Below are 111976 nucleotides of genomic sequence, written 5' to 3' on the forward strand. Positions count from 1 at the left end.
AGCGCCCCGGCCTCGTCAAAGACCTCGGCCACCACGGCCACGGCATTGGGCGCGGTGAAACAGCCCGCGCAGCCGCAGCCGGTTTCCTTGGCCGCATCGACATGGGGCGCGCTGTCGGTGCCCAGGAAGAACCGCGCGTCGCCCGAAACGGCAGCGGCGACCAGCGCCTGGCGGTGCTGCTCGCGCTTGGCCACGGGCAGGCAGTAATAATGCGGGCGGATGCCGCCGACCAGGATGTGGTTGCGGTTGATCACCAGGTGATGGGCCGTGATCGTTGCACCAAGCCCGCTGTCGACCCCGCGCACGTAATCGACGGCATCGCTGGTCGTGACATGTTCCATGATCACCTTCAGTCCCGGCGTCGCCCGGCGCACCGGGTCGAGCACGCGGTCGATGAACACGGCCTCGCGGTCGAAGATGTCGATGTCGCTGTCGGTCACCTCGCCATGCACGCAGAGCGGCAGGCCGATCTCGGCCATCTTGTCCAGCACGCCGCGCACCTTGTCGAAATCACGCACGCCGCTGGCCGAATTGGTCGTCGCCCCGGCCGGGTAGAGCTTGACCGCCGTGACCAGCCCGCTGGCGGCCGCCGCGGCGACATCGGCCGGGTCGGTCTCTTCGGTCAGGTAGAGCGTCATCAGCGGGGTGAACCGCGCGCCCTCGGGCAGGGCCGCCAGGATCCGGTCGCGATAGGCCGCGGCCTGGGCGCCGGTCACGACGGGCGGCACCAGGTTGGGCATGATGATCGCCCGGGCGAAATGGCGGGTGGTTTCGGGCAGGACGGCCGTCAGCATCGCGCCGTCGCGCAGGTGCAGGTGCCAGTCGTCGGGACGCGGGAGGGTCAGGATGTCGCTCATGCCCCGCCCGCTAGCACGAAGCGGGGCGCGCTTCCAGATCCCTGCGTGGTCTGCCGGTCCGGGCGGGTGTTCTTTGAGTGGTCTGACGGGCAATGTGAGGGACGGTGCGCGGGGCACGGTCCCGCTGGCGAAACGCCGGCCCTATTCGGGGGGAAAGCGGAAGGCCCCGGTATTGGCCGCCGCGCGCAGGGCGTTGAGCCTGCGGTGCAGCCGGGGAGCGTTCATCCGCTCAGTCACCGACCGGCAGAGCAGGGCGTTCAGATACGGCCGGTCGGCGGCATCGAGATGGGCCATCAGGTTGCGCAGATAGGCCGCGTGATCGCGCCGGGCCCGGTAGAGCCGGGCAAAGGCCAGCTCGGTCAGCCGGCCGGTGCCGGCCAGCAGCAGCAGCTGGTAGAGAATGCCCATCTCGATCAGCCGGGTCTGCAGCGTGTCGCCCATGTGGGCCATGCGCATCCGGCTGACATTGGGCCGGCGGAACAGGGCCGCATGCATGGCATCGCAGGGCTCGCAGGGATCATAGAAGACAAAGGCCCGTTCGGCCGCGTCGATCATGTCGGGGGCAAAGCCGAAGCGGTCGGTAAAGGACACCCGGCGCATCTCGGTAAAGCGCGGGTCCCATTCGGTCATCCGCGGATCCAGCGTGGCCTGGGGCTGGACGGCCAGCACGATGGCCCCCGGCGCGGCCACCGAAAAGGCCGCCGCCGCATAGCCGCAGGGCCCGGCGCCGTAGAAGACGATGCGGTGGTAGGTCTCGAAGAACCCGTCGTCGATCAGCCGGTCGAAGAATTCATAAAGCACCGGGTCGCGGAACCAGGTGTCGCCATCGCTGATCAGGCAGAGATGCGACCAATCCTGCGCCCGGACCATGTCGAAGCCCAGCGGCTGGTCGCGGTCGGACAGGGTGCGGATGCCCTGCACCGTCTCGAAGGTCACGAGCAGCGTGTTGTCGCGCTCGATGAACGTGGCGAAATGGCGGTCGCCCAGGTCCTCGAACATGCCTTCGGCATTGGCCATGTCGGCCAGCCCGGCCTTCCAGCCGGCCATGTCGAGCCCGGTCAGCGACCGGTCGAGGCTGTCCTTCTCGTCCTGCATCTGGCTCTCCTCGTCATCGGTCGTCACGGTCATAGGTTGTCCCGCGGAACCTGAGTCTTGCCATATCTACCGCTCATTTGCGGCAAAATTGGGCAAAATTCGGGCCGCTTTCATGCGCGCCCATGGTCTCCGGGGAGGGCGGGAGCCGTCCCCCGGCGTCCGGCGCGGCGTTTTCCGGCGGGCCGGGGCGCGACCGACGGGCCCCGGACCATCGTCCTGTCAGGACATACGGGCGGCGGTGGCGTGTCTCAAGAGCACATGGGCGTCTTTCAGGCCCAGCGGCGTCGACGGAGGGGTCATCAGCAGCCGGCCGAACAGCGCGCGGAAGGGTTCTTCCTTCATCAGCTCGTCGAAGCGGGTCAGCCGCCAGGCCACGGCCTCGTCATGCAGGCGGGCCAGCTCGGCATCCTGGCCCAGCTCGGCCCGGATCGGCGCGACGCGCTCGGCCATGGCCAGGATCGACCGGTCTTCCTCGGTGCAGAAATTGCGTTCGACCCAGTAATCCAGGCCCAGCATGTCGTCGGAATGCACGGCGCGGCCGCGATCGGCCTTGAGCACGTAGCTTTGCATCGCGCCCAGGGGGTAATGGTTGAGCTGGGCCAGGGCATAGTTCGACCGGCCGTAATTGGAAAAGATCCGCCGGGTGCGGAACTGGCCGTCCAGCTCGCGGCCCTCGCCATCGAACCAGCGCGCGCTGTCCACCCGTTCGGGCCGCGGGTTGCGCGGCCGGTGCACGCCGACCTTCCGGTAGGTGCCATCGTTGCGGTAGAGCGTCTTGAACATGGCCGAGCGCCAGGGCCAGTACATCACCACCGGCGCGGCGGCGGTAAAGATCTCGGACACCGGCCGGTCCTGGTACTCGACCTGGCCGGCATTGCCGAACAGCCGCCATGTCAGGGTGATGGCCGTGGCCTCGGGCAGGGCGGCGATCAGGGCCGACACGCTGCGATCCCCGACATGGACATTGACGAATTCATCCACGTCCAGCGGCAGGATCCAGTCGGCCTGCTTGACGATGTTCAGCTGCTCGGCCTTCTTCAACGCGGTGAACTGGATGCCCCGCTTGTCATAGGGCCCGTCGTTGCGGATGTGCTCGACCTGGCCCATGTCGTGCAGCCGGTCGAGCATCTCGTCGGTGCCATCCTGGCAATCGTTGGAAAAGACCAGGAAATCGGTGAAGCCCACCGCCCGGTGATGGGCCAGCCAGTCCAGCAGGAAGGCCGCCTCGTTGCGCACGGTCAGGATGGCCAGCAGGCGCATCAGGTCTCCATGTCCAGGGTCAGCGCATAGGCCACCCGTTCGGTTTCCGTCAGCTTCAGCGTCAGGGCCTGCTGGTAGAGATCCTCGAATTCGGGCATGCCGTGCAGCTCGTCGGCCTTGGCCCTGTGCCAGGCAAAGCCCCGGTCGTGCCAGTCGCGCAGCACCGGGTCGGCCAGCAGGCGGTCATATTCGGCGCGCAGCCGGGGGATGTTGCGCTTGATGGTGATGTCGCGGTGATCCGACCAGTCCATGCGGATCCAGTAGTTGATGCCGATCGACCGGTCGACATGCAGCGCCCGGCCGCGCTGGCGCTTGATCAGGTAGCTTTCGGCCGAGCGCAGGGCGTAATGGTTGAGCTGCAGCAGGTCGTAGCCGATCGAGCGCTTGGAGCTGCGCCAGCCGTTCTCGGCCACTTCGCGGGTCATGTCGCGGCCCGATCCATTGACCCATTTGACCCGGTCGCGGAAGTCGTCCTGCAGCTTGTTCGGCCGGTGGCACGAGATCTTCTGGTAGGCGCCGATGTTGCGGAACATGGTCTTGAAGCCCCAGACGGTGTGGGGCTTGGGGCAGAATTTCGGGGCGCAGGTGTCGAACTGGTCGATGACGAACCGGTCGTCCAGCCGGGTCACGCCGTTATGGCCGAAAAGCCGCCAGGTCATGGCAACATTGGTGGCATCGGGCACGGCGGCAAAGAAATCGTCCAGCGTGCCGTTGCCGCAACGGATGTTCATGAACTCGTCGACGTCGATATGGATGATCCAGTCGGCGTTGCGGATCACCGGTTCCTTCAGCGACTGGTTCAGCGCATGCTGCTGGGGCGACTTGCCCTTCCAATCCTCGTTGTCGCGGTGCTGGACGATGCCAAGCGCGTCGAGCCGGCCGAGGATCTCGTCGGTGCCGTCCTCGCAGCCATTGGTGTAGATCAGGAAATTGTCGACGCCGATGGCCCGGTGATAGGCCACCCATTCCAAGATATAGGGCGCTTCGTTCTTCATGCAGCCGACGATGACATTGCCCGACGACCCGGGCGCCAGCTGGCGCGGCGGGGCGGGGTCAAAGGCCGCGGCCAGCGCGTTTTCATCCACCGCGCCAAGGCGGTTGTGCGGCGCATAGGGCGAGCCGCGCAGCCGTTCGAAATTGGCGATGGCCCCGTCGGGCAGGATGCGGCGGCCGGCTTCGGTCAGCTCGGCCTCGGGCGGGGTTGCAGCGGCGGCGGCAGGGACCGGGGCGCCATTGGCGGCGGCCAGCGCGGCGGCCCGGGCCTTGTGTTCCTCGCGGGTGGCCTTGTCGATGCGGTGCATGAAGGCCACCAGGTATTGCGTGGCGCGGAACCCCAGGGTCGGATCGGTTTCGGTCCAGGAAGCGGCCGGCGCGGGGCGGTCCCCCAGCACCGGGCCGAGGTCGGGGAAGCGCGCGACCAGCCCGGCCAGGCCCGGGGCAAACCGGTCGGACAGGGCCGACAGGCTGCCGGGATCGACGGGCGGGCCGTCGACGGCGATTTCGCCCAGCAATTGCCGCCACAGCTTGCGCGGCAGGATGCGGGTCTTTTGGTCGAGCAGGCGCAGGAACAGCGCGTTCATCTCGCGCGCCCGGGCCAGCCATGCCGCCGAGGGTTCGGCCATGGGGCGGGCGGCGGGCAGGGGCAGGGCGGCCAGCGGCGCAGCGTCGATGTCAAAGGCCGTGGCGATTTCATCGGTGATGCCCGGCCCGTCGAACCGCGCCCGGTCATAGGGCCGCAGGATCACCCGGCCGACGCCAAAGACCTCTTCCCAATGCTGCAGGAACCGGGGGTAGTCGAGCCAGAAGGGCAGCCCCTGGGTTTCCTCGAACTGGCCGGCCTGCGGGTCGATGGCGGGCATGGCGGCCTGGGTCGCGCCCCACCATTCGCCGGTCACACCCAGCTCGGCCTCAAGCCCGCCGGCCCGGCCTTCCAGGACCTGGGCGGCGTAATGGCGGGCCAGCAGGCGGGCGGGCTCGTCCAGGTGGGCCACGATTGTGATGTCGTCGGACAAGGGGCTGAGCAGGGACTTCAGCCGCTCCAGCTCGCTGACCCGGCGCAACGAGGTGCCCAGCTGGGCGCAGCTGAGGATCAGCACGTCCGGCGCGGCGGCGGCCACTTCCTGGGCCAGGTCGGCGGCCACCGAGCGATAGAGCGCATCCTGCTTGGCCGGATCGATGTAACCCCGGTTGAACCGCAGCGGGTCGATGTGGTCGGGGTCGGTCACGGCCATGAACAGCCGGGTGTGGTTGCGCGTGCCCGGACTGCGGGCATAGAGCACCCGCCGCTCGGCCAGCGCTTCGCGCCCGGCCGAGAGCACCGTTTGCAGACGGCCGGCGCCCACCTGTTCGAGCCCGATGTGAAGCCTGATGCGCATCATGCCTTTTCCTTCTGGCGCCGCAGCGGGTTGGCGTTGGCCTTGCCCCACCAGGGCAAGTCGCGCCCGATATGCGCCGCGATGGCCGTCGGCGCGCCGGGATCGGCCACGTCGTATTCAAGATAGTCCGGATCGTCGCGGAACCAGCGGGCCAGCGTGGCGTAATGGCCGTCGATCCACTGGATGCGCTCGCGGCTGGTCTCGCCATAGCCCCGGGGCAGGCCGGGCACCATGGCCCGGGGCAGCCGGGCGGTGCCCATGTCGGACCAGGCCAGCATGGATTGCGACATCTCGAAAGCGTCACGCCGCGAGGCCAGGAATTTCACGCCCGGATGGTGCCGGCGCAGGTTCTCGATCAGGGCGAAATCGGTCTGCGGCCAGATCGACCGCCCGCCCGACAGCTGGCTCAGCTCGGTCAGCGCCTGGAACCCGCCCAGCCGGCCGGCCGGATCGCCCCCGGCATAATGGCCGGCATAGAGCAGCGCGCCGACATAGGTCCCGTGCAGCGTCGTGTCTTGGGTCTGGCGCTTGCGGATGCGGTGGTCGGCCACATGCAGCCCGGCCCGGCGCAGCGCCTTGGCCAGGGTGGTCGTGCCCGATTTCGGCAGGCCCAGGTTGACGACCTGCAGGCTCATGCCGGGGGCTCCAGCCCCAGCTCGGCGATCAGCGCGCTTTCCTGCGGCGGCAGGGCGGGCGCAGCGCGCAGCTGGGCCTGCATCTCGCGGTAGTCGGGCTGGGCCAGCAGGGCATCGCGGCGGGCCAGGTGCAGGCCCACGGCCTCGTCATGCAGCCGCGCGATCTCGGGGTCGGACTTGAGATCGTCCAGCGCGGCCTGGAGCCCGGGCAGGTAGCGGTGGATCGACAGGTCCTGCCAGGCCGGATCGTTGCGCTCACGCCAATAGGTGTCGTCAAAGGCCCGGTTCTCGCGGTTGACGTCGCCCCGGTCGTTCTTGACCAGGTAGCTGTCCAGCGAGCGCAGGGCGTAATGGTTGAGCGTCGCATGGGCCCGCGCCCCGGCGGCGGGAAACTTGCGGATGCGCCGGGGGTTGGCGGCCACGAGGAACTTGTGCTGGACCGGCCGGCCCGATCCGTCGGTCCAGCTGGGCTGGGCCCGGGACTTGCCCGTCTTGTGAAAGGGCCGGTGGGCGCCGAAATATTGCAGGGGGAAATCTTGGCGCACCAGTGACTTGACCTCGATCGCCGTCTCGCCGCACCAGATGTCGGGATTGTGCGACCGGGTGAACTGGCCGATCACCGGCACATCGGCAAAGGTCTCGACGCCGTCATTGGCGAAGAACTGGAAGGTGACCGAAATGGCCTGGGGGTCGCCACAGGCCGCGATCAGGGCGGGGATGGTGTGATCGCCGGCGTGGATGTTGAGGAATTCGTCGACATCGGCGATCCAGACCCAATCGGCCCCGGTCACGATGTCCTGGCGCGCGGCGTCCTTCAGCGCCTCCATCTGGTAATTGCGCCCCTGGGCCGGGTTGGGCAGGTGGCGCAGGATGCCCCGGTCGGCCAGCGCGTCCAGCAGCCGGTCGGTGCCATCGGTGCAATCGTTGGAATAGAACAGGAAGTCGCTGACCCCGATCAGCCGGTTGAAGGCGATCCATTCCAGCAGGAAGGGCCCTTCGTTCTTGACGCAGGTCACCGCTGTGATCCGCAGGTCGGTGCCATCGGGCCTGGTGGCCCGTGCCGTTGTGTCGAGCCGGGTGGCCCGTGCCGTCGTGTCGGGCCGGGTGGCGCGGTCAGCCGTGTCGGGCCGCGTGCCCCGGTCGGGCGTGTCGTCGCCGGTCGTGGATGTCATGGCCGTCTTGGATGTCATGGCTGGGGTGTCATGCGCCGCTGCGCCCCTCTGTCTGCTCGCCTGTCCGCCTGGCCGCCCGGATAGCGCGGCTTCATGTTCAAACTATGACGCCCGCCCGAAGCCCGTCAATCGGCCCACCCCAACCGGGTAAAGCCCGGGTCAACGCACCCGCGCCCATGGCCGGGCTTGACGCCTGCGTGCCGCGCGGGTCCTCTGGGGGGCGCAGCCAGAGGAGGACCAAGGTGACCACGACCCCACCAGACAGCATCGACGCGGTGCAATCCATGCTGGGCGACCAGGGCTATGTCTGCGGCCGTGCCCTGGCCACGATCGTCTTCCTGTCCTTGCGGCTGGGCCGGCCGCTGTTCCTCGAAGGCGAGGCGGGCACCGGCAAGACCGAGATCGCCAAGGCCATCGCCGCGGGCCTGGGCCGCCGGCTGATCCGGCTGCAATGTTACGAAGGGCTGGATGCGGCCTCGGCCGTCTGCGACTGGAACTTCCCCGCCCAGATGATCGCCATCCGCACCGCCGAAGCCGCCGGCGAGACCAGCCGCAAGGGCCTGCAGCAGGAACTCTTCTCCGAAGACTACCTGGTCGAGCGCCCGCTCCTGCAGGCCATGCGCGCCGATCCCGCCGGTGCCCCCGTCCTGCTGATCGACGAGCTCGACCGGACCGACGAGCCGTTCGAGGCCTTCCTGCTGGAAGCCCTGTCCGATTTCCAGGTCACCATCCCCGAGCTGGGCACGATCCGCGCGCCCGAGCCGCCGATCGTGATCCTGACGTCCAACCGCACCCGCGAGGTGCATGACGCGCTGAAACGCCGCTGCCTCTACCACTGGGTCGACTACCCCGATTTCGACCGCGAGATGCAGATCCTGCGCGCCCGGGCGCCCGAGGCCTCCGAAGCGCTGAGCCGCGAGGTGGTGGCCTTTGTCCAGGCCCTGCGCAGCGAGGACCTGTTCAAGAAACCGGGGGTGGCCGAGACCATCGACTGGGCCAAGTGCCTGCTGGCGCTCGACATGGTCAACCTCAGCCCCGAGGTCATCGCCGACACGCTGGGCGCGGTGCTGAAATACCAGGATGACATCCAGAAACTGCAGGGCTCCGAGGCCAGGCGACTGCTTGACGAGGCCCGCGCGGCGCTGGAACCGGCATGACCGCTCCGGTCATCCACCTCTGCGGCTGGCCCGGCGCCGGCAAGGCCACGATCGGCGCGCGCCTGGCCGCGCGTCTCGGCGGCCGGCTGATCGACAATCACCTGGCGCTCGATCCCGCCGGCGCGCTCTTCGACCGCTCCGACCCGCGCCATGCCGCCCTGCGGGCCACGATCCGCGCCGCCATCGATCAGGCCGCCCTGGCCCTGCCGCCCGCCATCCCTTTGATCCTCACCGACGCGCTCTCCGACGATGCCGCCGACGACGTGCTCTTCGCCCCCACCCGCGCCCTGGCCCGGGCGCGCGGCGCGCGCCTGCTCTGCGTCACGCTCGATCTGGATCCGCAGGAAAACCGCCGCCGCCTCACCGATCCCGCCCGCGGCCAAGGCACCAAGCTCACCGATCCCGCCATCCTCGACAGCCTCCGCGCCCGACACGCCCTCTTGCGCCCCGACGGCGCCATCCCGCTCGACGTCACCGCCCTGTCTCCGGACCAGGCCGCCACTGCCATCATCGACGCGCTCGACCTCGCCGCAGGATGCCCGGCATGACACGGCATCCCCCCAGTCCCGGCCCCATGTTCTTCTTCTTGGCCAAAGTACCCTCGGGGGTCCGGGGGCAGCGCCCCCGGTTCGGCTGATGGCCGAATACGCCCCTCTCGATCTGCCCGAGAACCCGAAACTCGCCGGCAACATCACCCATTTCGCCCGGGCCCTGCGCAAGGCCGGGCTGCACGTCGGCACCGGACGGGTCGTCGACGCCATCCGCGCCGTCGAGGCCGCGGGCTTCACCTCGAAGACCGATTTCTACTGGACCCTGCACGCCTGTTTCGTCTCGCGCCCCGAGGACCGCGTGGTCTTTGCCCAGGTCTTCCGGCTCTACTGGCGCGACCCGCGGTTCATGGAACACATGATGTCGATGATGCTGCCCGCCATCCGTGGCGTGCAGGAAGAGCGCCCCGGCCAGTCGGCCGAGAAACGCGCGGCCGAGGCCCTGCTGGACGGGATGGCCCCCGACATGCCCGAGGATTTCGCCCCGCCCGAGGGCAGCGAGATCGAGATCGACGCCACGCTGACCATGTCGGCCGAGGAACGGCTGCGCACATTGGATTTCGAACAGATGTCGACCGCCGAAATCGCCGAGGCCCGGCGCATGCTGGCCCGGCTCGATCTGCCGGTCCGCCCGATCCCCTCGCGCCGCAGCCGGCCCGCCGCATCCGGCCCGCGCCACGACGGCCCGGCCACCCTGCGCGCGGCGATGCGCCGGGGCGGCGAGATCCGCGACCTGGCCCGCAAGGCCCCGCGCGAACGCTGGCCCAACCTGGTCGTGCTCTGCGACATTTCCGGGTCGATGAGCCAGTATTCCCGGCTGATCCTGCATTTCGTCCACACCGTGGCCAATGCCCGCGGCCAGGGCTGGGCGCAGGTCCATGCCTTCACCTTCGGCACCCGCCTGACCAACATTACCCGCCACCTGCGCCAGCGCGATGTCGATGCCGCGCTGCGGGCCGCCGGGGCCGAGGCCCAGGACTGGGAAGGCGGCACCCGGATCGGCGATTGCCTGCATGCCTTCAACCGCGACTGGTCGCGCCGGGTGCTGGGGCAGGGCGCGGTGGTGCTGCTGGTCACCGACGGGCTGGACCGGGGCGAACCCGAGGCGCTGGGCAGGGAAATGGAGCGCCTGCACCTGTCGGCCCGCCGACTGATCTGGCTGAACCCGCTGCTGCGCTGGCAGGGCTTTGCCCCCCGGGCCCGAGGCATTTCCGCCATGCTGCCCCATGTCGACAGTTTCCGCGCCGGCCATTCCATCGCCTCGCTCCAGGATCTCGCCCGGGCGATCTCGCGCCCCGACGACATGGGCGAAAAGGCCCGGCTGATGGCCATGCTCTGACCGCCACCCCATGCGCGGGCAACGCCCGCATGTCCCGACATCAAGGGCCGGCATGGCCCGCCTCCCCACGTGTCTCACCGCCCGTCACGCCGGGCCGCCCCCCGCGGCGCTTCCCCCGCCCGGGCGTCGTTCGGCGCAAGGGCCGTGACGGGGCGTCGGCTGTCATCTTGGTGACTTGGAGCCCGGCCAGGGTTAACCTCGAATTCATGAGTGTATGAAAGGTGGGACCAACATGCGGTTACTTCTGATATCCATTTTCCTGACGTGCCTGGCGCCCCTGGCGGCCACCGCGCAGGAGGCCGAGCGCCCGAACATCCTTGTCATCTGGGGCGATGACGTGGGCATGTGGAACATCTCGGCCTATCACCGTGGCATGATGTGCTGCGACACGCCCAACATCGACCGGATCGCCGACGAAGGCCTTCTGTTCATGGATCACTATGCCCATGCCTCCTGCACCGCCGGGCGCGCGGCCTTCATCACCGGCCAGTACCCCATCCGCACCGGTCTTTCGACAGTGGGCCTGCCGGGCGCGCCCCAGGGCCTGCAACCCGAAGACCCGACCCTGGCCGAAATGCTGAAACCCCTGGGCTATCGCACCGGCCAGTTCGGCAAGAACCACCTGGGCGACCGCGACGAACACCTGCCGACCAACCATGGCTTCGACGAGTTCTTCGGCATCCTTTATCACCTCAATGCCGGCGAATACGTCGAACAGGACGATTACCCGGCCCAGGCCTTCGAAGACGCCGGGCTGGCCCAGCGGGGCATCATCCATTCCTTTGCCGCCGGCGAGGGCGGTGAACAGCAGATCGAGGACCTTGGCGGCTTCGGCCAGGAAAAACAGCGCGTTCTCGACCAGGAAGTGCTGGAGGAAAGCAAGCGCTTCATCCGCGAAGCAGCGGCGGCCGAAGAGCCGTTCTTCGTCTGGCACAACACCACGCGGATGCATTACCGCACCAATCTCAGCGAGGAATACGACGGCATCACCGGCACCGGATCGGTCTATGCCGACGGCATGGTCGAGCTGGACGACGATGTCGGTGAATTGCTCGACCTGCTCGACGAGCTGGGCATCGCCGACACGACCGTCGTGATGTTCTCGACCGACAATGGCGCGCCGACCAACAGCTGGCCCGATGGCGGCAACCAGCCGTTCCGCGGTGACAAGGGCGTGGGCGGCTACGAAGGCGCCTTCAAGGTGCCGGCCATGATCCGCTGGCCCGGTCTGGTCGCGCCCGGCACGACCAGCGGCGAGATGATCACCATGGAAGACTGGATGCCGACGATCATGTCCCAGCTGGGCCAGCCCGACCTGGGCGCCGACCTGCTGGACGGGGCCGAGATCGGCGGCACGGAATACCGCGTGCACCTGGACGGTTACGACCAGTCGCCGATCCTGACAGGCGAGGGCGCGTCGAACCGGATGTTCTTCCCGTTCTTCTCGGAGACCACCTTTCACGGGCTGCGCTTCGGCGAGTGGAAATTCCTGTTCACCCGGCAGGACAAATGGTTCAACGGCGTGCAGGAGCAGCTGACCACGCCGCTGATCACCCGGCTGGATCTCGATCCGTTCGAACGTTTCCACGAAAGCCGTGGCTTTGACGAATGGCAGGAAAACCGCTCTTGGGCGCTTGGCCCGGCCAGCGCCATCCTGGGCCAGTTCTTCACGACCTTCGAAGACTACCCGCCGCGCCAGGCCAGCCTGGATTTCGATACCGAATCCATCATGGACGCGATGATGGACCCCAACGCGCGCTGAGCGCGCACCCTCCCGGGGCCGGTCTGCGGCCCCGGGACAGGGCCTTCGCGCAGCCGCCCCGGTTGACCTCTCCGCCCGCTGCCCCCAATTCTGCAGGCAGCAAGGAGGGCACGGCCCATGAGCGAGCATTTCGACATCCCCCGCATTGCACTGGACTGGCACCGCGACGGCCACGGCGCGGCGATTGCCACCGTTGTCGAGACCTGGGGTAGCGCGCCCCGGCGGACGGGCTCGCAGCTGGCCATCGCCGGTGATGGGCGGATCGAAGGCTCGGTCTCGGGCGGCTGTGTCGAAGGCGCCGTGCTGGTCGAGGCGCTGGAGGCGCTGGAAGACGGCAGGCACCGGCTGCTGGAATACGGTGTCAGCGATGACGATGCCTTTGCCGTCGGGCTGGCCTGCGGCGGCACGATCCGCGTGCTGGTCGAGCCGGTCGGCACGGCGCTGCCCGTCGACATGCTGGAACGCCTGGTCGCCGCGCGGGACGCACGCCGGGCGGTGGCCTACGAGGTCGACCTGGACAGTGGGACCCGAAGATTGGTGGAGGACGGCCATGCCCAGCGGTTCCGCATGGACCGGTCCGGCGTCGAGGAGGACGGCCGGACCTTCGTGGCCATCCACAACCCGCCGCTACGGCTGATCATCGTCGGCGCGGTCCATATCGCCCAGGCGCTGGTGCCGATGGCCCGGATCGCGGGCTATGACCCGGTGATCATCGACCCGCGCGAGGCCTTTGCCTCGGATGCGCGTTTTCCCGGCGAGCGGATGCTGCACGACTGGCCCGACGAGGCGGTGGCCGCGCTGGGGCTGGATGCGCGCACGGCGCTGGTGCTGCTGACCCATGACCCCAAGCTCGACGACCCGGCGCTGATGGCCGGGCTGGCGGCCGATTGTTTCTACATCGGAGCGCTGGGATCGACGCGCACCCATGCCCGACGGGTCGACCGGCTGGTGGCGGCGGGGTTCACCGAGGCGCAGATCGGGCGCATCCACGCGCCGGTTGGGCTGGACATCGGCGCGGCGGGGCCGGCCGAGATCGCCGTGTCGGTGCTCGCCGAGATGACCGCCGTGCTGCGCGGGAAACGGCCGTGATCTTCGGGCCGGTGCCCGTGGCCCGGGCCGAGGGCGCGGTGCTGGCCCATTCGGTCCGGCTGGCCGGCGGGCGGCTGCGCAAGGGCAAGCGGCTGGAGGCGGCGGACGTGGCCGCGCTGGCCGGCGAGGGGCTGTCCGAGGTCATCGTCGCCCGGTTCGAACCCGGTGACGTGGGCGAGGATGACGCCGCGCAGCGGGTGGCCGCGGCGCTGGTGCGCGATCCGGCCGCGGCGGGGCTGCGGGTCAGCGCGCCCTTCACCGGCCGAGTCAACCTGCTGGCCGCCGGGCCGGGCGTGGTCGAGCTGGACGAGGCGGTGATCCAGGCGGTGAACCTGGTCGATCCGATGATCACCGTCGCCACGGTGCCCCAGCATCAGCAGATGGGCCCGGGCGGCATGGTCGCCACGATCAAGGTGATTTCCTACGGCGTGCCCGGCGATGCGGTGGCCCGGGCCGAGGCCTGCGCCGGCGGCCGGGCGATGCGGCTGGCCGGGCCGGTGGTCGGCCGCGTCGGGCTGGTGATGACGGTGATCCCGGGCGGGCCGGACAATGCCAAGGGCCGCGCGGCGGTCGAAGGCCGGGTGCGCGCGCTGGGTCTGGACATGGCCGGCGTGGTCGAGGTGCCCCACGAGGCCGGGGCGCTGGCCGGGGCGCTCGACGGGCTTGAGGGCGACGTCCTGCTGATCCTGACCGCGTCGGCCACCTCCGACGTGATGGACGTGGCGCCCCGGGCCGTGCGCGCGGCGGGGGGCATCGTCGACCGGTTCGGCATGCCCGTCGATCCGGGCAACCTGCTGTTTCTCGGCCGTTTGGGCGACCGGCCGGTCATCGGCCTGCCGGGCTGCGCCCGGTCGCCGGCCCTGAACGGGGCCGATTGGGTGCTCAGCCGCGTGGCCTGCGGGCTGACGCCCTCGGCGGCCGACATTGCGGCCATGGGCGTGGGCGGGCTGCTCAAGGAGATCCCGACGCGGCCGCAGCCCCGGGCCGGGCGGCCGGCGGGTGCTGGCGGGGCGGGCGACGGGGATCGCGGGGCCGGCGCACGAGAACCTGAGTCTTTCCCTAAGGTAACTACGACCTAAGGCGCTGATAACCGGCGCTTTTCAAAGCCCTTTTGCCGTGCTTTAGTCAGGAGGAAGCGGATCAAGATAGGGGAGGATCCCATGACGAAGGTCTCGATGACCGTCAACGGCAAGCCCGCATCCAGAGACGTCGAAGGCCGGACGCTGCTGGTTCAGTTCCTGCGGGACGAGCTGGGTCTGACCGGCACGCATGTGGGCTGCGACACCAGCCAATGCGGCGCCTGCGTCGTGCACGTGGACGGCAAGGCGGTGAAATCCTGCACCATGCTCGCGCTCGAAGCCGAGGGCGCCGAGGTGGCCACGATCGAGGGCCAGGCCAATGCCGACGGCTCGCTCAACGTGATCCAGCAGGCGTTCCAGGACCACCACGGCCTGCAATGCGGCTTTTGCACCCCCGGCATGGTCATGTCGGCGGCGGCGCTGCTCAAGGACAACCCGACGCCCAGCGAAGCCGAGATCCGGGATTACCTGGAAGGCAACATCTGCCGCTGCACGGGGTACCACAACATCGTCAAGGCGATCCTCGCGGCCAGCGGCCAGGACGTGACCGCCATCGCCGCCGAGTAGGGCCGCGCAACCGGGCCACCCCGCCGGGACCGTGGAGGAGCGGGCCCCGGGGTGGGCGTAGGATGGGTGCGGGCACCCATCGTTTCAGGGAGGATTACCATGCCGAAGGATCATGGCATCGGCGCCAGCAACAAGCGGCGCGAGGACGTGCGGTTCCTGACCGGAACCGGCAATTACACCGACGACATCAACCTGCGCGGACAGGCCCATGTCTATTTCCTGCGCTCCGACATGGCCCATGGCCGGATCACCGCCCTGGACACCAGCGCGGCCGAGGCCATGCCCGGCGTGCTCAGGGTGTTCACCGGGGCCGATTTCGAAGGCATCGGCGGGCTGCCCTGCGGCTGGCAGGTCACCGACCGCCACGGCGAGGTCATGCAAGAGCCGGGTCACCCGGTGCTGGCCCAGGGCAAGGTCCGCCACGTCGGCGACCCGATTGCGGCCGTTGTGGCCGAAAGCCTGGCCCAGGCCCGCGACGCCGCCGAGGCCATCGAGGCCGATATCGAAGAGCTGCCGGCCGTCATCGACATGAAGGCCGCCGTCCAGCCCGACGCGCCCAAGGTGCATGACGACCTGACGTCGAACCTCTGCTACGACTGGGGCTTCGTCGAGGACAACCGCGAGGCGGTGGATGCCGCGATCAAGTCGGCCGCCCATGTCACCACGCTGGAACTGGTCAACAACCGGCTGGTGGCCAACCCGATGGAACCCCGCGTGGCCGTCGGTGATTTCAACCGGGCCAGCGGCGAGTCGACGCTCTACACCACCTCGCAGAACCCCCATGTCATCCGTCTGCTGATGGGCGCCTTCGTGCTCGGCATCCCCGAGCACAAGCTGCGCGTCATCGCGCCCGACGTGGGCGGGGGCTTTGGCACCAAGATCTTCCATTATGCCGAAGAGGCGTTTTGCACCTTTGCGGCCAAGGCCCTGAACCGGCCGGTCAAATGGACGGCCTCGCGGTCCGAGGCCTTCATCTCGGATGCCCATGGCCGCGACCACGTGACCAAGATCGAACTGGCGCTGGATGCCGACAACAACTTCACCGCGCTCCGGACCGAAACCTATGCCAACATGGGCGCCTACCTGTCGACCTTTGCGCCGTCGGTGCCGACCTGGCTGCATGGCACGCTGATGGCGGGCAATTACAAGACCCCGCTGATCTACGTGAACGTCAAGGCCGTGTTCACCAACACCGTGCCGGTTGATGCCTATCGCGGGGCCGGCCGGCCCGAGGCGACCTACCAGCTGGAGCGTGTCATCGACAAGGCCGCGCGCGAGCTGGATGTCGATCCGATCGCCCTGCGCCGGCAGAACTTCATCACCGAATTCCCCTATGCCACGCCGGTGGCCGTCGAATATGACACCGGCGATTACGGCGCGACGATGGACAAGCTGGAAGAGATCGCCGACCTGGCGGGCTTTCCCGCGCGCCGGGCCGAAAGCGAGGCCCGGGGCAAGCTGCGCGGGCTGGGCGTGAATTGCTACATCGAGGCCTGCGGCATCGCGCCCTCGCAGCTGGTGGGCCAGCTGGGCGCCCGAGCGGGCCTGTACGAAAGCGCAACCGTGCGGGTGAATGCGACCGGCGGCCTGGTGGTCATGACCGGCTCGCATTCCCACGGCCAAGGCCACGAAACCTCGTTCCCGCAGGTCATCGCCGAGATGATCGGCATCGACGAAAACATGGTCGAGATCGTCCATGGCGACACGGCCAACACGCCGATGGGCATGGGCACCTACGGGTCGCGCTCGCTGGCGGTGGGCGGCTCGGCCATGGTGCGGGCGACCGAGAAGATCATCAACAAGACCAAGAAGATCGCGGCCCACCTGATGGAGGCCTCGGAAGCCGATATCGAGCTGAAGGACGGGGCCTTTTCGGTCGCGGGCACCGACAAGTCGGTGGCCTGGGGCGATGTCTGCCTGGCGGCCTATGTGCCGCACAACTACCCGCTGGAAGACATCGAGCCGGGGCTGGAAGAGACGGCGTTCTACGATCCGTCGAACTTTACCTATCCCTCGGGGGCCTATTGCTGCGAGGTCGAGGTCGACCCCGAAACCGGCCATGTGACCATCGAAAGCTTTGCGGCGGCCGATGATTTCGGCAATATCGTCAACCCGATGATCGTGTCGGGCCAGGTGCACGGGGGCATTGCCCAGGGCATCGGCCAGGCACTTCTGGAAGGGGCGGTCTATGACGAGAACGGCCAGCTGCTGAGCGCGTCCTACATGGATTACGCCATGCCCCGGGCGGCCGATGTGCCGTTCTACGAGGTGGATCATTCCTGCCAGACGCCCTGCACGCACAACCCGCTTGGCGTGAAAGGATGCGGCGAGGCCGGGGCGATCGGGTCGCCGCCGGCGGTGGTCAACGCGGTGGTTGACGCCCTGCGCTCGGGCGGCAAGGCTGTGACCCATATCGACATGCCGCTGTCGCCCGCGCGGGTCTGGGCGGCGATGAACGGCTAGGTGGAACCGGGTGCGACGGGGGGGCGCTGCCCCCCGGACCCCCCGAGGGTATTTGGAACCAAGAAGAAGAGGAGGGGCGTGGCGCCCCGGCTCTTCGGGGAGAGCGAGAGATGTATGAATTCGAGTTCGTGAAACCGTCGAGCCTGGCCGATGCGGTGACGGCGCTCGGCGGGGACGAGGCGCAGGCGCTGGGGGGCGGTCAGACGCTGATCCCGACGCTGAAGCAGCGGCTGGCCATGCCGGCGACGCTGGTGTCGCTGGCGGGGATCGCCGAGATCAAGGGCGTGTCGGCCGAAGGTGATACGCTGCGCATCGGCGGTGGCACGACCCATGCGACGGTGGCCGCCGAGGCCGGGGCCTATCCGGCGCTGGCCGAACTGGCGAGCCACATCGGTGACCCGGCGGTGCGCAACCGCGGCACGATCGGCGGGTCGCTGGCCAACAACGACCCGGCGGCCTGTTACCCGGCGGCGGCGCTGGCATCGGGGGCGACCATCGTGACCAACACGCGCGAGATTGCCGCCGACGATTACTTCCAGGGCCTGTTCACCACGGCGCTGGAAGAAGGCGAGATCATCACGGCGGTGACCTTCCCGATCCCGCAGGCGGCGAATTACCAGAAATTCGTGCAGCCGGCCTCGCGCTTTGCCATGGTCGGGGTCTTCGTGGCCCGGTTTGCCGACGGAGTGCGCGTGGCCGTGACCGGGGCGTCCGAAGACGGGGTCTTCCGCTGGAGCGAGGCCGAAGCCGCGCTGTCGGCCGATTTCTCCGCCGGGGCCGTCGAAGGGCTGACCGTGGCGGCTGACGGTATGATCGGCGACATCCACGGGTCCAAGGAGTACCGCGCGCACCTGGTCGGCGTGATGACCCGGCGGGCGGTGACCGCCGCCGCCTGAGGCCGCCTGTACAAGGATTGCTACCCGCCCCGGCTTCGGTCGGGGCGTTTGCATTTGGGATGGATTCATGGCTCTGCGGGTTCGGGAAGGCCGTTTTCGGGCCCCGAAAGCGAAACGCCCCGCCGGTGAGGGCAGGGCGTTGGTATCTCGGGATCTGCGCCGGGGCGCGATCGGTCAGCGCGTGGGCAGCGGGCCGATCATCATGACCATCTGGCGGCCTTCCATCTTCGGCATGTTCTCGATCTTGCCGATTTCCTTGACGTCGTCGGCCACCCGTTCAAGCAGCTCGCGCCCAAGGTTCTGGTGCGCCATTTCCCGGCCGCGGAAGCGCAGGGTGACCTTCACCTTGTCGCCGTTCTCGAGGAACTTGAACACGTTGCGCATCTTGACGTCATAGTCATGCGTATCCGTGTTGGGCCGGAACTTGACCTCCTTGACCTCGATGATCTTCTGCTTCTTGCGGGCCTCGGCCTCGCGCTTCTGGGTCTCGTACTTGAACTTGCCGAAATCCATGATCTTGCACACGGGCGGCGTTGCGTTCGGAGAGATTTCGACCAGGTCGAGACCGACCTGTTCAGCAAGCTGAAGCGCTTTTGCAGGGGCCACCACGCCGACGTTCTGGCCTTCGGGGCCGATCAGGCGGATTTCGGGGGCACGGATCTTGTCGTTCACGCGGGGGCCGGTATCACGGGTCGGCGGCGCGTTGTGAGGTCTGCGGGCTATTGTGACAATCCTTCGTCAGTTACCGGAAATTGCTGGATGCGCAAGGTAATCGCGGTCCTGTCTCAATTCAAGCGGGAACCATGGGGGCAATCGAAAAATCACCCCGCCTGCGAGGACAGGGCGGGGTGATCCGTGGCCGGTGGGCCGGCGTGATGCCGAGGATCAGGCGTAGATCAGGTCATCCAGCGCGAAATGGGTGCCGGCGCCGGAATCGGTGGTCACGTCGGTGCCGCCGGACGCGGTAAAGACCACCTCGTCGACATTGTCGAAGATCGCATCGTTCAGCTCAAAGACCTGCGACACGCCATAGGCGAGGGTGAAGGTCTCGGTGCCGGTGAGCGCGCCGTTGTTGTAGCCCGACAGGGTGACCTGCAGGCCTTCGTTCCAGGCCGCCGACATGGCCACGGATTCGAGGTCGAAATCGCTGCCGCGCGCGATCGAGGCCGCATCGCCATACTGGTTATAGGCCAGGTTGTCGCCCGATGCGGGGCGATAGCCGCTGTCGGATTCCAGTTGAAATTCATCGTATTCCATCAGGCCGAAATTGGTCCAGGTAAAGCCGGCATAGCTGGACGGCAGGGGCTCGAGCGAGCCGTTCGGCGCCGAGAGGTCTTCGAAATCCACGGTCTGGGTGGGCACCACGTCAAAGACGAAATCCGTGGCGTCGAGCGTGCCGGGGGCCACGTTGACAAAGATCGACAGGCCGTTGATCGAGATCAGGCTGCCGTTGCCCGACGCGGTGATGTTGAGCTGGCTGATGTCCTGGATGCCCAGGGCCGAGACGTCGATGACGTCGGTGCCGTTCTGGAAATCGCGGATAAAGGTCGTGCCCGAGGCATTGCCCTTGAACTGGAACGTGTCCGCCCCGCCACCGCCAAAGACGATGTTGGTGCCACCGCCCATGATGATCGTGTCGGCGCCGTTGCCGGCAAAGACGCGGTCATTGCCGCCGCCGGTTTCGATGACGTCCGCGCCGCCGAGGGTGATGAAAATGTCGCTGGAATTCGAAGGGCCAAAGGTGTCGTTGGAATTCGTACCGAAAACGAAAGGCATTGTGCAATCTCCAATGTCTAATACGTGCCAATGGAGAGTTCGTAACATGTGTCACAATTGATTGTCTGTAATTTATTTCACAATCATCGGAACTTTTTATTCCATTGATCGCAATACCTTGGCGCGATGTGCCCGTGCCCGGTTCAGCCGATGAGGGTCATCTGGTCGAGGCCGAAATGGCTGCCCGTGCCCTCGTCGGTTGTGACATCCTGACCGCCGGAGGCAACAAACCGGACCTCGTCCACGGAATCGAAAAGCGCGTCATCCAGTTCGAACAGGGCGCTGACACCATAGGTCAGGGTCACAACCTGCCGGCCGAGGAGGGCGCCGTCATCCCAGGCTTCGATCGTGACGTTCAGCCCGTCGGACCAGGCGGCCGACAGCCACAGCGATTCGAGATCGAAATTCTCGGCCCGGGCAAAGGCCGCCGGATCACCGAAGCCGTTGTAGAGCAGGTTGTCACCGTCCCGGGCACGATAGCCGCTGACCTTCTCGGCACTGTATTCATCGGTTTCCAGGACCCCGAAATTGGTCCAGGTAAACCCGGCATAGGCATCGGTGATCAGGGCGGCATAGCCATCGTCATGGGCGACATCCTCGAAATCGAGGATGCGCGCGCCGGGCGGCTGGGCAAAGATGAAATCTTCGGCCCCGAAGCCAGCAACATCATCGGTGCGCAGGTTGATGACAAGCCCGCCGATGACAATGATCGCGCCCCTGCTGTTCATCTCGATATCCAGCTGGGAATAGCCGGTGATACCCAGTTGCGACAGGTCGATCCGGTCGAGCCCGTCCTCGAAATCGCCGATCAACGTCATGCCCGCGCTGTCGGGCGTAAAGACAAAGACATCCCGGTCGGCCCCGCCAAAGACCATGTTGAACCCGGTTCCCGCGATGATCGTGTCATCGCCGATGCCGCCAAAGACAAGGTCGTCACCCGCCCCGGTCTCGATCCGGTCGTTGCCGGAAAACCCGGCCAGCACGTCATCCGTGTCGGCCGCATCGATCATGTCGTCAAATGACGTTCCCAGGCGTACTGCCATGGCCTTCTCCGTCCTGTGTGGCGACAGATGTGACGCAAAAGGCTTAAGAAAGGCTCAAGCACACCGAAAAATCCGGGGCCGGTCAGGCGAAGATGAAATCGCTGTCCGTCAACTGGTCGGGGGTCAGGTTGACGTGGATCGTCAGGTCGTCGGTGTAAAGGATCGTGCCCGCGCCGTAGCTGCGCACAATCATGTCGTCCATCCCGGTGATGCCCATGTCGCTCAGGTCGATGACATCTTCGCCGCTGGTGAAACCACGCAGAAAGGTGGTGCCGCTGGCGCCTTGTGCAAAGATGAACGTGTCGGAATCCAGCCCGCCGCGCACGTAATTGGTGCCGCTGCCCACCACAATCGTGTCGAGCCCGACGCCGGCAAAGACGAAATCCGTCCCGCCACCGGTTTCGATCGTGTCATTGCCGGAAAATGTGGTGAACACATCGTAACTGTCTGATGCGCTGTAATAATCGTCGAGCGATGTGCCGATCTGCCAAGTCATGAAAATTCCTCCGTCAACCGCAAATTAATTTCGCCCGGGAATGATGCCGGATGTCGGGGATTCGGGCAATTGTGCCAAGGGGCACAGTCTCGACCTGGCCGAAAACGAAACGGGCCGCCTGGTCGGGCGGCCCGGTCACGGGATCAGCGGAAAGGAGCAACAGCAGGATCAGTCGCCCCCAAAAGGCTCACGCGAAGGATCAGTCGAGGAAGGCTTTTTCGACCACGTATTGCGCAGGCTTGGAATTGGCACCTTCTTCCAGCCCGTAGCCGTCAAGCATTTCCTTCAGCTCGAGGTTGAAGGCCAGGTTGCCGCAGATCATCGCCCGGTCGGTCTCGGGGTTCAGCGGCTCGACGCCCAGGTCGGCAAAGGCCTCGCCCGAACGCATCAGGTCGGTGATGCGGCCCATCTTGGCGCTCTCTTCCCGGGTCGTGGTCGGGTAATACTTGATCTTCTTCCAGAAGCCTTCGCCGATCACCTCGTTGAGCAGCTCGTCATCCTTGAGGCTGTCGATCAGCTTGGCCCCATAGGTCAGCTCGCCGGCCTCGCGGCAGGTATGGGTGATGACGATCTCGTCGTAATCCTCGTAGGTCTGCGGCTCACGCAGCAGGCTGGCAAAGGGCGCAAAGCCAGTGCCGGTGGCAAAGAACCACAGGCGCTTGCCGGGCAGCAGCGCGTCATGGACCAGCGTGCCGACCGGCTTGGGCCGCAGGATGATCTCGTCACCCGGCTTGATATGCTGCAGGCGCGAGGTCAGCGGGCCGTCGGGGACCTTGATGGAATAGAATTCCATCTCTTCGTCCCAGGCCGGCGAGGCGATCGAATAGGCCCGCAGGATCGGCTTTTGCTTGCCGGTCTTGGGGTCGGCATCGCCCATCAGGCCGATCATGACGAATTCGCCCGAGCGGAACCGCAGGCTGGCGGGTCGCGTCACGCGGAAGGAGAACAGGCGATCCGTCCAATGCTCGACCGAGGTCACGGTCTGCGCATCGGGCATCGCCTTCACGGCGGGTTTGTCGGCGGGAGCGCCTTTGGTCACAGGTGTCATGTTGGTCATATCTTGCATCACCGGCGCGGGGTAAACCGGTCTCCTTGTCTCATCTCGTACGGATGCGGGAAATCGCGCGTCGCCTGCGCCTCAGCCGCGCAGCCGCGCCTGATAATTATGCGCCTGCCAGTCGGCCCGAAAGAGCCATTGGTCCTGCGGCTGGCGTTCGGCCAGGGCGGTGTCGATCTCGACCTCGTCGAACCCGCAGCGTCTCGCCATGGCATATTGGTCGGCCAGCACGTGGCCACGGGCCCGCAGCCGGCCTTCGAACCCGCGCAGCCGCAGCTGGCGGGCAATGGTAAAGCCGCGTCCGTCGGCCGAGCTGGGAAAATCCACCCGGATCACCGGCACGCCGTCGAAATCCACCTCGCGGGGATCCACGTCAGAGGCCAGGTCCAGCCCTTCGGCCGCCGTGCGCGCATCGGATGCGGCAAAGCCCGCCGCCCAGTCATCCGGGCCGAACCCGGTATCGGTCACAAGAACCGTCATCTGTCGTCCCTTTCCGAAGCCCCTGGCTTCTTCTTGGTCTAAATACCCTGTTCGACACCCGCCACGGGGTGCCGCCGATTGCCATGTGCGCCCGGGTCCCATCGGCCCCCGGGCGCCACGGCCCGTCTCCTTGTCCGGCCCGCCGCCGCGCGCAGCGGATCCGGTGATCAAACCGGCCCGCGGACCGCCTTGCCGTTCACGAAATGGATCCCGCATTCGTCCTTCTGGCTGTCGCGCCAGCGGCCCGCCCTCGGGTCCTCGCCGTCTTCCACCTTGGACGTGCAGGGCCAGCAGCCGATGGACGGATATCCCTGGGCCACCAGCGGATGCCGGGGCAGGCGGTTCTCGTCCATGTAGGCCCGCACGTCTTCGGGCGCCCAATGGGCCAGCGGGTTCACCTTGATCCGCCCGGTGCCGTCCTCGACCTCGAAGAAGTCGAGCGCCGAGCGCCCGGCGCTCTGGAACCGCTTGCGCCCGGTGATCCAGCCGTCATAGCCCGACAGGGCGTTCTGCAACGGCAGCGTCTTGCGCAACAGGCAGCAGGCATCCGTGTCGGAAAACCGCAGCGCCCCATAGGGGTCCTTCTCGGCGATGTTGGCCGCCTTGATGACCTGCACGTTGCGCAGGCCCAGCCGCTCCGTCACCTCCTGCTGGTAGACCAGCGTTTCGGGAAAGAGCAGCTCGGTGTCGATGAAGAGCACCGGCGTGTCCTTGTCGGTCACCGCCGCCATGTGCAGCAGCACCACCGATTCCGCGCCGAAGCTGGACACCAGCGCGATGCGCCCGGCATCGCGCAGCGCCCCCTGCATCACGTCGGTGGCCGAGTGATGCCGGTAGCGTTTGTTGAGAGCCGCGACCTTCTCTTCCGGTGTCTCGAAAGGAACGGCCGCATCGTCTCTCAATGAGTTGGCTCGATGCAACATCTGCTTACTCCGCAGCAATGGCCTCTTGCTCGTAGAGCGCGGTCTTGAACGGCTCCATGCCCAGCCGGCCATAGGCCTGCAGGAAGGTCTCGTCGGCGTTTTCACGCTGGTCCAGGTAGGTCCGCATGATCCGTTCGATGGCCGGCACGATGTCCTCGTAGGAAAAGCCCGGCCCGGTCCGCGTGCCCAGGGCCGCGGTTTCGGTGCCGTCTCCGCCCAGCGTGATCTGGTAGTTCTCGACGCCCGCGCGATCGAGGCCAAGGATGCCGATATGGCCCACGTGGTGATGGCCGCAGGCATTGATGCAGCCCGAGATCTTGATCTTCATCGGACCGATCTCGTGCTCCAGCTTCAGCTCTTCGAACCGCGTGGCGATCTGCTGGGCAATCGGGATCGACCGGGCCGTGGCCAGGGCGCAGTAATCCATGCCGGGGCAGGCGATGATGTCCGACACCAGCCCGATATTGGCCGTGGCCAGCCCGGCTTCCTTCAGCGCGGCGTGAACCGCCGGCAGGTCGGATTTGTGCACATGCGGCAGGATCACGTTCTGCTCGTGGCTGATGCGCAGCTCGTCATGGCCGTATGTCTTGGCCAGATCGGCCATCACGCGCATCTGCTCGCCGGTGGCATCGCCCGGGGTCTCGCCCTGTTTCTTGAGCGAGATCGACACGATGGCATAACCTTCGGCCTTGTGCGCGCTCAGGTTGGTATCGCACCACGACCGGAACACCGGGTCCTCGTGATAGGCCGCCTTGAACGGCGCCTCGGACACGTTGCGGAAGGCCGGCGGGGCGAACATCTCGGCGATATCGGCCAGGATCTCCTGGTCGACGCCCGAGAAGGTCGGCCGGATCGTCTCGAACCGCTCTTCGACCCGCGCGCGGATGTCCTCGATCCCGTGCTCGTGCACCATGATCTTGATCCGGGCCTTGTACTTGTTGTCGCGCCGGCCCAGCAGGTTGTAGACGCTCAGGATCGACTCCAGGTAGGGCAGCAGATCGGCCTGGGGCAGGAAATCGCGGATGACCTTGCCGATCATCGGCGTCCGTCCAAGGCCGCCGCCGACCAGCACCTCGAACCCGGGCTGACCGTTCTGTTCGACCATGCGCAGGCCGATGTCATGGGCCTTGATCACCGCCCGGTCATGTTCGGCGCCGGTGATGGCGATCTTGAACTTGCGGCCCAGGAACTGGAATTCCGGGTGATCGGTCGACCATTGGCGGATCAGCTCGGCCACGGGACGCGGATCGCCGATCTCTTCACCGGTGGCCCCGGCGAAATGGTCCGAGGTCACGTTGCGGATGGTGTTGCCGCTGGTCTGGATGGCATGCAGGCCGACCTCGCCCAGGGCGTCCAGCATGTCGGGGATGTCACGCAGCTTGGGCCAGTTGTACTGGATGTTCTGGCGCGTGGTAAAATGGCCATAGCCCTTGTCCCACTTGTCGGCCAGGAGCGCCAGCTGGCGCATCTGGGCCGAGTTCAGCGTGCCATAGGGGATGGCGACCCGCAGCATGTAGGCATGCAGCTGCAGGTAGACGCCATTCATCAGGCGCAGGGGCTTGAACTCGTCCTCGGTCAGCGAGCCGTCGATGCGGCGTTCGACCTGGGCGCGGAACTGGCGGTTGCGCTCGGCCAGGAAGGCCGTGTCGAATTCGGTATACTTATACATGACGCAGGTCCTCCTGCTTGCCGTGGGCATAATTGCTGGGTCCGGTGCGGCGGAAATCCTCGCGGAAATGCACGGGCTCGGGGCCGTTGTCGCCGGCTTTCATGTCGGTCAGGTAGGCCCCGACCAGCTTGCCCGGCTGGGCCTCGGCCTCGGCCAGGCGGGCCTTGGCCTCGTCTTCCTCGGTGATCAGGTAGGCTTCGCCCAGCAGGCGCGTCCAGCTGCCGTCCTGGCGAAGGTAGATGACATCGCCCTCCAGAAGGTCATTGGCGGTCACCACTTTGGGCGTGAAGGGGCGTGGCGGCATCAGGCGAGCTCCTTTTGCAGGCTGTTCGTGTGGTCGGCCAGGGCCGTGCGCGCGGCGCGCGGGGCCAGGCCGAGAAAGGTGAGGGCGGGCCCTTGCAGGTCCGCGGCGGCCAGGTCGTCGGCCATGGTGCCCAGGGTCGAGGCCACGACGCGCTGGTCCACGCGCGAGGCATTTTCGACGAAGGTCACCGGCGTGGCCCGGTCGGCGCCGTGGATCAGCAGGCGGCCCTGGACGAAGCGCGCGGCGCGCTTGCCCATGTAGATCGCCGCAACGGCGCCGGGACGGGTCAGGTCGGCCCAGTCCTGTTCGGCAAAGCCCTTCATGTCGTGGCCGGTCAGGAACCGCACGCTGGCATTGCGCCCGCGCCGGGTCAGCGACTGGCCGATGCCGGCCACGGCGGCCGAAGCGGCGGTGATCCCGGGCACGACATGCCAGCTGACCCCGGCCTCTTCGCAGGCCTCGATTTCCTCGTCGAGACGGCCAAAGACCGTGGCATCGCCCGATTTCAGGCGCACCACCTGGTGGCCGTCCTTGGCATGGGTCGTGATAGCCAGGTTGATCTGCTCCTGCGGGGTCGACGGGCCATAGGCTTCCTTGCCGGCGTCGATCATGACGGCCTCGCGCCGGGCGAGTTCCAGGATCTCGGTGGAAACCAGGCGGTCGTAGATCACCACGTCGGCGGCATCAAGCGCCTTGCGGGCCTTGAGCGTCAGCAATTCCGGATCGCCCGGCCCGGCACCGACAAAGGCCACGTGGCCCGGGGCGGCCTCGCGGTCGAGATGGCGCTGCAGCAGGTCGTCGAGCGCCTGGTCGATGGCATCACCGCCACGGGCGATGGCCCGGGGGCCGGCGTCGAAATAGTAATCGGCCCAGAAATCCCGGCGCGCCCGGCCATGGGGCAGGGCCTCGGCCATCTTGCGGAAAGCCTTGCCGATGCGGGCCAGCGGGCCCAGGGTGGCGGGCAGGCGGGCTTCGAGATCGGCCTTGATGGCCCGGGCCAGCACGGGAGCCGCCCCTTCGGTGCCGATGGCCACGGTCACCGGGTCGCGGTCGACGATGGCCGGGGTGATGAACTGGCTGTCCTCGAGATTGTCGACGATATTGACCAGCGCGCCCTCGGCCCGGGCAATGGCCGCGGTGCGGGCGTCTTCGGCGGCATCCTCGTCGGCGGCATAGAACAGGGCCGCGCCCTTGATGTCGCCGGCGCGCAGGGCGCGGCGGACCAGCACCAGCCGGCCTTCGACCGACAGCCGGACGATGTCCTCGGCCGGTGTGGCGGCGAAAACGGTGATCGAGGCTTCGGACTTCATCAGAAGCCGCAACTTGGCCAGCGCCGCTTCGCCCCCGCCGGAGACGATGACGCTGCGCTCGGAAAGCGCCAGGAAGATCGGAAAGTGCTGCATTGCGGCATCCACGTCTGTTCTGCCCCTAAAGATAGGAAAAAATCCTGTATCCTCACTAGTACCCCGGGCAAATAAGGACATATGTTCCATGATGTGCCGCTGCGCGGGCAAAGTGTTTGGAAATGCCGGGAGAGACGGAATGACGGTGCGCATCGACGAGACGGATCGGAAAATCCTTGCGGAACTGCAGCGCGACGCGGGCCAGTCGCTGGAGGATATCGCCACGGCGGTGGGCTCGTCGAAGACCCCGGTGTGGAACCGCATCCGCAAGCTGCGCGAGGCCGGAGTGATCGGCCGGCAGACGGTGATCTTGGATGCCGAGGCGCTGGGGTTCGAGGCGACGTTCTTCGTGCTGATCCGCACCTCGGAACACGAGGCCGACTGGCAGCGGAAGTTCCTGACCGCGCTGCGGGAGCGGCCCGAAGTGCAGGAGGCGCACCGGCTGGCCGGGGATATCGACTACATCCTGAAGGTGCGGGTGCGCAACGCGCGGGCCTATGATGCCTTTTACCAGGCGCTGATCTCGGAAGTGCGGGTGCACAACGTCACGGCGCTGTTGTCGATGGAAGAGATCAAGTCGACGAACCTGCTGCCCCTGGAGACGTGATCTTCGGGGGCGCTGCCCCCGTCCTCCGTTGGAGGACTCCCCCGGGAATACTTGAGAAGAGAAAGAAGCAGAAAGGCCGCGCCCCCCGGCCCGGGTCATGCCCGGTGGATGGCTGGGCGGGCCGGGGTGGTTCGGCTGGGCGCGCCCGTCTACCGGCCGCCCGACACCCGGGGCAAGGCGCCGCGCTGCTGCTTCTTTCTCTTTCCAAATATCCGGCCGTCCAGCCGGGGCCGGGCGCCGGTTTCGGGTCAGGGCGCGACCATCAGCCGGGTCAGCCCGTGGAAATGATAGGTGTCGCCATAGGCCGGGGCTTCGGCCAGGTGCAGACCGGGGAGCCGGTCGAAGAGGATGGGCAGGGCGATCTGCATCTCCAGGCGCGCGAGCGGGGCACCGACGCAGAAATGAAGCCCGCCGCCCAGGCTGGTATGGGTGGTCAGCGCGCGGGTCGGATCAAAGCGATGGGGATCGGGCCAGCAGGCCGGATCGCGGTTGGCCGCGGCCAGCATCAGCGCGACCTGGTCGCCGCGCCGGAACCGGTGGCCAAAGACCTCGATATCCTCGTAGGCATAGCGCGTGAACATGTGCAGCGGCGGGTCGTAGCGCAGGATTTCCTCGACCGTGGCAGCGATCGTGTCGGGGGCCAGCCAGCGGCGGTCCAGCCCCAGCTGCAGCATGGTCTTCACCCCGTTGCCCAGCCCGTGCACCGTGGCCTCGTGCCCGGCGTTCAGCAGCAGGATGCAGGTGCCGATCAGCTCGTCCGTCGACAGCCGCGTGCCGTCTTCCTCGGCCTCGATCAGCCGGGTGATCAGGTCGTCGGCCGGGGTGCTGCGCCGGCGTTCGACATGCGCCCTCAGGTAGGCCGTGAAATCCGCCGCCGCCGCCGCGGCGCTGTCTTCGGTGGCCCGGGTGCGGCTGGCCTGGTACATGGCCACCATCCGGTGGCTCCAGTCCAGCAGCAACGGGGCATCCTCTTCGGGCACGCCCAGCAGCCGGCAGATCACCGTCACCGGCACGGCCGTGCAATAGGCCTGCAACAGGTCGAAATCTCCCTCGGGGAAGCGGTCGACCAGCGCATGGCACAGCGTCTCCGTGTCCGGCCCCAGCGCCGAGATCCGGCGCGAGGTGAAGGCCCGCAGCACCAGCCCGCGCAGCCGGGTGTGGCGCGGCGGCTCGGCGTCCAGCATCGAATGGGCCTCGGTCGCCAGCCAGGGCGCCAGGTGGGCCGGGGCGGGCAGGGGCATTTCGGCCGGCCGTTCCCGCCCGAAGCGGCGATCGCGCAGCAGGGCATGCACCTCGGCCTGTCCGAAGGCCGCGACCATGTCGTAATCCTCCCAGAACACCAGCGGCCCGGCCGCCCGGGCGCGGTCGTAGAACGGGTAGGGATCCTGGACGAAGGCGGGGTCGGTCGGCGACTGGCGAAGGCTCTGCATGCCGCCAGATGGCCCGGCCCACTGGTCAATGCAAGGCCCTGTTTGATAGCCTGCGCGTCATGAGCCGTTCCCGCCCGCAAAGCCCTGCCGTCATCCCGCTGTTCCTGGCCGCCGTGGCGCTGCTGGCCGCGCTGGCCGGGCAGGCCGGCTATCGCCAGGCCCTGGACCAGCTGGCCCTGCGCGGCCAGTCCGACCTGGCCCTGGCCGCCGACAGCCTGACCTCGCAATTGCAGACCTACCGCGAGCTGGCCGTGCTGATGGCCGATCACCCGGTGCTGGCCGGGCTCGATCCACGCCGCGGGCCCGAAGCGGCGCCGGGCCGCGAGGCCGCGCGGGCGGTGCTGCGCGAGGTGGCCGACAAGACCTCGGCGCTGGACCTGGCCTATGTCGATGCCGGCGGGCAGATCGTCGTGGCGGCCAGCGGGGCGACGGGCAGCCGGGCCGGGGCGCCCGACGTGCGGCGGGCGATGCAGGGCGCGCTGGGGGATGCCCATGGCCCGGGCGCGCCGGGCGGGCGGCGGGAATGGTCCTTTGCCGCGCCGGTCTTCGGCGGAGACGGCGGGGTGCGCGGGGCGGTGATCGTGACCGTCGACGTGGACGACCTGGAAGAAGCCTGGCGCGGCGGCCGGGCGCCGGTCTATTTCGTCGACGCCTCGGGCATTGTGTTTGTTTCCAACCGCTCCGAGCTGCTGTTCTGGCGCGAGACCCCGGGCCGGCCGGGCCTGCAGCCGCCGCAGGGCGAGGCCCCGCCGGTGCGCGCGCGCCATGTCGGCGGGCGCGAGGTCTGGCGGGTGGAATGGAGCCCCTACGTGCCCCTGCATGCCCTGCATCTGAGCCAGCCGATGCCGGTGATCGGCATGACGGCCAGCATCCTCGTCGACCTGGCCCCGGCCCGGCGGCTGGCCCTGACCCAGGCCGCGGCGGTGGCCGCGATCTGCCTGGCCTTCGGCATGATGCTGAACCTGGCCACCGAGCGCCGGCGCACCCTGGCCCTGGCCAATGCCAAGCTGGAAACCCGGGTGGCCGCCCGGACCCGCGCGCTGACCCAGGCCAACACCCGGCTGCGCCGCGAGGTGGCCGAACGGCAGGAGGCCGAGGCGGCGCTGAAACGCGCCCAGGCCGAGCTGATCGAGGCCGGCAAGCTGTCGGCCCTGGGCCAGATGAGCGCGGGCATCTCGCACGAGCTGAACCAGCCGCTGATGGCCATCCGCCAGTTTGCCGAGAACGGGGCGGCCTTCCTGGATCGCGGGCGGACCGAGGTGGCGCGGGACAATTTCGACAAGATCTCGGGCCTGGCCCAGCGGGCGGCGCGGATCATCAAGAACCTGCGGGCCTTTGCCCGCAACGAAAGCGAGCCGATGGGCAAGGTCGACCTGGTGCAGGTCATCGACACGGCGGTCGAGCTGACCGCCGGCCGGCTGGGGCGCGACGGAGTCAGGCTGGGCTGGGACCGGCCGGCCGGTCCGGTGCGGGCCTGGGGCGGCGAGGTCCGGCTGGTGCAGGTCTTTGTCAACCTGATCACCAACGCGGCCGATGCGATGTCGGAACAGGAAGACCGGGGCATCACGATCACCCTCACCGAGGGCGAGCGGCTGGTGGTGTCGGTCAGCGACGACGGGCCGGGCATTGCCGATCCCGAGCGGATCTTCGAGCCGTTCTACACGACCAAGGAGGTGGGCAGCGACGAGGGAATGGGGCTGGGCCTGTCGATTTCCTATGGCCTCGTCCAGAGTTTTGGCGGACATATCCGGGGCGTGAACGGCCCCGGCGGCGGGGCGGTGTTCACCGTCGAGCTGGACCGCTGGGAAACCCGGCGGCCGCAGGACGGATCGGAAGGACAGGCGGCATGAGTGGCAAGGTGTTACTGGTCGAGGACGATGCCTCGGTGCGCGAGGCGCTGGCCCAGACGCTGGACCTGGCCGAGATCGAGCCGATCCAGGCCGGGTCCTTCGTGGCGGCCAAGGACCGGATCACCCGCGATTTTCCGGGCGTCATCCTGTCGGATATCCGCATGCCCGGGCGCGACGGGTTCCACCTGCTGGATTACGCCCATGCGGTGGATGACGAGCTGCCGGTGGTGCTGCTGACCGGTGAGGGCGACATTCCGATGGCGGTGCGGGCGATGGAACGGGGAGCGTTCGGTTTCCTGGAAAAGCCCTGTGCCCCGGCCGAGCTGGTCGAGACGCTGACCCGGGCGCTGGAGGCGCGGCTGGGCGTGCTGAGCCAGCGCGAGGCACGCGACCGGGCCGAGGCCGGCGATCCCGCCGCCCGGCTGATCTTTGGCGTGTCCGACCTGGCCGAAGGGCTGCGGGCGCGGGTGCGGCGGGTGGCCGGGCTGGAAACCCCGGTGCTGATCGAGGGCGCGCCGGGTTCGGGGATCTCGAAGGTGGCCGAGGTGGTGCACCTGTGTTCGCCGCGCTCGAAAGGCCCGTTCGAGAAGCGCGCGGCGGCCGGGCTGGACCGGGCCGGGCTGGATGCCGGGCTGGCGGCGGCGGCGGGGGGCGCGCTGTTTCTCGACGAGATCGCGCAATTGCCGGCCGACACGCAGATCGCCCTGATCGAGACGCTGGAGGCGCCGGGGGCCAGGCATGACGCGGCGGCGCGGGTCATGGCGGGCACGTCGCGCGAGCCGGCGATCCTGCAGGACGGGGCGGTGCTGAACCCGGAATTGTACTACCGGCTGCAGGTGACCGGGGTGCGGGTGCCGGCGCTGGCCGAGCGGCCCGAGGATATCCCGGTGCTGTTCCGGGCCTACGTGGCCCAGGCGGCCGAACAGGCGGGCATTGCCGCGCCCGAGATCAAGCCCGACCACCTGGCCGCGCTGATGGCGCAGGCCTGGCCGGGCAATGCGCGGTCGCTGATGTCGGCGGCCATGCGGTTTGTCCTGGGCATGTCGGACGAGGTCTCGGCGGCGGCCGAGCTGGGGCTGGCCGAACAGATGGCCCGGGTGGAGCGGTCCTTGCTGATCGCGGCGCTGGGGCGGCAGAACGGGCGGGCGTCGGAGGCGGCGAAGGTGCTGAAACTGCCGCGCAAGACCTTCTATGACAAGCTGGCGAAATACGGCATTCGGCCCGAGGATTTCCGCCGCTAGGGCGCATCGGCCGGGTCCGCCCTTGCCCGGGGACGACGCGGGGCGGCGGGCTGGACGGCCGGATATTTACGAAGAGAAAGAAGCAGCAGGCCGGCGCCCGGGGGGCGGCGGTGGGTGCCTTGTGGTGGGGTGGGAAGGAGCGCCGGTCCGAGACGGGACAGGGTGGTCAATGGCGCGGTCGGTTCTGGGGGGCGACGGTAATGTGTGGCGCCGCGCCTATTGGGGCGGGGTGTCTGGTGCGATGGTTCGGGGAAGGTGCGTGGGCTTGCGGGCCGATCTGCGGGCGGAGGGGATCTGCGAAGCGGGTCGTGATGCAAACGAGGGCGTCGCGAGGCGGAACGTGGCGCGGGCCGGGGTGACTCGCGGGGTGTTTCGGGCGCGGAGAAGGGCGGGAAGGTGTGCGGAAAGTCGCACAATGGCCGGGGCGGGATGTGCGGATCTTCGCACAGGGTGGTGCGGTGGATATGGGCGCGATCCTGCCAAGTCTCTGAAAACGCTTGGAATCGCGGATTTCAAGGGGGTCGTGCCAAGACTTGTTGTCAGTGCATTGCGGCTTTGCATGATGCGGGATCAGCGCGCATCACTTCGCGCCGGCGGCCCGGCCGCCTCACGTTCATGACAGATCCATCGGGAGGAGAGACCCCATGAAGACCCTGCTCAAAGCCACCGCCGCCCTGGCGCTGTGTGTTGGTGCCTCCGGCGCCATGGCCGCTTGCGACGACGGCGAGATCGTCGTCAAGTTTGCCCATGTGACCAACACCGACAAGCACCCCAAGGGCATCGCCGCCTCGCTGCTGGAGCAGCGGGTGAACGACGAGATGAACGGCACGATGTGCATGGAAGTCTACCCGAACTCGACGCTCTACAACGATGACCAGGTGCTGGAAGCGATGCTGCAGGGCGACGTGCAGCTGGCCGCGCCCTCGCTGTCGAAATTCGAGACCTTTACCAAGCAGTTCCGCATCTTCGACCTGCCGTTCATGTTCAAGAACATCGATGCCGTCGATGCCTTCCAGGCCTCGGAAACCGGTGAGGCGATGAAGGATTCCATGGCCCGTCGCGGGCTGCAGGGCCTGGCCTTCTGGCACAATGGCATGAAGCAGTTCTCGGCCAACAAGCCGCTGGAAATGCCGGGCGATGCCGCCGGGCTGAAATTCCGCGTGCAGCCCAGCGACGTGCTGGTCGCCCAGATGGAAGCGCTGGATGCCTCGCCGCAGCCGATGGCCTTCTCGGAAGTCTACGGCGCGCTGCAGCAGGGTGTTGTCGACGGGCAGGAGAACACCTGGTCGAACATCTACGGCCAGAAGTTCTTTGAGGTGCAGGACGGCACCACCGAGACCAACCACGGCGTGCTGGATTACCTGGTCGTGACCTCGGTCGACTGGCTGGACAGCCTGGATGCCGATGTGCGCGACCAGTTCATGACCATCGTCGACGAAGTGACCGCCACGCGGAACTCGGAATCGGCGGCGGTCAACGAGGCGGCCAAGCAATCGGTCATCGACGCCGGCGGTGTCGTGCGCGAGCTGACGCCCGAGCAGCGCCAGGCCTGGGTCGACGCGATGAAGCCCGTCTGGGCCGAGTTCGAGGGCGACGTGGGCGCCGACAACATCGCCGCCGCGCAGGAAATCAACGCGTCGATGTAATCCGTTGCCGGCCGGCCCGCGGGGGCCGGCCCATCATCAACCGACCTGCGCGCCGGGCCCGAGACGTCCGGCGCGCTCATTTCGGGGAGGGGGCCCATGAGCGGGCAGAAATTCCATCCGCGCACGCCGTTGGGCCGTGCGATCAACAACCTAGAAGAGACGCTGATCGCCCTGATCCTGGGGCTCATGACGCTGGTCACCTTCATCAACGTCGTGCTGCGCTACGGTTTCAACTCGTCCTTCATCTGGGGGCTCGAGGTCACGCTGATCCTGTTCTCGTGGCTGGTCATCCTGGGCGTGAGCTATTGCGTCAAGGTCACCGCCCACCTGGGCGTGGATGCCGTGACCAATGCCCTGCCGGCCGGGCCGCGCCGGGTGCTGGCGCTGATCGCCGCGGCGGTCTGCATTCTCTACGGCATCCTGCTGTTCAAGGGCGCCTGGGATTACTGGGCGCCGTTTGCCGCGCTGCAGCCGACCGAGGGCCGCTGGTTCCCGCTGGGCTTTACCGAAGGCGTGCGCGACCGGGCGTTCTATACCACCGACCAGGTGCCGATGCTGGGCATCTTCCGCTGGCTGGAAGAGGCGATCAACTATGGCGAGGCCTATGACAAGCTGCCCCGCGTGATCCCCTATTTCATCCTGCCGTTCGGAACCGGGCTCTTGCTGATCCGGTTCATCCAGGCCGGGATCGGCGTGCTGCGCGGCACGCGGTCGAGCCTGATCGTCAGCCACGAAGCCGAAGACGCGGTCGAGGATGTCGCCGCCATGAACCGCGGAGACTGAACCCATGGACGTTGTCATCCTCTTTGCCCTGGTCATCGGGCTGATGCTGATCGGCGTGCCGATCGCCGTGTCGCTGGGCCTGTCGTCGATCTTCTTCCTGCTGGCGTTCTCCGACACGTCGCTGGCCTCGATCGCCCAGAGCTTTTACCAGGCCATGGCCGGGCATTACACGCTGCTGGCCATCCCGTTCTTCATTCTGGCGTCGTCCTTCATGTCGACGGGCGGCGTGGCCAAGCGGATCATCCGCTTTTCCATCGCCTGTGTCGGCCACATGCGCGGCGGCCTGGCCATTTCGGGCGTCTTTGCCTGCATGCTCTTTGCCGCCCTGTCGGGCTCGTCGCCGGCCACCGTGGTGGCCATCGGGTCCATCGTCATCGCGGCGATGCGCCAGGCTGGCTATACCAAGGATTTCGCCGCCGGCGTGATTGCCAATGCCGGCACGCTGGGCATCCTGATCCCGCCGTCGATCGTCATGGTCGTCTATGCCTCGGCCACCGACGTGTCGGTCGGGCGGATGTTCCTGGCCGGGGTGATCCCCGGGCTGATGGCCGGCATCATGCTGATGATCACGATCTATGTCATGGCCCGCATCAAGAACATGCCCAAGGGCGAATGGCTGGGCTGGGGCGAGATCTGGTCGGCCTTCAAGGATGCCTTCTGGGGTCTGATGCTGATCGTCATCATCATGGTCGGGATCTATGGTATCCCCGGCGTGACGGGCGCGATCTTTACCCCGACGGAAGCGGCGGCCGTGGCCTCGGTCTATGCCTTCCTGGTGGCGGTCTTTGTCTATCGCGACATGGGCCCGCTGGCCACGCCCGAGGGCGAGAAGAACCTGACGCTGGCCCAGAAGCCCTGGGCGCTGGTCACGGCCTTTGTCCATCCCGACACCAAGAAGACCCTGTTCGAAGCCGGCAAGCTGACGATCACGCTGATGTTCATCATCGCCAATGCGCTGATCCTCAAGCACGTGCTGACCGACGAGCAGATCCCCCAGCATATCGCCGAGGCCATGCTGGCCGCGGGGCTGGGCCCGGTGATGTTCCTGGTGATCGTCAACGTGATCCTGCTGATCGGCGGGCAGTTCATGGAGCCGTCGGGTCTTCTGGTCATCGTGGCGCCGCTGGTCTTCCCGATTGCCATCGAGCTGGGGATCGACCCGATCCACCTGGGCATCATCATGGTGGTGAACATGGAAATCGGGATGATCACGCCGCCCGTGGGTCTGAATCTCTTCGTGACCTCCGGGGTTGCAGGGATGCCGATGATGCGGGTCGTGAAGGCCGCGCTGCCCTTCCTGGCCGTGCTCTTCGTCTTCCTGATCCTGGTGACATACGTGCCGGGGATTTCGACCTGGCTGCCGACGTTGCTGATGGGGCCGGAGATCATCACGAACTGATGCGACAGACGGGCGCCTTGCTGAGGGGCGCCCGCCGGGTCGGTCGACTTTGGGGGCTGCGGGGGGCGCAAGGCGCTGCCGCGGCCCTTTTTCGTTGGGACATGACGGCCCGCCTGGCCCGGGGGGCGGCGGGGTAAACCCCGCCCTACGCAGGAAGCGCGGGCAGGGGCCGGTGAGGGTGGGGAGCCTGGAGGTCGGCGGGCGAAGGTCGGCCAGGCGCAGGAACAGGCCGGCCAGGTTGGGCCAGCGAGGGAAGGCCCGCGCAGATGCGGACCGGCGCAGGGGTAAGTGCGGGTAGGCCGGGCCAGCGCAGGCCCGGACCGGGATCAGGCGGCGTCGAGCGCGTCGATGATGGCGCCGAAATCGGCCGCTTTCAGGCTGGCCCCGCCGACCAGCGCCCCGTCGACATCATCCACGGCAAAGATCTCGGCGGCGTTGGACGGCTTGACCGAGCCGCCGTAGAGCAGCCGGATATCCGCCGCCGGGGCACCGAGATGGCCGGTCAGCTCGGCCCGCAGGAAGGCATGGACCTCGGCGATCTGGTCGAGCGTGGGGGTCAGGCCGGTGCCGATGGCCCAGACAGGTTCATAGGCCACGACAAGCGTGTCGCCGGTGGCCCCGGCGGGCAGCGAGCCGGCCAGCTGGGCGCCGATGACCGCAAGGGTCGTCCCGGCCTCGCGCTGGTCCAGGTCCTCGCCCAGGCAGAGCACGACGGTCAGCCCGGCGGCCATGGCCGCTTCGGACTTGGCCTTGACCATGGCATCGCTCTCGCCGTGATCGCTGCGCCGTTCGGAATGGCCGGTGATGACATGGCTGGCCCCGGCATCGGCCAGCATGGCGGCCGAAATGTCACCGGTATGGGCGCCCGAGGTGGCCGCGTGGCAATCCTGCCCGCCAAGGGCGATGGCCGTGCCGGCGGCATCGGCCGCGCGGCTCAGAAGGGTTGCCGGGGGGCAGATGAGCACGTCACATCCGGCCGCGGGCCGGGCGGCCAGAGTGGCCAGTTCCGCCAGCGCCGCCTGGGTGCCGTTCATCTTCCAATTGCCTGCCGCCAGTTTGCGCCGCATGGTCCGTCCCTCGTTGAAACCGCGTTGGTGCATATGGTTAACACCGGCGGCGCGGGGTGACAAATGGCATGGCTGAGGGGGTTGCAGGCGCCGGGGCCGGGCCTGGCGTCGGACGGCAAGGGGCGGTGCGGGGAGTGATGCGCTGCGCCGGAGCGGCGGTTTCGGAGCGACACAGGGCGCAGGCTGTCATCCCTACGTATCATACGGCAAGGCATGGCGGCGCCGGGCGGGCCGGCGCGCGCGGGGTCACATGTTGGCGAACTTGATCGATTCGCCGCAGCCGCAGGCTTCGGTCACGTTGGGATTGTTGAAGCGGAACCCGGATTCCAGCAGGCTGGTCTCGTAGTCGATCTCGGTGCCGAAGAGGAACATCTGGGCCATGGGCGCGATCAGCACGCGGGCGCCGTCCTGTTCGACGACCTCGTCGTTGGGGTCGGCCGTGGCCACGTAATCCATGGTATATTCCATGCCCGCGCAACCGCCCTTCTTGACGCCGATGCGCAGGCCGGTCTTGTCGCCCTGGTCCATCAGCTTGCGGATCTGCGCCGCGGCGCGGGGGGTGATGGTAACGGCCTGTTTTCCGGGAATAGCAAACATGTGGCGAGGCTCCTTTGGTGGCCAATGTAGGGATTGCGGGGGCCGGGCTCAAGCACCTGGCGCGCGGCGGGCAGCCATGAGAGGGGAAATGACCGGTCGTCACCCGGCCGGTGATCAAGCACGGGGACATGATGGATCGTCGCGCCGCTAGCCAAGCCAGGGGAAATGTCCGCTTGTCACGCGGAGGACGACCATGTGAGGCGAAAACATCGGTGTCAGGCGCCGGGCGGCAATGCGAGGCGAAATCCCCGGGTGCCAGGTGTCGGGCGGCCATGCGGACGGGAAATGACCGCCCGGCATGGGGCCGGGCGGCCGGAGCGGAGGCCGGATTGGTGCCGAGGGGACAGCGTGGTGGCCCGCGAAAAAGGGATCCGTCAAATGGGCCGCCGGCCGTTGGAGGCCGTGGCGGCATGTCTCAAGACACGCGCCGGTGGCTAAAGGGCTGGCGTGACAGGCAGGTGTCAGCCAGGTAACAGCTTTGAAACAGGGAGGAATTTGCTGTGGATAAGGGGCGCCCATGGGCGGACGGGCGCCCGTGGAGAGGGCGCGCCGGATATTTGGAAAGAGAAAGAAGCAGCAGGGCGGCGCGCGGCCGGTCCGTGCCGCGGGCGGTCACATGAAGCCGAGTTCTAGCCGGGCTTCGTCGGACATCATGTCCATGCCCCAGGGCGGTTCCCAGGTCAGATCGACATCGACCTGCTTGACCCCGCCGATCGGCTCGACCGCATCGGCGACCCAGCCGGGCATGTCACCGGCCACGGGGCAGCCCGGGGCGGTCAGGGTCATCAGGATCTTGACCTCGTTTTCCGAAGAAATATCAATGGTGTAGATCAGGCCGAGCTCGTAGATGTTGACCGGGATTTCGGGGTCGTAGACCGTGCGGCAGGCATCGACGATCTGCTCGTAGAGCGGGTGATCGGTGCTCGACGGGGGGATCAGGGGCGCGCCTTCCATGGGCTCGGGGGATTGGGTCATGACATCCTCTTCCGGGGTTCCTGAGCGAACATATAGGAAATGGGCGGGGAGGGTAAAGGGAGCGCGTGGCAGCGGGGGCGACGGTTTTGCGCCTGACGCACCGGGGGACGGGCCGCCGTAGGATGGGTTGGGCAACCCATCCTGGCCCATCACGGCCGGGCTATTGGCGCAGGGCGGCTTCGGGCAGGGTGATCCGCCGGGCCATGAAGCCGGAGCCGAACTCGGTGTCGAGCTGGCCGTCGAGCTGGCGTTCGACCGAGATCTGCAGCAGCTCGGTGCCAAAGCCATGGCCCTTGGGCGTTTCCGGGGGCGGGGCGATGCCTTCCTCGCGCCAGTCGATCACCACCCGCGCCGGGTCGGACACAGGGCCCTCGGCCGCATCCGTCTCCCCGCCGTCCAGGCGCCAGGTCACCGTCAGCCGGCCCTCGGCATCGGCCAGGGCGCCGTACTTGGCCGCGTTGGTCGCCAGTTCGTGAAACACCAGGGCCAGGTAGGTCACGGCCTTCTGGCCGAGGATCAGGTTGGGCCCGTCGATGGTGACCCGCTCGATCTCGCGGTCCAGATGCGGTTCCAGCAGCGTGGCGACCAGCTTTTGCAGCGAGATCTGCGGCCCCGGCTGTTCATGGGCCACGACCACCGGCACGATCAGCTCATGCGCCTGGGCCAGGGCCTGGACCCGGCTTTCCAGCGCCCGGGCCAGCGCCTCGGCCGAGCTTTCCTGGCGGCGCGACAGGCGGATGATGCCGGTCACGATGGCAAAGATGTTCTTCACCCGGTGGTTCATCTCCCGCAGCAGCAGCTGGCGGTCCTCGAGCGTCTCGCGCAGGGCGATTTCGGTCTCGATCATGTGCGACAGGTCGGTCAGCGCCTCGACCTGGGCGTCGGTCCAGTCGTGGGGCTTGTCGTCGATGGCACAGAACGAGCCCAGCGGCTGGCCTTCGGGCCCGTGGACGGGCACGCCCAGGTAGGCCACAACGCCCAGCTCGCCGACGGCCAGGTTGTCGCGCAGGAGCGCATGTTCGCGGGCATCGCGGACCGACAGGGGGGTATCGGCGCTGACGACATATTGGCAGAAGGAATGGCTGAGCGGGGTCTGGCGGTCGCGCGCGGCCTGGCCGGTCAGCCCGGTCTGGGCCTTGAAGAACTGGCGCTTGCCATCGACCAACGACAGCAGGCCGACGGGCGTGCCGGTGATCCGCGTGGCCAGGCGTACGGCGCGGTCAAAGACCTCTTCGGGAGCGGTGTCGAGCAGGCCCGATGCGTCCAGCGCGGCCAGCCGGGCAGAGCCGCCCAGCGTGTCGTCATGGCCCTTGGGGCGGGTGTCGGGGAAGCGGCGCGTCACCATGTCCGGGCTGTTGGGTGGCCGGCGGCGGGAGGCGGGCAGGGCATGGTCTTGATGTCTCGTCCCGTTGGTTGCGGGGCCGCGTGGTGCGGCCGGTCGGGCGCCAGGTTTAGCGGCTATCGGGGCGCGGTCAAAGGTAAAATTGTGTCAGCGGACGCATTTCAGGGCCGCTGCACCCAGCCGCGCGCGATCAGTCGTTGATGTCGTCGTGAAAGCGCGTGACCTGGCCACGGGGCAGGGCAAAGGCCCGGCGCAGGACGATCCAGGCCAGCAGCGACAGGGCGGCAAAGACCAGCAGCAGAAGGGGCAGCGACAGCACCAGCCCGAGGTTCAGCAGCAGCAGGGCGACCGCCGCCGCACCGATGGCAAAACCCAGGAAGACAAAGCCCGGCACCAGCACTTCGAGGATGCCCAGCACCAGCGCCGCGGCGCCCCAGACCCACCAGAGCGTCAGGGCGCTCATGTGTCTCGGCCCCGCAGCAGGCGGAAGGCGTCGGAAAAGGCCTCGATCGCGGCCGCGGGCACCAGGATGGTCTGCTTGCCCTCGCCGGTGCCAAGCGCGGCCAGGGCCTCGACCTGTTTCAGGGCGACCTGGTATTGCGCGGCCTCGATGCCGTTGTCCTCGATGGCCTGGGCCACGACGCCGGTGGCATAGGCTTCGGCATCGGCCTGGATGCGCCGGGCCTTGGCGATCTGTTCGGCGGCATAAAGCTCGCCATCGGCCTGCAGCTCGACGGCCCGGCGCTTGCCTTCGGCCTCGGTGACCAGGGCGCGGCGGGCGCGTTCGGCATTGAGCTGCTGGAGCATGGCCGCGCGGGTCGCCTCGTCGAGATTGACGTCGAGCAGCTCGGCCCGGGTGACTTCGATGCCCCAGTCGTCCACGGCTTCGAGCAGCGATTGCTTGATCGTGGCGGTCAGCTGCGAGCGGTTGGACTGGACCTCGTCCAGCTCCATCCGGCCGATTTCCGACCGCACGATGCCGGCGACGGTGGTGGCGATGGCCTCGTCGACATCGCGGATGCGGTAGACGGTCTTTTCGGGGTGCAGGATGCGGAAGAAGACCGAGCTTTCGACCTGGACGAGGACGTTGTCGGCGGTGATGGCATCCTGGCTCATGGCCGGCAGCTGGCGTTCCAGGATCGAGATGCGGTGGGCGACATGGTCGATGAAGGGGATGATGATGTTGATGCCCGGGCCCAGGACAGCGGCCAGCCGGCCGAACCGTTCGACGACGAACTTCTCGGATTGCGGCACGATCTTGACGCCCTTGAAGACGATGACGATCAGCAGCACGGCGGCCAGGATGTAGAGGATGGAGCCGGAAGCGGCCTGGATGATCTGGTCTTCGGTCATGGGCATGTCCTTCCCGGGGGCTGCGGCAGGGCCGTGTCAGGCCATAGATGTGCCCTGGGCGCGGGGCTGGCAAGGGACATGTGGGCGCGCGGAGGCCGGGGCGGTGTTCTGCCGGGCCTGCAGGGCAGTGATGTTCTTGTCATCGGGACGGGTTAGGCTTAGGGGGCGCGACCCGGCCGGGACAGCCCGGCCGGGGACGGGCCCGGGGAACGGCCGGATGTGAAAGGATGAGCGATGACGACGACAACAACGACCCGCGCGGCGGTGCTGGGCACGGCGATCGGCCTGATGGCCGGCCTGGCCGGGGCGCAGGAGCTGCATGTCTACAACTGGTCGGATTACATCGATGCCGACCTGCTGGCGAAATTCACCGAAGAGACCGGGATCAAGGTGGTCTACGACGTCTTCGACAGCAACGAGATGCTGGAGACCAAGATGCTGGCCGGCCAGTCGGGCTATGACGTGGTGGTGCCCTCCGACAGCTTCCTGCGCCGGCAGATCCAGGCCGGGGCCTTCATGGAACTGGACCCGGCGCTGTTGCCCGATGCGGGCAACCAATGGGACATGATCACCCGGCGGACGGCGGATTTCGATCCCGACAATGCCTATTCGATCAATTACCTCTGGGGCACGACCGGGGTGGGGATCAACACGGCCAAGGTCGCCGAGGTTCTGGGCGCCGATGCGCCGGTCGACAGCCTGGCGCTGGTCTTTGACCCGGCCAACATGGAAAAGCTGGCGGCCTGCGGGGTGCATTTCCTCGATGCCCCGGTCGAGATGATCCCGGCGGCGATGCTCTATGCCGGGCTCGATCCCAATGCCCAGGACGGCGCGGCCTTCGATGCGGCCGAAGAGGTGCTGACGGCGGTGCGGCCCCATGTGCAGAAGTTCCATTCCTCGGAATATGTCAACGCCCTGGCCAATGGCGACATCTGCGTGGCGGTGGGCTGGTCGGGCGACGTGCTGCAGGCGCGCGACCGCGCGGCCGAGGCCGACAACGGGGTCGAGATCGCCTACCATGCCTTCGCCGAGGGCTCGGCCATGTGGTTCGACCAGATGGCGATCCCGGTGGATGCGCCCAACCCGGACGCGGCCCATGCCTTCCTGAACTTCATGCTGGGGGCCGAGAACATCGCGGCGGTGTCGAACTATGTCTATTATGCCAACGGCAACCTGGCATCGCAGGCCTTCCTTGAGCCCGACGTGATCGGCGATCCGGCGATCTATCCGCCCGAGGCCACGATGGACACGCTCTGGGTTTTCCAGGGCTGGGCGCCCAAGGTGCAGCGGACGGCCACGCGGCTCTGGACCAAGATCAAGTCGGGCACCTGAGGCCCCGCAAGGGCGCGCCACTGCCGGCGTGCCCTTGCCCGAAGCACGGCCCGGCCGAGAAGGGCCGCCGGGGGGCGCTGCCCCCGTCCTCCGTTGGAGGACTCCCCCGGGAATACTTGGAAAGAGAAAGAAGCAGGAGCGCGGTCCTGCCTTCCCGCCGGCGCGGCGGCTGACGGGGCAGGACAGGCCTGCTGCTTCTTTCTCTTCATAAATATCCGGCCCATCGCGACGGGCCGGGTGATCGGATCATTCAGCGCGCTTGCGCCGGGCCGGGCGGGGCCGGACGTTGAGTTCGATCTCTTCGTAGAGCTTTTCGACGACGTTCTTCTTGGTCACTGTTTCGATGCCTTCGAGCCCGGGCGAGGAATTCACTTCAAGCACCTTGGGCCCGCTTTCCGCGCGCAAGAGGTCAACCCCGGCCAGCCCCAGGCCAAAGGCGCGGGCGGCGCGCACGGCCATGTCGCGTTCGGCCTTGGTGATGCGCACCGACGACGCGCTGCCGCCCTGGTGCAGGTTCGAGCGGAAATCGCCTTCGGCCCCGGTGCGTTTCATCGAGGCCACGACCTTGCCGCCGACGACCAGGCAGCGGATGTCCTCGCCTGCCGCTTCCTTTACGAATTGCTGGACCAGGAAGTTGGCCTTGAGGCCCCGGAAGGCCGAGATCACGGATTCGGCGGCCTTCTTGGTTTCGGCCAGCACCACGCCTTTGCCTTGTGTCGATTCCAGCAGCTTGATGATCAGCGGCGCCGAGCCGACCAGCCCGATCAGGTTCGACGTATCCTTGGGCGAGGCCGCAAAGGCCGTGGTGGGCATGTCGATCTTGTAGCGGCTGAGGATCTGGTGGGCATTGAGCTTGTCGCGGCTGGACGCAATGCCCGCGGAATTGTTCACCACGAAGGTGCCGATGGTTTCGAACTGGCGCACCACGGCCGTGCCATAGGGCGTGATCGACGCGCCGATGCGCGGGATCACGGCGTCGTAGCGGGGCAGGCGTTTGCCGTCGTAATGCACCTCGGGCATCATCGGGTTGATGGCCATGTAACAGCGCGTGGTGTCGATGACCTCGACGGTATGGCCGCGGGCCTCGCCGCCTTCGACCAGGCGGCGGGTGGAGTAATTGTTCTCGCGGCTGAGCACGGCGATGCGCAGGGCCCGGTTGGGGGCGATCGTGCGCATCAGCTTCGACGAATGGTAGACATCGTAATCCAGCAGCGGCTGCAGGTGGCGTTCGGTGGGCACGATGGAAATGTGATCCTGCAGCGCCTGGCGGCCCAGCAGCATGCGGCTGGCCATGCCCGAACGGTCGGTCAGGGTGATCTCGATCGGCCAGGTCTGGCCACCGACGGTCAGCGGCGTGCGGATGACATAGCGCAGCTCGCGCTCGCCGTTCGACGAGGTCACCTCGCGCCGGTCGACGATCTCGGCCGAGCAGGTGATGGCCAGCTCGTAATGGCCGGGGATCGGATGCACGTCGAAGCGCACCTTGGGCTGGCTGGCCGGGCCAAAGGTCTCGATGTCGGAAGCATGCAGCGCCGAGGTGCGCGCGCCGGTGTCGACCTTGGCCGAGATGGCCGGCAGGCCGAGCTCGGGAAGCGAGATCCATTCTTCCCAGCCGAAGGTGAGCGGAGGTGGGGTGGTGTCGGTATCGGACATGTCGGATCCCTCTCGTGACGATGCCCCCCTGCTAAGGGGTCTTGGTTACGATTTCCACCCGCTTGCATGCGCGGAACGCTTTGCTTTTGCGCCGTGCCGGGGTAGAGGGCGGCAATGACCAGCACATTCTCGTTTTCGCTCGCGGCCACGGATGGCCGGGCCCGTACCGGCACCATCTCGACCCCGCGCGGCGAGATCCGCACGCCGGCCTTCATGCCCGTCGGCACGGCGGCAACCGTCAAGGCGATGATGCCCGACAGCGTGCGCGCGACGGGGGCCGACATCCTGCTGGGCAATACCTATCACCTGATGCTGCGCCCCGGGGCCGAGCGGATCGACCGGCTGGGCGGGCTGCACCGGTTCATGAACTGGGACCGGCCGATCCTGACGGATTCGGGCGGTTTCCAGGTCATGAGCCTGGCCGGGCTGCGCAAGCTGACCGAAGAGGGCGTGACCTTCAAATCCCATATCGACGGGTCGAAACACCACCTGACCCCGGAACGTTCGATGGAAATCCAGAAGCTGCTGGGCTCGGACATCGTCATGTGTTTCGACGAATGCCCGGCCCTGCCGGCCGAGGAAAAGGTCGTTGAGGCAAGCATGCGCATGTCGATGCGATGGGCGGCACGTTCGCGCGAGGCCTTCGGCGACCGGCCCGGCCATGCGCTGTTCGGCATCCAGCAGGGCGGCGTGACCGAAGAGCTGCGCGGTGAAAGCGCCGAGGCGCTGCGCGGGATCGGCTTTGACGGGTATGCCGTCGGCGGGCTGGCCGTGGGCGAGGGCCAGGAGGCCATGTTCGGCGTGCTGGATTACGCGCCGGGCATGCTGCCCGAGGACAAGCCGCGCTACCTCATGGGCGTGGGCAAGCCCGACGACATCGTGGGGGCCGTGGCGCGGGGCATCGACATGATGGATTGCGTGCTGCCCTCGCGGTCGGGCCGGACGGGCCAGGTCTTTACCCGGCGCGGCGTGGTCAACATCAAGAACGCCCGCCACCAGGACGACCCGCGCCCGCTGGACGAGGCCTGCACTTGTCCGGCCTGCCGGTCCTATTCGCGGGCCTACCTGCACCATGTCTTCCGCAGCCAGGAGATCATTTCCTCGATGCTGCTGACCTGGCACAATTTGCATTACTTCCAGGAGATCATGGAGGGCATGCGGGGGGCCATTGCCGCCGGCACATTTGACGCCTGGCAGGACGACTTTCACGCCACCCGGGCGCAGGGCGATATCGAGCCGATCTGAGGGGCGAACCATGTGACGTCGCGCCCCTTGGCCGGCGTCGTGGTGGGATATTTCAAAAGAGAAAGAAGCAGCAGGTCCGCGCGCTTTCCACGGCCGGGGCCCCGGGGGCTGGCCGGGGAGCAGGGCGCGGCGTCCTGGCTTCTTCTTGGTCCAAATACCCGTCGCGACATCGGTCCGGGGGCGATGCCGGGGCCATTGACGCGCCACGCTGACACGCCAATGGCCGACGGGATCAGTCGCGCCCGGGCATTTCCCCGCGCGACAGGGCGGCCACGCCGGTGCGGGCGATTTCCACCAGGCCCAGCGGGCGCATCAGCTCGGCGAAGGCGTCGATCTTTTCCGGCGCGCCGGTGATTTCGAAGACAAAGCTGTTGAGCGTGCTGTCGACCACGTTGGCCCGGAAGATCTCGCCGATCCGAAGCGCCTCGACCCGTTTCTCGCCGGTGCCTTCGACCTTCAGCATGGCCAGCTCGCGTTCGATCGACCGGCCTTCGACCGTTAGGTCATGCACGTCGCGCACCGACACGATACGCCCCAGCTGGGCCTTGATCTGTTCGATCACCTGCGGCGTGCCGGTTGTCACGATGGTGATGCGCGACAGGTGGCCGGTGTGGTCGACCTCGGCCACGGTCAGGCTTTCGATATTGTAGCCGCGCCCCGAGAACAGCCCGATCACCCGGGCCAGCACGCCCGGTTCGTTCTCGACCAGCACGGCGATCGTGTGTTTTTCCTGCATGTCCGAAAAGGTCGGGCGCAGGTTGTAGGCGGAATGGCTCGTCGAGCCTTGCTTGATATGTAGAGGGGACATCCTCGCCTCCCGATGGATTGACCGAAGGGTTGACCGCACCCGGACGGCAACCGCCCGGGCCGGAATTTTCGAAAATTCCGGGCCGTTTTCCGCAGGGAAAACGGCGCCGGGGCAGGCGGGGGTCAGACCAGGACAGAGCCCTTGCTGTCGATCACGCCCTGGGTCTCGGCTTCGCCCAGCAGCATCTCGTTATGGGCCTTGCCCGACGGGATCATCGGGAAGCAGTTCTCGTGCTTCTCGACCAGGCAGTCAAAGACCACCGGCCCGTCGTAATTGATCATTTCCATGATCGCATCGTCCAGGTCGGCCGGATCGTTGCAGATGATGCCCTTGGCGCCAAAGGCCTCGGCGAGTTTCACGAAATCGGGCAGCGCCTCGGACCAGGAATGCGAATACCGCTCGCCATGCAACAGCTCCTGCCACTGGCGCACCATGCCCAGGCGTTCGTTGTTCAGGATGAACTGCTTGACCGGCGCGCGGAATTGCACGGCCGTGCCCAGCTCCTGCATGTTCATCAGCCAGGATGCCTCGCCGGCGACATTGATCACCAGCGCATCGGGGTGCGCGATCTGCACGCCGATCGAGGCCGGGAAACCATAGCCCATCGTGCCCAGGCCACCGGAGGTCATCCAGCGGTTGGGATCCTCGAAGTTCAGGAACTGCGCGGCCCACATCTGGTGCTGGCCGACCTCGGTGGTGATGTAGCGATCCCGGTCCTTGGTCAGCGCTTCCAGCCGTTCCAGCGCATATTGCGGCTTGATCGTCTTGGGGCTGTCGGCATAGGCGAGGCAATTGACCTTGCGCCAGTCGGTGATCTGGCCGTGCCACTTGCGCACGGCTTCGACCTCGGTCTTGCGCCCGCGGGCCTTCCAGATCTTCAGCACGTCTTCCAGCACATGGGCCACGTCACCGACGATCGGGATGTCGGTCTTGACCACCTTGTTGATCGACGACGGGTCGATATCGACATGGACCTTGATCGAACCCGGCGAAAACGCATCGATCCGTCCGGTGATCCGGTCGTCGAACCGCGCGCCGATGCAGATCATCAGGTCGCAATCATGCATGGCCATGTTGGCCTCGTAGAGCCCGTGCATGCCCAGCATGCCCAGCCAGTTCTGGCCCGACGCCGGATAGGCCCCCAGGCCCATCAGCGTCGAGGTGATCGGAAAGCCCGTGGCATCGACCAGCTCGCGCAGCAGCTGGCTGGCATGGGGCCCCGAGTTGATCACCCCGCCGCCGGTGTAGAACACCGGGCGCTTCGCCGTCTCGATGGCCGCGACCAGCTCGGTGATCTCGGCCTGGTCGCCCTTGACCTGGGGCTGGTAATGCGAGGCCGTGGGATTGGGCCCGGCATAGGTGCCGGTGGCAAACTGGACGTCCTTGGGAATGTCGATCAGCACCGGCCCGGGCCGGCCCGAGGTTGCCACGTGGAAGGCCTCGTGGATCGTCGGGGCCAGCCGGTCGGTATCCTTGACCAGCCAGTTGTGTTTCGTGCAGGGCCGGGTGATGCCGATCGTGTCTGCCTCCTGGAAGGCATCCGAGCCGATCATGAAGGTCGGCACCTGGCCGGTCAGCACGATGATCGGGATCGAATCCAGCAGCGCGTCGGTCAGCCCGGTGACGGCATTCGTCGCGCCCGGGCCCGAGGTCACCAGCGCCACGCCGGGCTTGCCGGTCGAGCGGGCATAGCCTTCGGCGGCGTGAACCGCGCCCTGTTCGTGGCGCACCAGGATGTGGCGGATGTCGTTTTGCTGGAAGATCTCGTCGTAGATCGGTAGCACGGCGCCGCCGGGATAGCCGAATACCGTGTCCACACCCTGATCCTTCAGGGCCTGAACCACCATTTTCGCTCCGGTCATCTCTTGTGTCATTGTCGTGCTCTCCGGTTTCGACACAGCGTCATTCGCACAAAAAAGCCCCCGAGGATGTCGGGGGCGCATGGGTCGTCGTTTGGGTAAACCGTTTACCGGCCCATGCGCGTTGATCCTACGATTACGACTAGCGTGAACATGAAGGGTCCTTTCGTGCTGCGCGGGACCATAGGAGCACGGGCAGGGGGCGTCAACCGGCAAATCCCGGAAGAATGTGATCGCAGGCCGGGTTTTCGCGACATTTTGTTGCCCGTGGGGGGCGCCTGGTGGACTCACGCCTCCCCCGGCCCGGTCGGGCGGGAGAGGCGCGGCACCGGGTCAGATGACGTCGAAGTAATCGTAAAGCACGGTCGGATCGCTCACGCCCAGCAGCGTTAGGTGTATGTCGAACCCGCTGCTGGTGTGATAATCCATCACCGTGTTGCCATCTTCGACAACGGCGTAGTTCACCATCCAGGAGACCGAACTCAGACCCCGGAAGAGGACCATTTCATTGTCCCAGTCGGTAATCACGGCCGTCAGCTCGCCCGGAATGCCGCGGAACTGGAATATGTCGGTGCCTTCGCCGCCACTCATCAGGATATTGGTCGCCCGGTCGGTCACAAGAAGGTCGTCACCACCTTCGCCGTATAGTTCGACGTATTCCGTGGAATAGCCTGTCTTGAACAGCCGGTCGTTGCCATCCCCTCCGTACAGGAGGTCATGCCCCTGACTGGTTTCCAGCCGGTCGTTGCCGACGCCGCCATGGAGGATATCGTCGCCCTTGCCGCCGTCCATCGTGTCGGAGCCTGCATTTCCATGCAGGATGTCGTTGCCGATGCCGCCTTCCAGCGTGTCGTTGCCTTGCCCGCCCTGGAGGACATCGTCGCCGTCCTCGCCGCGCAGGATATCGTTGCCGGCCTGGCCGTGCAGGGCGTCGTCGCCAGTGCCACCATAGAGCAGATCCAGCCCGCCTCCGCCGAACAGGGCGTCGGACCCCTTGTCGCCATAGAGATAATCGTGGCCAGCCTGGCCGTCGAGGTGGTCGCTGTCATTGCCGCCGTACAGGTAGTCGCGATCGCCGCCGCCAAAGAGCATGTCTTGGCCGGAGGCCCCATGCAGCTGGTCGGCGCCGGATTGGCCGTAAAGCGTATCGTTGCCCGCGCCGCCGTGCAGGACATCGCCGTCGTCGCCGCCGACAAGCTGGTCGGCGCCGTTGCCGCCATAGAGCAGGTCGCTGCCCGCATCACCGGTCAGCACGTCGTCGCCGTCGCCCCCGCGCAGGTCGTCATCGCCCGCCCGGCCGCGCAGGTAATCGTTGCCCGTGCCGCCGAGCAGCCGGTTGTCGGCGTCATCGCCGAACAGGGCGTCGTCATGGGCCGTGCCGGCCAGTCCCTCGATCCGCAGGAACGTGTCACCGGCCACGTCGGCGCTGCTGTTGGCCGGGTTGGCCAGGTCGGCCTTCACGCCGCTGGTCCGGTCGGTAAAGCTGGCCAGGTCGACGCCCGCGCCGCCATCCAGAACATCCGCGCCGGCCCCGCCGCGCAGCACGTCGTCGCCGTCGCCGCCAAAGAGGAAATCGTCGCCGGCCCGGCCGGTCAGCAGGTCGTTGCCGCCCAACCCGCTGATGAAATCGGCAAAGCTGTTGCCGGTCAGCCGGTCGTCGCCATCCAGCAGGAACATGCCTTCGGACACGGTGGCCAGCACGCCGGCCGAGATGTCCGGCGCGGGATAGGGATAGTTGGCCAGGGAGAGCGTCAGGTCGAGATCGCTCACGTGGATCGCCGTTTCGGCCGATGCCGTTTCATAGGTCACCTGGTCGAGCGTGACCGTCGTGGCATCGGCCAGGCCCAGGGCGCTGGCGGCCACGATGGTCGTGTGGCCGGAGATGGCAAAGCGAAAGAGCGTGTCCTCGCCGTCCAGCGTGTCGAGCGTCAGCGTCGTGTCGAGCGGGGCGGGAAACAGGGGCTGGGTGACGCCATCGGCATCTTCATAGATGACAAGGCCCGTGCCCAGGGCATCGGTGGCGGTAATCGTGACCATTGGGGGAAAACTCCTGGATATTCTTCCCCTTGGCTATCAAGGCCTTGAGGTCAGACAAGGCCCGAGGGGTCGGTTCGGACCCCCCGGATCGGGGTCGGGCAGGGGCAGGAGAGCCGGAGGTCGGGCAGGGGCAGGCAGGCGCCCGTTTGCCGTGCCCGGGCGGGGGCGCGATGGTCGGGCCGACAGGCGCCCGTTTGCCGTGCCCGGGCGGGACGCGCGATGGTCCGGCCGGCAAGCGTCCGTTTGCCGTCCCCGGGAAGGGGGCGCGATGGTCAGGCCGGCAAGGGCGCGCGGTGCCCGGACGAGGGCGCGCTGTGGGCGGGCAGGGCCTGGACGCTGCCCGCACGTCTCCAACAGGCCGGGGCCGATGCACGGCCCGGCGCACTGTCCGGGCCGGGATGGGCGGGCGGGGGCATGGGCGGCCCGGGCGGGCCGCAGCCCGGTCAGACGATGGCCAGGTAATCCGCCACGAGGTCCAGGTCGGTCACGCCTTCGAGGGTCAGCGTGGCGGTGCCGAAATAGGTGTCGCCGAAATCGAAAATGATGTCGTCGCCTTCGACCCGGGCCAGCGCCAGCAGGTCGTCCACCGTGGCCCCCATCGGGTCGGAGTAGTAATCGTAGCCCGGAATCAGGTACATGTCGACCTTGATCGTGTCGGCATCCCAGTCGGTGATGGTCAGGTCGAAGTCATAATAGGCATAGATGTTGTAGATATCGGCCCCGGCGCCGCCTGTCATCACACCCGTGCCGGCCCAGATCAGGAACGTGTCCGTGCCTTCGCCCCCCATTGCCGTGACCAGATCGTCGGTCGAAAAGGTGTCGATCTGGATGTGATCGTCGCCAATGCCTGCATCTATCGTTGCGTTGCCGCCCCAGGCATAGAACCGGTCGTCGCCGTCTTCGCCGTACATCTCGAAATAGTCGTCGGTATTGCCCCAGCTGTAGAAGGTGTCGTTGCCCTCTCCGCCCCACATCTCGTTGCTGCCGTCGTAATCCTCGAGCGTGTCGTTGCCCGCGCCGCCATAAAGGATGTCGTCGCCGTTGCCGCCATAGAGATAGTCATTGCCGCCCTCGCCATAGAGCACGTCCTCGCCGCTGTCGCCGTCGAGCCAGTCGTTGCCTGCGCCGCCGTAGAGCATGTCGTTGCCGCTGCCACTGGACAGGTCGTCATTGCCGGCGCCCCCGTCCATGAACATGTCGTCCTCGGCGTTCCACAGGTAAAAATCATCGCTGAATGCACTGCCCAGGATGGATTCCACGCCGCGCATTGTCGCCGAGCTGTAGTAGGACGAGAAATAGATACCGGCCTGGGAGCCGCTGAAATCCACCGTGTCATAGCCCGCGCCGCCGTCGATCAGCGTGTCGTCGGCGTCACCGACGATCATGTCGTCGCCGTCGCCGCCACGAATGCGGTCGGCCCCGGTGCCGCCGTCGAGAATGTCGTTGCCCGCGCCGCCGTCCAGCGTGTCTTCGCCCACGTCGCCCATCAGCGTGTCATCGCCCGCGCCGCCCTTGAGCAGGTCGTTGCCGCCCTTGCCCGACAGCGTGTCGTTGCCCCCGCCGCCGAAGAAGGTGTTGTCGGCATTGGTGCCGCTGAGCCAGTCGTCGAACCCCGTGGCCGCGATGTTCTCGATGCTGACCAGCACGTCGCCCAGGGCGTCGCCGGTATTGGCCGTCTTGCCCGACAGGTCGATGGTGAGCCCGGCCTCGGACGAGGTGTAGCTGGCCGTGTCGTTGCCCTCGCCGCCGTCCATCAGGTCGGCTCCGGCGCCGCCCTTGAGCAGGTCGTCGCCCTCGTCGCCGTACAGCATGTCGTCGCCGCCCCGGCCCGACAGCGTGTCGTTGCCCGTCGAGCCGCGCAGGTAATCGGCAAAGCCGTTGCCCACGATCTGGTCATCGCCCAGGAGCGACACCCGCCCCGCGCCCACAAAGCCCGCCACGACGGTGCTCAGGTCGATGGTGACCCCGGGCGGCAGGCCCTCGGTCGAATAGGTGATGCCCACGTCCTTGAAGGTGACCAGCGGATTGCCCAGGGAATCCTCGTAGGTGACTTCGAGGATTTCCACCGATGTCGCGGTCTCGCGCGTGACCACCGAGGCCGCCACGATGGTCGGATGGCCGGTCAGGAAGAACCGGTAGAGCGTGGTGCCGTCGTCCCAGTCGGTGACCAGGTTCTCGACCGCATCCAGCGGCGGCACAAAGATCGGCACGGCCGCGCCGAAGGGGTCGGTATAGAATGTCAGCCCGTCGGCCAGCCCGTCATATGCCCTGATCTTTGCCATCATGTCCTCCCCGGGCGTTTCGCCCGTCAATGAATTGCGGCGCCCGTGGGGCACCCCGAATGCGCGAAAGGAAATTCGCCTGTCCCTATCGGGGGTAAATTACCACGGAATGGGGGATTGGGAATTGCCATTATTGAGAAATTCTCATGACGGTTGAATTCATCGGGGAAATCCCGCGATGAATTGGCCGGGGAATTGCCCGCAAGATCGGGCCGCGCGATGTGTCCCGGGCCGCGCGGCAATCGCTGGCGGGCCATGGCCTGGACAATGGAAGGACAGGGCGTGCCGGGTGGGCGGCGCAAGAGCCGAGGGCGGCACCGTGCAATGGTGGGGGACGGGCGGGGCCGGGGCAAGGCGGGAGCCTTAACCTGCGCGGGTTGCGAGGGCCGGCGGTGGCCGGGCCAAAGCCGGACCCGAGGCCGCGTGTCGGGGCGGGCAGGAGCAAGGAACAGGCCAAGAGAACGGGCCGGGGGGAGGCACCGCGGGCGCAGACCGGGGGCACGGTCAATCGGCAGCGGTGTCATCGCAAGCGCCGGTCGCGGGCCCGAAGACAACACCCGTGCGCCGGGCAAAGAAAAACCGGGGCGCGCCGGTCTGGCGCGCCCCGGTCGGGGTTTCGTGGGTCTTGCCGGCGATCAGAAGTTCAGCGACAGATCCCGGTGATGGGCGTTGCAGCTGGCCAGGAACAGCGCCTGGTCGCGGCTGAGGCTGGGCTGCTGGCGGGCGCCGATGGTCTCGGCGATACCGTCCAGATAGGCCGTCAGGCCGGGCACGAGGGCTTCGGCCGCCGGCGCGCGCCAGCTGGCCTGTTCCTCGTATTCGGCCATGGCCTCGCGCCATTCCTCCATCGCGTCATCCCGCCGGTCGCGCCGGATGTCACGCCGGGCGCTGGACAGCGGCGAGGCGATCGCGCTGGCCCCGGCCACGGCGTTGACCGCGCTGCCGACCTCCTGCAGGGCCGCCTCGGCCGTGTCGGTGTCACCGTTGAGGATGATCTCTTCCAACCCGCGCAGCTGGTCTTCCAGCGCGGCAAAGGCCGCGTTGTCGGCCAGCACGGCCAGCACTTCGTTGACCGGCTCGACCGACCCGTCGGCCGCCCGGCGGTAGGTGTTGCGCGCCTGCTGTTCGGCCTTGGTCAGCGCGTTGAACGTGGCATAGGTCTCGGCCCATTCGGCCGGGATCGTTGCCTCGATCTCGTCTGCCTCGCCCTGCAGCACGGCCGCTTCGGCCTCCAGCTCGGCCCGGCGTTCGGCCTCGGCCTCGCTGTTCATGTAGCGCGCGCGCTGCAACAGCTCGTCCGCATGGCTGCGCCGGTCGCGCACCTGCTTCTGGATGCCCCGCACCTCGCTCAGCAACGGCCGGAACGCGGGCGCCGCCGCATTGACCGCCGCATCAGCCGCCACGATCTCGTCCATCTGGTCGATGGCCGTGGAGGCGTCGTCGAAGGCATCGCCGAGATCACCGGCCAGCGACCGGGGCAGGACCTCGAGATCCAGCGCCTGGGCCTGGGCGATGGTCGCGCGCAGCCCCTCTTCGCCGGTCTGCAGCTTGTCCCAGACATAGTCTTCCAGGCAGAGCTGCAGCTTGGGATTGCGCGGCGGCGGCGCGGTTTCCGACAGCAGGCTGACGCGGTTGGGCAGGTAGTTCACCAGCGATGGCGTGTAGCCGACGATGGCCAGCGCGGCCAGCTGCAGGCCGATGAAGGCGATGACCCCCTTGTAGATCGAGGTCGTCTTGACCTCGGGCGGGGCAACGCCGCGCAGGTAGAACAGGGCAAAGCCGAAGGGTGGGGTCAGGAAGGAGGTCTGGATGTTCAGACCGATCATGACACCCAGCCAGACGGCCGTGATGTTCGCCTGCGGATCGGCCAGCAGGATCGGCGCCACGATGGGCACGACGACCACGGCGATCTCGATGAAGTCCAGGAAGAAGCCCAGGACAAAGATCACGGCCATGACGATGACGAATTGCGACCAGAACCCGCCCGGCAGCGAGTTGAGGAACTCGCGCACCAGCTCTTCGCCCCCGAAGGCACGGAAGGCGGCGGTCAGCATGGCCGCGCCGAGCAGGATGATGAAGACCAGCGAGGTGGTCTTGGCCGTTTCGATCATGACCTCGTGCATCGTGTTCTCGATGCGCAAGACCCGCGCACCTGACCAGATCAGGGCGATGACCAGCAGGATTGTGGCCAGGGCCCCGATCCAGATGCCGGTCATGTCGCCGCCCGAGCTGATCACGCCCTTGATGTTCATGTCGTAGGCCGACAGGGCAAAGGCGATCAGGCCCAGGGCCACGGCGCCGATCAGGGCAGGGATGAACAGCCCCGGCGTGTCCTGGTCGGGCAGGCGGTAGCCGGCCATGATCAGGGCGCCGGCGGCACCGATGGCGCCTGCCTGGTTGACCGTGGCGATGCCCGCGATGATCGAGCCCAGCACCAGGAAGATCAGGGCCAGCGGCGGGATCAGGGTCAGGGCGACCTCGGCCCAGAACCGGCCGTCGCGCACGCCTTCATAGGGCACGGCGGGGGCCAGTTTCGGACGCAGGATGGCAAAGATCAGGATGAAGGCCATGTAGATCAGCACCAGCACGATGCCCGGCACGAAGGCGCCCAGGAACATCTCGCCCGCGCTGGTCGAGGTCACGTCGAAGACCGAAGGCATCGACAATTCGCCGGTGGCTTCCTTGTGCAGGGCCTTGCGCATGGTCGAGGCCTGGTCGGTGGCCGAGGCCAGCTGGTCGGCCAGGATGATCAGCACGATCGAGGGCGGGATGATCTGGCCCAGGGTGCCCGACGCGGCGATGGTGCCGGTGGCCAGGGGCTGGGAATAGCCGTTGCGCAGCATGGCCGGCAGCGAGATCAGGCCCATGGCCACGACCGTTGCGCCGACGATGCCCGTCGTGGCGGCCAGCAGGGCACCCACGAAGACAACCGAGATGCCCAGGCCGCCCGGCACCGGGCCGAAGAGCCGGGCCATGGTGACCAGAAGGTCTTCGGCGATCTTGGACCGCTGCAGCATGATGCCCATGAAGATGAAGAGCGGGATGGCAATCAGCGTATCCCTCTCGACCTCCCAATAGACCCCTCGCAGGTTGGTCACCCCGGCGGTCAGCCATTGCTGCGGCCCGCCCGAATGGAAATAGGCATCCGCGTCGCCGGCAAAGTAATGCCCCGACACGGCGGCCAGGGTGATGGTGATGATCGCCGCACCGGGCAGGGCGAAGGCCACGGGAAACCCCGAACCCAGCGCGCCGGCCATGATGACGATCAGCAGGAGAAGAAAGAAAAGTTCCATGTATCTGCCCCGAATCTGGCCCTAGTGCGCCGCGCCGATGTGGTCCTTGTGCCCGGGTTCGTCGCGCTTGTCGGCGACGGCCTCGAACAGGTAGGCCACGAACTGGATCAGCATGGTGACGGCGAAGATGCCCAGGAAGGCGGCCATCTGGTACTTGACGTACATGCCGGCCGTCGAGGCCTGGCTGATCTCGAAATTGCGCACGGGCGCGTTGATGATGGCCTGCGGCGAGCCCATGCCCATGATCAGCACGCACCAGCAGGTGACCATGCCGAACAGGATCGCGCCCACGGCATTGACCTTGCCCTTGGTCCGCCGCGAGAACCCGGCATACAGCACGTCGACCCGCACGTGGCCTTCCTCGAGCAGGGTATAGGCCGAGGCAAAGAGGAAGAGCGCGGCATACCAATAGCGCACGAGGTCGCCCATCAGCGCCTGTTCATAGGAAAAGACGAAGCGCGAGATGACGATCAGCAGCTCGGCGCCGACGATCATCAGCGCCAGCCACTGAAAGCCCAGCGTGCGCGTGAACAGCGCCACGACAAAGCCGGCCACGATCAGCGGGCCGTGGATCGTCGGGGCCAGGAACTGCACCCGGTTGAACTCGCGGGCCAGGTCTTCGGGCAGGAAGGTGCCGAACAGGCTTTCGATCCTGAGGAAGGCAATCGCCGCGTCGACCAGGCCGACGAAGAGCACGGCGAAGAAACAGGCCCGGATCAGGTAGGCATTGAAGGCCGTGATCGTGCGGGCGTCCCAGCGCAGCGCGGTATTGCCCGAATGCCAGACCCAGACCACCGCCCCGGCCAGGGCCAGGATGTAGAGACCGAGCACGACAAAGACCTTGGGATCGGCCCCGCCCGCGGCGATCGCGCCGAGACCGGGAAAGCCGTACCAGGATACCAGGACGTTGTTGATCAGGAAGGCGGCCAGCATGAAGAGCGTGGCCCAGCCGAAGAAGCGGACGACCGGCGCGGGCTGGCCGAAAGGCTGTACGGCGTCCGGGTCAGAAAGGGTACTCACAGCATTCCCCCGATTATGTTCTTGTTGCTGTTAGTGGTTCGCTGTCCGACAGGCCCGGGACGCGGCCCCGTGTAGAGGGTGAGGCCGAAAAGCACGCCCGATGCCGGACCGGTGCCGGCCCGACCGGACCCCGCGATGACCACGCCCCCGGACCGGTCGCAAGAACGGGCGGGGGCGCCGCGATGATCCTGGCCGGACCAGAATGGACAAGGGAGCCGACCTCGCGACCGGCTCCCGCTTTTCATGGCCGCATCCGGCTCAGTCGAGGCCGAGCACGCGGTTGCGCTGGTTGACGAAGGACACTTCGAACTGGGCCATCATGCCGCCGGCGCTCTGGATGAAGTCGGCGTAGCTGTCGTTGACCTTGGCCGCCATTTCCGAATGGTCGCGCACTTCCTCGACCACCTCTTCCGAGGCCTCGCCAAAGGCATCCCAGACGTCGTCGTTGAAGGATTTGACCTCGACACCGTGCTCGTCGATCAGACGTTGCAGGTAGACGCCGTTCAGGGCCACGGTCTCTTCGTATTGCGCAGCGTTCTCTTCCATCGCGGCGGCGGTGATCACGGCCTTTTCGTAATCGGTCAGGCTGCCCCACCAGGACGCGTTCATGCCAAGCGCCAGGGCCGAGCCCGGCTCGTGCATGCCGGCGGTATAGTAGAACTTGGCCGCCTCGTAGAACTTCATGAAATAGTCGTTGTAGGGGCCGACCCATTCGGTGGCCTCGATGGCGCCCGACACGAGGTTTTCATAGATCTGGCCGCCCGGCAGCGACACGGTCGACGCGCCCAGCTTGGACATCACGTTGCCGCCCAGGCCCGGGATCCGCATCTTCAGGCCCTGCAGGTCGTCGGGGCTGTTGATTTCCTTGTTGAACCAGCCACCCGCTTGCGTGCCGGTGTTGCCGGCCAGCAGGCCCTTGACGCCGAACTCGGAGCCCAGCTCGTCCCACAGCTCTTGCCCGCCGCCGAACTTGACCCAGGCGTTCTGTTCGGCCGTGGTCATGCCGAAGGGCACGGCGGTGAAATAGGCGTAAGCCGGGTGCTTGCCGACCCAGTAGTAATCGGCGCCGATGTAGCCCTGGCTGTTGCCGCTGGCCACTTCGTCAAAGCTGTCGAAGGCCCCGACGCGTTCGCCGGCGGCGAAGTATTCGGTCTGGATGGCCCCGTTGGAAATCTCGGTGATGCGCGATGCCAGCCGTTGGGCCGACAGGCCCAGGCCGGGGAAGTCGCGCGGCCAGGTCGACACGATGGTCATGGTCTTTGCGTTCTGGGCGTTGACCATCGGTGCGGCCAGTACGGTGCCGGTTCCGGCCAGTGCCGCACCTGCAAGGAATTTACGACGTTCCATGAGTTAAACTCTCCTCCTGTCGGACATTTTTCATGTCTTAACTTGTCGTCAGCTCAAGGCGGACCTGCGCTTTTGCGCTTTTTGCCCCCCCCGAGAGCCACGGTATTCAGAACCGCATCAAATGCAACAGCCGAGGCGAGGATTCGTTGAAAAATTCGGGGGTTGCGTGAGGTAAGCCAGGGGGTCCGATCGGCCATGGCCGGGCGGCTTGCGGCGATTTCGGGGCGATCTGCCGAAGGGGCGAGCAAACGCTCAAAAACTGGTCCGGTGACGGGCGGCATGTCGCGTGACAGATCGGGGTGCCGGACAGTCGCGCATGCCGCAGCTGCAAAGCGCCGGGGCCGCGGGACGGAGCGCCGGGACACAACTCTGCCGCGATCCGCATCCCGGTTGCCGCAGATGGCGGCAGGCCGGGCCCGGCCTCGGCGGTTTTCCGCCACCCGGGGTTGTTCGGCGAAAATCCTGTCGCGGAAAGGTATTTCGCCGGTGCTACGGTGATCGAAGTGCATCCCAGCGCTGACCCGGTCGGCCCGTTTCAGCCGATCTCACCCCGGGTTCAAGTCATCCCAAACGACGAGTTCAAAGGTATTCCCCATGGCCGATTACGAATTCAACTCTCTCATGGTCTACGACCGCGACGGCGGCAGCAGCAACGCGTCCTTCGGCAGCGGCGGCGATGCCGTCGGCACGCTGAGCGACAATGAAATGGATGGTAGTTTCGAGCCGGGCGATCCGATCTATGTCGACGGATCGCCCACCCAGGTCGGCACGTTCTGGGGGTCTTACACCGATCCCGACAGCGGCAACACCTACGTGGTGGTCGAGGTCGATTCCGACACGTTCTATGTCTACTCGGTGGCCAGCTTTGCCGAGGCGTCGACCGAGGCGCCCAACACGGTGCACGAGACCGATGACCTGGATACCGGCACTTTCGTGACCTGTTTCATGGCCGGTACGCGCATTGCCGTGCCCGGCGGCGAAGTGGCCGTCGAGGCGCTGGTGCCCGGTGACCTGGTGCTGACGTCGGATGGCCGGGCGGTGCCGGTGCTGTGGCTGGGCCGGCGCAGCGTGCATCGCCTGTTCACCGCGCCGGAACGCTTTGCCCCGGTCCGGGTGCGGGCCGGGGCGTTGGGGCAGGGGCTGCCCCGGCGCGACCTGGTGCTGACGGCCGATCACGCGCTGGTCCTGGACGGGCTGGCGATCAATGCCGGGGCGCTGGTCAATGGCGACACGATCGCGGTCGAGCCGATGGCGGCGCTGCCGGAGCGGATCACCTATTACCATGTCGAGACCGAGGGCCACGAGACGATCCTGGCCGAAGGCGCGCCGGCCGAGAGCTATATCGATTACGTGGCGCGGACGGCCTTCGACAATTACGCCGACTACGTGGCGCGCTGCGGGGCCGAACGGGTGATCCGCGAAATGCCCTTGCCGCGGATTTCGTCGGCCCGGCTGGTGCCCGGGTCGATCCGCGCCCGGCTGGGCGCATTGGCAGACGTGGCCTGAGGGGACACATGCGGGCGGGCCGGACGGGCCTGCCCGCAATCCATCCGCCGGGGCCGGGCTCGTCAGGCCCTTGCGGGCCAGCCTCGCGAGGGCAGTGCCCGCGGTTTGGCAGATGAGCCGTCGCCGGCCGATGTGCTGCCGTCACCCCAGTGCATTTGCGCGCAGGCCGGGGGGCGGATCACTTGGAGGTCGGGCGCCGGTCGGGCAGCGAGATATTGGCCACCTGCTCGGCGATCGGATCGGTCGACAGCGGGTGGGTCTCGGGGAAATAGGACTCGGGATCGCCCATCTTTTCCCAGGCCCCGCCGACATAGATCTCGAGGCCCGAGAACTTGGCCTTGTAGCCCATCTTCTGGCTGCCCGGCACCCAGTAGCCCAGGTAGACATAAGGAAGCCCTGCCTCGCGGGCGATCTGGATATGGTCGAGGATCATGTAGGTGCCCAGCGACGCCTTGGGCTGGTCGGGCGCATAGAAGGAATAGACCATCGACAGCCCGTCTTCGAGCACGTCGGTCAGGCTGACCCCGGTCAGGGACATGCCGTCGGGGGCCTCGGGATCGGCATATTCGACAACCCGCGAGCGGATCGGCGTTTCCTCGATCATGGCGGCAAATTCGAAGACATCCATGTCGGCCATGCCGCCATCGGCATGGCGGGCATCGAGATAGCGGCGGAAGAGCGCGTATTGATCTTCGGTCGCCCAGGGCGAGGTGGCCTTGCGCACCAGCCGGGCATTGCGTTTCAGCGTGCGGGCCTGGCTTTTCGACAGGCGGAAGGCCGAGACGTCGATCCGGGCCGAGAGACAGGCCGAACATTCGGCGCAGGACGGCCGGTAGAGCACGTTCTGAGACCGGCGAAACCCCTGTTGTGACAGTGAATTGTTCAGCCGTTCCGCGCCTTCGCCCTGCAGCGCGGTGAACAGTTTCCGCTCCATCCGACCGTCCAGGTAGGGGCAGGGCTGCGGCGCGGTGACGTAGAATTGCGGTGCGATGGGCAGCGTGTGTCGCATGGGGCTCCTGACATGTGTCAAGGGCGATGATAGCAACGGCCTCCGGTCGCGCCAAGCCGAGATTGGCCGCCCTGTCCGGCCCGGGTCACGGGCGGCGCAGACAGCGCAGCGCCCCGGGCCGCGCGGGGGCGGGCCGGGGCGATTGTGGCGGATTTCGGAGGCTTTGCAGGTGCCCGGCGCCCATTGGCGGGGCCTGGCGCGCGCGGGGCCCTTGCGCATGCGCGGGGCCGGGGCAAGGCATGGGCGGGCCGCCCCGGGGTGGGGCGGCGGCGGGTCAGAACCGGGCGCGGCGGTTCAGCGCCGTGGTGCCCAACAGCGAATCGGTCAGGCCCTGTCCGCGGCTGCTGGCCAGCATCATCACGATCGACACCAGTTGCAGGATCGGGACCGCGACCGACACGGTATAGCCCAGCGTGTGCAGGAAGGCCGTCGTGCCATCGAACTTGCGCCCGTTGAGATCGCGGAACTCGATTCCGGTAAAGCGCATGCCAAAGGTGGCCGACCCGCCGGCGATGGTCACGAAGCGATAGGCAAAGCTGAGCACCAGGTGCAGGAAGGGCAGGAAGAAGAAGCCGGTGAAGGCCGTGAAGGGCAGGACGACAGCCACCAGACCGATGATCAGGATCACGTCGATGATCCAGGCCAACAGGCGCTTGGACGTCACTCCGGCATAGAAATCGGGCTGAATGTCGGGGTCGGGCAGGTGCATCGGGGTCTCGGCTGTCAGAAGGGAAAGGGGAAGGGGCCCATCGCCCCCGCGCCGGAGAGGCAGGCGGGGACGGGGCAGGGCGTGGGCTCAGGCCGGGGCCGGGCCGGTGGTCTCGTCCGACGGGCTGTCGGCGGCGGCGCGGGCACGGTCGGTCATGAACTGGTCGAACTCGGCCTTGTCCTTGGCTTCGCGCAGGCGCTGCAGGAATTCCTCGAATTCCGATTGCTCGCGTTCGAGCCGGGCCAGGGTATCGGCCTTGTAGGCATCGAAGGCGCTGTTGCCCGACGATCCGGACATGGCGCTGCGCATGGACATGTGGCGGGCGTTGCGGTGCGACTTGCGGCAGGAACCGAACATTTTCTTACTCCAGATCATGTAGGCCAGAAGGGCGAGCCCGATGGGCCAGAAGAATACGAAGCCAAGGACCATGCAGGCAATCCAGGCACCCTTGCCCTTGGCGTCGAGCCAGGCTTCGGCCTTGGAAAACCAGCCCATCGGCGGCTCCGGGGCGGTGTGGGAATAAACAGGGGTCATCGTCATCTCTCTCCGGTCACTCTGGCTGACGCTCCGGTCAGCTTTCGGGTCAATGTGAAGCCTTTTCACATTACGAGAGATCGGCGTTCCGGGGCTCTGGTTCAAGGGCCTATGTGAATGTTTTTAACATTTTCGCCGACGGCGGGCGGACATGCCGCCCGGATGGCCGGATTTCCCGTTTTTGGTCAGTGTTTTATGGGCGGTGCCCCCGGCGGGTCATTCGACGACAAAGCCCGCGACGGGCGCGCCGGTCAGGCTTTGCAGCTGGTCCGGGGTCATCGGAAAGACATGGTGAGGCGTGCCGGCGGCGGCCCAGACGATGTCGAAGTCCAGCAGCCGGGGATCGATCCAGGCGCGGATCGGCGACAGATGCCCCACGGGCGAGACACCGCCGATGGCAAAGCCCGTCTGCGAGCGGACCAGCGCGGCATCGGCCTTGCCTAGGGGCTCGCCGGCCAGGGCGGCGGCGCGGTCGGGGTCGACGCGGTTGCCCCCGGCGGTGAGGAATAGCAGGGCCTCGCCGCTGGTCTCGCCACGGAAGATGATGGATTTAACGATCTGGTCGGTGGTGACGGACAGGGCAGCGGCCGCATCCTCGGCGGTGCGGGCCAGCGGTGTCTCGACGATCTCGGCGGTGATCCCGGCGGCGTCCAGCGCCGCGCGTACGCGTTTCTTGCTCTTGCTCATGGCGCGGACCATGGGGCGGGACGCGGGCCAAGGCAAGCCCGTAGGTGCCGCGCTGTGGGGCCGGTCCGGGAGAGGCTGCGCGGCGCATGCGGGGCGGGTGTGGGACACATTAGGAACGGTGGAACGGTGGAACGGTAACATGGCGGTGGGGGAACGGTGCAACGATAGGCATGGCCCTGAGAAACGGTGGAACGATAGACATGGACGTGGGGGAACTGTGACGGGGCCGGTGGCGGTGCGATCACAGGGGGGAACGACGGTGCGCCAGCGGGAGTATGATGCGCCGCATCCCGGGCGATGATCGGGCGTTGACTGTGCCCGGGTCGCGCCGCAACGTGCCGCCATGACCGACACCTCTCCTTCGCCCGCTTCCCGACCTTCGACCACCGCCCAGGATGCGCCGCTGGCCGGCCAGATCACCCGCCTGCCGCGGCCCTGCGACGCGGCGCTGGGGCAGGAGGCGGCCGACCGGGTGACCGGCGCGACGGGCCCCCTGCGCGACCTGCTGATCGGCGCGGCGGGGTCCTCGCCCTACCTGCAGGGGCTGATCACGCGCGAGGCCGATTGGCTGGCCGATGCGCTGGACGCCCCCGCCGGGGCGCTGGATGCGACGCTGGCCGCCCTGTCCGACGTGCCGCGCGACGGGCTGGGCAAGGCCCTGCGCAAGGCCAAGCGGCGGGTGGCGCTGATGACCGGGCTGGCCGACCTGGCCGGGGCCTGGCCGCTGGACGTGGTGATGGCCCGGCTGACCGACCTGGGCGGGCTGGCCTGCGACCTGGCGATCCGGGCCGAGCTGGGCGAACAGCTGCGCCGGGGCAAGCTGCCCGCGCCGGTGCGCGAGGATGCCGCCGGGGCCGGGGGGCTCTTTGTGCTGGCCATGGGCAAGATGGGCGCGCACGAGTTGAACTATTCCTCGGATATCGACCTGATCTGCCTGTTCGACGGCAGTCTTTATGGCGATGCCGACGTGCTGGACGCCCGCCAGGCATTGGTGCGGGTGACGCGCAACATGTCGACGCTGCTGTCCGAACGCACGTCGGACGGGTATGTCTTTCGCACCGACCTGCGCCTGCGGCCCGACCCGTCCGTCACGCCGGTCTGCATCTCGATGGAAGCGGCCGAGACCTATTACGAGAGTTTCGGGCGCACCTGGGAACGGGCGGCGATGATCAAGGCCCGGCCGGCGGCGGGCGACCTGGCCGCGGGCCGGCGGTTTCTGGAAGACATCCGGCCGTTCATCTGGCGGCGCCACCTGGATTTCGCGGCGATCGAGGATGCCCATGCGATCCGGCTGCGCATCCGCGACAGCAAGCGCCTGCATGGCCGGGTCGAGGTGGCGGGCCATGACATGAAACTGGGCCGGGGCGGCATCCGCGAGATCGAGTTCTTCACCCAGACCCGCCAGCTGATCGCCGGCGGGCGGGACCCGGGGCTGCGGATGCGGGGCACCGAACCGGCGCTGCAGGCGCTGGCCGCCAAGGGCTGGATTCCGCAGGACGTGGCCGACCGGCTGCGCGACCATTACCGGGCCTTCCGCGAGGTTGAACACCGCATCCAGATGGTCAACGACGCCCAGACCCACACGATGCCCGTGTCGGCCGAGGGCATCGACCGGGTGGCCGGGCTGATGGGGCTGGACCGGTCGGCGCTGCTGGACGGGCTGGCTGCGCGGCTCGATGAGGTGGCCGAGCTGACCGAGGATTTCTTTGCCCCCGATGCCGCGCCGCCGCCCCCGGCGCAGGAGGTGCATGACTTTGACCGCGAGGTGCTGTCGCGCTGGCATCATTACCCGGCGCTGCGCTCGTCGCGGGCGGTCGAGATCTTCAACCGGCTGCGCCCGGAACTGCTGGCCCGGCTGTCGCGCGCGGCCCGGCCCGACGAGGCGCTGCTGAATTTCGACCGTTTCCTGGCCGGGCTGCCGGCGGGGGTGCAGCTGTTCTCGCTGTTCCAGTCCAACCCCGAGCTGATCGACCTGCTGGTCGACATCATCGGCACGGCCCCGGCGCTGGGGGAATACCTGTCGCGCAATGCCGGGGTGCTGGACGCGGTGATCGGCGGCGATTTCTTTGCGCCCTGGCCGGGCGAAGAGGCGCTGACCCGCGACCTGGAAACGCGCATCGCCCACGAGGACGATTACGAGCTCAAGCTCGATGCCGCCCGGCGCTGGAAGAAGGAATGGCATTTCCGCATCGGCGTGCACCACCTGCGCGGGCTGATCGACGGCGAGACGGCCGGTGGGCATTACGCCGACCTGGCCGATGCCGCCCTGCGCGCGGTCAGCCCGGTGGTCATCGCCGAGTTCGCGCGCAAGCACGGCCATCCGCCGGGCCGGGGCGCGGCGATCCTGGGCATGGGCTCGGTCGGGGCGCGGCACATGAATGCGGGGTCCGACCTGGACCTGATCGTGATCTACGATGCCGAGGGCGTCGAAAGCTCGGACGGGCGGCGGCCCTTGGCCACGCGGGCCTATTACGCCCGGCTGACCCAGGCCATGATCACGGCCATGTCGGCGCCGATGTCCCAGGGCCGGCTGTTCGAGATCGACATGCGCCTGCGCCCCTCGGGCAAGCAGGGACCGGTGGCCACCAGCTGGCCATCCTATCGCAATTACCAGGAGACCGAGGCCTGGCTGTGGGAACACCTGGCCCTGACCCGGGCCCGGGGCATTGCCGGCACGCCCGGGCTGATGGCCGATATCGAGACCTTCCGGGCCGGGATCATCGCCCGCCCGCGGCAAGGCGGGGATGTGGCCCGCGAGGTCTCCGACATGCGCGACCGGCTGGCCGCGGCCAAGGCGCCGGGCGGCTGGCTGGACCTGCGCAACGGGCCGGGCCGGTTGCAGGACCTGGAATTGCTGGCCCAGGCCGGTCACCTGCTGTCGGGCCGGCCGACCCGGGCGGCCTTGCCCGGGCTGGACGAGGCACGGGACGCTGGCTGGCTGACCGGGCCCGAGACGGCGGTGCTGCACGCGGCCTACGGGCTTTACTGGGAATTGCACACGGCCATCCGCCTGCTGGGCATTGCCCCGGGGGACGGGGCGGGCGTCGGGCGCGGGGCGGCGGCCTTCCTGTGTCGCAGCGCCGGGCTGGAGCCCGAGGCCGGGATGGATGCCTTGCAGGACCTGGTGACGGCGCGCTACGCTGAGACGGCCGCCATCGTCGATGCGGCCCTGCAACGCGGAGGAGGGGGCGATGGGCCAGGCACGTGATCCGCTCGATCCCAAGGGGCTGATCCGGGAGAGTTTCCGGATCGAGGGCATTTCGCCGGGCGAATGCCGCAGCATCTTTCTCGACTGGGCCCTGGGCCTGCCGATCGACCAGGACAGCGAGACCAGCCGGATGCAGCTGGCCGACCGCTATGGCGCCGAACACCCCGATCATCCGATGACACTTGTGCTGCGCGAAGGCGGGACCACCGGCGCACCAGGCGACACCGCCCGCCCACGCCGGCGCGGAGGCTGGCGGGCGCGACGCGAGGGCGGCACGGGCTGACCGGCGGGTTTGCCGAGAGGGTGGAGCAGGCTGAGTGGCAGGCGCGACGCGAGAGCGGCACGTGCCGAACGGCGGGTGCAGTGCGAGGGCGGTTCAGGTGGATGGCAAGCGCGGCGCGAGTGCGGCGCGTGCCGAACGGCGGATGCAGTACGAAGGCGGTGCAGGCTGGATAGCAAGCGCGGCGCGGGGGCGGCGGGTGCCGAACGGTGGATGCAGTGCTGATGTGGCACCCGATGAACGGCAGGTGTGGCGCGTGGGCGCAAGGGCCGAGTGGCCAGGGCGTTGCAAGGGCGGCGTGGGCCGAATGACGGGTTCGGCACGAGCGTGGCATGGACCCTGTGGCGTGTTCGGCGCCAGGGTGGCACAGACGGAACCGCAGGCGCGATTGCGGGGCCGGGCCGGGGCCTGTAAGAGACCGGTCATCTTCACGCCCGGCCCATCATCCACCCCCTTGCCCGACAAGGGGCCCGACAGGACATCCGCCATGACCGACGACATGCCCGCTGCCGACCTGCCTTCCGGCGACCTGCCGGTCATCCGGCTGAAACCCAAGATCAACGCCCGGCCGCTGCGCCATGGCTTTCCCTGGGTCTATGCTTCGGACCTGGTGACCGACCGGCGTACCCGGGTCCTGGCGCCGGGCAGCCTGGCCCGGCTCGAAGATGCCGGGCGCGCGCCGTTGGGCGTGGTGGCAGTGAATGCCGACTCAAAGATCATCGCGCGGATGCTCGACCGCGATCCCGGGGCACGGATCGACGAGACCTGGCTGACCGTCCGGCTGGCCCGGGCGCTGGACCTGCGCGAGCGGCTGTTCGATGCGCCCTGGTACCGGCTGATCCATGCCGAGGCCGACGGGCTGCCCGGGGTGATCATCGACCGGTTCGGCGACACCTGCGTGGTCCAGCCCAACGCGGCCTGGGCCGAACGCCTGCTGCCCGAGCTGACCCGGGCGCTGGTGGCGGTGACCGGGGTGCGTACCGTGCTGAAGAATGCCGGCGGCCGGGCGCGCGGGCTGGAAGGGCTGGACGATGCCAATGCCGTGCTGGCCGGTGACGCGCCCGAAGCGCCGCTGGCCGTGCCGATGAACGGCGCGCGCTACATGGCCGACCTGACCGGCGGGCAGAAGACCGGGCTGTTCTATGACCAGCGGCCCAACCATGCCTTTGCCGCCGGGCTGGTGCGCCCGGGCGATGCCGTGCTCGACGTGTTTTCCCATGTCGGCGGTTTCGGCCTGGCCATGCTGGCGGCCGGCGCCGGCTCGGCCCTGGCCGTCGATGGCTCGGCCCCGGCGCTGGAACTGGCCGTGGCGGGGGCCGGGGCCTCGGGCCTGGGCGACCGGTTTGCCACCCGCCAGGGCGATGCCTTTGACGTGCTGACCGCCCTGGGCGAGGAAGGCGCGCAATTCCAGGTGGTGATTTGCGACCCGCCAGCCTTTGCGCCGTCGAAACAGGCGCTTGAGGCCGGGTTGCGGGCCTATGAGCGCATCGCCCGGCTGGCCGCGCCGCTGGTGGCCGAAGGCGGGGTGCTGGGCCTGTGTTCCTGTTCCCATGCCGCCGACCTGGCCAAGTTCCGCACGGCCTGCGTGCGCGGCATAGGCCGGGCCGGGCGCGAAGCCCGACTGATCCATACCGGCCAGGCCGGGCCGGACCATCCCCAGCATCCGCTTCTGGCGGAATCGGGATACCTGAAGTCGCTGTTCTTCGCGCTGTGAAGGTCGTCCTCGACGCCTGCGTGCTCTACCCCACGGTGATGCGCGCGCTGCTGCTGGCCGGGGCCGAAGAGGGCGGCTATCGCCCGGCCTGGTCGGCGCGCATCCTCGAGGAATGGGCCCGGGCGGCGGGCCGGGCCGGACCCCTGGCCGAAACTCGGGCCAGGGGCGAGATCGCCCTGCTGCGCGCGGCCTGGCCGGGGGCCGAGATCACCCCGCAGCCCGGCACCGAGGCGCGGCTGTGGCTGCCCGACCCGTCGGACCTGCACGTGCTGGCCGCGGCGGTGGATGGCTCGGCCGATGCGATCGTGACGATGAACGCCAAGGATTTCCCCCGTGGCACCCTGGCCGAGGAAGGTCTGCAGCGGCTGGACCCGGATGGCTTCCTGCTGGAACTGTGGCAAGCCAACCCGGGGCCGATCGAAACGGCGGCCCGGTCCATCCTCGACCTGGCCCGGCGCGAGGATGCGTCCTGGCAGATGCGCGCGCTGCTGAAAAAGGCGCGGCTGCCCCGGCTGGGCAAGGCGCTGGGATAGGGGCGCACCCGTCCCGGCGCGGGCGCGGGGCGGAGGGTGCGGAGGATATTTGGAAAGAGAAAGAAGCAGCAGCGGTATGCCCTAACCCAAGGGCGGTCAGCGCACCCACCGGGCTTCCAGTTTCTCCAGTTCGGCGATGCGCTCATGGGTGCGCGGGTGGCTCATCAGCCAGGCCGGGGCAACGCCGGCGCGGCTTTCGGTCAGGGCGTCGAGCTTGGCAAAAAGCGTTTTCTGGGGGCCGATCCCGATGCCGGCCTTGGTCAGCAGGGCCGCGGCATAGGCATCTGCCTCGTATTCGTCGGACCGTGACAGGCTGGCGGCCAGAACCGAGCTGACCGCCCCGGCGATCAGCACGCCGAAACCGGGGATCAGCCGGCTGAGCACCATGCCCAGGGCCGTGCGCAGGGCGTTCTGCCCCGAGAAATCGATCATCCGCCGCCGGGCATGGCCCAGGGCCACGTGGCCAAGCTCGTGGGCAATGACCGACGACAGCTCTTCGGCCGACACCTCGCCATTGGCAAACTTGCGGTAGAACCCCCGGGTGATGAAGATCCGCCCGTCCGGCGCGGCCAGCCCGTTGACCGGATCGATCTCGTAGATGAACACCCGGATCCGGTCGACATCCAGCGCCCGGGCCATGCGCTCCAGGATCTGCCGCAACCGCGGATCGGCCAGCTCGGTCGACTTGCGGTCCAGCTGGCCCCGGGTCCGCCAGACCGAGAACTGGTAGGACACGAGGCCATAGAGCACGGCCAGCAGGATCGGGGTCAGTTTCAACATGGGCCAGATATAGGTCGGCCGGGCCCGGCGCGCCACGCCCCTGTCTTCTTCTTGGTCCAAATACCCTGCCTGCCGGCTTGCCACGCGAACCGCCGCCGGGCAGGCGCGCAACGTTGGACAGTGCCCCCGTCGTCGCGGCACAATGGAGCGAGGCAAACGAATCCGGGCAGAGTGAACGATGATGATGAACAGACGATGGACGCTGGCAGGCATGGGCGCCCTCGGGCTTTCGGCCTGTGCGGGCGGAGGCGGCGCGCCGGCGGGGGCGCAATACCGGGCCGTGCCCAATGCCGGCTTCGATGCCTGGCTGGACGGGTTCCGCGGCCGGGCCGCGGCCAACGGCCTGTCGCAGGCCACGATCGACCGGGCCTTCCGCGCCGCGGGCTACCTGCCCGAGGTCATCGAACGTGACCGCAACCAGACCGAGTTCCGCCGCTCGCTCGAAGATTACCTGTCGCTGACCGCCAGCGATGAAAAGGTGGCCACCGGCCGCCAGATGCTCAGCCGCCACAACGGCGTGCTGTCGCAGATCGAATCCCGCTACGGCGTCGAAAAGGAAATCGTCGTGGCCATCTGGGGCATCGAAAGCCAGTACGGCGCCCGGCGCGGCGATGTGCCGGTCGTCTCGGCCGTGGCCACCCTGGCCTATGACGGCCGCCGGCGCGAGCTCTTCGAGAAACAGCTCATCGCGGCGCTCAAGATCCTGCAGGCCGGGGATGTCTCACCCGAGGGCATGGTCGGCTCCTGGGCCGGCGCCATGGGCCACACCCAGTTCATCCCGACGTCGTACCTGGCCTTTGCCGTGGATTTCACCGGCGACGGGCGGCGCGACATCTGGTCGGACGATCCCACCGATGCCCTGGCCTCGGCCGCCGCCTATCTCGACCGCAACGGCTGGCGCTTTGGCCAGCCCTGGGTGGTCGAGGCGCTGCCCGGCACGTCGGGTGGCACGGTCATCCAGCCACAATCGCCCGGGCCGCAGTTCCGCACCTATCCGAATTTCGGCACCATCAAGACCTACAACAATTCCACCAGCTATGCCCTGGCCGTGGGCTACCTGGCCAACCGGATCGCCGGGGGCGGCCCGCTGCAGACCCCGTTCGGCCCCGATGCCAACGGGCTGACCCGGGCCGACCGCCAGGAGCTGCAGCGCCGCCTGACCCGTGCGGGTTATGACACCGGGGGCGACGATGGCGTGCTGGGTCCCAAGAGCCAGGCCGCGATCTCGGGCTATCAGCGCGACAACGGCCTGGCCGTCACGGGCATCGGCACGATAGCCCTGTTGCAAAGGCTGCGGTGACGCATCCGCCTGTGGCGGGTTGATCGCCTGCCGGACAGCGGCGCGGGCTTTTGGCCCGTGCCGACCGGGCCCTAGCGCGTCAGGTCCTTCATGCCGCGTTCCAGCCCTTCCAGGGTCATCGGCACCATCGCGCCGTCAAAGATCTCCTGGATCATCTGGATGGAATGGGTATAGCCCCAGTATTTTTCCGGCACCGGGTTGATCCAGACATGGGACGCCCATTGCGCCCGGGCGCGTTCCAGCCAGACCTGGCCGGCCTCGGCATTCCAATGTTCATTGGCTCCGCCGGGATAGGCTATCTCGTAGGGCGACATGGATGCATCGCCCACGAAGATACATTTGTAATCCGGCCCATAGGTGCGCAGCACCTCGTCGGTCGGAATCTGTTCATTCCACCGCCGGGAATTGTCGCGCCAGACGCCTTCGTAAAGGCAATTGTGAAAGTAATAATGTTCGAGATGCTTGAATTCGCTGCGCGCGGCGGAAAACAATTCCTCGACGACTTTCACATGGGCATCCATCGATCCGCCGACATCGAGGAACAGCACCAGCTTGACGGCATTGTGCCGTTCGGGCCGCATCTTGACGTCCAGGTACCCATGTTCGGCCGTCGCGCGGATCGTGCCGTCGAGGTCCAGCTCGTCATGGGCGCCTTCGCGCGCCCATCGGCGCAGGCGCTTTAAGGCCACCTTAATGTTGCGCGTGCCAAGTTCGACCGTGTCGTCGAAGTTGCGGAATTCGCGCTTGTCCCAGACCTTGACGGCCCGCTGGTGACGGCTTTCGTCCTGGCCGATGCGCACGCCCTCGGGGTTGTACCCATGCGCGCCAAAGGGCGAGGTGCCGGCCGTGCCGATCCACTTGTTGCCACCCTGGTGGCGGCCCTTCTGCTCTTCGAGCCGCTGTTTCAGCGTCTCCATGAGCTTGTCGAAGCCCCCCAGGGCCTCGATCTCGGCCTTTTCCTCGGGGGAAAGGTGTTTCTCGGCCATCTTCGCCAGCCAGTCGGCGGGGATGTCGACGGCTTGCAGGACCTGGTCGATGGAAATTGCGGCCAGGCCTTCGAAGGTGGCGGCGAAGGCGCGGTCGAACTTGTCGATGTTGCGCTCGTCCTTCACCATCGCGGTGCGGGCCAGGTAATAGAACCCTTCGGCGTCGTAGGTCACCAGGCCTGCGCGCATGGCATCGAGAAAGGAGAGATATTCGCGAAGCGATACCGGCACGCCGCCCTTCCGAAGATTTTCGAAGAAGGGCAGGAACATGGGTCAGACCGCCATGCGGTGGATCGCGATGGTGGCGATGAGGCCGATCAGTCCGAAGGCGATTGCAAAGCTGGCGCCGTACTGGGCCAGGTCCAGCCCCGCGCCGCCGCGTTTCCGGGCCGTCATCGCCCCGATGATGGCTCCCAGGATCGCGCTGCCCAAGATGATCATATCTGCCCGTCGCTCCCTTTCAGCGGGTTCAGGGCCGAGATCTCGCGCATCTTCTGCCGGACGGCCCAGTCCGCGCCAAAGCCGTATCGCGCCCAGCCGAGGCTGTCCAGCCTGACGGCGCGTGCCTGGTCGGGACGGCCCAGCAGCTCAAGCGCCTCGGCCTTGAGCAGCATCAGCGTCGACATCAGCGCGGCGTTCTCTGCGCGTGCCGCGGTCTCGATGGCCGGGTTCAGCTTGGCCAGGGCGGCGGCGGGATCGCCCCGGCTGATGTCCAGCGCGGCGGTCTGGGTGACGATATAGGCGGCCTGCAGGCGGTCGCCGGGGCTGTTGCCCAGGTAGTGCATGGCCGCGGCGTAATGGCGCTCGGCCTGGGCCGGATCGGTGACCTGGACCATGCGGCCGACGATGTAATGGCTGAACGACCGGCGATGATCCTGCCAGCCCTGTTCGCGGGCGGTGGCCAGGGCGGTATCGGCGGCGGCGCGTCGGGCATTCGGGCTGGCGCCGGGGCCAAGCGCGGTCTGCACGGCGTTGATCCAGACCCGGGGCGTCGGTTCCATGCCAACGCGCGGCTTGCCGGCGCCGGCCGGATTGTAACGGGCCAGGATACGGGGCAGTGCGGCGGCCACCTCGTCCCGGTTCATGCCGTTGCGCAGCTCGGGCGCATAGGTCGTGCGCAGGATCAGCATGTCGAACCCGGTCAGCACGCGCTGGACATTGTCGTCGTTGAACACCGAATCCGACAGGCGATACAGGTCGTTGAGCGGGCCGAGCGCCTGGGCCAACTCTTCGTGCAGGCAATCGCGCACCTCCTGGGGCGAGGTGTCGTTGGGCACGAAGATGGCCAGCCGGTCGCGGCGTTCCAGCTGGGCCCAGTTGGTCTTGGCCTTGCGGCGGTCACGCTTGAACTCGGCCAGGCCCGAGACATTGGGCACGACGAAACAGGCGGCCAGCGGCAGGGCCTTGCGGATCTCCTCGCGCGGGACGGCCTCGATGGTGATGTTGGCGGTGCCCGACCGGATCTCGCGGATGTCGATACCGGCCTCGCTGCGCAGCCGTTGCAACAGGCGCGACAGGTCGGGGCCCAGGCTGGCCGGCGGCGCGCCGGTCACGCGGACGGTGACCGGGCCTTCGAAGCGGGTGAAGGTCTCCAGTGACCGGCCGCTTTCCAGCTGAAAATGCAAGGCCATGAAATCGCCGGCAATATCCGCGTTTGATCCCTGCGGTGGCTGGGGTCGGGCATTGCCGAAGGTCTTCATCGGAGGCAGCGTGCTGTCGGCGACCACCGCGCGGGTTGGCGTATCGCGGTCCGGCGGGGTGGTACAACTGGCCATGGCCATCGCCACGGCACTCAACAACAGGCAGACGCGCATCAGGGCCTCTGGTACTTGATAAACGGTGTCACAGTGCCGATCCGGTCATACAGCCGGCGGGCAGTTTCGTTGAAATCCTGCGTCATCCAGTAGACCGAAGGCGCACCGGCGGCATCGGCGGCGGCATAGACCGCCTCGATCAGGGCCCGGCCGACGCCGCTGCCGCGCACGGAGGGATCGGCGTAAAGGTCTTGCAGGTAACAGACATTTTCCACCTTCCAGCAATGGCGGTGGTAGAAGTAATGGACCAGCCCGACCGGCCGGTCGTCCAGCAGGGCGATCAGCCCGTTGGGGTCATAGGGCGCGTCATCCATCAGCCGGGCAAAGGTGCTGTCATAGACCTCGGCGGGCACGGTGGAGTCGTAGAATTCGAGATAGGCGGTCCACAGCGCGGTCCAGGCCGGACGGTCGTCGGGCCGGAGCGGGCGGATGATCAGATCGGTTTGGTCGGTCATGGGACCAGTTTTGTCATCTTGGGGCTGTTTGCGCCATGGCGGGGTGACGCAGGGGCGAAGTTGGGTGCGATCCGTGACACAATTGCGGCTTTCGGGCCTGATCGGCCCGATTTCGGACACGGATCGCCGGTCTCAGCGCTGCCCCCGTGCCATGAAGGCCAGGCGCTCGAACAGGTGTACGTCCTGCTCGTTCTTCAGCAGCGCACCATGCAGTTTCGGCAGGGCGCTGGCCCCGTCGCGCTTGAGATCCTCGGGCGAAAGATCCTCTGCCAGCAGCAGCTTGAGCCAGTCGAGCACCTCGGAGGTCGAGGGTTTCTTCTTGAGCCCCGGTGTGTCGCGCACCTCGTAGAACTGGGTCAGCGCGGCGGTCAGCAGGGCGTCCTTGATGCCCGGGTGATGCACCTCGACGATGCGGCGCATGGTCTCAGTGTCGGGGAAGCGGATGTAGTGGAAGAAACAGCGGCGCAGGAAGGCGTCGGGCAGTTCCTTTTCATTGTTCGAGGTGATGATCACGATGGGCCGCTGGCGGGCGCGGATCGTCTCGCCGGTCTCGTAGACATGGAACTCCATCTTGTCGAGTTCCTGCAGCAGGTCGTTGGGGAACTCGATATCCGCCTTGTCGATCTCGTCGATCAGCAGGACGACACGGTCCTCGGCGGCGAAAGCCTCCCACAATTTACCCTTTTTCAGGTAATTGCGCACATCATGCACACGTTCGTCGCCCAGTTGACTGTCACGCAGGCGGCTGACGGCATCATATTCGTAAAGACCCTGCTGGGCCCGGGTGGTGGACTTGATGTTCCACTCCAGCATGGTAAGACCCAGCGCATCGGCGATCTGGCGGGCCAATTCGGTCTTGCCGGTTCCCGGCTCGCCCTTGACCAGCAAGGGACGTTCGAGAGTGACCGCGGCATTCACGGCGACGGTCAGGTCGTCTGTTGCGACATACTTCTCTGTGCCGTGAAATTTCATTTTGTAACAATCCCTTGCTGTACATTGCGCCGCATGCATATCTACCCTGCGTTTTAGACCGGACAGCGCGTGAATGTGTAGTGACAATTGTTAACGCCTCGGATAAACGCTGCGACCATGGAGAGCCAGATGTCTAAGGAACTGAATTTGACGGACGTTGATGGCCAATCCGAGGGAGCCCAAATGAAGCAGGAAGTCTTTCTGCCGGACGATTACCGCCCGGCCGAGGATGAGCCGTTCATGAACGACCGGCAGCTCGAGTATTTCCGCCGCAAGTTGTTGAACTGGAAGGCCGAATTGCTGGCCGAAAGCCGTGACACGATCGAGGGTCTGCAGGACAGCACCCGTAATATCCCCGACGTGGCCGACCGGGCCAGCGAAGAGACCGATCGCGCGCTGGAATTGCGCACGCGGGATCGGCAGCGCAAGCTGGTTGCCAAGATCGACTCTGCCCTGCGCCGGATCGACGAGGGTGAATACGGATATTGCGACGTGACCGGAGAGCCGATTTCGCTCAAACGTCTCGATGCCCGTCCGATCGCGACGATGAGCCTGGAAGCCCAGGAACGTCACGAACGGCGCGAAAAGGTCCATCGCGACGACTGATCGTCGTCGGAACAACAAGATTGGCGGGGGCGCCGGGGCGTAAGGCCCCCGGCGCCCTTCGTCTTTTCGGGAAGGCGGGGAACGGGGGCCGATATGGACAAGCGCGGTGACATCCTAGTGCTGGGCGCCGGGATCGGCGGGCTGACGGCGGCGCTGGCGCTGCACCGGCGGGGCCATCCGGTGCGGGTGGTCGAGCAGGCGGATGAACTGGCCGAGGTGGGCGCCGGTCTGCAGATCAGCCCGAACGGCGGCGCGGTCCTGCGCGCGCTGGGGCTGGGCGAGACGCTGGATGCGCTGTCGGTCCGGGCCCGGGCGGTGGTGCTCAGCGATTACCGTCGGCCGGGCGATGTGCTGCGGCTGGACCTGATGCGGCGGCCGGACCAGCGGTACAACCTGATGCACCGGGCGGATCTGATCGGGCTTTTGCACCGGGCGGTGCAGGCGGCGGGCATTCCGATCGAGCTGGGGCGGCGGGTTGCCTCGGTCACGCCTGGCGCGCGCGCGATTGTGCGCTTTGGTGATGGCGCCGAAGACAGCGCCGCGCTGGTGGTCGGGGCCGATGGGCTGCATTCGGTTGCACGCGCGGCGCTGAACGGCGCGGACAAGCCGTTCTTTACGGGCCAGGTGGCCTGGCGCGCGGTGGTGCCGGTGAGCTCTCCGCTGCCGGGCGAGGCGCGGGTGGTCATGGCGCCGGGCAAGCACCTGGTCTGCTACCCGCTGCGCGACGGGCGGTTGGCCAACCTGGTGGCAATCCGCGAACAGGCGGAGTGGGTGGCCGAAGGCTGGCATCACGACGACGATCCGGCCAACCTGCGGGCGGCCTTCGCCGACCTGCGCGGCCCGGCGCGCGATCTGCTGGATAGGGTTGAAACCGTTGGTCTCTGGGGGCTTTTTCGCCATTCGGTGGCCGGGCGATGGTGGGGCGATGGGGTGGCGATCCTTGGTGACGCGGCACATCCGACACTGCCGTTCCTGGCGCAAGGGGCAAACCTGGCGCTGGAAGATGCCTGGGTCCTGGCGCGGTGCTGGGACGGATCGGACGGGTCGCTGGCGGCCTATCAGCAGGCCCGGCGCGACCGCGCGGCCCGGGTGATCGCCGCGGCCAATCGCAACGCCTGGAAGTACCACATGCGCTTCCCGCCCGCTCGCGGGATCGGTCATGTGGCTTTGCGGCTGGCGGGCGCACTGGCGCCCGAGTTGATGCTGCGCCAGTTCGACTGGATCTATGGCGAGGATGTCACCGCCTGAGGTGCCCTTGATTGGCGGCGCGTGGGGTGGACGCGGCGGTGTAGGGTATTTTTACCAAGAAGAAGCCAGGGGAGCGCGCTCCTGCCCATCGCCGTGCGGGCGTGGGGGACAGGGCGCGCGGTGCTGCTTCTTTCTCTTTGAAAATATCCGGCCTTGTCCACTCCGCCCATGCGGCGATGGGCAGGGGCGTCAGGCGTCCAGTTCGATCCAGACGGGCACGTGGTCCGACGGCTTGGTCCGGCCGCGGATCTCGGCGTCGACGCCGCAATCGGACAGGCGGTCGGCGGCCTGGGGGGTCAGCAGCAGGTGGTCGATGCGGATGCCGTCGTTGCGATCCCAGGCGCCGGCCTGGTAATCCCAGAAGGAATAGACCCCGGCCGCGCCGTTCCTGGCCCGCAGCGCATCGGTGAAACCCAGGTTGACGATGCGCCGAAAGGCTTCGCGGCTTTCCAGCCGGAACAGCGCATCCTCGCGCCAGGCCTCGGGGCGGGCGGCGTCTTCGGCCTGGGGGATGATGTTGTAATCGCCGGCCATCACCGCGACCTCTTCGCCGGCCAGCAGGTCCTGCGCTCGGGCCAGCAGGCGCTCCATCCAGGCCAGCTTGTAATCGTATTTCGGCCCCGGCACCGGGTTGCCATTGGGCAAGTAGAGCCCGCAGAGGCGCACCGCCGTCTTGCCCACGACCGTCGCTTCGATCCAGCGGGCCTGTTCGTCGCTGTCATCGCCGGGCAGGCCGCGGGTGACGTCTTCGAGCGGCAGTTTCGACAGGATCGCCACCCCGTTGAAGGATTTCTGACCGTGGGTTTCCACATTGTAGCCGCGGTCTTCGAAAAGCTCGCGCGGGAAGGCCGTGTCGACCGACTTGATCTCTTGCAGCAGCGCCACGTCGGGCTGGGCTTCGTCGAGCCAGGCGGGCAGGGCCTCGGCCCGGGCGCGGATGCCGTTGATGTTGAACGTGGCGATCTTCATGGGGCCCTCCGCCGGCAATGGTCGGGCCAACCTATCCCTCATGCGGCGGCCGGGGGCAAGGCGCGGCGGCGGGTCGACGCTGACACCAGAATGGGGTGAGTCGCCCCGGATCGGGGCTTGATCCCCCTTCGTTCTGCGCGATTCGGAGGCGACGATGCCCGCTATTGGAGCGAATCCAGCAACAATGCGCCTTGTGGATAAGTTTTTTCATAGAATTTGTGACAGTTTGTTTCCAAATTCGGTCAGAGAATTGGGTGGCGAGCTTCATGTGGATAACTCGCCTAGAGTGCCCGCTCAGGTTGTGTGAGCTATTTTCAACTCGCCAAATGCGTGTAACCGTAATTGCGGGATCAACCTGCATGAACGGAGACACTGTCATGAAAACCTTGCTGAAAACCTACCGCGCCCCCGTCACCTTGGCCGCCACCGGCGCCTTTTGCGGAGATGGGGTCGAAATGTTCTCGTCCGGCTCGGCGCCCGTTGCCTCGGGTGACATGTTCGATGGCGCCGACATCGGGATGTTTTCCTCCGGTTCCGCCCCCCGGGCCGCGGCCACGGCCGTGACCGGCGAAGGGGTCGAGATGTTCTCGTCCGGCTCGGCACCGGCGCGCGGCGGGGTTCTGACCGGCGAGCTGGTGCAGATGTTCTCTTCGGGGTCCGCCCCCAGCGCCTCGGCCGATGCGGCCACGGGTGAGGGCACGCGGATGTTCTCGTCGGGCTCGGCGCCCGCGGCACGGCGCGCCGAGATCGCGGCCGGGGACGCCACGCAGATGTTCTCGTCGGGCAGCTGACGCGCCGCGGGTCGATCCGGGCAACGGGGCGGCCAGGGAGCCATCAAGGCGTCACGGAAACGCCGATCCAACCGAAAGGATTTTCCAGATGTCGAATGTCATTCCCCTGAACGTCCCGTCCCGGCGCCAGAGCGAGGGCGCCCGGTTGGGCGCCCTGCTGGACAGCTTTGCCGCCCATCGCCGCTTTGGCGACGATGTCTTCTGGCTGAAGGAAAACGCCGAGCTGCTCAACATCTGCGAATGCACGGGCCGGGCGGTTCCCGCCGAGGCCCTGCAGGCGCATGCCGGCTTCATGGCGCGTATCGCGCAGCGCATGGAGTTCTTTCCGCAATATTACCGCTTCCTCCTGTCGATCTGCCTGGATGTCGAGGACCTGGCCGAACGGGCCGGCCTGGAACCGGGCACGACCGGGGCCGAGATGGTCGAATGGGCCGCCCGACAGGGGCTGGCCCGGGCCGAGATGTCCGACCTGCAACGGGCCGAGGCACGGCGACTTATGCTGCGGCGCGGCGTCGATCCGCTGCCCGAGGATACCGGCCTGGCCGAACGGCTGCACCGGTTCATCGACCGCTCGGGCACCTTTCAGCTGCCCAACAAGAAGGCAGCCTACGAGCTGACCCACATCGTTTTCTACCTCAGCGCCTATGGCCGGCAGGATCCGGGATTGTCCGATGCGGCCGTGGCCTCGCTGGAATATGCCGGCATCCTGGCCTGGCTGGACCAGAACGCCGATCTGCTGGCCGAGGTCTGTGTTGCGCTGCGCTATGCCGGGCGACAGCCGTCGGAGATCTGGGAAGACTGGATCGCCACCCGTGTCGCAGGCTTTGGCATGGTCGCCGGTGATGGGGCGGATATACACGACGATTACCACGAATTTTTCGTGTCGAACTGGGCGCTTGCAATGGCCGGGCGGGGGGCGTTCAGCCGTCCGGTGGCGGGCGGGGCGATGTCGTTTCACGCCCCTCCGGCGACCGTGGCGCCGTTGCGCGCCCTGTCCGATTGCCTGTTCCGCCTGGACGATCGGCGCAGCGACGATTGGGAGCGCATGCGCGCGCTGGTTGCCGACACGCTGGAGGACGAAGGCCGGAACGTCCTTTTGGCAGCCGAGCGTTGCACCGAGCGGTTCGGTGAATTCTTCGCCGGTTTCGCCCGCACCGGCCTGCGCGGGGTGGCCTCGTGAGGCCGGGGTCGATGCTGGCCGGGAGCGCCGTGACGGGCGCCGGGCTGGTCGTGATCTACACCGGGCTGATCTCGTCGGCCGATGCGATCACCAAGCTGATCGCCGGTGGATATGCTGCACCGCAGCTATATGCGCTGAGCGGGCTGATCGTCGTGGCGCTGAGCCTGGCCGCCGATCGCCATCCCGGGCGGCGGCAGGGGCTGGGCACCGGGCGGCCGGGGGCCATGGCCCTGCGCGCGGGGGCCACGGTGGTGGCTGCGCTGGCGTTCTTTCAGGCCTTCCGCCTGCTGCCCTTTGCCGAGGTCTTCCTGTTCATCGGGCTGATGCCCCTGATGGCCGGGCTGATGTCGGGGCCGATCCTGGGCGAACACGTGCGCCCCACCGCCTGGGGCGCGCTGGCCGCCGGGTTTATAGGTGTGCTCTGTCTCTTTCCCGAAGGCCGCACGGGCCTCGGCCCCGGCCATCTCTGGGCGCTGCTGGCCAGCCTCGCCGGCACCCTGTCGATGGTCCTGGCCCGGCTGATCGGGCGCAGTGAAAGCAACGCGCTGGCGCAGGTTTTCTATCCCAATGCCGCGCTGTGCCTGGTCATGGGCCTGGTCTTGCCCTTTGTCTGGCGGCCGATGCCCCTGGCCGACCTGGCCTGGGTGGCGGGCTATGCCGTGCTGCTCTTTGCTGCGCGCTGGGTGCTGGTCGTGGCCCTGCGCCTGTTGCCGGCCTTTGTGGTTACGCCACTGATGAACCTGCAATTTGTCTGGATGGCCATCCTGGGCGCGCTGGCCTTTGGCGAAGGGCTGCGCCCGGGGCTGTTGATCGGCGTGGCCATCGTGGCCGGATCGGGGCTGATGCTGATGCGCGACACGATGCGCCCGGCCGAGCGCGTGGTGCGCCCGGCGTTCCGGCCCTGGCCGGGAGCCTTTGGGCCGGGGCATTGGCCGGGCCCGCGCACCGATCCCTAGGCCCTGCAACCCCGGCAGGCCGGGAGCGGCCTGGTCACATGGAAAAGGACGTGCCGCAGCCGCAGGACGACGTGGCGTTGGGGTTTTCGATCACGAACCGCGCGCCGATCAGCTCTTCGGTGAAATCGATCACCGCGTTTTCCAGGAAGGGCAGCGACACGGTGTCGACGACCACCTTCTGGCCCTGGCCTTCCAGCACAAGGTCATCGGCCGCCGGCGTATCCAGCGCGATTTCGTATTGAAAGCCCGAACATCCGCCACCTTCGACGGCAATGCGCAGGGCCTGGCCCTGGGTCGCGGCGCCGATCTCGGCCAGGCGGGCAAAGGCGCGGTCCGTCACTTTGGGGGGCAGTTGCATGGGTTAACCCTCGCGGTTTTCATCAAGGACAGACCGTAATATAGAAGCGCGAAAGACGGGCGACAAGAACGAGAGACCGACATGCGCGCGGCCTATGCCTCGGATCCCGGGGCCAGCAGGGGACGGCTGGTCACGGAAGAGGACAGCAATTTCCGTTCCTGCTTCCAGCGGGACCGGGATCGTATCATCCATTCCGGCGCCTTCCGCCGGCTGAAACACAAGACACAGGTCTTCGTCGAACACGAAGGCGACAATTACCGCACGCGCCTGACCCATTCGATCGAGGTGGCCCAGGTGGCGCGCACGATTGCCGGCGCGCTTGGCCTGAACGGCGAGCTGACCGAAGCCGTGGCCCTGGCCCATGACCTGGGCCACACGCCCTTTGGCCATACCGGCGAGGATGCGCTGCATGCGCTGATGGCGCCTTATGGCGGGTTCGATCACAACGCCCAGGCGATCCGCATCGTGACCCGGCTGGAACAGCATTACGCGCGGTTTGACGGGTGCAACCTGACCTGGGAAACGCTGGAAGGCATTGCCAAGCACAATGGTCCGGTGGTCGGCGACCTGCCCTGGGCGTTGGCCGAATACAACGAGATCCACGATCTCGAACTGCACACCCATGCCAGCGCCGAGGCCCAGGTCGCCGCGCTGTCGGACGACATTGCCTACAACAACCACGACCTGATGGACGGGCTGCGGGCCGGGCTGTTCAGCGATGACGAGGTGGCCGAGCTGCCCATCGTGGGCGCGGCCTATGCCGAGGTCGACCGGCTGTTCCCCGACCTGGAGTTCGGCCGCCGGCGCCACGAGGCGCTGCGCCGGGTCTTTGGCGTGATGGTCAGCGACGTGATCGACGTGTCGCGGGCGCTGCTGGCGGGGTCGGGGGCCGGATCGGTCGAAGAGATCCGCCATCACGGCGCGCCGGTCATTGCCTTTTCCGACGGGCTCTGGGCCGATCTGAAGGAGATCCGGGCCTTTCTCTTCGGCCACATGTACCGCGCGCCGCGGGTGATGGAAGAGCGCGAAAAGGTGACGGGCGTGGTGATGGACCTGTTCCCGCTCTACCTCGACCAGCCCGATCTGATGCCCACGCGCTGGCAAAAGGCCGTGGCTCAGGTGCCCGACGACACCACGCTGGCCCGGCTGGTCAGCGATTACATCGCCGGCATGACCGACCGGTTTGCCCTGCAGGAACACCACCGGCTGTTCGGCTGAGCGGCCGGGGTGGTGCGTCCGGCGCGGTGAGGCAGGACCACCGATCTGGTGGGTGGGTGATCGAACAGGGTGGCCTGAGACGCCGGCGCGGCGGGAAACCGGTCGGCGCCATGCCGCAGCAATGGTCGGGAATTCGGGGCGACGTGAACCCGGGCCGGGCCGTATCACGGTAGAAACCGAGCCGGTCCGTATCGCCGCAGTCATACAGAAGTCCGCAGGGCATTGTCGGGCGGGGCAGGACCAATGCGCCAGGCCGGTGACTCTGCCGTGGCGCATTGCCGGGCCGGGCATGATAGGCTGGCAGGGCGCGCACAAAGATCCGGCTGCCAGATCCGCCAACCCCGCCGCACAACCCGGCAGGACGCCGCGCGATCGCTCCCCGGGCGGGGGCGTTCGGCGGGCGCATGGTTGACCGCGCATGCCCACATGATACATCGCGCCAAACGCCGCGAGGATACCCGAGATGAACCTGTTTGCCGACATCCGCACCGTCGTGCTCGACGCGCTGACCGCCATGGTCGCAGCGGGCGACCTGCCCGAAGGGCTGAGCTTGGACAACGTGGCGGTCGAACCGCCGCGCGATGCGGCCCATGGCGACATGGCCACCAATGCCGCGATGGTCCTGGCCAAGCCGGCCCGGCAAAAGCCCCGCGACATCGCCGACAAGCTGGCCGCCCGCCTGGTCGCCGATCCGCGCATCGTCTCGGCCGACGTGGCCGGCCCCGGGTTCCTGAACCTGCGGCTGGATGCCGGCGTCTGGCAGGGCGTCTTTGGTGCCGTGCTGGCCCAGGGCACGGCCTTTGGACGCTCGGCCATGGGGCAGGGGCGTAAGGTCAATGTCGAATATGTCTCGGCCAACCCGACCGGGCCGCTGCACGTGGGTCATACCCGCGGCGCGGTCTTTGGCGATGCGTTGGCCAGCCTGCTTGATTACGCAGGTTACGACGTGACTCGTGAATATTATATCAACGACGGCGGTGCCCAGGTCGATGTGCTGGCCCGCTCGGTCTACCTGCGGTACCTCGAAGCCCATGGCCAGGACGTCGAATTCCCCGATGGCACCTATCCCGGCGACTACCTGATCGAGGTCGGTCAAGCGCTCAAGGACAAGGTCGGCGATGCCTTTGTCGGCAAGGGCGAGAAATTCTGGCTGGAAGAGATCCGCGAATTTGCCACCGCGGCGATGATGGACCTGATCCGCTCGGACCTGGCCGCGCTCGGCGTGCAGATGGATGTCTTTTACTCCGAGAAATCGCTCTATGGCACCGGCCGGATCGAGGCCGCCCTGCAAGAGCTGGAAGGCAAGGGCCTGATCTACGAAGGCGTGCTGGAACCGCCCAAGGGCAAGACGCCCGAGGATTGGGAACCGCGCGAGCAGACGCTGTTCCGCTCGACCGATCACGGCGACGATGTCGACCGGCCGGTCAAGAAATCGGACGGGGCCTGGACCTATTTCGCGCCCGACATCGCCTATCACTACGACAAGATCACCCGCGGCTTCGACATGCTGATCGATGTCTTCGGCGCCGACCATGGCGGTTATGTCAAACGGATGAAGGCCGCCGTGTCGGCCCTGTCCGAAGGCAAGGTGCCGCTGGATATCAAACTGACACAACTTGTCAGATTGTTCAAAAACGGCGAGCCGTTCAAAATGTCCAAGCGGGCCGGCAACTTCGTCACCCTGCGCGACGTGGTCGACCAGGTCGGCCCGGACGTGACGCGCTTTGTCATGCTGACCCGCAAGAACGACGCGCCGCTGGATTTCGATTTCGACAAGGTGCTGGAACAGAGCCGCGAGAACCCGGTGTTCTACGTGCAATATGCCCACGCCCGGGTGAACTCGGTCCTGCGCCGGGCGACCGAGGCCGGGGTGGCTTGCGACGATGCCGCGCTGGCCGGCGCCGACCTGGCCCGGCTGGACCACGAGGCCGAGCTGGGCCTGGCGCGGAAATTGTCCGAATGGCCGCGCCTGGTCGAGATCGCCGCGCGCACCAACGAACCCCACCGGGTGGCCTTCTATCTCTATGAACTGGCCGGCGATTTCCACGCGCTGTGGAACAAGGGCAATGACGAGCCCGGCCTGCGGTTCCTGCAGGAGGACGATCCGGCCACAAGTCAGTCCAAACTGGCGCTGGCCCGGGCCGTTGCCGTTGTTATTTCCGCCGGACTTGGTATTCTTGGCGTGACTCCGGCGGACGAAATGCGGTGAATGGCCAAGGGCTTGCACGACAGGCCCGCAGCCTTCGCAAATAACACCCGCAAGCCGCCGGACCGAGGCAGAGCAGAGCGTCGCAACGAGGCCGGACAAGCGCCGGATTCGGGCGAAGCAGTGAGGCGGACATGGCACATGATGATTACGCGCCCCATCCGGGCGTGGACGAGGGGCGTTCGGGCAACGGGCTTGGCAATGCGGTGACCGTGGCCGGGGCGGTGATGTCCCTGGCCTTCATGACCGGCGTTGGAATCTGGGGCTACAAGCTGATGGTCCGCGATGTCAGCGGCGTCCCGGTGGTGCGCGCCATCGAAGGCCCGATGCGTGTGCAGCCCGAAGATCCCGGCGGCCGCCCGGCCGATCACCAGGGCCTGGCGGTGAATGCCGTGGCCGCTAGGGGCGAGGCCGAGGCCACGCCCGACCGGCTGGTGCTGGCGCCGCGCCCGGTGTCGCTGCGCGACGAGGACCAGCCCCGCGGATTGCTTGCGGCGCCGGCCGAGACCATGGTGCAGCAGGCTTCGGCCGAGACGCTGGAAGACGACGACGACCAGCTGCCGTCGATCGATGCCGATGACGAAGTGCTGCAACAAACCGCCCTGGCCAAGCTGGTTGACGAATTGACAGATGGTGTCAGCCCGTTGGAAAGCCTGTCCGGCGACGGCGTCGACATGTCGATCCCCGCGCCTGACGTCGATTGGCCCGAGGTGCCGGTCGAGGATGACAGCGCGCTGTCGGATATCGACGCGCCCGAAGAGGAACCGCAGACCCCCGCGCAAGAGGCCGAGCCCGAGGTCGAGGACAACGTGCCCGCCGCGGTGGTCACCGCCCCGGGCATCAAGCGGTCGGTCCGGCCGATGACCCGGCCGGCATCGCTGTCGACCCGCCCGGCCGCGCCGCAGGCTGCCGACACGCCCGCCGCCCGGCCCGACGTGGCCGAGATCGACCCCGAAAAGCTGATCCCGGGCACGCGCCTGGCCCAGCTGGGCGCCTATGACAGCCCCGAGGTCGCCCGCGGCGAATGGGACAAGCTGGCCGTGCGCTTCGGCGATTACCTGGAAGGCAAGTCGCGCGTGGTCCAGAAGGCCGCAAGCGGCGGCCGGACCTTCTATCGCCTGCGGGCCATGGGCTTTGAAGACCTGTCCGATGCCCGGCGCTTCTGCTCGGCCCTGGTGGCCGAAGGCGCCGATTGCATCCCCGTGGTGACTCGGTAGGCCGGTGGCACGTCCGGGCGCAACCATACTCGATGCCGACGGGCTGCGGCTGACGGCCGAGGAAAAGGCCTTTTTCCGCGATGCCGATCCCTTCGGTTTCATCCTGTTCGCGCGCAATGTCGACGCGCCCGACCAGCTGCGCGCGCTGACCGACGAGATGCGCGAGGCCGTGGGCCGCGATGCGCCGATCCTGATCGACCAGGAAGGCGGACGAGTGCAGCGGATCTGGCCGCCGATGGCGCGCAAATGGTTGCCTCCGCTGGATTTTGCCGAGGCCGCCGGGGCTGGCGCCCCGCGCGCCATGTACCTGCGTGCCCGGCTGATCGCCGAGGATCTGCGGCGCCATGGCATCGACACCAATTGCGCGCCGACGCTGGACGTGGCCCGCGACGAGACCCATCCGTTCCTGCGCAACCGGTGCTACGGCACCGATCCCGACACCGTGGCCGAGCTGGGCCGGGCGACGGCCCGGGGTTTCCTGGATGGCGGCGTGCTGCCCGTGGCCAAGCACATGCCTGGCCACGGGCTGGCCCGGGCCGACAGCCACCACGACCTGCCGCGCGTCGGCCTGTCGCTCGAAGAGCTGTCGGACGTGGATTTCGCGCCGTTCCGCGCCCTGAACGACCTGCCCATGGGCATGACGGCGCATATCGTCTTTGACCGCATTGCCCCCGCTCCGGCGACCCTGTCGCCCGAGATGATCGCCCTGATCCGCGAGGATATCGGCTTTGACGGGCTGCTGATGACCGACGACATCTCGATGAAGGCCCTGGCCGGCACGGCGGCCGAGATCACGCGGTCTGCGCTGGCCGCCGGGGTCGATGTCGTGCTGCATTGCAACCAGCCCCTGGCCGAGCGCATTGCCGTGGCCGAGGCCGCCGGCGAGATGAGCGCGGCGGGCTGGGCCCGGGCCGAACGGGCGCTGGCCCAACGCCAGCCGCCCCGGCCGCTTGACATGACCGCCGTCGAGGCCGAGCTTGATGCCCTGTCAGGGCGCGGGCCGGGTGATGACTGAGGACCTTTTCAAGGACGACAAGCAAAGCGTCGAGGACCGGCTGGCGGCCGAGGCGCTGATCGTGGATGTCGACGGGTTCGAAGGCCCGCTGGACGTGCTGCTGACCCTGTCGCGCACCCAGAAGGTCGACCTGCGCAAGATCTCGGTGCTGGAACTGGCCCGGCAATACCTGGCCTTTGTCGAAAAGGCCAAGGCGCTGCGCATCGAACTGGCCGCCGATTACCTGGTGATGGCGGCCTGGCTGGCCTTTCTGAAATCGCGCCTGCTGCTGCCGCCCGACCCGACCGAAGAAGGCCCGACGGGCGAGGAACTGGCCGCCCACCTGGCCTTCCAGCTGGAGCGCCTGCAGGCCATGCGCGACGCGGCCGCCCGGCTGATGGCGCGCGACCGGCTGGGCCGTGACATCTTTGCCCGGGGCGTCACCGAGGACGTGACGCGCATTCGCACGGTGACCTATTCGGCCACGCTGCTGGACCTGATGCAGGCCTATGCGCGGATCAGGACACGTGACGATTTTCGTCCGTTTGTCATGGACCGGGATTCGGTGTTCACGATGGAACAGGCTCTGGACCGGATGCGCGGGCTGATCGGCTTTGCCGGCAGCTGGACGGATCTGACGTCCTACCTGCCCGATGGCTGGGGCGCCGACCCGGTGCGCCGGCGGTCGGCCACGGCGGCGACCTTTGCCGCCTCGCTTGAACTGGTGAAGGAAGGAAAACTGGAATTGCGGCAAAGCGAGACCTTCGCGCCGATCGAACTGCGCCGCCGGAAGGACGAGCGATGAGCGACACGCCCGACGACAGCCCCCAGGCCGATCCGCGGCCAAACGAGATGCGCGACGAGATGCGCGACGAGCTGGACCGCGACGACCGCGACACGCGCCCCGAAGACGAGGAAGAGAGCCTCTTTGACGCGCCGCCCATCGCCGAGCAGGAGCGCATGATCGAGGCCATCCTCTTTGCCACGGCCGAGCCGATCACGAGCCGCGAGCTTGAGGCCCGCATGCCCCATGGCTGCGACGCGGCCGAGGCGCTGGCGCATCTGCGCAAGCGCTACGAGGGGCGCGGCGTGCGGGTGGTGCGCGTGGGCGATGCCTGGGCCTTTCGCACGGCGCCCGACCTGGGCTTTCTGATGCGCAAGGAAACCGTCGAGACACGCAAGCTGTCGCGTGCGGCGATCGAGACCCTGGCCATCATCGCCTATCACCAGCCGGTCACCCGGGCCGAGATCGAGGAAATCCGCGGCGTGTCGGTGTCGCGCGGCACGATCGACCAGCTGCTCGAAATGGAGTGGATCCGCCTGGGCCGCCGGCGCATGACGCCGGGCCGGCCCGTGACCTTCGTGGTCACGCCGACCTTCCTGGACCATTTCGCCCTGGAAAGCGCCCGCGACCTGCCGGGCGTCAAGGAACTGCGGGCCGCCGGCCTGCTGGAAAGCCGGCCGCTTCCGGGATCGGGCGACGAGGATGACGAGGACGAGGGCGAGATCGGCGGCGAGGACCAGACCGAGCTCTTCGAGGACTGAAACATCTTCTTCCGGCCCTGAAAACGTCGCGATTGGGGGCTATATGTGTCCCAACCGATGGAGCGCCAGATGGACAGATACATCAACATGTTCGTGCGCATGTTCATGCGACAGATCATGAGCCGGGGGATCAACGCGGGCTTTCGGGCTGCCGAGAAACACATGGGGCAGGGCGGCAAGGGCCGCCGTGGCCAACCCGTGCAGGATCATGACGACGATTACGAGCCGCCCCGCGTGTCCAGGTCCCGGCCGCCGCGCCGGGTGACACAGGACGCGCCACCCGAACCGCCGCGCCAGCAGGCCCGGCAGGTGCGCCCGACGCTGTCGCGCGGTGACCAACCGGCCGCGCGCGCGGAGGACATGCCGCCGCCCCCGCCGCCAGCCGAAGAGGACGTTTACGTGCCACCCCCGCCGCCGCCTGCACGGCGCGCGGTGACGCAGCCCGCAACCGCGCAAAGCGACGAGGCCATCCTGACGCCGCCGCCACCCCCGCCGCCCGCGCCGGACGGCCCCTGGGGCGGGCGCGACCGGGCGCCGGACGAACAGGCGGACGACAACCGGGAAGAACCCGGCCAGGATCCCGACCGCCAGATGCGAAAGCAGGCCCAGAAAAAGGCCCAACAGGCCCGTCAGGCTGCCCGGCTGGCGCGCAAGGTCACCCGGCTGTGACCACGGGCTGACGGCCGGCGGGCGATCTCGCCCCCGGTCCGGTCGAATGTCATGTCAGAAGGGGTCAGCCCCGGAAGTGCTTGGCCAGTTTCAGGCCCTGGCCCTGGTAATTCGACGCGATTCCCGCGCCATAAAGCGTGGCCGGCGGTTCGGACATCCGCTCGTAGACCAGCCGCCCGACGACCTGGCCGTGTTCCAGCACAAAGGGCGCCTCGTGGCAGCGCACTTCCAGCACGCCCCGCGCCCCGGCGCCCCCGGCGGCCGCATGGCCGAAGCCCGGGTCGAAGAACCCGGCGTAATGCACGCGGAATTCGCCGACCATCGCCAGGTAGGGCGCCATTTCAGCGGCGTAATCGGGCGGGATATGCACCGCCTCGCGGCTGACAAGGATATAGAAGGCCCCCGGATCAAGGATGATGCGCCCGGTCTCGGAATGCACTTCTTCCCAGAAATCGGCCGGATCATAGGCCCCGATCCGGTCCAGGTCGATCAGCCCGGTATGCGGCTTGGCGCGATAGCCCACAAGGGTCGAGCCCTGCGGCCGCAGATCAACGGAAAAGCCCAGCCCGTCCTGGATCAGCGCGTCGCTGTCGACCAGCGGGCTTTGCCCGTGCAGAGCGCGCAGCGCGTCGTCGTCCAGCACCGATTGGCCATCGCGGAAGCGGATCTGGTTCAGCCGCATGCCCGGGCGCACCAGCACCGAAAAGCTGCGCGGGCAGATTTCGGCATAAAGCGGGCCATCGTAGCCGCCATGCACCCGGTCGAATTCGGTGCCCCCGTCGATCACGGTGCGGGTCAGCAGATCGAGCCGCCCGGTCGAGCTCTTGGCATTGGCCGCGGCCGAGATGCCGGCGGGCAGGGACAGGCGCTCCATCAGGGGCACGAGGTAGACACAGCCCTTTTCCAGCACCGCCCCGTCGCTCAGGTCGATGCGGTGCATTTCCAGCTCGTCCAGCCGTTCGGCGACGGTGGCATCCTTTCCGGTCAGGAAGGACGCCCGCAGGCGATGGGCCGTGTGCCCCAGCCGCAGGTCGAGGCTGGCGGGCTGGATCTGGTCGGGGAGAATGTCTGAGGTTCCCGTCAACGCGCGGCTGTCGATCAGCCGGCGGATGCCCGTGTCGGAAAGGACGCCACTCATGTGAAACGGGCTCCTTTTCCTCTTGGTTCTTTCGGGATGTTCGATCGCCGATCCCGGATTGGATCGGCGGATCTGGTCGGGCTAGCAGGACTCGAACCTGCGACCTTCCGTCCCCCAGACGGACGCGCTACCAGGCTGCGCCATAGCCCGACGTTTGAGTGTTCATAAAGATTTCGCCGGCGGGGGCAAGGGGGAATCCGGAGAGATTTGCAGGAGATTTTGCCCCCGGCGCACCTGCCGTCGCGGCAAGCAAGCGGGCCGCGCGAGCCGGCGCGGTGGGCAGGGGGAAGAGGGGTGGAAATACGGCCGGTGACCGGCACGCGGCCGGGGTTACTGGGCGGCGTGCTGGCCGGCACGGGCGGCCGTCAGGGCCTCAAGCGCCTCTGCCAGGGCAGCGATCTCGTCGTGCTGGTCGGGTGACAGGCGGTCCAGTGCGGCCAGCTGCGACAGCACGCCGGGCGCGGCGGCCACGGCATCATCCGCGGGCGGATCGGGTGCGTCGACGATGCGCGGGCGCGGGGCCTCGGGGGCCGGGTCGGCGGGCGCGTCACTGGCGGTCTCTTCCGGCTCCGGTGCCGGGTGGTCCGGCTGGCTGTCCGCGACGGGGTCGGACGGCACGGTGGCCGCAGCATCATCCTGCGGGGCAGGGGCGGGCGCGCTGTCGGGGGTGTCGGTGACCGAAGTATCCGGGGGCGTGACAGAGTCGCTGACCACGGGCTTCAGGCTGTGGCGCCGGAAGGTCGGCAGTGCAGCGGCCGGGGCATCGTCTTCGTCCGGCGTGTCGGCCGTCGGGGATTCGGCGGTGTCGTCCTGTCCGGTCGCCATGGCCGGTTCCGATGCGTCCGGCTCTGGCTCGGTCGCGAAGGGAGACGGCGGGATCGGGTCCCGCGCGATGTCGCTTTCCTCGGCCGAGGGCACGGGCACCGGATCGGCGGAGGTCTCGGGCTCGGGCACATCGGCGGGCGACTCACCCTCGGGCCCGATGGGCGCCTCACCTTCGGGCGCGTGGACGGGCGCCTCGGTCCCGGGGGCAAAGGCCGGGGTCTCGGCCTCGGGGTCGTCGATTGGGCCCATCGGGGCGGCAGGACGCCGGGCCTGAAAGGTGGGGGGCGTGTCGGGCGCGTCGGTGAAATGGCCCTCGATCACCATGTCGTCGTCGTCATCGGCCCGCACCGGCCCGCCATCGGCGCCCAGCTCAAGCTCGATCTGCCCCTGGTCGCTGACCCGCCCATCCAGGACCGAACCGCGCTGTTCAAAGGGCACCACCGTATGGGCCCGGCGCGGCCGGTCGGCGCTGACGGCCACGTCATCCAGGGCTTGCGACAGCTCGGACACCGTGGCAACGCCTTGTTCGCGCAGCACTTTCTGGACGCCCTTGATGGTCATCCCGTCTTCGTGCAGCAGCTTCTTGATGCCACCAAGCAGCAACATGTCCGCCGGGCGGTAATAGCGCCGCCCGCCGGCCCGCTTGACCGGTTTCACCTGGGTGAACTTGCTTTCCCAGAATCGAAGGACATGCGCCTGAATGCCCAACCAGTCTGCAACTTCGCTTATGGTGCGAAAGGCGTCGGGCGATTTGTCCATTCAGGCCAGGCCTTGATCGTTCCGGTTTAAGACTTGTTGCCGGCGGCAACGCGGTCCTTCATCAGGTGCGACGGGCGGAAGGTCAACACGCGGCGCGGCTGAATCGGCACCTCTTCGCCCGTCTTCGGGTTCCGCCCGACCCGGGCGGACTTGTCCCGCACGGTGAACGTGCCGAAGGACGAGATTTTCACCTGCTCCCCCCGCACCAATGCATCGGACATATGTTCCAGCATGCTTTCCACAAGCTGCGAACTTTCATTGCGGGACAATCCTACTTCGCGGAACACCGCTTCGCTCAGATCCATCCGCGTCAGTGTCTTTTCACCCATACCCTTCCCCGTGCTTTTCAGAAAGGATATGGTGAAGGCAATTTAGCTGTCAATATCAACGAATTGCGCGAAGCGGCTTCGGCGGCGAATTACCTGTTTCAACCGAAAGTTGAGTATTCATACGCCATCCGGCCCGGGCCATCGGCCCGGGTTTTGCCCGGTTTCATGCAAAACCGGGGCCCAATTGATCGGGAATCGGTTCCGCGGCTGCGCCTACCAGCGCAGAACGACGGCGCCCCAGGCCAGACCGCCGCCGATGGCTTCGGTCACCAGCAGGTCGCCGGTCTTGATCTCGCCCCGTTCGACGCCCACGGACAGGGCCATGGGAATCGATGCGGCCGAGGTGTTCCCGTGATCCTGAACGGTCACGACCACCTTGTCCATCGGCAGGCCCATCTTCTTGGCCGTGCCCTGGATGATGCGGATATTGGCCTGGTGGGGCACGATCCAGTCGAGATCAGCGGCGCTCAGCCCGGCCTTGTCCAGCGCGGTGGCAGCCGTCGAGGCCAGCTTTTCGACCGCGTGGCGGAAGACCTGGTTGCCCTGCATGCGCAGGTGGCCGGTGGTCTGGGTGCTGACCCCGCCATCAACATAGAGCAGCTCGCGATAGCGGCCGTCGGAATGCAGGTCGGTCGACAGCACGCCCCGGTCGGCGGGGGTGCCCGCGCCTGTATCGGCCTTGAGAATCAGCGCCCCGGCGCCATCGCCGAACAGCACGCAGGTCGACCGGTCGGTCCAGTCCATGATCCGGCTGAAGGTCTCGGCGCCGATCACCATCACGGTTTCGGCCTGGCCCGACACGATCAGTGCATTGGCATTGGCCAGGGCAAAGATGAACCCCGCGCAGACGGCCTGAACGTCAAAGGCAAAGCCCCTGGTCATGCCCAGCTCGGCCTGCACCATGGTCGCGGCGGACGGGAAGGTCAGGTCGGCCGTCGAAGTCGCAACGATGATCGCATCGATCTCGCCGATCTCCATCCCGGCATTGGCCAGCGCCTTGCGCGCGGCATGGGCGGCCAGCTCGGAGGTCGTCTCGCCTTCGGCTGCGAAATGCCGGCGTTCGATACCCGAGCGGGTCCGAATCCATTCGTCCGACGTGTCGAGGAAAGTTTCGAAATGGCTGTTGGGGACCACGCGTTCCGGCAGGTAATGCCCGACGCCCTGGACCACGGCACGGCTAACCATCTGTCAGGACTGCCCTTTTTTTATGCTTGTGTGTTCGACGGAGGTTTCGCCCTGACCATCATGGTCAAGGAGGTCGACGGATGCAAGCCGTGCGGCGATCTTTTGCGAAAAGTCCGACTGGGCCAGCTGGAAGGCCAGCTTGACCGCGGCCGACACCCCGGTGGCATCGGCGCTGCCGTGGGATTTCACCACCGTGCCATTCAGCCCCAGGAACACCCCTCCATTGACCCGACGCGGGTCGATGCGCTTGTTCAGCCGTTGCAGCGGGCGATAGGCCAGCATCGCGGCCAGGCGCGACAGGGGGGTCATGCGGAAGCTTTTCTTGAGCTGGTCGCCGATCAGCGCGGCGGTGCCTTCGCCGGTCTTCAGCGCGACATTGCCGGTAAATCCGTCGGTCACGATCACGTCGACCACGTCGCCGGGCAGGTCTCCGCCCTCGACGAAACCGACAAAATCATATTGCGCGCTCTCGGCATTGCGCGCGATCAGCGCATGGGCTTCCTGCAGCTCGGGACGGCCCTTGCCCTGTTCGGTGCCCACGTTCAGCAAGCCGATGCGCGGCCGTTTCAGCCCCATCCCGTTGCGTGCGTAGGACGTGCCCATCAGGGCGAATTGCAGAAGATCGCGGGCATCGGCCCGGATATCGGCCCCGGCATCGAGCATCACGTTGAAGCCCTGCGGGTTGCGCGATGGCCAGAGCACGGCAATGGCCGGGCGCGACACGCCGTCCAGCCGGCGCAGGCGCACCATCGACAACGCCATCAGCGCGCCGGTGTTGCCGCAGCTGACCGCGACGGTTGCCTCGCCATTGCGCACGGCATCCAGCGTCGACCACATCGACGTGCCCTTGCCGTGACGCATGATATGGCTCGGGCGGTCCTCCATCGTGACCACGTCCGAGGCATGCCGGATCTCGACCCGGTCCTGCAGCTTGCGCCGCTTGGCGACCAGGGCCTCCAGCTCGTCCTTCGGTCCGTGCAGGATGAAGGCGATGTCGGGATTCTTGAGAACCGAATGGTTCAACCCTGCCACGACCGCGGCCGGACCCTTGTCTCCCCCCATGGCATCGACCGAAATGACGATACGGTCGGTCCGGTCGGGCATCGGAGGCAAGGACGGCGTCACGAGGGCAGGGTCACTGAAACCTGTTCGGGGTCAGCCCTCAGGCTGCGTCTTCGTCGAGATCGATTTCTTCGCCGATCGCGACAACCTCACGGTCATCGTAATGACCGCAGGACGCGCACACGTGGTGCGGACGCTTGAGTTCCCCGCAGTTGGGGCATTCATTCGGGTTCGCGGCGACCAGCGCGTCATGGGCGCGACGGTTGTTGCGGCGCGATTTGGAGACTTTGTTCTGTTGAACGGCCATGTCTCAACCTTACCTTCTCTGGGCCCCGGCGATCCGGCGGGCCGCGTTTGCTTGTGTCACACTCTCGGGCGTGACGAGCGTTTAGGCCGCGGCCACTCGCTTGTCCAACCCTAAATTCGATGAAGGCGCGAAAATACGGATTCGCGGTTGCTGCGCAAGAGGAAACTGACCGGCAGGGGGGCGGGGCGGGCGGTTTTTGCCCTGCATGACCCTTGGTCACCGGGCATCGGCGCCCGTTGTCCGGGCCCCGGCCGGCTCAGTCTTTGCCGCTGTCGTCGTCGTCCTCGTTTTCACCGCCGGCCGAGTCGCCCAGCCCCTTCAGGGCGGCCAGCGCGGCAAAGGGCCGGGTGTCCTCGTCGGTCATCGCGGTCTTGCCCGGCTCGGTATAGACCGCATCGCCCAGTTCGGCCGTGTCGGCGCGCGGGTAGAGGGGCAGGGCCAGGGACAACGCCTCGATCATCACCGCGCCCAGGTCGATCTCGCGGCCCAGCGGTTCCTGGTCGTCATCCTCGGGCATCTCGATCTCTTCGCCCTCGGGCGTTTCCATCCCGGCGACGTACAGCCGGCGCACATCGCTTTCCACGCGGCTGGTCACCGGGGCCAGCGTGACCACGCAGGGTTGGACCACCGTGGCCCCCAGCCGGCCGGTCAGCAGCCAGTCGCGCTTGCCCTCGGCCGCGATGCGGCCTTCAAAGCGCAGCTTGCGCAGCCCTTCCAGCCCCAGTTCGGCGGCGATGGCCTTCAGGGCAGGGGCGTCGGGTTTCAGGGCAAAGGCGGTGGGGGCGGCCTGGCTCAGGTCGGCCACGCGCATCTTGTCGCCTTCGTGCTTCGCATCGGTCATTGCCGGCCTCTTTTCGTTTCTTGAACCTTGCAGGCGGATTGGGGTATCGGGATAGAAGTCATGAAACGGCAAGACAAGGGGCAGGCATGATCCTCCGCGCGACAGGTTACCGGAACGGCGTCCGGGCAGGGATGCGCTCTGCTGCGGCGCTGATGCTGGTGGCCGGCCTCGGGGCCTGCACGGCCCAGTATCGCAACCACGGGTATACGCCTTCGGATGCCGACCTGTCCCAGATCGTCGTCGGCGTCGACACCCGCGACAGCGTGGCCGAAACTGTCGGCGCCCCGTCGTCGATCGGGCTGCTGGAAAACAGCGATTATTACTATGTTTCCAGCAAGGTGCGCCTTTACGGCACCTCGGCGAAAGAGGTCGAGCGCAAGCTGGTGGCGATCAGCTTCGATGGCGGCGACGTGGTGCGCAACATCGAGACCTTCGCGCTGGAAGACGGCCGTGTCGTGCCGCTGACCCGCCGGGTCACCAACACCGGCATCACCGACAAGACCTTCCTGCGCCAGCTGCTGGGCAACATCGGCAACTTCCGGCCCGGCGGCGTCTGATCCGCCTGTTCGCTGGCGGGACTCACTTCATTCGCGCCCCTGGCCCCTTGGTGCCGGGGGCGTTTTCGTTTCGAGTCTCGCCTGGTGTCGTCCGTTGATCGGTCGCTTGCGCCTGCGCCCGTTTGGGTGCTTGCCTCTTCCTCTTCCTCTTCCTCTTCCTCTTCCTCTTCCTCTTCCTCTTCCCTTTGACCTTGGTCTCGGTCTTCCTGTTCCTGTTCCTGTTCCTGTTCCTGTTCCTGTTCCTGTTCCTGTTCCTGTTCCACTGTCACTGTCACTGTCACTGTCACTGTCACTGTCACTGTCAGTACGACTGCCGCCGCCTCTTGATGCCTTGCCCCTGCTTCCACCTTTTGGCTTGCCTGCATGGTGGTTCCGCGTCGCATCTTCAGCTGCCGGACACCCGCGCCCCGTCCACGGCTGGACCGTCGGAAAACCGGCGCAGGGGCAATACCAATCTGTTAGGATCGGCTGCGAACTGCCGCCGCGACCGGGCCCCCGGTCGGCGGTCGCGCAAGATGCTGACAGACCGGAGCCCCCCGATGTCCCTGACCCTGCCTTCGTTCAGCCTGCCGTCCCTGACACGCGGCAAGTATCGGGCCTGCTTTGCGCAGGACCGCGGCGACCTGGCCGCGGCCCAGGCCCTGCGCGGCCGGTGCTTCGGCCTCAGCGATCCCGACGCGGACATGTTTGACGAATTGTGTCTGCATGTCATGATCCGGGATTTGCGCACGAATACATTGGTTTGCTGCTACCGCCTGCTGCTTCTCGAAGGCGGCGGGGACCTCGGGCGCAGCTATTCAGCACAATTCTACGAGCTGGATGCCCTCGCCGGGTTCCAGGGCCGCATGGTCGAGCTGGGGCGGTTCTGTATCCATCCGGATTGGCACGATCCCGATATCCTGCGCGTGGCCTGGGGCGCCATGACCCGGCTGGTCGATGAACAGGGGGTGCAGATGCTCTTCGGTTGTTCGTCCTTCGCCGGCACCGAAACCGACACTTATCTCGACGCTTTTGCCATGCTCAAGGCCCGCCACCTGGCGCCGCCGCGCTGGCTGCCCCGGGTCAAGGCGCCCGAGATCTTTCGCTTTGCCGCCCGGCTGCGGCGCAAGCCTGATGCCCGCAAGGCCATGCTCACGATGCCGCCGCTCTTGCGCACCTACCTTCTGATGGGCGGATGGGTCAGCGATCATGCCGTGGTCGACCGCCAGATGAACACGCTGCATGTCTTCACGGGGCTGGAAATCGGTGCGATTCCCCCCGCCCGCAAGAAACTGCTGCGCGCCGTGGCCGGGTGAAACGCCTGGGCGCTCCGATGCCCCGTTGACGCCGGCCCGCGCGCTGATTAGCTGGCGCGCATGGCCCGTATCCCGCTTCTGCAACTCACCGACATCTCGCTGACCTTTGGCGGCGAGCCCGTATTCTCCGACCTCGACCTGGTCGTCCACGAAGGCGACCGCATGGCGCTGGTTGGCCGCAACGGATCGGGCAAGTCGACCCTGATGAAGGTCATGGCCGGGCTGGTCGAGCCCGACCGCGGCCAGGTTGTCGTGCCCCAGGGCACGTCGGTCGGCTACATGGAACAGGATCCCGACATGGCCGGCTTTGCCACGCTGGGTGATTTCGCCTCGGCCAGCCTCGATCCGGGCGAGCTTTACAAGGTCGAGCAGGTGGCCGAAGGGCTGAAATTCGATCCCGGCCGGTCGGTTGGCACCGCGTCAGGCGGCGAGCGCCGGCGCGCGGCGCTGGCCCGGCTGATGGCCGAAGCGCCCGACCTGATGCTGTTGGACGAGCCGACCAACCACCTCGATATCGAGGCCATCGCCTGGCTTGAAAACCAGTTGAAATCCACCCGCGACGCCTTTGTTCTGATAAGCCACGACCGCGCCTTCCTGCGCGCGCTGACCCGTGGCACGCTGTGGATCGATCGCGGCGCGGTGCGGCGCCAGGACCGGGGCTTTGACGGGTTCGAGGAATGGCGCGACAAGGTCTGGGAAGACGAGGATTCCGCCCGCCACAAGCTGGACCGCAAGATCAAGGCCGAGGCCCGCTGGGCCGTCGAGGGCATCTCGGCCCGGCGCAAGCGCAACATGGGCCGCGTCCGGGCGCTGCAGGATCTGCGGGCGGAACGTGCCGGTCAGATCCGGCGCCAGGGCACGGCGGATCTCGCGCTCGATTCGGGGCCGAAATCCGGCAAGAAGGTCATCGAGGCCATCGGCATTTCCAAGGCCTTCGGTGACCGGTCCATCGCGAGCGATTTCTCGATCCTGGTCAACCGCGGCGATCAGGTCGCCTTTGTCGGGCCCAATGGCGTGGGCAAGACGACCCTGCTCAAGATCCTCCTGGGGGAGGTCGCGCCAGATGCCGGCACGGTCAAGCACGGCACCAACCTTGAAATCGCCGTCTTCGACCAGGCCCGGGCCCAGCTCGATCCCGATGCAACGCTGTGGGACAGCCTGACGACCGATCCGTCGATGAAAGTGTCGGGACAGGCCGATCAGGTCATGGTGCGCGGTCAGCCGCGCCATGTGGTGGGCTATCTCAAGGACTTCCTCTTCGACGAACGCCAGGTTCGCGCGCCCGTCCGGTCGCTGTCAGGCGGTGAGAAGGCGCGGTTGTTGCTGGCGCGGCTGATGGCCAAGCCTTCCAATGTGCTGGTGCTGGACGAACCGACCAACGACCTCGACATCGAAACGTTGGACCTGCTGCAGGAGCTGCTCGACGATTACGACGGCACCGTTCTGCTGGTCAGCCACGATCGTGATTTCCTCGACCGGGTGGCGACAACCACCGTCGCGATGGAAGGCGACGGGCGGGCCACGGCCTATGCCGGGGGGTGGTCGGATTACTTGTCGCAGCGCCCCGAGCGGGCCGAGCCGGTGGCTGACAAGCCCAAACCAGTGGTCAAGGCGGCGCCGAAAGCGGTGGAAAAGCCCAAGTCGGGCCTGTCCTTTACCGAGAAACACCGGCTTGAGGCGCTGCCTGCGGAAATGGAACGGCTGGAGGCCGAGATTGGCAAGCTGGAAGAACTGCTGGCCGATCCCCAGCTGTTCACCCGTGAGCCGGTGAAGTTCCGCAAGGCGACCGAGGCCTTGGTGCAGCGCCAGGAAAAGCTGGCCGCCTCCGAAGAGGAATGGTTGACCCTCGAAGAGAAAGCCGAGGGCTGACACCGGGCCGACGCGCCATGCAGACAAGGCTTGGCACGTCACGGGGCGGGGTGCATCCGGCTGGCCGTCGGTCCGGGATGGGCGCGTAACCGGCGATGTGCCAACGGCGGCCACCAGGCCCATGTGCCACCGGTCGGCCGGGCCATGGCGCCTGTGCCAAGCCGGAAGGTTGCGGTTTCGGGCGCGGGACCCTCCAACGGCCCCAGATCGAACCGTTCATAACCATGCTCTGCCAGCCATTGCATTGCCTCCCACACCAACAGGTAATGGGCGGCGCGGGCATGGCCATGGGGCGTGGTCCGGGCCAGGTGCCAGGTGGCCGCATCACCATGCAGAAGGATTAGCGTTGCAGCGATCCGCGTCGTGCCGACGAACGCGGTAAAAAGCTTGGCATCCCCGGGGTTTGCGGCGGCATAGGCCAATGTCAGGACACTGGCAGGAAGGCGGCGATCCCGGTGGCGCGTGGCAGGCCGTGGCGTGCCGAAAATCCAGTGACCCGGATCCATCGGCAGGTTCTGGCGAGTCACGCTCAGATCATGGCGCATCGCATGCCCCAGCCGGTGCCGCCACATCGGGTCCAGCCCGGCGGACAGATCGCCCTGCAACGACAATTCGATGACCTGCCGTTCACAGCCGGTGCGCAGGGCGCCGATCCGCCTCAAGGCCGGGCAGGGGCGATCGGGTGACAGCAGGAAGGGCCGGTTGCGCAGCCCGGCGTCGGCAACCAGGTCGGGCAGGCGCGCCGGATCAAGCGCGCCGCGCGGGATATGGGACAGGCGCAATCCGCCGGGCAATCGGCGGGTTGTCAGGAGCGTGTCATCCGCCAGCCGGGCCGGGCGCAGGCCGGCGGCGGTCAGGGCGCGGAAGAAGGCCGGGCTTTGCAGCAGCGGTCGTGGTTGGGAGCGGGGCGGCGCGGAATCGAACATGTCGCCATAAGAGCGCCACAAGTCCTAACACGGGGTTAACCGCGTTGGATCAACTTATCCACAAAGTCCTGACAAATGGTAAATCCGCCGCCGCAACTCATTGAAATGCCGGCAAGCGACCCCTGTCCCAGCTGTGGGACAGGGGCATGGATCAGCCTTGCAACTGAACCAGCGCGTGGCGTTTTTTCCCGGCGCTCAGCTTGAGCGGCGCGGCCAGGGCGGCGGCGTCGATCATCAGCCCGCTGTCGCTGAGCGGCGCATCATCCAGCCGGGCGCCGTTCTCGGCGATCAGCCGCTTGGCTTCCTTGCCCGACTTGGCCAGGCCCGTCCGCACGATCAGCTGCACGATCGAGATGCCGTCGCCCAGCTCTTCGGCGGTCAGCGTCAGGGTCGGCAGATCGTCCCCCACGCCACCTTTTTCAAAGACTTCCCGGGCGGTTGCCTCGGCTGCCTGTGCCGCTTCGGCGCCGTGCAGCAGGGTTGTCACCTCGTTGGCCAGCCGGATCTTGGCAGCGTTGATCTCGGACCCTTCCAGTGCGGCCAGGCGATCACATTCCTCGACGGGCAGCTCGGTATAGAGCTTGAGGAACCGGCCAACGTCGGCATCGGTCGTGTTGCGCCAGAACTGCCAAAACTCGTAGGGCGACAGCATGTCGCCGTTCAGCCAGATCGCGCCGCCCGCCGATTTGCCCATCTTGCGGCCATCGGAGGTTGTCAGGAGCGGCGTCGTCAGCCCGAAGATCTCGTGATCCGCGACGCGCCGGGTCAGGTCGATCCCGTTGACGATATTGCCCCATTGATCCGACCCGCCCATCTGCAACAGGCAGCCGTAACGCCTGTTGAGCTCAAGGAAATCATAGGCCTGCAGGATCATGTAGTTGAACTCCAGGAAGGACAGCGATTGCTCGCGGTCCAGCCGGGACTTCACCGATTCGAAGGACAACATGCGATTGACACTGAAGTGCCGCCCGATGTCGCGCAGGAAATCGAGATAGTTGAGCGCATCGAGCCATTCGGCATTGTTGAGCATCAAGGCGCCGGCCGCGCTGTCATCATAGGCGAGGTAGCGGTCGAAAACCTTCTTCATGCCGGCGATATTGGCGTCGATCGCGGCGCCATCCAGCAACGGCCGTTCGTCCGACCGGAAGGACGGATCGCCCACCTTGGTCGTGCCGCCGCCCATCAGGGTGATCGGCTTGTGGCCGCATTTCTGGTACCAGCGCAGCATCATGATGTTGAGCAGATGGCCCACGTGCAGCGACTTGGCGGTGGCGTCATAGCCGATATAAGCCGTCTGCGGGCCGGACATCAGGGCGTCGTCCAACCCCTGATAATCCGTGCAGTCCGCCAGGAATCCGCGTTCCATCATGACGTGCATGAAGTCCGATTTCGGATGGTAGGTCATGGCTTGCCTCGGCTTTGAAATGCGAGGCAGTGTATAGGCGGCAGTCAGGCAAAGGAAAAGGCCATGAATAAGGCCATCAAGGGCAGTCATACGCTTCGCGCGCTCGGGGCGATGTCGGGCACGTCGCTGGACGGGGTCGATGCAGCGGTGATCGAGACTGACGGGCATGTGATCACAAAATTTGGCGAGACCGGCTATCGGCCCTATTCGCCCGAGGAGCAGGAAGTTTTGCGCGCGGCCCTTGGGCGCTGGTCGGGGCCCGAGGTCGAGGCGGCGACGCGGGTGATCGACGCCGCCCATGCCGAGCTGCTGTCGGAGTTTCGCGACATCGATATCGTGGGTTTTCACGGTCAGACGCTGGCCCATGCGCCGCGCCTGCAAGGGACCTTGCAGGTGGGGGACGGGGCGGCGCTGGCCGAGCATCTGGGCGCGCCGGTTGTCTGGGATTTTCGCAGCGATGACGTGCGTTTGGGCGGAGAGGGCGCACCGCTGGCGCCGTTCTATCATTTTGCCTGTGCCCGGTGGATCGGGGCGACCGGGCCGCTGGGCTTTCTGAACCTGGGCGGGGTGGGTAATTTGACCTGGGTCGATCCGGCCAAGGCGACCCCCGAAGCACCCGGCGCGTTGCTGGCTTTTGATACCGGGCCGGCAAATGCGCCGATCAACGACCTGGTCAAGCGGCGGCTGGGGCGTGATTGTGATCACAACGGTGAACTGGCAGCCCGGGGACGGGTGGAAACCGGCGCGTTGGAGCTGTTCCTGGCAGAGCCCTATTTCACGCGCATGCCGCCGAAATCGCTGGATCGCAACGATTTTGCCGAGATGATCGAGCTGGTGTCCGAGCTTGGCGACAGCGATGCCGCAGCGACCCTGACGGGGATGTGCGCGGCCGGTGTCCTGCAAGGGCTGGAGCATTGTCCGGCGCCACCCGAGCGCTTGCTGGTGACGGGGGGCGGGCGCAAGAACCCGGTTTTGATGGAGATGCTGCGGGTGTCGCTGGATTGCCGTGTCGAGCCGGTGGAAGCCGTAGGGCTCGATGGTGACATGCTGGAAGCCCAGGCCTTTGCCTTCCTTGCGGTGCGGGTGGCCAGGGGAATGGCGACCTCCTGTGCGACAACAACCGGGGTGCGGGCGCTGGTCGGTGGCGGGGTTGTCAGTTGTCCGTCAGGAGCCTGAGGTTCGGTAGTCTGGCTGGCCGATGAGGGGGCGCTGCCCCCGTCCTCCGGTGGAGGACTCCCCCGGGAATACTTGAGAAGAGAAAGAAGCAGGGGGCGTCAGGCCTTGGGGATGTCAAAGCCGGGGGGCGCCAGGGTGAAGCCCTGGAAGCGGAAACCGGGGGAGACGATGCAGCTGACCAGGGTCCAGTCGCCGGTGGTGTGCGCGGCTTGCCAATGGTCGGCCGGGACAAGGACCTGGGGCGCTCCGGTGGAAAGATCGGATGTCAGGAGATGGTCAGTTGCCGGGCCGGCCTCATCTGGGGACAGCGACAGGATCAGCGGCGCGCCGGCATGGAACAGCCAGAGCTCATCGGCATCGACCAGGTGCCAGTGACTGCGCTCGCCTTTGCGCAAGAGGAAGTAGATCGCGGTGGCCTGCGCACGATCGGCGCCGGGGCTGGCCCAGGTTTCGCGGTAATGGCCGCCTTCGGGGTGGGGCGCAAGATTCAGCGCGGCGATGATCTGGTCGGCGGTCATGGAGGGCCCTTGTGGGTTGTGATCACAAATCCATTTCGAAGAAGACAAGCCGTTCGGCAAGATGCGGCGGAGCCGGCCAGTAGGGGGCGCATTCGCGAAAACCGACAGCAGGATAGAGGTGGCGGGCCGATGTCAGGACGCGGGCCGTGTCGAGGCAGACGCGGTGAAAGCCGAGGCCGCGGGCCTCGTCGATCAGGGCCTGCATCACGGCGCGACCGGCGCCCGTGCCACGGGCCGTGTCAGCCACGAAGACCCGCTTGATCTCGGCCACACCGGGGGAAATCGTCTGCATCATGCCACAGCCGACGGCGGCGCCGTTGAGCCGGGCGAGTTTCAGCGCCCCACGAGGCGGCGCGTGAAGCGTTTCGATCCGGCTGAGGATCTCCTCGTAAGCCTCTGGCTGGTAGGCATAAGTGACCACTACGTCGTCGGGTGGCGGCAAGGTGGCGAGGAAGTCGCGGAACGCCCGGGCCAGCGCCCGGATATCATCGAAATCCCGGGGGCTGACGGGGTCCGCGACAACCAGCACCGGCTTAGCCTTTCAGGATGGACGCACCGGCGTATTGAGCGATCTCGCCCAGGTTTTCCTCGATGCGGATCAACTGGTTGTACTTGGCCAGCCGGTCCGAGCGCGCCAGCGAGCCGGTCTTGATCTGACCGCAATTGGTGGCCACGGCCAGGTCGGCAATGGTGGTGTCCTCGGTCTCGCCCGAACGATGCGACATGACGTTGGTGTAACGCGCACGATGGGCCATCTCGACGGCTTTCAATGTCTCGGTCAGCGACCCGATCTGGTTGACCTTCACCAGCATCGAATTGGCACAACCCTTTGAAATGCCTTCGGCAAGACGGGCCGGGTTAGTGACGAAGAGGTCATCGCCCACCAGCTGGACCTTGTCACCGATGGCATCGGTCAGCATCTTCCAGCCGTCCCAGTCATCCTCGGACATGCCGTCTTCGATCGAGATGATCGGATAGTCCTTCACCAGGGCCTCCAGGTAGGCGACATTCTCGGCTGCATCCAGGGTTTTGTCTTCACCGGCAAGGACATATTTGCCGTCCTTGAAGTATTCCGTGGCGGCGCAATCGAGCGCCAGGAAGATCTCTTCACCGGGCTTGTAGCCGGCCTTTTCGATCGACTTCAGGATGAAATCCAGCGCATCGCGGCTGGAGGCCAGTTCCGGGGCAAATCCGCCTTCGTCGCCCAGGCCGGTGGACATGCCGGCGGCGGAAAGCTCTTTCTTCAGGGTGTGGAACACTTCGGAGCCCATGCGCACGGCGTCACGGATGTTATCCGCGGCGACCGGCATGATCATGAATTCCTGGATGTCGATCGGGTTGTCGGCATGTTCGCCGCCATTGATGATGTTCATCATCGGCACCGGCAGGATATGTGCCGAAGTGCCACCCACGTAACGATAAAGCGGCATCGCCGAGAAATCGGCGGCCGCGCGGGCCACGGCCAGCGAGACACCGAGAATGGCGTTTGCGCCCAGCCGGGCCTTGTTGTCGGTGCCGTCCAGCTCGATCATGGCCGTGTCGATGGCGACCTGTTCGGTGGCATCGAAACCGACGAGGGCTTCGGCGATCTCGCCGTTCACGGCCGCGACGGCCTCCAGAACGCCCTTGCCCTTGTAGCGGCTGGCGTCGCCGTCGCGCTTCTCAACCGCCTCGTAGGCCCCGGTGGAGGCGCCCGAAGGCACCGCGGCGCGGCCCATCGTGCCGTCTTCCAGCGTCACCTCGGCCTCGAGCGTGGGATTGCCCCGGCTGTCGAGGATTTCGCGGGCGAAAATGTCGATGATGGTGCTCATGGGTAACTCCAAGTCCCTGGATCGCCCTTGCTCTAGCCGGTTTCGACCCGTGCCGCAAACCGCGTGCGCAGTAAGGGGCTGTTAGCGATTGATGTGTAGCAATTCGGGACACGCAAGATCCAGATTCCGGGGGCAGCCTTGACCGAAGCCGTGCGCCAGACAGCAAATTTCGAACAGGAGGTGGCCGATTTCCGAATCGAGGACCTGTTCATGTCCCGGACCGATGAAAGGGGGGTGATCCGCTCGGGCAACCAGACCTTTCAACGGCTGGCGGGTTATGATTGGGAAGAATTGCTGGGCGCGCCGCACAAGGTGATCCGCCATCCGGACATGCCGAAATGTGTTTTTCGGCTGTTCTGGGACATGCTCAAGGCCGGCAAGCCGGTGGGCGCCTATGTCAAGAACCGGGCGAAGGACGGGCGCCATTACTGGGTCTTTGCGATTGCGCTGCCGGTTGAGGACGGGTTCGTGTCCGTGCGGCTGAAGCCGAGCAGCCCGATCTTCGACACGGTGAAAGGCGTCTATGCACAGCTGCTCGATGCCGAGCGGCAAGGCATGTCGATCGAAGAGGGTGTCGATCGGATCGGGGTCTTTCTCAAGCAGCATGGACGGACATCCTATCGCGATGCCATGGCGGCCTGGGTCCGGTCCGAGATCGGCGCACGGCGCACCGCGCTTGGCCGCAAACCCGATCCGGTGCTCGACGGGTTGGAGGATCTCAAGGCATGCGTCCTGAAGATTGGCAAGGAACTGGACGAGGTGCGCGGAACCTTCGAGAGCATTCGGGGCACACCGACCAACCTGCGGATCCAGGCGACGCGGTTCGGCGATGTGGCCGTGACCATTCAGATCATTTCCCAGAACTACGATCTGTTGACCAAGGAGATCGAGGCGGCCAATGCCACGATGGGCGGGATCTACGACAGCCTGCTCGAGATACTGGATGAGGATTCGTTTGGCCTGGCCGCGGTGTCGCTGCTGCAAGAGGCGTTCCGACGGTTCGAGGCCGAGGATATGCTGCCGCCGGGGATATCGATGGAGGCCGAATCGGCGATCATCCAACCCCATACGCGCAAGTTCAGCGCCCGGGCCGACGTGATGCTGAAACGGACCGAAGAGCTGGTGACCCAGGTCCGGCAATTGCAGCGCATCGTCTCGGGGCTGGCCGTGACGCGGGTGATGTGCCGCATCGAAGAGGCGGGGTTGAGCGGAGATTCGGGCGGGATCAAGGATATCGTTGGGCGGCTTCTGCAGTTCCAGACCAAGGTCATGGGCTGCATCGAGCGCATTGATACGGAATGCCGCAATGCCCATCGATCGATGACAAAGCTGGCGGTGAATTTCTCGGCCGTGCCCGACGAGATGAAGCCGCGTGGCGAAGCAGAGCGCCGGCGCATTCCGCGTGAGCCGCGCCTCAAGCCCCGGAGTTCCGCAGCCTGAGGATGGCAGTACTACCGGATGCGGCGTTCGCGCCAGAAGGTGAAAAGACCGGAGCCGATGATCAGGGCGGCGCCCGCCAGCATCAGCAGGTCTGGGCGCTCGCCGAACACAAGGGCGCCGATGACAAGGGCGAAGAGCAGGCGAAAATAGCGGAAGGGGGTCACAAAGCCCACATCGCCGATGCGCATGGCTGCAACGATGGCGTAATAGCCCGTGACCCCAAGCACCACGGCAATAGCGATCAGCGCCCAGGTATCGGGCGGGGGCGGGACGAAGGGCGCACGAGTGACCAGCGCCAGGATCAGCGAGGTCGGGGCCAGGACCAGGAACGCCAGGAAGCTGATCTGCAAAGAGGTTACGCCCCGGGGCACCTTGCGGGTCGCAATGTCGCGCAGAGCGAGGCTGATCACCGAGATCACGGCAAACAACGAGGCGGGTTCGAATGCCTCGGTGCCCGGGCGCAGAATCAGCAGAACCCCCGAAAATCCGATGACCACGGCGCTCCAGCGCCGCCAGCCGACCTGCTCACCCAGAAACAGCGCCGCGCCCATGGTCACGAGAAGGGGGGCGGATTGCAGGATGGCCGAAGCGGTCGAAATCGGAGACAGCGACAGGGCGGTCACGAACCCAAGGCTTGCGGCGATTTCGGCAAGGTTGCGCAGGTGGATAGGCCAGGCCAGCATCTCGCGGACGAAAAGCGGCGTGCCCTGGCGCAGCAACAGGGCCGCAAAGATCGACGCTCCGCCCAAGGACAGGAACAGGACGATCTGCCAAGTGGGCAAGACGCCCGACATGAGCTTGATGCACATGTCCTCGATCGCGAAACCGAGCATGGCAAATGTCATCAAGGCGGCGCCGCGCAGGTTGTCCATGAAAACCCCTTTCCTGCTGGCCGTTTATCCCAGCCCACAGCCAGCGCAAGAGGCGGTTTGATCAAATTCTACCCGCAGCCGGACGCGCGCGTACATGCCGGATGGCGAAGCCAATTCCGGAGTGGTAGCAGGGGGCATGCGACTGCGCCCCACACTCCCCGAACTTGGCACCACTTGTCTGACCCTGGTCATCGCGGCCATCGGGGCAGGGATCGCCAGATTGCTCCATTTCCCCGCGCCAGAACTGACCGGACCGGCCTTGTCCGTCACCCTGGCCGGCCTGACGGGTCTTCGGCTGGACGTGATGCCGCTGGTCCGGGCGGGGGCCTTTCTGGTCGTCGGGGTCGGCCTGGGATCGATCGTGACCACGGAAACCACGAGCGCGCTGACACGCTGGCCACTGGCATTTGTCATGTTGACCGTCAGCCTGATCGTGACCATGGCCCTGTGTCAGCTGGTCCTGCGCCGTGTATTCGGGCTGGACCGGCGCGCCGCGGTCCTGGCCTCGGCGCCCGGACACCTGAGCTATGTCATCAGCCTGGCGGCGTCGCTCGACATCGACATGACCCGCGTGACCATCGTGCAATCGCTTCGGCTGCTGACAATGAGCATCCTTGTCCCGTTGCTGGCCGTCCTCTTCGGCATCGATGTGACCTTGGCCGCGGTCTCCAGCAACGCGCCGTTGCCAGCGTTTGCGCTGCTCGCCATCCTCGTCATTTCCGGGGCGGCTGGCTGGGGCCTGGCTCGCCTGCACATGCCCGCCGCATTGATGATCGGCGCCATGGTCACGTCCGGCCTGGCCCATGGGTTCGGCGTGGTCGAAGGCGGGCTTAGCCCGACCGTGGCCACCTTGGGCTTTCTCGTGCTGGGAGCCCTGATCGGAACGCGGTTTTCGGGTGTCAGCCGGGGCGACGTGACCCGGGCGATGGGCGCCGGGCTGGCCACGACGGTGATCGGCTGCGTGGTCGCCGCGCTGGCGGCTATTCCGGTGGCCGCGTGGTTGGGCATGCCGACCCTGGGCATCGTGTCGGCCTTTGCACCCGGCGGATTCGAGATGATGATCGCGCTTGGTGCCGCGCTCGGGGCCAATCCGGGTTTGCTGGCCGCCTGCCACCTCGGCCGGTTGCTCATCCTGACGGTGCTGGTGCCGCTGTTCCTGGCCCGGGCCAGGAAGGCCGCTGCCGCCTAGGTCTTCTTGCGCACGCCGTACAGCTCCAGCCGATGGCCGCGCAATTCATAGCCCAGCTTGCGCGCTATGCGTTCCTGCAGCACCTCGATTTCCGGGTCGACAAATTCGATGACCTCGCCGGTCGCCAAATCGATCAGGTGATCATGGTGGTCGCGATCCGCGTCTTCATAGCGCGCGCGCCCGTCGCCAAACTCCAGTTTTTCGAGAATTCCGGCCTCTTCGAACAGCTTGACCGTCCGGTAGACGGTCGCGATCGAGATCTGGGGGTCGATTTCGATGGCCCGCGCATAAAGCAATTCGACATCGGGATGGTCGTCGCTTGTTTCCAGGACGCGGGCAATGGTCCGGCGCTGGCCGGTCATGCGCAGGCCCTTGGCCTCGCAACGGGTGATGATCGTGTCGGTCATGCGAGCGGCGGAGGGATCCGGTTTGGCGTTAGGCTACCGGTTTAGCCCGAGATGATGGGCCCTGCCAACATGCCGTTTCGCAAAAACGACACGGGGCAGGCGGGAAATGTCCGGCCGGCGATCATGTCCCGCAGAAGGTGGCCCGAACGACCTGGTCTTCGGTCGGCGGTGCAGCCAGGGCGTGATGCGCCGGCTGATCGTCATAGGGCCGGGCGAGCACGGCGTTGAGCCGGTCGAAAGGCGCGAAATCGGCTTCCAGCGCGGCGGCAATAGCCTCTTCGATACGGTGGTTGCGCGGGATGAAGGCCGGGTTGGCCGCGCGCATCCGGGATTGGGGATCAGGCTCGCCATCCAACCGCGCCTGCCAGCGCAGGGACCAGGCATCAAAGGCATCCCGGTCGAGCAGCCAGTCGCGCGCGGTGCCATCGGCCAAGCCTCGGAACGTGTTGGTGAAATCGGCCTTGTCCGTGGCCATCAGCCGCAGCAGGTCACCGATCAGATCAGCGTCCTCCGGTCGTTCCGACGTCAGGCCGATCTTGGCCCGGTACATCGTCAGCCAATGGCTGCGGATCAGGTCGGGCATCGCATGCACGATCTCGGTGGCTTCCTCAACGGCGGCTTCGGGATCGTCCAGTTGCTGGATCAGCGCGGTGGCCAGCTGGGCCATGTTCCAGACGACGATTTCCGGTTGCTGGCCAAAGGCATAACGCCCGAATTGGTCAATCGAGGAATAGACCGTCTGGGGGTGATAGCTGTCCACGAAGGCGCAGGGGCCATAATCGATCGTCTCGCCGGATATCGCGCAATTGTCGGTGTTCATCACGCCATGGATAAAGCCGATCGACATCCATTGGGCAACCAGCCGCGCCTGGGCGTCGCGCACGGCGCGCAACAGGCCGAGCGGACCGTCGCAATCGGGGTAATGGCGCCCGATGGCGTATTCGGTCAGCTGCCGCAGGTTTTCGGTTTGGCCGCGTGCGGCAAAGATCTGGAATGTGCCGACGCGCAGGTGGCTTTGCGCCACGCGGGTCAGCACGGCGCCGGGCAGGGCGCGTTCACGATAGACCGGGTCGCCGGTCGACACGGCCGCAAGGGCGCGGGTGGTCGGAATGCCAAGGGCATGCATGGCCTCGGACACGATGTATTCGCGCAGGACCGGCCCCAGCCAGGCGCGGCCATCGCCATTGCGCGAATAGGGCGTGGGGCCCGCGCCTTTCAGCTGGATGTCGCGGCGAACCCCGTCGGTGCCGATCGTTTCGCCCAGCAAGACGGCCCGACCGTCACCCAGCTGCGGATTGAAATGGCCGAATTGGTGGCCGGCATAGAGCTGCGCCAGTGGTTCGGCCCCGTCGGGCAGCAGGTTGCCGGCAAAGACGCGGGCCAGCTCGTCGCGGTCCGTCGGGGACAGGCCAAGCGTCTCGGCCAGCGGCGCGTTAAAGGCGATCAGCTCGGGGTTGCTGACCGGTGTCGGCGCTTGGACACTGAAGAAATCGCCGGGCAGCCGGGCGAAGGAATTGTCGAAAGGGATGTGCAGCGTCATGTCAGGACCCCGGGTCACTCCTGTCAAATTGGTCTTCAGGATAGCCTGCGCGTCATCGTCACGTAACCATCCTCGCCGGCAAATCCAGACCTGGCACACAGACGCCGCACCCGGTCGTCATCGGGCGCGATCCGCAGGTGAAGCGCGCAGAGGCCGGCCTCGGCCAGCGCCGGGGGGAGTGTCAGGAGCACTTCAGTAGCGATGCCGCGGCCGCGCACAGGCGGCCGGACGTATAGCTGATCGACCGTGCCTTCCAGACCGCCGGCGGCCAGCGACCAGCTGAAGGTCACGATGATGAACCCCACCGGCGCACGCGTCGGCCCGACGAGATAGGCCGCGCCATAGGGCGACCCGTCGAGCAGCGGCGCCAGGGAGGCCCGGCGCGCCTCGGGGTCTGTCGCCAGGCCCATTTCCGCGTGACAGGCCGCAACGATGGCGTCGAGCCGGTCGGCATCCTCGGGCCGGGCGAGGTGGAGCGCGGCGGTCACAGCCGGGCCAGTCGCTCGGTCAGCAGGGCAAAGAACCCGTCGGCATCGATGTCGCCCATGAAGGTCGCGTTGGCCGGCCGGTCGGTGACGCCCCACCAATCGGCCACGGTCATGCCCAGCGTCAGATCCGAGCCGGTCTCGATCTCGACATTGATGTGCCGCCCGGTGAACAGGTCGGGGCGGATCAGGTAGGCCGTGACGCAGGGATCGTGCAGCGGCGCACCGTTCGAGCCGTATTTCTCCTTGTCGAACCGTTCGAAGAAATCGGTCATCTGGGCGACAGCGATGCCGGCCGTATTGCCGATGGCACGGAAGGCGTCGTTGCGTGGCTGGGTCACCAGCGCCTTGTGCGTCACATCCAGCGGCATGACCGTGATAGGAACGCCTGATTTGAAAACGATATCAGCGGCTTCTGGGTCGACGTAAATGTTGAATTCGGCAGTCGGAGTTATATTGCCCACCTCGAAATAGGCACCCCCCATCAGGACGATTTCCTGCACCTTTTCAATGATGTCCGGGGCGTCATTGAACGCCTTGGCGATGTTCGTCAGGGGCCCCAGCGGGCACAGTGTCACGCTGTTCGCCGGCGCGCTGCGCAGCGTGTCGATGATGTAATCGACGCCGTGCATCTCTTGCAGCGGCATTGTCGGATCGGGCAGGTTCGGCCCGTCCAGCCCGGTCTTGCCGTGCACGTGCTCGGCGGTCACCAGCTTGCGCGCCAAGGGCGCATCGCAGCCGGCAAAGACCGGAATGTCGGTGCGCCCGGCCAGCTCGCAGACGATCCGCGCGTTCTTGGCGGTCAGCGGCAGCGGCACGTTGCCGGCAACGGCGGTGATGCCCAGCACCTCGATCTCGTCCGGGCTGGCCAGCGCCAGCAGGATGGCCACGGCGTCGTCCTGGCCGGGATCGGTGTCGATGATGATCTTGCGAGGGGACATGGGGCCTCCGTTCTGGTGAACACGGAGGGTGGCAAGCCGGGGCG

Annotated in this window: 101 protein-coding genes and 1 tRNA gene (1 of these 102 only partly in view); 41 read left to right on the plus strand and 61 right to left on the minus strand. The window is 67.0% G+C overall.

Features of this window, described 5'->3' with window-relative positions; all coding sequences use genetic code 11:
- From pyrC to ACK3BB_RS10505, 6 genes are all read right to left on the minus strand, one after another.
- Positions 1–857 carry the 5' portion of a dihydroorotase gene (gene pyrC, locus ACK3BB_RS10480; RefSeq protein ID WP_428928661.1) on the minus strand. The gene continues 190 nt to the left of window position 1, outside the view, so the window shows 857 of its 1047 coding nt (coding positions 1–857); it begins with the start codon at positions 855–857; its stop codon lies beyond the left edge, outside the window.
- Between the two features lie 141 nt (positions 858–998).
- Positions 999–1952: a phosphoadenosine phosphosulfate reductase gene (locus ACK3BB_RS10485; RefSeq protein ID WP_428928717.1), complete on the minus strand. Its 954-nt coding sequence runs from the start codon at positions 1950–1952 to the stop codon at positions 999–1001.
- A gap of 219 nt (positions 1953–2171) precedes the next feature.
- Positions 2172–3212, minus strand: a complete 1041-nt coding sequence (locus ACK3BB_RS10490; protein ID WP_428928662.1) for a glycosyltransferase family 2 protein — start codon at positions 3210–3212, stop codon at positions 2172–2174.
- Positions 3212–5587 carry a glycosyltransferase family 2 protein gene (locus ACK3BB_RS10495; RefSeq protein WP_428928663.1) on the minus strand — a complete coding sequence of 792 codons (2376 nt, stop codon included), beginning with the start codon at positions 5585–5587 and terminating at the stop codon, positions 3212–3214. The genes ACK3BB_RS10490 and ACK3BB_RS10495 overlap by 1 nt, the downstream gene beginning before the upstream one ends.
- Complete coding sequence (locus ACK3BB_RS10500; protein ID WP_428928664.1) at positions 5587–6222, minus strand: hypothetical protein; 636 nt, start codon at positions 6220–6222, stop codon at positions 5587–5589. The genes ACK3BB_RS10495 and ACK3BB_RS10500 overlap by 1 nt, the downstream gene beginning before the upstream one ends.
- Positions 6219–7253 carry a glycosyltransferase family 2 protein gene (locus tag ACK3BB_RS10505; RefSeq protein WP_428928718.1) on the minus strand — a complete coding sequence of 345 codons (1035 nt, stop codon included), beginning with the start codon at positions 7251–7253 and terminating at the stop codon, positions 6219–6221. The genes ACK3BB_RS10500 and ACK3BB_RS10505 overlap by 4 nt, the downstream gene beginning before the upstream one ends.
- A 425-nt stretch (positions 7254–7678) precedes the next feature.
- Between ACK3BB_RS10505 and ACK3BB_RS10510 the strand changes: the two genes are divergently transcribed.
- The 9 genes from ACK3BB_RS10510 (at position 7679) to ACK3BB_RS10550 (ending at position 18294) form a co-directional block, all read left to right on the plus strand.
- Positions 7679–8551 carry an AAA family ATPase gene (locus tag ACK3BB_RS10510; RefSeq protein WP_428928719.1) on the plus strand — a complete coding sequence of 291 codons (873 nt, stop codon included), beginning with the start codon at positions 7679–7681 and terminating at the stop codon, positions 8549–8551.
- Complete coding sequence (locus tag ACK3BB_RS10515) at positions 8548–9099, plus strand: AAA family ATPase (protein ID WP_428928665.1); 552 nt, start codon at positions 8548–8550, stop codon at positions 9097–9099. Before ACK3BB_RS10510 ends, ACK3BB_RS10515 begins: the two co-directional genes overlap by 4 nt.
- 88 nt (positions 9100–9187) lie before the next feature.
- Positions 9188–10438, plus strand: coding sequence for a vWA domain-containing protein (locus ACK3BB_RS10520; protein WP_428928666.1), 1251 nt, complete (start codon positions 9188–9190; stop codon positions 10436–10438).
- Positions 10439–10670: 232 nt separating this feature from the next.
- A complete protein-coding gene (locus tag ACK3BB_RS10525; RefSeq protein ID WP_428928667.1) occupies positions 10671–12200 on the plus strand; it encodes an arylsulfatase in 1530 nt (509 codons plus the stop codon).
- Positions 12201–12317: 117 nt separating this feature from the next.
- Positions 12318–13289 (plus strand): XdhC family protein, encoded by a 972-nt coding sequence (locus tag ACK3BB_RS10530; protein ID WP_428928668.1) that lies wholly within the window; start codon positions 12318–12320, stop codon positions 13287–13289.
- Positions 13286–14368 carry a molybdopterin-binding protein gene (locus ACK3BB_RS10535; RefSeq protein WP_428928669.1) on the plus strand — a complete coding sequence of 361 codons (1083 nt, stop codon included), beginning with the start codon at positions 13286–13288 and terminating at the stop codon, positions 14366–14368. Before ACK3BB_RS10530 ends, ACK3BB_RS10535 begins: the two co-directional genes overlap by 4 nt.
- 81 nt (positions 14369–14449) lie before the next feature.
- The gene (locus ACK3BB_RS10540; RefSeq protein ID WP_428928670.1) at positions 14450–14935 is read left to right on the plus strand and encodes a (2Fe-2S)-binding protein; all 486 of its coding nucleotides are present in this window, start codon (positions 14450–14452) and stop codon (positions 14933–14935) included.
- A gap of 99 nt (positions 14936–15034) precedes the next feature.
- A complete protein-coding gene (locus tag ACK3BB_RS10545; RefSeq protein ID WP_428928671.1) occupies positions 15035–17398 on the plus strand; it encodes a xanthine dehydrogenase family protein molybdopterin-binding subunit in 2364 nt (787 codons plus the stop codon).
- A 110-nt stretch (positions 17399–17508) separates the two neighbouring features.
- On the plus strand, positions 17509–18294 hold the full coding sequence (locus ACK3BB_RS10550; protein ID WP_428928672.1) for an FAD binding domain-containing protein: 786 nt from the start codon (positions 17509–17511) through the stop codon (positions 18292–18294).
- A gap of 174 nt (positions 18295–18468) precedes the next feature.
- Here ACK3BB_RS10550 and infC read toward each other — a convergent pair whose 3' ends face one another.
- From infC to cysG, 10 genes are all read right to left on the minus strand, one after another.
- Positions 18469–18966, minus strand: coding sequence for a translation initiation factor IF-3 (gene infC, locus ACK3BB_RS10555; RefSeq protein WP_428928673.1), 498 nt, complete (start codon positions 18964–18966; stop codon positions 18469–18471).
- Between the two features lie 213 nt (positions 18967–19179).
- Positions 19180–20070, minus strand: a complete 891-nt coding sequence (locus ACK3BB_RS10560) for a calcium-binding protein (RefSeq protein WP_428928674.1) — start codon at positions 20068–20070, stop codon at positions 19180–19182.
- 143 nt (positions 20071–20213) lie between these two features.
- Positions 20214–21113, minus strand: a complete 900-nt coding sequence (locus ACK3BB_RS10565; RefSeq protein WP_428928675.1) for a M10 family metallopeptidase C-terminal domain-containing protein — start codon at positions 21111–21113, stop codon at positions 20214–20216.
- A gap of 82 nt (positions 21114–21195) precedes the next feature.
- Positions 21196–21609, minus strand: a complete 414-nt coding sequence (locus ACK3BB_RS10570) for a calcium-binding protein (RefSeq protein WP_428928676.1) — start codon at positions 21607–21609, stop codon at positions 21196–21198.
- A gap of 199 nt (positions 21610–21808) precedes the next feature.
- A complete protein-coding gene (locus tag ACK3BB_RS10575; protein ID WP_428928677.1) occupies positions 21809–22666 on the minus strand; it encodes a ferredoxin--NADP reductase in 858 nt (285 codons plus the stop codon).
- A gap of 81 nt (positions 22667–22747) precedes the next feature.
- Positions 22748–23146 carry a DUF934 domain-containing protein gene (locus ACK3BB_RS10580; RefSeq protein ID WP_428928678.1) on the minus strand — a complete coding sequence of 133 codons (399 nt, stop codon included), beginning with the start codon at positions 23144–23146 and terminating at the stop codon, positions 22748–22750.
- Between the two features lie 167 nt (positions 23147–23313).
- A complete protein-coding gene (locus ACK3BB_RS10585) occupies positions 23314–24069 on the minus strand; it encodes a phosphoadenylyl-sulfate reductase (protein ID WP_428928679.1) in 756 nt (251 codons plus the stop codon).
- Positions 24070–24073: 4 nt separating this feature from the next.
- Positions 24074–25738, minus strand: a complete 1665-nt coding sequence (locus ACK3BB_RS10590) for a nitrite/sulfite reductase (protein WP_428928680.1) — start codon at positions 25736–25738, stop codon at positions 24074–24076.
- Positions 25731–26042, minus strand: coding sequence for a DUF2849 domain-containing protein (locus tag ACK3BB_RS10595; protein ID WP_428924618.1), 312 nt, complete (start codon positions 26040–26042; stop codon positions 25731–25733). Before ACK3BB_RS10595 ends, ACK3BB_RS10590 begins: the two co-directional genes overlap by 8 nt.
- Positions 26042–27445 carry a siroheme synthase CysG gene (gene cysG / locus ACK3BB_RS10600; RefSeq protein WP_428924619.1) on the minus strand — a complete coding sequence of 468 codons (1404 nt, stop codon included), beginning with the start codon at positions 27443–27445 and terminating at the stop codon, positions 26042–26044. The genes ACK3BB_RS10595 and cysG overlap by 1 nt, the downstream gene beginning before the upstream one ends.
- Before the next feature lie 139 nt (positions 27446–27584).
- On the opposite strand from cysG, the gene ACK3BB_RS10605 reads away from it, so the two are divergent.
- Positions 27585–28052: an Lrp/AsnC family transcriptional regulator gene (locus ACK3BB_RS10605; protein WP_428924620.1), complete on the plus strand. Its 468-nt coding sequence runs from the start codon at positions 27585–27587 to the stop codon at positions 28050–28052.
- Positions 28053–28300: 248 nt separating this feature from the next.
- Here the strand turns inward: ACK3BB_RS10605 and ACK3BB_RS10610 are convergent, their stop codons facing one another.
- Complete coding sequence (locus ACK3BB_RS10610) at positions 28301–29482, minus strand: cytochrome P450 (protein ID WP_428924621.1); 1182 nt, start codon at positions 29480–29482, stop codon at positions 28301–28303.
- A gap of 59 nt (positions 29483–29541) precedes the next feature.
- On the opposite strand from ACK3BB_RS10610, the gene ACK3BB_RS10615 reads away from it, so the two are divergent.
- The 5 genes from ACK3BB_RS10615 to ACK3BB_RS10635 all read left to right on the plus strand — a co-directional run bounded on the left by ACK3BB_RS10615 (position 29542) and on the right by ACK3BB_RS10635 (position 36401).
- Positions 29542–31332 (plus strand): sensor histidine kinase, encoded by a 1791-nt coding sequence (locus tag ACK3BB_RS10615; RefSeq protein WP_428924622.1) that lies wholly within the window; start codon positions 29542–29544, stop codon positions 31330–31332.
- Complete coding sequence (locus tag ACK3BB_RS10620) at positions 31329–32573, plus strand: sigma-54-dependent transcriptional regulator (protein ID WP_428924623.1); 1245 nt, start codon at positions 31329–31331, stop codon at positions 32571–32573. Before ACK3BB_RS10615 ends, ACK3BB_RS10620 begins: the two co-directional genes overlap by 4 nt.
- A gap of 644 nt (positions 32574–33217) precedes the next feature.
- Positions 33218–34219 (plus strand): DctP family TRAP transporter solute-binding subunit, encoded by a 1002-nt coding sequence (locus ACK3BB_RS10625; protein WP_428924624.1) that lies wholly within the window; start codon positions 33218–33220, stop codon positions 34217–34219.
- A 96-nt stretch (positions 34220–34315) separates the two neighbouring features.
- Positions 34316–35002 (plus strand): TRAP transporter small permease, encoded by a 687-nt coding sequence (locus ACK3BB_RS10630; RefSeq protein WP_428924625.1) that lies wholly within the window; start codon positions 34316–34318, stop codon positions 35000–35002.
- A gap of 4 nt (positions 35003–35006) precedes the next feature.
- A complete protein-coding gene (locus ACK3BB_RS10635; RefSeq protein ID WP_428924626.1) occupies positions 35007–36401 on the plus strand; it encodes a TRAP transporter large permease in 1395 nt (464 codons plus the stop codon).
- Positions 36402–36727: 326 nt separating this feature from the next.
- On the opposite strand, the gene tpiA is transcribed toward ACK3BB_RS10635, so the two are convergent.
- The 6 genes from tpiA to ACK3BB_RS10665 form a co-directional block, all read right to left on the minus strand.
- Positions 36728–37468, minus strand: coding sequence for a triose-phosphate isomerase (gene tpiA, locus ACK3BB_RS10640; protein ID WP_428924627.1), 741 nt, complete (start codon positions 37466–37468; stop codon positions 36728–36730).
- A gap of 246 nt (positions 37469–37714) precedes the next feature.
- Complete coding sequence (locus ACK3BB_RS10645) at positions 37715–38065, minus strand: HesB/IscA family protein (protein WP_428924628.1); 351 nt, start codon at positions 38063–38065, stop codon at positions 37715–37717.
- A 612-nt stretch (positions 38066–38677) separates the two neighbouring features.
- Positions 38678–39040: an SUF system Fe-S cluster assembly protein gene (locus ACK3BB_RS10650; protein WP_428924629.1), complete on the minus strand. Its 363-nt coding sequence runs from the start codon at positions 39038–39040 to the stop codon at positions 38678–38680.
- A 160-nt stretch (positions 39041–39200) separates the two neighbouring features.
- Positions 39201–40385, minus strand: a complete 1185-nt coding sequence (locus ACK3BB_RS10655; RefSeq protein WP_428924630.1) for an HWE histidine kinase domain-containing protein — start codon at positions 40383–40385, stop codon at positions 39201–39203.
- Between the two features lie 187 nt (positions 40386–40572).
- Positions 40573–40845 carry a hypothetical protein gene (locus tag ACK3BB_RS10660; RefSeq protein WP_428924631.1) on the minus strand — a complete coding sequence of 91 codons (273 nt, stop codon included), beginning with the start codon at positions 40843–40845 and terminating at the stop codon, positions 40573–40575.
- Positions 40842–41735, minus strand: a complete 894-nt coding sequence (locus ACK3BB_RS10665) for an SPFH domain-containing protein (RefSeq protein WP_428924632.1) — start codon at positions 41733–41735, stop codon at positions 40842–40844. Before ACK3BB_RS10665 ends, ACK3BB_RS10660 begins: the two co-directional genes overlap by 4 nt.
- Before the next feature lie 288 nt (positions 41736–42023).
- Between ACK3BB_RS10665 and ACK3BB_RS10670 the strand changes: the two genes are divergently transcribed.
- Positions 42024–43067 carry a polyamine ABC transporter substrate-binding protein gene (locus ACK3BB_RS10670; RefSeq protein WP_428928720.1) on the plus strand — a complete coding sequence of 348 codons (1044 nt, stop codon included), beginning with the start codon at positions 42024–42026 and terminating at the stop codon, positions 43065–43067.
- 246 nt (positions 43068–43313) lie between these two features.
- On the opposite strand, the gene rimK is transcribed toward ACK3BB_RS10670, so the two are convergent.
- Positions 43314–44720, minus strand: a complete 1407-nt coding sequence (gene rimK / locus ACK3BB_RS10675) for a 30S ribosomal protein S6--L-glutamate ligase (protein WP_428924633.1) — start codon at positions 44718–44720, stop codon at positions 43314–43316.
- 114 nt (positions 44721–44834) lie between these two features.
- Here rimK and tgt point away from each other — a divergent pair, with 114 nt between their 5' ends.
- Positions 44835–45965, plus strand: a complete 1131-nt coding sequence (gene tgt, locus ACK3BB_RS10680; protein WP_428924634.1) for a tRNA guanosine(34) transglycosylase Tgt — start codon at positions 44835–44837, stop codon at positions 45963–45965.
- A 232-nt stretch (positions 45966–46197) separates the two neighbouring features.
- On the opposite strand, the gene ilvN is transcribed toward tgt, so the two are convergent.
- The 7 genes from ilvN to ACK3BB_RS10715 form a co-directional block, all read right to left on the minus strand.
- Complete coding sequence (gene ilvN, locus ACK3BB_RS10685) at positions 46198–46773, minus strand: acetolactate synthase small subunit (protein WP_428924635.1); 576 nt, start codon at positions 46771–46773, stop codon at positions 46198–46200.
- A gap of 122 nt (positions 46774–46895) precedes the next feature.
- Positions 46896–48647 carry an acetolactate synthase 3 large subunit gene (locus ACK3BB_RS10690; protein ID WP_428924636.1) on the minus strand — a complete coding sequence of 584 codons (1752 nt, stop codon included), beginning with the start codon at positions 48645–48647 and terminating at the stop codon, positions 46896–46898.
- Between the two features lie 318 nt (positions 48648–48965).
- Positions 48966–50669: a calcium-binding protein gene (locus tag ACK3BB_RS10695; RefSeq protein ID WP_428924637.1), complete on the minus strand. Its 1704-nt coding sequence runs from the start codon at positions 50667–50669 to the stop codon at positions 48966–48968.
- A gap of 443 nt (positions 50670–51112) precedes the next feature.
- Positions 51113–52951 carry a calcium-binding protein gene (locus tag ACK3BB_RS10700; RefSeq protein ID WP_428924638.1) on the minus strand — a complete coding sequence of 613 codons (1839 nt, stop codon included), beginning with the start codon at positions 52949–52951 and terminating at the stop codon, positions 51113–51115.
- Positions 52952–53586: 635 nt separating this feature from the next.
- On the minus strand, positions 53587–56244 hold the full coding sequence (locus ACK3BB_RS10705) for a TRAP transporter large permease subunit (protein WP_428924639.1): 2658 nt from the start codon (positions 56242–56244) through the stop codon (positions 53587–53589).
- A 21-nt stretch (positions 56245–56265) separates the two neighbouring features.
- Entirely contained in the window at positions 56266–57264 is a 999-nt protein-coding gene (locus ACK3BB_RS10710) for a TRAP transporter small permease subunit (protein WP_428924640.1), read from the minus strand.
- A 258-nt stretch (positions 57265–57522) separates the two neighbouring features.
- A complete protein-coding gene (locus ACK3BB_RS10715; protein ID WP_428924641.1) occupies positions 57523–58611 on the minus strand; it encodes a TRAP transporter substrate-binding protein in 1089 nt (362 codons plus the stop codon).
- A gap of 594 nt (positions 58612–59205) precedes the next feature.
- Here ACK3BB_RS10715 and ACK3BB_RS10720 point away from each other — a divergent pair.
- Positions 59206–60117 (plus strand): Hint domain-containing protein, encoded by a 912-nt coding sequence (locus ACK3BB_RS10720; protein ID WP_428924642.1) that lies wholly within the window; start codon positions 59206–59208, stop codon positions 60115–60117.
- 178 nt (positions 60118–60295) lie between these two features.
- Here ACK3BB_RS10720 and ACK3BB_RS10725 read toward each other — a convergent pair whose 3' ends face one another.
- The 4 genes from ACK3BB_RS10725 to ACK3BB_RS10740 form a co-directional block, all read right to left on the minus strand.
- On the minus strand, positions 60296–61126 hold the full coding sequence (locus tag ACK3BB_RS10725; RefSeq protein ID WP_428924643.1) for an arginyltransferase: 831 nt from the start codon (positions 61124–61126) through the stop codon (positions 60296–60298).
- Positions 61127–61400: 274 nt separating this feature from the next.
- Entirely contained in the window at positions 61401–61835 is a 435-nt protein-coding gene (locus ACK3BB_RS10730; RefSeq protein ID WP_428924644.1) for an RDD family protein, read from the minus strand.
- An 87-nt stretch (positions 61836–61922) separates the two neighbouring features.
- Positions 61923–62369, minus strand: coding sequence for a DUF2852 domain-containing protein (locus tag ACK3BB_RS10735; RefSeq protein ID WP_428924645.1), 447 nt, complete (start codon positions 62367–62369; stop codon positions 61923–61925).
- A 216-nt stretch (positions 62370–62585) separates the two neighbouring features.
- Positions 62586–63056, minus strand: a complete 471-nt coding sequence (locus ACK3BB_RS10740; RefSeq protein ID WP_428924646.1) for a YbaK/EbsC family protein — start codon at positions 63054–63056, stop codon at positions 62586–62588.
- Positions 63057–63399: 343 nt separating this feature from the next.
- Between ACK3BB_RS10740 and ACK3BB_RS10745 the strand changes: the two genes are divergently transcribed.
- From ACK3BB_RS10745 to ACK3BB_RS10760, 4 genes are all read left to right on the plus strand, one after another.
- Entirely contained in the window at positions 63400–66264 is a 2865-nt protein-coding gene (locus ACK3BB_RS10745) for a glutamine-synthetase adenylyltransferase (protein WP_428924647.1), read from the plus strand.
- Positions 66248–66547 (plus strand): hypothetical protein, encoded by a 300-nt coding sequence (locus ACK3BB_RS10750; RefSeq protein WP_428924648.1) that lies wholly within the window; start codon positions 66248–66250, stop codon positions 66545–66547. Before ACK3BB_RS10745 ends, ACK3BB_RS10750 begins: the two co-directional genes overlap by 17 nt.
- Before the next feature lie 484 nt (positions 66548–67031).
- Positions 67032–68258 (plus strand): RSP_2647 family RNA methyltransferase, encoded by a 1227-nt coding sequence (locus tag ACK3BB_RS10755; protein WP_428924649.1) that lies wholly within the window; start codon positions 67032–67034, stop codon positions 68256–68258.
- The gene (locus ACK3BB_RS10760; RefSeq protein ID WP_428924650.1) at positions 68255–68791 is read left to right on the plus strand and encodes an RSP_2648 family PIN domain-containing protein; all 537 of its coding nucleotides are present in this window, start codon (positions 68255–68257) and stop codon (positions 68789–68791) included. The genes ACK3BB_RS10755 and ACK3BB_RS10760 overlap by 4 nt, the downstream gene beginning before the upstream one ends.
- Before the next feature lie 96 nt (positions 68792–68887).
- Here the strand turns inward: ACK3BB_RS10760 and ACK3BB_RS10765 are convergent, their stop codons facing one another.
- Positions 68888–69571: a M48 family metalloprotease gene (locus ACK3BB_RS10765; protein ID WP_428928721.1), complete on the minus strand. Its 684-nt coding sequence runs from the start codon at positions 69569–69571 to the stop codon at positions 68888–68890.
- A 178-nt stretch (positions 69572–69749) separates the two neighbouring features.
- On the opposite strand from ACK3BB_RS10765, the gene ACK3BB_RS10770 reads away from it, so the two are divergent.
- Positions 69750–70871, plus strand: a complete 1122-nt coding sequence (locus ACK3BB_RS10770) for a lytic murein transglycosylase (protein ID WP_428924651.1) — start codon at positions 69750–69752, stop codon at positions 70869–70871.
- Positions 70872–70942: 71 nt separating this feature from the next.
- On the opposite strand, the gene ACK3BB_RS10775 is transcribed toward ACK3BB_RS10770, so the two are convergent.
- The 5 genes from ACK3BB_RS10775 to ACK3BB_RS10795 all read right to left on the minus strand — a co-directional run bounded on the left by ACK3BB_RS10775 (position 70943) and on the right by ACK3BB_RS10795 (position 75098).
- The gene (locus ACK3BB_RS10775; protein ID WP_428924652.1) at positions 70943–72127 is read right to left on the minus strand and encodes a vWA domain-containing protein; all 1185 of its coding nucleotides are present in this window, start codon (positions 72125–72127) and stop codon (positions 70943–70945) included.
- Positions 72128–72130: 3 nt separating this feature from the next.
- Positions 72131–72298: a hypothetical protein gene (locus tag ACK3BB_RS10780; RefSeq protein ID WP_428924653.1), complete on the minus strand. Its 168-nt coding sequence runs from the start codon at positions 72296–72298 to the stop codon at positions 72131–72133.
- A complete protein-coding gene (locus ACK3BB_RS10785) occupies positions 72295–73671 on the minus strand; it encodes a DUF2927 domain-containing protein (RefSeq protein ID WP_428924654.1) in 1377 nt (458 codons plus the stop codon). Before ACK3BB_RS10785 ends, ACK3BB_RS10780 begins: the two co-directional genes overlap by 4 nt.
- Positions 73671–74126, minus strand: coding sequence for an N-acetyltransferase family protein (locus tag ACK3BB_RS10790; RefSeq protein ID WP_428924655.1), 456 nt, complete (start codon positions 74124–74126; stop codon positions 73671–73673). Before ACK3BB_RS10790 ends, ACK3BB_RS10785 begins: the two co-directional genes overlap by 1 nt.
- Before the next feature lie 132 nt (positions 74127–74258).
- Entirely contained in the window at positions 74259–75098 is an 840-nt protein-coding gene (locus ACK3BB_RS10795) for an AAA family ATPase (RefSeq protein ID WP_428924656.1), read from the minus strand.
- A 183-nt stretch (positions 75099–75281) separates the two neighbouring features.
- Between ACK3BB_RS10795 and dksA the strand changes: the two genes are divergently transcribed.
- Both dksA and ACK3BB_RS10805 read left to right on the plus strand, forming a co-directional pair.
- On the plus strand, positions 75282–75704 hold the full coding sequence (gene dksA, locus ACK3BB_RS10800) for an RNA polymerase-binding protein DksA (protein ID WP_428924657.1): 423 nt from the start codon (positions 75282–75284) through the stop codon (positions 75702–75704).
- 93 nt (positions 75705–75797) lie between these two features.
- Positions 75798–76952: an FAD-dependent monooxygenase gene (locus tag ACK3BB_RS10805; RefSeq protein ID WP_428924658.1), complete on the plus strand. Its 1155-nt coding sequence runs from the start codon at positions 75798–75800 to the stop codon at positions 76950–76952.
- A gap of 189 nt (positions 76953–77141) precedes the next feature.
- Here ACK3BB_RS10805 and xth read toward each other — a convergent pair whose 3' ends face one another.
- Entirely contained in the window at positions 77142–77921 is a 780-nt protein-coding gene (gene xth, locus ACK3BB_RS10810; RefSeq protein WP_428924659.1) for an exodeoxyribonuclease III, read from the minus strand.
- 377 nt (positions 77922–78298) lie between these two features.
- Here xth and ACK3BB_RS10815 point away from each other — a divergent pair, with 377 nt between their 5' ends.
- The 3 genes from ACK3BB_RS10815 (at position 78299) to ACK3BB_RS10825 (ending at position 80848) form a co-directional block, all read left to right on the plus strand.
- Positions 78299–78712 (plus strand): hypothetical protein, encoded by a 414-nt coding sequence (locus ACK3BB_RS10815; protein ID WP_428924660.1) that lies wholly within the window; start codon positions 78299–78301, stop codon positions 78710–78712.
- An 88-nt stretch (positions 78713–78800) separates the two neighbouring features.
- Entirely contained in the window at positions 78801–79892 is a 1092-nt protein-coding gene (locus ACK3BB_RS10820) for a DUF6902 family protein (protein ID WP_428924661.1), read from the plus strand.
- An 11-nt stretch (positions 79893–79903) separates the two neighbouring features.
- Positions 79904–80848: a DMT family transporter gene (locus ACK3BB_RS10825; protein WP_428924662.1), complete on the plus strand. Its 945-nt coding sequence runs from the start codon at positions 79904–79906 to the stop codon at positions 80846–80848.
- Positions 80849–80882: 34 nt separating this feature from the next.
- On the opposite strand, the gene ACK3BB_RS10830 is transcribed toward ACK3BB_RS10825, so the two are convergent.
- Positions 80883–81206, minus strand: coding sequence for a HesB/IscA family protein (locus ACK3BB_RS10830; RefSeq protein ID WP_428924663.1), 324 nt, complete (start codon positions 81204–81206; stop codon positions 80883–80885).
- Between the two features lie 81 nt (positions 81207–81287).
- On the opposite strand from ACK3BB_RS10830, the gene ACK3BB_RS10835 reads away from it, so the two are divergent.
- From ACK3BB_RS10835 to ACK3BB_RS10865, 7 genes are all read left to right on the plus strand, one after another.
- Complete coding sequence (locus ACK3BB_RS10835; protein ID WP_428924664.1) at positions 81288–82424, plus strand: deoxyguanosinetriphosphate triphosphohydrolase; 1137 nt, start codon at positions 81288–81290, stop codon at positions 82422–82424.
- 463 nt (positions 82425–82887) lie between these two features.
- Entirely contained in the window at positions 82888–84633 is a 1746-nt protein-coding gene (argS, locus tag ACK3BB_RS10840; RefSeq protein WP_428924665.1) for an arginine--tRNA ligase, read from the plus strand.
- Between the two features lie 131 nt (positions 84634–84764).
- Positions 84765–85847: an SPOR domain-containing protein gene (locus tag ACK3BB_RS10845; RefSeq protein WP_428924666.1), complete on the plus strand. Its 1083-nt coding sequence runs from the start codon at positions 84765–84767 to the stop codon at positions 85845–85847.
- Positions 85848–85851: 4 nt separating this feature from the next.
- Positions 85852–86862: a glycoside hydrolase family 3 N-terminal domain-containing protein gene (locus ACK3BB_RS10850; RefSeq protein ID WP_428924667.1), complete on the plus strand. Its 1011-nt coding sequence runs from the start codon at positions 85852–85854 to the stop codon at positions 86860–86862.
- A complete protein-coding gene (locus ACK3BB_RS10855; protein ID WP_428924668.1) occupies positions 86855–87646 on the plus strand; it encodes a segregation and condensation protein A in 792 nt (263 codons plus the stop codon). Before ACK3BB_RS10850 ends, ACK3BB_RS10855 begins: the two co-directional genes overlap by 8 nt.
- Before the next feature lie 59 nt (positions 87647–87705).
- Positions 87706–88386, plus strand: coding sequence for an SMC-Scp complex subunit ScpB (gene scpB, locus ACK3BB_RS10860; RefSeq protein WP_428928722.1), 681 nt, complete (start codon positions 87706–87708; stop codon positions 88384–88386).
- 69 nt (positions 88387–88455) lie between these two features.
- Positions 88456–89055 (plus strand): hypothetical protein, encoded by a 600-nt coding sequence (locus tag ACK3BB_RS10865; RefSeq protein ID WP_428924669.1) that lies wholly within the window; start codon positions 88456–88458, stop codon positions 89053–89055.
- Between the two features lie 64 nt (positions 89056–89119).
- On the opposite strand, the gene ACK3BB_RS10870 is transcribed toward ACK3BB_RS10865, so the two are convergent.
- The 8 genes from ACK3BB_RS10870 to ACK3BB_RS10905 form a co-directional block, all read right to left on the minus strand.
- Positions 89120–90193, minus strand: coding sequence for a 2'-deoxycytidine 5'-triphosphate deaminase (locus ACK3BB_RS10870; RefSeq protein WP_428924670.1), 1074 nt, complete (start codon positions 90191–90193; stop codon positions 89120–89122).
- 73 nt (positions 90194–90266) lie between these two features.
- Positions 90267–90343 (minus strand) — tRNA-Pro (locus tag ACK3BB_RS10875).
- A gap of 180 nt (positions 90344–90523) precedes the next feature.
- The gene (locus tag ACK3BB_RS10880) at positions 90524–91777 is read right to left on the minus strand and encodes a MerR family transcriptional regulator (protein WP_428924671.1); all 1254 of its coding nucleotides are present in this window, start codon (positions 91775–91777) and stop codon (positions 90524–90526) included.
- 26 nt (positions 91778–91803) lie between these two features.
- On the minus strand, positions 91804–92106 hold the full coding sequence (ihfA, locus tag ACK3BB_RS10885) for an integration host factor subunit alpha (protein WP_428924672.1): 303 nt from the start codon (positions 92104–92106) through the stop codon (positions 91804–91806).
- A 213-nt stretch (positions 92107–92319) separates the two neighbouring features.
- Positions 92320–93291 carry a beta-ketoacyl-ACP synthase III gene (locus ACK3BB_RS10890; RefSeq protein ID WP_428924673.1) on the minus strand — a complete coding sequence of 324 codons (972 nt, stop codon included), beginning with the start codon at positions 93289–93291 and terminating at the stop codon, positions 92320–92322.
- 3 nt (positions 93292–93294) lie between these two features.
- Positions 93295–94395 carry a phosphate acyltransferase PlsX gene (gene plsX, locus ACK3BB_RS10895; protein ID WP_428928723.1) on the minus strand — a complete coding sequence of 367 codons (1101 nt, stop codon included), beginning with the start codon at positions 94393–94395 and terminating at the stop codon, positions 93295–93297.
- Positions 94396–94453: 58 nt separating this feature from the next.
- A complete protein-coding gene (gene rpmF / locus ACK3BB_RS10900; RefSeq protein ID WP_428924674.1) occupies positions 94454–94660 on the minus strand; it encodes a 50S ribosomal protein L32 in 207 nt (68 codons plus the stop codon).
- Between the two features lie 256 nt (positions 94661–94916).
- Entirely contained in the window at positions 94917–95501 is a 585-nt protein-coding gene (locus tag ACK3BB_RS10905; protein WP_428924675.1) for a YceD family protein, read from the minus strand.
- Between the two features lie 86 nt (positions 95502–95587).
- Between ACK3BB_RS10905 and ACK3BB_RS10910 the strand changes: the two genes are divergently transcribed.
- From ACK3BB_RS10910 to ACK3BB_RS10920, 3 genes are all read left to right on the plus strand, one after another.
- Positions 95588–96058, plus strand: a complete 471-nt coding sequence (locus tag ACK3BB_RS10910) for an outer membrane protein assembly factor BamE (RefSeq protein WP_428924676.1) — start codon at positions 95588–95590, stop codon at positions 96056–96058.
- 539 nt (positions 96059–96597) lie between these two features.
- On the plus strand, positions 96598–97353 hold the full coding sequence (locus tag ACK3BB_RS10915) for a GNAT family N-acetyltransferase (protein WP_428924677.1): 756 nt from the start codon (positions 96598–96600) through the stop codon (positions 97351–97353).
- Between the two features lie 60 nt (positions 97354–97413).
- Positions 97414–99222, plus strand: coding sequence for an ABC-F family ATP-binding cassette domain-containing protein (locus ACK3BB_RS10920; RefSeq protein ID WP_428924678.1), 1809 nt, complete (start codon positions 97414–97416; stop codon positions 99220–99222).
- A gap of 38 nt (positions 99223–99260) precedes the next feature.
- On the opposite strand, the gene ACK3BB_RS10925 is transcribed toward ACK3BB_RS10920, so the two are convergent.
- Both ACK3BB_RS10925 and tyrS read right to left on the minus strand, forming a co-directional pair.
- Positions 99261–100148, minus strand: a complete 888-nt coding sequence (locus ACK3BB_RS10925) for a GNAT family N-acetyltransferase (protein WP_428924679.1) — start codon at positions 100146–100148, stop codon at positions 99261–99263.
- Between the two features lie 151 nt (positions 100149–100299).
- Positions 100300–101553 (minus strand): tyrosine--tRNA ligase, encoded by a 1254-nt coding sequence (gene tyrS / locus ACK3BB_RS10930; RefSeq protein WP_428924680.1) that lies wholly within the window; start codon positions 101551–101553, stop codon positions 100300–100302.
- A 63-nt stretch (positions 101554–101616) separates the two neighbouring features.
- On the opposite strand from tyrS, the gene ACK3BB_RS10935 reads away from it, so the two are divergent.
- Positions 101617–102729 (plus strand): anhydro-N-acetylmuramic acid kinase, encoded by a 1113-nt coding sequence (locus ACK3BB_RS10935; protein ID WP_428924681.1) that lies wholly within the window; start codon positions 101617–101619, stop codon positions 102727–102729.
- A gap of 98 nt (positions 102730–102827) precedes the next feature.
- Here ACK3BB_RS10935 and ACK3BB_RS10940 read toward each other — a convergent pair whose 3' ends face one another.
- From ACK3BB_RS10940 to eno, 3 genes are read right to left on the minus strand one after another with little or no spacing between them, the layout of a single operon-like run.
- Positions 102828–103247, minus strand: a complete 420-nt coding sequence (locus tag ACK3BB_RS10940) for a cupin domain-containing protein (protein WP_428924682.1) — start codon at positions 103245–103247, stop codon at positions 102828–102830.
- A 22-nt stretch (positions 103248–103269) separates the two neighbouring features.
- Positions 103270–103776: a GNAT family N-acetyltransferase gene (locus tag ACK3BB_RS10945; protein WP_428924683.1), complete on the minus strand. Its 507-nt coding sequence runs from the start codon at positions 103774–103776 to the stop codon at positions 103270–103272.
- Between the two features lie 4 nt (positions 103777–103780).
- Positions 103781–105058, minus strand: coding sequence for a phosphopyruvate hydratase (eno, locus tag ACK3BB_RS10950; RefSeq protein ID WP_428924684.1), 1278 nt, complete (start codon positions 105056–105058; stop codon positions 103781–103783).
- A gap of 150 nt (positions 105059–105208) precedes the next feature.
- On the opposite strand from eno, the gene ACK3BB_RS10955 reads away from it, so the two are divergent.
- Positions 105209–106498: a PAS domain-containing protein gene (locus ACK3BB_RS10955; protein WP_428924685.1), complete on the plus strand. Its 1290-nt coding sequence runs from the start codon at positions 105209–105211 to the stop codon at positions 106496–106498.
- Between the two features lie 11 nt (positions 106499–106509).
- On the opposite strand, the gene ACK3BB_RS10960 is transcribed toward ACK3BB_RS10955, so the two are convergent.
- Positions 106510–107370, minus strand: coding sequence for a DMT family transporter (locus tag ACK3BB_RS10960; protein ID WP_428924686.1), 861 nt, complete (start codon positions 107368–107370; stop codon positions 106510–106512).
- Between the two features lie 136 nt (positions 107371–107506).
- Between ACK3BB_RS10960 and ACK3BB_RS10965 the strand changes: the two genes are divergently transcribed.
- Complete coding sequence (locus ACK3BB_RS10965; protein ID WP_428924687.1) at positions 107507–108559, plus strand: AbrB family transcriptional regulator; 1053 nt, start codon at positions 107507–107509, stop codon at positions 108557–108559.
- Here ACK3BB_RS10965 and ACK3BB_RS10970 read toward each other — a convergent pair.
- The 4 genes from ACK3BB_RS10970 to ACK3BB_RS10985 form a co-directional block, all read right to left on the minus strand.
- The gene (locus ACK3BB_RS10970; RefSeq protein ID WP_428924688.1) at positions 108556–108966 is read right to left on the minus strand and encodes a Fur family transcriptional regulator; all 411 of its coding nucleotides are present in this window, start codon (positions 108964–108966) and stop codon (positions 108556–108558) included. The genes ACK3BB_RS10965 and ACK3BB_RS10970 overlap by 4 nt on opposite strands.
- A 121-nt stretch (positions 108967–109087) precedes the next feature.
- A complete protein-coding gene (locus tag ACK3BB_RS10975; RefSeq protein WP_428924689.1) occupies positions 109088–110506 on the minus strand; it encodes a protein adenylyltransferase SelO in 1419 nt (472 codons plus the stop codon).
- A 35-nt stretch (positions 110507–110541) separates the two neighbouring features.
- A complete protein-coding gene (locus ACK3BB_RS10980) occupies positions 110542–110994 on the minus strand; it encodes an N-acetyltransferase family protein (protein WP_428924690.1) in 453 nt (150 codons plus the stop codon).
- Positions 110991–111932: a nucleoside hydrolase gene (locus ACK3BB_RS10985; protein ID WP_428924691.1), complete on the minus strand. Its 942-nt coding sequence runs from the start codon at positions 111930–111932 to the stop codon at positions 110991–110993. The genes ACK3BB_RS10980 and ACK3BB_RS10985 overlap by 4 nt, the downstream gene beginning before the upstream one ends.
- Positions 111933–111976: the final 44 nt, after the last annotated feature.

The sequence above is a fragment of the Marinibacterium sp. SX1 genome, assembly GCF_050389775.1.
Lineage (GTDB): Bacteria > Pseudomonadota > Alphaproteobacteria > Rhodobacterales > Rhodobacteraceae > Marinibacterium.

Excerpts from the sequence above, each read along its gene's own strand:
- ACK3BB_RS10550 (WP_428928672.1), top strand. The coding sequence starts at position 17,509 with ATGTATGAATTCGAGTTCGTGAAACCGTCGAGCCTGGCCGATGCGGTG.
- ACK3BB_RS10880 (WP_428924671.1), bottom strand. The coding sequence starts at position 91,777 with ATGGACAAATCGCCCGACGCCTTTCGCACCATAAGCGAAGTTGCAGAC.
- ACK3BB_RS10865 (WP_428924669.1), top strand. The coding sequence starts at position 88,456 with ATGGACAGATACATCAACATGTTCGTGCGCATGTTCATGCGACAGATC.
- ACK3BB_RS10970 (WP_428924688.1), bottom strand. The coding sequence starts at position 108,966 with ATGACCGACACGATCATCACCCGTTGCGAGGCCAAGGGCCTGCGCATG.
- ACK3BB_RS10620 (WP_428924623.1), top strand. The coding sequence starts at position 31,329 with ATGAGTGGCAAGGTGTTACTGGTCGAGGACGATGCCTCGGTGCGCGAG.
- ACK3BB_RS10815 (WP_428924660.1), top strand. The coding sequence starts at position 78,299 with ATGAAAACCTTGCTGAAAACCTACCGCGCCCCCGTCACCTTGGCCGCC.
- ACK3BB_RS10630 (WP_428924625.1), top strand. The coding sequence starts at position 34,316 with ATGAGCGGGCAGAAATTCCATCCGCGCACGCCGTTGGGCCGTGCGATC.
- ACK3BB_RS10610 (WP_428924621.1), bottom strand. The coding sequence starts at position 29,482 with ATGCAGAGCCTTCGCCAGTCGCCGACCGACCCCGCCTTCGTCCAGGAT.
- ACK3BB_RS10665 (WP_428924632.1), bottom strand. The coding sequence starts at position 41,735 with ATGACCGAAGACCAGATCATCCAGGCCGCTTCCGGCTCCATCCTCTAC.
- ACK3BB_RS10735 (WP_428924645.1), bottom strand. The coding sequence starts at position 62,369 with ATGACCCCTGTTTATTCCCACACCGCCCCGGAGCCGCCGATGGGCTGG.
- ACK3BB_RS10910 (WP_428924676.1), top strand. The coding sequence starts at position 95,588 with ATGATCCTCCGCGCGACAGGTTACCGGAACGGCGTCCGGGCAGGGATG.
- ACK3BB_RS10565 (WP_428928675.1), bottom strand. The coding sequence starts at position 21,113 with ATGGCAGTACGCCTGGGAACGTCATTTGACGACATGATCGATGCGGCC.
- ACK3BB_RS10585 (WP_428928679.1), bottom strand. The coding sequence starts at position 24,069 with ATGTTGCATCGAGCCAACTCATTGAGAGACGATGCGGCCGTTCCTTTC.
- ACK3BB_RS10935 (WP_428924681.1), top strand. The coding sequence starts at position 101,617 with ATGAATAAGGCCATCAAGGGCAGTCATACGCTTCGCGCGCTCGGGGCG.
- ACK3BB_RS10770 (WP_428924651.1), top strand. The coding sequence starts at position 69,750 with ATGATGATGAACAGACGATGGACGCTGGCAGGCATGGGCGCCCTCGGG.
- ACK3BB_RS10920 (WP_428924678.1), top strand. The coding sequence starts at position 97,414 with ATGGCCCGTATCCCGCTTCTGCAACTCACCGACATCTCGCTGACCTTT.
- scpB (WP_428928722.1), top strand. The coding sequence starts at position 87,706 with ATGCGCGACGAGCTGGACCGCGACGACCGCGACACGCGCCCCGAAGAC.
- ACK3BB_RS10915 (WP_428924677.1), top strand. The coding sequence starts at position 96,598 with ATGTCCCTGACCCTGCCTTCGTTCAGCCTGCCGTCCCTGACACGCGGC.
- ACK3BB_RS10545 (WP_428928671.1), top strand. The coding sequence starts at position 15,035 with ATGCCGAAGGATCATGGCATCGGCGCCAGCAACAAGCGGCGCGAGGAC.
- tyrS (WP_428924680.1), bottom strand. The coding sequence starts at position 101,553 with ATGACCTACCATCCGAAATCGGACTTCATGCACGTCATGATGGAACGC.
- ACK3BB_RS10650 (WP_428924629.1), bottom strand. The coding sequence starts at position 39,040 with ATGACCCAATCCCCCGAGCCCATGGAAGGCGCGCCCCTGATCCCCCCG.
- ACK3BB_RS10595 (WP_428924618.1), bottom strand. The coding sequence starts at position 26,042 with ATGCCGCCACGCCCCTTCACGCCCAAAGTGGTGACCGCCAATGACCTT.
- ACK3BB_RS10655 (WP_428924630.1), bottom strand. The coding sequence starts at position 40,385 with ATGGTGACGCGCCGCTTCCCCGACACCCGCCCCAAGGGCCATGACGAC.
- ACK3BB_RS10580 (WP_428928678.1), bottom strand. The coding sequence starts at position 23,146 with ATGACGGTTCTTGTGACCGATACCGGGTTCGGCCCGGATGACTGGGCG.
- ACK3BB_RS10740 (WP_428924646.1), bottom strand. The coding sequence starts at position 63,056 with ATGAGCAAGAGCAAGAAACGCGTACGCGCGGCGCTGGACGCCGCCGGG.
- ilvN (WP_428924635.1), bottom strand. The coding sequence starts at position 46,773 with ATGTCCCCTCTACATATCAAGCAAGGCTCGACGAGCCATTCCGCCTAC.
- ACK3BB_RS10510 (WP_428928719.1), top strand. The coding sequence starts at position 7,679 with ATGCTGGGCGACCAGGGCTATGTCTGCGGCCGTGCCCTGGCCACGATC.
- ACK3BB_RS10615 (WP_428924622.1), top strand. The coding sequence starts at position 29,542 with ATGAGCCGTTCCCGCCCGCAAAGCCCTGCCGTCATCCCGCTGTTCCTG.
- ACK3BB_RS10750 (WP_428924648.1), top strand. The coding sequence starts at position 66,248 with ATGGGCCAGGCACGTGATCCGCTCGATCCCAAGGGGCTGATCCGGGAG.
- eno (WP_428924684.1), bottom strand. The coding sequence starts at position 105,058 with ATGAGCACCATCATCGACATTTTCGCCCGCGAAATCCTCGACAGCCGG.
- ACK3BB_RS10855 (WP_428924668.1), top strand. The coding sequence starts at position 86,855 with ATGACTGAGGACCTTTTCAAGGACGACAAGCAAAGCGTCGAGGACCGG.
- ACK3BB_RS10785 (WP_428924654.1), bottom strand. The coding sequence starts at position 73,671 with ATGCGCGTCTGCCTGTTGTTGAGTGCCGTGGCGATGGCCATGGCCAGT.
- dksA (WP_428924657.1), top strand. The coding sequence starts at position 75,282 with ATGAAGCAGGAAGTCTTTCTGCCGGACGATTACCGCCCGGCCGAGGAT.
- argS (WP_428924665.1), top strand. The coding sequence starts at position 82,888 with ATGAACCTGTTTGCCGACATCCGCACCGTCGTGCTCGACGCGCTGACC.
- ACK3BB_RS10495 (WP_428928663.1), bottom strand. The coding sequence starts at position 5,587 with ATGCGCATCAGGCTTCACATCGGGCTCGAACAGGTGGGCGCCGGCCGT.
- ACK3BB_RS10485 (WP_428928717.1), bottom strand. The coding sequence starts at position 1,952 with ATGCAGGACGAGAAGGACAGCCTCGACCGGTCGCTGACCGGGCTCGAC.
- ACK3BB_RS10690 (WP_428924636.1), bottom strand. The coding sequence starts at position 48,647 with ATGACACAAGAGATGACCGGAGCGAAAATGGTGGTTCAGGCCCTGAAG.
- ACK3BB_RS10625 (WP_428924624.1), top strand. The coding sequence starts at position 33,218 with ATGAAGACCCTGCTCAAAGCCACCGCCGCCCTGGCGCTGTGTGTTGGT.
- ACK3BB_RS10695 (WP_428924637.1), bottom strand. The coding sequence starts at position 50,669 with ATGGTCACGATTACCGCCACCGATGCCCTGGGCACGGGCCTTGTCATC.
- ACK3BB_RS10905 (WP_428924675.1), bottom strand. The coding sequence starts at position 95,501 with ATGACCGATGCGAAGCACGAAGGCGACAAGATGCGCGTGGCCGACCTG.
- ACK3BB_RS10780 (WP_428924653.1), bottom strand. The coding sequence starts at position 72,298 with ATGATCATCTTGGGCAGCGCGATCCTGGGAGCCATCATCGGGGCGATG.
- tgt (WP_428924634.1), top strand. The coding sequence starts at position 44,835 with ATGACCAGCACATTCTCGTTTTCGCTCGCGGCCACGGATGGCCGGGCC.
- ACK3BB_RS10520 (WP_428928666.1), top strand. The coding sequence starts at position 9,188 with ATGGCCGAATACGCCCCTCTCGATCTGCCCGAGAACCCGAAACTCGCC.
- rimK (WP_428924633.1), bottom strand. The coding sequence starts at position 44,720 with ATGTCCGATACCGACACCACCCCACCTCCGCTCACCTTCGGCTGGGAA.
- ACK3BB_RS10940 (WP_428924682.1), bottom strand. The coding sequence starts at position 103,247 with ATGACCGCCGACCAGATCATCGCCGCGCTGAATCTTGCGCCCCACCCC.
- ACK3BB_RS10790 (WP_428924655.1), bottom strand. The coding sequence starts at position 74,126 with ATGACCGACCAAACCGATCTGATCATCCGCCCGCTCCGGCCCGACGAC.
- ACK3BB_RS10825 (WP_428924662.1), top strand. The coding sequence starts at position 79,904 with ATGCTGGCCGGGAGCGCCGTGACGGGCGCCGGGCTGGTCGTGATCTAC.
- ACK3BB_RS10715 (WP_428924641.1), bottom strand. The coding sequence starts at position 58,611 with ATGGAACGTCGTAAATTCCTTGCAGGTGCGGCACTGGCCGGAACCGGC.
- ACK3BB_RS10765 (WP_428928721.1), bottom strand. The coding sequence starts at position 69,571 with ATGTTGAAACTGACCCCGATCCTGCTGGCCGTGCTCTATGGCCTCGTG.
- ACK3BB_RS10725 (WP_428924643.1), bottom strand. The coding sequence starts at position 61,126 with ATGCGACACACGCTGCCCATCGCACCGCAATTCTACGTCACCGCGCCG.
- ACK3BB_RS10575 (WP_428928677.1), bottom strand. The coding sequence starts at position 22,666 with ATGACCAACATGACACCTGTGACCAAAGGCGCTCCCGCCGACAAACCC.
- ACK3BB_RS10500 (WP_428928664.1), bottom strand. The coding sequence starts at position 6,222 with ATGAGCCTGCAGGTCGTCAACCTGGGCCTGCCGAAATCGGGCACGACC.
- tpiA (WP_428924627.1), bottom strand. The coding sequence starts at position 37,468 with ATGCGGCGCAAACTGGCGGCAGGCAATTGGAAGATGAACGGCACCCAG.
- ACK3BB_RS10870 (WP_428924670.1), bottom strand. The coding sequence starts at position 90,193 with ATGAGTGGCGTCCTTTCCGACACGGGCATCCGCCGGCTGATCGACAGC.
- ACK3BB_RS10540 (WP_428928670.1), top strand. The coding sequence starts at position 14,450 with ATGACGAAGGTCTCGATGACCGTCAACGGCAAGCCCGCATCCAGAGAC.
- ACK3BB_RS10960 (WP_428924686.1), bottom strand. The coding sequence starts at position 107,370 with ATGGACAACCTGCGCGGCGCCGCCTTGATGACATTTGCCATGCTCGGT.
- ACK3BB_RS10700 (WP_428924638.1), bottom strand. The coding sequence starts at position 52,951 with ATGGCAAAGATCAGGGCATATGACGGGCTGGCCGACGGGCTGACATTC.
- ACK3BB_RS10775 (WP_428924652.1), bottom strand. The coding sequence starts at position 72,127 with ATGTTCCTGCCCTTCTTCGAAAATCTTCGGAAGGGCGGCGTGCCGGTA.
- ACK3BB_RS10635 (WP_428924626.1), top strand. The coding sequence starts at position 35,007 with ATGGACGTTGTCATCCTCTTTGCCCTGGTCATCGGGCTGATGCTGATC.
- ACK3BB_RS10590 (WP_428928680.1), bottom strand. The coding sequence starts at position 25,738 with ATGTATAAGTATACCGAATTCGACACGGCCTTCCTGGCCGAGCGCAAC.
- ACK3BB_RS10660 (WP_428924631.1), bottom strand. The coding sequence starts at position 40,845 with ATGAGCGCCCTGACGCTCTGGTGGGTCTGGGGCGCCGCGGCGCTGGTG.
- ACK3BB_RS10525 (WP_428928667.1), top strand. The coding sequence starts at position 10,671 with ATGCGGTTACTTCTGATATCCATTTTCCTGACGTGCCTGGCGCCCCTG.
- rpmF (WP_428924674.1), bottom strand. The coding sequence starts at position 94,660 with ATGGCCGTTCAACAGAACAAAGTCTCCAAATCGCGCCGCAACAACCGT.
- cysG (WP_428924619.1), bottom strand. The coding sequence starts at position 27,445 with ATGCAGCACTTTCCGATCTTCCTGGCGCTTTCCGAGCGCAGCGTCATC.
- ACK3BB_RS10975 (WP_428924689.1), bottom strand. The coding sequence starts at position 110,506 with ATGACGCTGCACATCCCTTTCGACAATTCCTTCGCCCGGCTGCCCGGC.
- ACK3BB_RS10560 (WP_428928674.1), bottom strand. The coding sequence starts at position 20,070 with ATGCCTTTCGTTTTCGGTACGAATTCCAACGACACCTTTGGCCCTTCG.
- ACK3BB_RS10605 (WP_428924620.1), top strand. The coding sequence starts at position 27,585 with ATGACGGTGCGCATCGACGAGACGGATCGGAAAATCCTTGCGGAACTG.
- ACK3BB_RS10670 (WP_428928720.1), top strand. The coding sequence starts at position 42,024 with ATGGCCGGCCTGGCCGGGGCGCAGGAGCTGCATGTCTACAACTGGTCG.
- ihfA (WP_428924672.1), bottom strand. The coding sequence starts at position 92,106 with ATGGGTGAAAAGACACTGACGCGGATGGATCTGAGCGAAGCGGTGTTC.
- ACK3BB_RS10745 (WP_428924647.1), top strand. The coding sequence starts at position 63,400 with ATGACCGACACCTCTCCTTCGCCCGCTTCCCGACCTTCGACCACCGCC.
- ACK3BB_RS10570 (WP_428928676.1), bottom strand. The coding sequence starts at position 21,609 with ATGACTTGGCAGATCGGCACATCGCTCGACGATTATTACAGCGCATCA.
- ACK3BB_RS10530 (WP_428928668.1), top strand. The coding sequence starts at position 12,318 with ATGAGCGAGCATTTCGACATCCCCCGCATTGCACTGGACTGGCACCGC.
- ACK3BB_RS10795 (WP_428924656.1), bottom strand. The coding sequence starts at position 75,098 with ATGAAATTTCACGGCACAGAGAAGTATGTCGCAACAGACGACCTGACC.
- ACK3BB_RS10730 (WP_428924644.1), bottom strand. The coding sequence starts at position 61,835 with ATGCACCTGCCCGACCCCGACATTCAGCCCGATTTCTATGCCGGAGTG.
- xth (WP_428924659.1), bottom strand. The coding sequence starts at position 77,921 with ATGAAGATCGCCACGTTCAACATCAACGGCATCCGCGCCCGGGCCGAG.
- ACK3BB_RS10820 (WP_428924661.1), top strand. The coding sequence starts at position 78,801 with ATGTCGAATGTCATTCCCCTGAACGTCCCGTCCCGGCGCCAGAGCGAG.
- ACK3BB_RS10645 (WP_428924628.1), bottom strand. The coding sequence starts at position 38,065 with ATGTTTGCTATTCCCGGAAAACAGGCCGTTACCATCACCCCCCGCGCC.
- ACK3BB_RS10805 (WP_428924658.1), top strand. The coding sequence starts at position 75,798 with ATGGACAAGCGCGGTGACATCCTAGTGCTGGGCGCCGGGATCGGCGGG.
- ACK3BB_RS10965 (WP_428924687.1), top strand. The coding sequence starts at position 107,507 with ATGCGACTGCGCCCCACACTCCCCGAACTTGGCACCACTTGTCTGACC.
- ACK3BB_RS10890 (WP_428924673.1), bottom strand. The coding sequence starts at position 93,291 with ATGGTTAGCCGTGCCGTGGTCCAGGGCGTCGGGCATTACCTGCCGGAA.
- ACK3BB_RS10490 (WP_428928662.1), bottom strand. The coding sequence starts at position 3,212 with ATGCGCCTGCTGGCCATCCTGACCGTGCGCAACGAGGCGGCCTTCCTG.
- ACK3BB_RS10705 (WP_428924639.1), bottom strand. The coding sequence starts at position 56,244 with ATGGAACTTTTCTTTCTTCTCCTGCTGATCGTCATCATGGCCGGCGCG.
- ACK3BB_RS10835 (WP_428924664.1), top strand. The coding sequence starts at position 81,288 with ATGCGCGCGGCCTATGCCTCGGATCCCGGGGCCAGCAGGGGACGGCTG.
- ACK3BB_RS10755 (WP_428924649.1), top strand. The coding sequence starts at position 67,032 with ATGACCGACGACATGCCCGCTGCCGACCTGCCTTCCGGCGACCTGCCG.
- ACK3BB_RS10985 (WP_428924691.1), bottom strand. The coding sequence starts at position 111,932 with ATGTCCCCTCGCAAGATCATCATCGACACCGATCCCGGCCAGGACGAC.
- ACK3BB_RS10925 (WP_428924679.1), bottom strand. The coding sequence starts at position 100,148 with ATGTTCGATTCCGCGCCGCCCCGCTCCCAACCACGACCGCTGCTGCAA.
- ACK3BB_RS10830 (WP_428924663.1), bottom strand. The coding sequence starts at position 81,206 with ATGCAACTGCCCCCCAAAGTGACGGACCGCGCCTTTGCCCGCCTGGCC.
- ACK3BB_RS10720 (WP_428924642.1), top strand. The coding sequence starts at position 59,206 with ATGGCCGATTACGAATTCAACTCTCTCATGGTCTACGACCGCGACGGC.
- ACK3BB_RS10515 (WP_428928665.1), top strand. The coding sequence starts at position 8,548 with ATGACCGCTCCGGTCATCCACCTCTGCGGCTGGCCCGGCGCCGGCAAG.
- plsX (WP_428928723.1), bottom strand. The coding sequence starts at position 94,395 with ATGCCCGACCGGACCGACCGTATCGTCATTTCGGTCGATGCCATGGGG.
- ACK3BB_RS10845 (WP_428924666.1), top strand. The coding sequence starts at position 84,765 with ATGGCACATGATGATTACGCGCCCCATCCGGGCGTGGACGAGGGGCGT.